Source organism: Methylobacterium sp. FF17, assembly GCF_025813715.1.
Taxonomy (GTDB): Bacteria; Pseudomonadota; Alphaproteobacteria; order Rhizobiales; family Beijerinckiaceae; genus Methylobacterium; species Methylobacterium flocculans.
Window position 1 is genome coordinate 4,870,001 of sequence record NZ_CP107532.1, and the last position, 108,914, is coordinate 4,978,914.

General features: G+C 71.4%; 113 protein-coding genes and 1 tRNA gene (1 of these 114 cut by a window edge). 61 read left to right on the plus strand and 53 right to left on the minus strand.

Annotated elements, in window-relative coordinates; translation table 11 throughout:
* Positions 1-572, minus strand: partial view of an SCO family protein gene (locus OF380_RS23305; RefSeq protein ID WP_264048021.1) — the 5' portion only. 253 nt of this gene lie to the left of the window's left edge; the window shows 572 of its 825 coding nt (coding positions 1-572); it begins with the start codon at positions 570-572; its stop codon lies off the left edge, out of view.
* 294 nt (positions 573-866) lie between these two features.
* On the opposite strand from OF380_RS23305, the gene OF380_RS23310 reads away from it, so the two are divergent.
* The 10 genes from OF380_RS23310 to OF380_RS23355 are packed head-to-tail and all read left to right on the plus strand — an operon-like array spanning position 867 to position 12,197.
* On the plus strand, positions 867-1,526 hold the full coding sequence (locus OF380_RS23310; protein WP_264048022.1) for a cytochrome c3 family protein: 660 nt from the start codon (positions 867-869) through the stop codon (positions 1,524-1,526).
* Complete coding sequence (locus OF380_RS23315; RefSeq protein ID WP_264048023.1) at positions 1,523-4,510, plus strand: TAT-variant-translocated molybdopterin oxidoreductase; 2,988 nt, start codon at positions 1,523-1,525, stop codon at positions 4,508-4,510. Before OF380_RS23310 ends, OF380_RS23315 begins: the two co-directional genes overlap by 4 nt.
* A 6-nt stretch (positions 4,511-4,516) precedes the next feature.
* Positions 4,517-6,511, plus strand: a complete 1,995-nt coding sequence (locus tag OF380_RS23320) for a quinol:electron acceptor oxidoreductase subunit ActD (protein WP_264048024.1) — start codon at positions 4,517-4,519, stop codon at positions 6,509-6,511.
* A complete protein-coding gene (locus tag OF380_RS23325) occupies positions 6,508-7,071 on the plus strand; it encodes a c-type cytochrome (protein WP_404810499.1) in 564 nt (187 codons plus the stop codon). Before OF380_RS23320 ends, OF380_RS23325 begins: the two co-directional genes overlap by 4 nt.
* The gene (locus OF380_RS23330) at positions 7,068-8,048 is read left to right on the plus strand and encodes a hypothetical protein (protein ID WP_264048026.1); all 981 of its coding nucleotides are present in this window, start codon (positions 7,068-7,070) and stop codon (positions 8,046-8,048) included. Before OF380_RS23325 ends, OF380_RS23330 begins: the two co-directional genes overlap by 4 nt.
* Entirely contained in the window at positions 8,045-8,566 is a 522-nt protein-coding gene (locus OF380_RS23335; RefSeq protein WP_264048028.1) for a hypothetical protein, read from the plus strand. Before OF380_RS23330 ends, OF380_RS23335 begins: the two co-directional genes overlap by 4 nt.
* Positions 8,563-9,537 carry a cytochrome c oxidase subunit II gene (gene coxB, locus OF380_RS23340; protein ID WP_264048029.1) on the plus strand — a complete coding sequence of 325 codons (975 nt, stop codon included), beginning with the start codon at positions 8,563-8,565 and terminating at the stop codon, positions 9,535-9,537. Before OF380_RS23335 ends, coxB begins: the two co-directional genes overlap by 4 nt.
* The gene (locus OF380_RS23345) at positions 9,534-11,213 is read left to right on the plus strand and encodes a cytochrome c oxidase subunit I (RefSeq protein WP_264048030.1); all 1,680 of its coding nucleotides are present in this window, start codon (positions 9,534-9,536) and stop codon (positions 11,211-11,213) included. Before coxB ends, OF380_RS23345 begins: the two co-directional genes overlap by 4 nt.
* Positions 11,210-11,875, plus strand: coding sequence for a cytochrome c oxidase subunit 3 (locus tag OF380_RS23350; protein ID WP_264048031.1), 666 nt, complete (start codon positions 11,210-11,212; stop codon positions 11,873-11,875). The genes OF380_RS23345 and OF380_RS23350 overlap by 4 nt, the downstream gene beginning before the upstream one ends.
* Positions 11,876-11,885: 10 nt before the next feature.
* Positions 11,886-12,197: a cytochrome C oxidase subunit IV family protein gene (locus tag OF380_RS23355; RefSeq protein ID WP_264048032.1), complete on the plus strand. Its 312-nt coding sequence runs from the start codon at positions 11,886-11,888 to the stop codon at positions 12,195-12,197.
* Positions 12,198-12,381: 184 nt separating this feature from the next.
* Here the strand turns inward: OF380_RS23355 and OF380_RS23360 are convergent, their stop codons facing one another.
* The 4 genes from OF380_RS23360 to madL all read right to left on the minus strand — a co-directional run bounded on the left by OF380_RS23360 (position 12,382) and on the right by madL (position 14,818).
* On the minus strand, positions 12,382-12,648 hold the full coding sequence (locus OF380_RS23360; protein WP_264048033.1) for a hypothetical protein: 267 nt from the start codon (positions 12,646-12,648) through the stop codon (positions 12,382-12,384).
* 197 nt (positions 12,649-12,845) lie between these two features.
* Entirely contained in the window at positions 12,846-13,532 is a 687-nt protein-coding gene (locus OF380_RS23365) for a GntR family transcriptional regulator (RefSeq protein ID WP_264048034.1), read from the minus strand.
* 55 nt (positions 13,533-13,587) lie between these two features.
* On the minus strand, positions 13,588-14,352 hold the full coding sequence (gene madM, locus OF380_RS23370; RefSeq protein ID WP_264048035.1) for a malonate transporter subunit MadM: 765 nt from the start codon (positions 14,350-14,352) through the stop codon (positions 13,588-13,590).
* A gap of 4 nt (positions 14,353-14,356) precedes the next feature.
* Positions 14,357-14,818 (minus strand): malonate transporter subunit MadL, encoded by a 462-nt coding sequence (gene madL, locus OF380_RS23375; protein WP_264048036.1) that lies wholly within the window; start codon positions 14,816-14,818, stop codon positions 14,357-14,359.
* Positions 14,819-15,041: 223 nt separating this feature from the next.
* On the opposite strand from madL, the gene mdcA reads away from it, so the two are divergent.
* Genes mdcA through OF380_RS23415 form a run of 8 tightly spaced genes read left to right on the plus strand, consistent with a single transcriptional unit; the run spans position 15,042 to position 22,184 of the window.
* Positions 15,042-16,688 (plus strand): malonate decarboxylase subunit alpha, encoded by a 1,647-nt coding sequence (mdcA, locus tag OF380_RS23380; RefSeq protein ID WP_264051460.1) that lies wholly within the window; start codon positions 15,042-15,044, stop codon positions 16,686-16,688.
* A 12-nt stretch (positions 16,689-16,700) separates the two neighbouring features.
* On the plus strand, positions 16,701-17,012 hold the full coding sequence (gene mdcC, locus OF380_RS23385; protein WP_264048037.1) for a malonate decarboxylase acyl carrier protein: 312 nt from the start codon (positions 16,701-16,703) through the stop codon (positions 17,010-17,012).
* Positions 17,012-17,944, plus strand: coding sequence for a biotin-independent malonate decarboxylase subunit beta (locus OF380_RS23390; protein ID WP_264048038.1), 933 nt, complete (start codon positions 17,012-17,014; stop codon positions 17,942-17,944). Before mdcC ends, OF380_RS23390 begins: the two co-directional genes overlap by 1 nt.
* Positions 17,931-18,665, plus strand: coding sequence for a biotin-independent malonate decarboxylase subunit gamma (gene mdcE / locus OF380_RS23395; RefSeq protein WP_264048039.1), 735 nt, complete (start codon positions 17,931-17,933; stop codon positions 18,663-18,665). Before OF380_RS23390 ends, mdcE begins: the two co-directional genes overlap by 14 nt.
* Positions 18,658-19,326, plus strand: coding sequence for a malonate decarboxylase holo-[acyl-carrier-protein] synthase (gene mdcG, locus OF380_RS23400; protein WP_264048040.1), 669 nt, complete (start codon positions 18,658-18,660; stop codon positions 19,324-19,326). The genes mdcE and mdcG overlap by 8 nt, the downstream gene beginning before the upstream one ends.
* 9 nt (positions 19,327-19,335) lie before the next feature.
* Positions 19,336-20,187: a triphosphoribosyl-dephospho-CoA synthase MdcB gene (mdcB, locus tag OF380_RS23405; protein ID WP_264048041.1), complete on the plus strand. Its 852-nt coding sequence runs from the start codon at positions 19,336-19,338 to the stop codon at positions 20,185-20,187.
* Between the two features lie 13 nt (positions 20,188-20,200).
* Positions 20,201-21,124, plus strand: a complete 924-nt coding sequence (locus OF380_RS23410) for an acyltransferase domain-containing protein (RefSeq protein ID WP_264048042.1) — start codon at positions 20,201-20,203, stop codon at positions 21,122-21,124.
* A gap of 55 nt (positions 21,125-21,179) precedes the next feature.
* Entirely contained in the window at positions 21,180-22,184 is a 1,005-nt protein-coding gene (locus OF380_RS23415) for an aldo/keto reductase (protein ID WP_264048043.1), read from the plus strand.
* Between the two features lie 27 nt (positions 22,185-22,211).
* On the opposite strand, the gene otnI is transcribed toward OF380_RS23415, so the two are convergent.
* Together otnI and OF380_RS23425 are read right to left on the minus strand one after the other, a co-directional pair.
* A complete protein-coding gene (gene otnI / locus OF380_RS23420; RefSeq protein ID WP_264048044.1) occupies positions 22,212-22,997 on the minus strand; it encodes a 2-oxo-tetronate isomerase in 786 nt (261 codons plus the stop codon).
* Positions 22,998-23,086: 89 nt separating this feature from the next.
* Entirely contained in the window at positions 23,087-24,166 is a 1,080-nt protein-coding gene (locus OF380_RS23425) for an apurinic/apyrimidinic endonuclease family protein (RefSeq protein WP_264048045.1), read from the minus strand.
* Positions 24,167-24,291: 125 nt separating this feature from the next.
* On the opposite strand from OF380_RS23425, the gene OF380_RS23430 reads away from it, so the two are divergent.
* The 3 genes from OF380_RS23430 to OF380_RS23440 all read left to right on the plus strand — a co-directional run bounded on the left by OF380_RS23430 (position 24,292) and on the right by OF380_RS23440 (position 25,114).
* The gene (locus OF380_RS23430; protein WP_264048046.1) at positions 24,292-24,672 is read left to right on the plus strand and encodes a hypothetical protein; all 381 of its coding nucleotides are present in this window, start codon (positions 24,292-24,294) and stop codon (positions 24,670-24,672) included.
* Positions 24,673-24,770: 98 nt separating this feature from the next.
* Entirely contained in the window at positions 24,771-24,902 is a 132-nt protein-coding gene (locus tag OF380_RS23435; RefSeq protein ID WP_264048047.1) for a hypothetical protein, read from the plus strand.
* Positions 24,902-25,114 (plus strand): hypothetical protein, encoded by a 213-nt coding sequence (locus tag OF380_RS23440; RefSeq protein WP_264048048.1) that lies wholly within the window; start codon positions 24,902-24,904, stop codon positions 25,112-25,114. The genes OF380_RS23435 and OF380_RS23440 overlap by 1 nt, the downstream gene beginning before the upstream one ends.
* 27 nt (positions 25,115-25,141) lie before the next feature.
* On the opposite strand, the gene OF380_RS23445 is transcribed toward OF380_RS23440, so the two are convergent.
* From OF380_RS23445 to OF380_RS23465, 5 genes are all read right to left on the minus strand, one after another.
* Positions 25,142-25,633, minus strand: coding sequence for a DUF2721 domain-containing protein (locus OF380_RS23445; RefSeq protein ID WP_264051461.1), 492 nt, complete (start codon positions 25,631-25,633; stop codon positions 25,142-25,144).
* A gap of 58 nt (positions 25,634-25,691) precedes the next feature.
* Entirely contained in the window at positions 25,692-25,985 is a 294-nt protein-coding gene (locus OF380_RS23450) for a hypothetical protein (RefSeq protein ID WP_264048049.1), read from the minus strand.
* A 42-nt stretch (positions 25,986-26,027) separates the two neighbouring features.
* Entirely contained in the window at positions 26,028-26,333 is a 306-nt protein-coding gene (locus OF380_RS23455; RefSeq protein ID WP_264048050.1) for a hypothetical protein, read from the minus strand.
* A gap of 79 nt (positions 26,334-26,412) precedes the next feature.
* Positions 26,413-28,731, minus strand: a complete 2,319-nt coding sequence (locus OF380_RS23460) for a TonB-dependent receptor family protein (protein WP_264048051.1) — start codon at positions 28,729-28,731, stop codon at positions 26,413-26,415.
* 42 nt (positions 28,732-28,773) lie between these two features.
* The gene (locus OF380_RS23465) at positions 28,774-29,145 is read right to left on the minus strand and encodes a hypothetical protein (RefSeq protein WP_264048052.1); all 372 of its coding nucleotides are present in this window, start codon (positions 29,143-29,145) and stop codon (positions 28,774-28,776) included.
* Positions 29,146-29,384: 239 nt separating this feature from the next.
* Here OF380_RS23465 and OF380_RS23470 point away from each other — a divergent pair, with 239 nt between their 5' ends.
* A complete protein-coding gene (locus OF380_RS23470) occupies positions 29,385-30,686 on the plus strand; it encodes an NAD(P)/FAD-dependent oxidoreductase (RefSeq protein ID WP_264048053.1) in 1,302 nt (433 codons plus the stop codon).
* Here the strand turns inward: OF380_RS23470 and OF380_RS23475 are convergent.
* Genes OF380_RS23475 through OF380_RS23495 form a run of 5 tightly spaced genes read right to left on the minus strand, consistent with a single transcriptional unit; the run spans position 30,658 to position 34,363 of the window.
* Complete coding sequence (locus tag OF380_RS23475) at positions 30,658-31,104, minus strand: YeeE/YedE family protein (protein ID WP_264048054.1); 447 nt, start codon at positions 31,102-31,104, stop codon at positions 30,658-30,660. The genes OF380_RS23470 and OF380_RS23475 overlap by 29 nt on opposite strands.
* Complete coding sequence (locus tag OF380_RS23480) at positions 31,101-31,514, minus strand: YeeE/YedE family protein (protein ID WP_264048055.1); 414 nt, start codon at positions 31,512-31,514, stop codon at positions 31,101-31,103. The genes OF380_RS23475 and OF380_RS23480 overlap by 4 nt, the downstream gene beginning before the upstream one ends.
* Before the next feature lie 27 nt (positions 31,515-31,541).
* The gene (locus tag OF380_RS23485; protein ID WP_264048056.1) at positions 31,542-32,414 is read right to left on the minus strand and encodes an ABC transporter permease; all 873 of its coding nucleotides are present in this window, start codon (positions 32,412-32,414) and stop codon (positions 31,542-31,544) included.
* The gene (locus OF380_RS23490; protein WP_264048057.1) at positions 32,411-33,322 is read right to left on the minus strand and encodes an ABC transporter ATP-binding protein; all 912 of its coding nucleotides are present in this window, start codon (positions 33,320-33,322) and stop codon (positions 32,411-32,413) included. The genes OF380_RS23485 and OF380_RS23490 overlap by 4 nt, the downstream gene beginning before the upstream one ends.
* A gap of 9 nt (positions 33,323-33,331) precedes the next feature.
* Positions 33,332-34,363, minus strand: coding sequence for an ABC transporter substrate-binding protein (locus tag OF380_RS23495; RefSeq protein WP_264048058.1), 1,032 nt, complete (start codon positions 34,361-34,363; stop codon positions 33,332-33,334).
* A 247-nt stretch (positions 34,364-34,610) separates the two neighbouring features.
* On the opposite strand from OF380_RS23495, the gene OF380_RS23500 reads away from it, so the two are divergent.
* On the plus strand, positions 34,611-34,763 hold the full coding sequence (locus OF380_RS23500) for a hypothetical protein (RefSeq protein ID WP_404810500.1): 153 nt from the start codon (positions 34,611-34,613) through the stop codon (positions 34,761-34,763).
* On the opposite strand, the gene chrA is transcribed toward OF380_RS23500, so the two are convergent.
* The 5 genes from chrA to OF380_RS23525 form a co-directional block, all read right to left on the minus strand.
* Positions 34,742-36,142: a chromate efflux transporter gene (gene chrA, locus OF380_RS23505; protein WP_264048059.1), complete on the minus strand. Its 1,401-nt coding sequence runs from the start codon at positions 36,140-36,142 to the stop codon at positions 34,742-34,744. The genes OF380_RS23500 and chrA overlap by 22 nt on opposite strands.
* Positions 36,143-36,180: 38 nt before the next feature.
* Positions 36,181-36,543 (minus strand): nitrile hydratase accessory protein, encoded by a 363-nt coding sequence (locus tag OF380_RS23510; RefSeq protein ID WP_264048060.1) that lies wholly within the window; start codon positions 36,541-36,543, stop codon positions 36,181-36,183.
* On the minus strand, positions 36,540-37,217 hold the full coding sequence (gene nthB / locus OF380_RS23515; protein WP_264048061.1) for a nitrile hydratase subunit beta: 678 nt from the start codon (positions 37,215-37,217) through the stop codon (positions 36,540-36,542). The genes OF380_RS23510 and nthB overlap by 4 nt, the downstream gene beginning before the upstream one ends.
* A complete protein-coding gene (gene nthA / locus OF380_RS23520; RefSeq protein WP_404810501.1) occupies positions 37,214-37,903 on the minus strand; it encodes a nitrile hydratase subunit alpha in 690 nt (229 codons plus the stop codon). The genes nthB and nthA overlap by 4 nt, the downstream gene beginning before the upstream one ends.
* A 62-nt stretch (positions 37,904-37,965) precedes the next feature.
* Positions 37,966-43,968 carry a DUF3320 domain-containing protein gene (locus OF380_RS23525; RefSeq protein WP_264048063.1) on the minus strand — a complete coding sequence of 2,001 codons (6,003 nt, stop codon included), beginning with the start codon at positions 43,966-43,968 and terminating at the stop codon, positions 37,966-37,968.
* Positions 43,969-44,255: 287 nt separating this feature from the next.
* Here OF380_RS23525 and OF380_RS23530 point away from each other — a divergent pair, with 287 nt between their 5' ends.
* Positions 44,256-44,573, plus strand: coding sequence for a hypothetical protein (locus OF380_RS23530; protein WP_264048064.1), 318 nt, complete (start codon positions 44,256-44,258; stop codon positions 44,571-44,573).
* Positions 44,574-44,778: 205 nt separating this feature from the next.
* Here the strand turns inward: OF380_RS23530 and OF380_RS23535 are convergent, their stop codons facing one another.
* A complete protein-coding gene (locus tag OF380_RS23535) occupies positions 44,779-45,048 on the minus strand; it encodes a hypothetical protein (RefSeq protein WP_404810502.1) in 270 nt (89 codons plus the stop codon).
* A gap of 270 nt (positions 45,049-45,318) precedes the next feature.
* Here OF380_RS23535 and OF380_RS23540 point away from each other — a divergent pair, with 270 nt between their 5' ends.
* From OF380_RS23540 to OF380_RS23555, 4 genes are read left to right on the plus strand one after another with little or no spacing between them, the layout of a single operon-like run.
* Positions 45,319-45,849: a sigma-70 family RNA polymerase sigma factor gene (locus OF380_RS23540; RefSeq protein ID WP_264048065.1), complete on the plus strand. Its 531-nt coding sequence runs from the start codon at positions 45,319-45,321 to the stop codon at positions 45,847-45,849.
* Positions 45,846-46,619, plus strand: coding sequence for an anti-sigma factor family protein (locus OF380_RS23545; protein WP_264048066.1), 774 nt, complete (start codon positions 45,846-45,848; stop codon positions 46,617-46,619). The genes OF380_RS23540 and OF380_RS23545 overlap by 4 nt, the downstream gene beginning before the upstream one ends.
* 9 nt (positions 46,620-46,628) lie before the next feature.
* Positions 46,629-47,741: a catalase family peroxidase gene (locus tag OF380_RS23550; protein WP_264048067.1), complete on the plus strand. Its 1,113-nt coding sequence runs from the start codon at positions 46,629-46,631 to the stop codon at positions 47,739-47,741.
* A 47-nt stretch (positions 47,742-47,788) separates the two neighbouring features.
* Positions 47,789-48,286, plus strand: coding sequence for a cytochrome b (locus tag OF380_RS23555; RefSeq protein WP_449818715.1), 498 nt, complete (start codon positions 47,789-47,791; stop codon positions 48,284-48,286).
* A gap of 3 nt (positions 48,287-48,289) precedes the next feature.
* Here OF380_RS23555 and OF380_RS23560 read toward each other — a convergent pair whose 3' ends face one another.
* A complete protein-coding gene (locus tag OF380_RS23560) occupies positions 48,290-48,943 on the minus strand; it encodes a glutathione S-transferase family protein (protein WP_264048069.1) in 654 nt (217 codons plus the stop codon).
* A 296-nt stretch (positions 48,944-49,239) separates the two neighbouring features.
* Positions 49,240-49,917 (minus strand): HD domain-containing protein, encoded by a 678-nt coding sequence (locus tag OF380_RS23565; RefSeq protein ID WP_264048070.1) that lies wholly within the window; start codon positions 49,915-49,917, stop codon positions 49,240-49,242.
* Positions 49,918-50,040: 123 nt separating this feature from the next.
* On the opposite strand from OF380_RS23565, the gene OF380_RS23570 reads away from it, so the two are divergent.
* On the plus strand, positions 50,041-51,018 hold the full coding sequence (locus OF380_RS23570; RefSeq protein ID WP_264048071.1) for a GlxA family transcriptional regulator: 978 nt from the start codon (positions 50,041-50,043) through the stop codon (positions 51,016-51,018).
* A gap of 265 nt (positions 51,019-51,283) precedes the next feature.
* Here the strand turns inward: OF380_RS23570 and OF380_RS23575 are convergent, their stop codons facing one another.
* Complete coding sequence (locus OF380_RS23575) at positions 51,284-53,134, minus strand: sigma 54-interacting transcriptional regulator (protein ID WP_264051464.1); 1,851 nt, start codon at positions 53,132-53,134, stop codon at positions 51,284-51,286.
* A 238-nt stretch (positions 53,135-53,372) separates the two neighbouring features.
* On the opposite strand from OF380_RS23575, the gene OF380_RS23580 reads away from it, so the two are divergent.
* The 4 genes from OF380_RS23580 to cynS all read left to right on the plus strand — a co-directional run bounded on the left by OF380_RS23580 (position 53,373) and on the right by cynS (position 57,085).
* Complete coding sequence (locus tag OF380_RS23580; protein WP_264048072.1) at positions 53,373-54,731, plus strand: CmpA/NrtA family ABC transporter substrate-binding protein; 1,359 nt, start codon at positions 53,373-53,375, stop codon at positions 54,729-54,731.
* A gap of 3 nt (positions 54,732-54,734) precedes the next feature.
* Complete coding sequence (gene ntrB / locus OF380_RS23585) at positions 54,735-55,574, plus strand: nitrate ABC transporter permease (protein ID WP_264048073.1); 840 nt, start codon at positions 54,735-54,737, stop codon at positions 55,572-55,574.
* An 88-nt stretch (positions 55,575-55,662) separates the two neighbouring features.
* Positions 55,663-56,568 carry an ABC transporter ATP-binding protein gene (locus OF380_RS23590; RefSeq protein WP_264048074.1) on the plus strand — a complete coding sequence of 302 codons (906 nt, stop codon included), beginning with the start codon at positions 55,663-55,665 and terminating at the stop codon, positions 56,566-56,568.
* Between the two features lie 28 nt (positions 56,569-56,596).
* Positions 56,597-57,085, plus strand: a complete 489-nt coding sequence (gene cynS / locus OF380_RS23595) for a cyanase (RefSeq protein ID WP_264048075.1) — start codon at positions 56,597-56,599, stop codon at positions 57,083-57,085.
* Between the two features lie 234 nt (positions 57,086-57,319).
* On the opposite strand, the gene OF380_RS23600 is transcribed toward cynS, so the two are convergent.
* The gene (locus tag OF380_RS23600; protein ID WP_264048076.1) at positions 57,320-57,691 is read right to left on the minus strand and encodes a transposase; all 372 of its coding nucleotides are present in this window, start codon (positions 57,689-57,691) and stop codon (positions 57,320-57,322) included.
* Positions 57,692-57,941: 250 nt separating this feature from the next.
* Here OF380_RS23600 and OF380_RS23605 point away from each other — a divergent pair, with 250 nt between their 5' ends.
* From OF380_RS23605 to OF380_RS23650, 10 genes are all read left to right on the plus strand, one after another.
* Positions 57,942-59,168, plus strand: coding sequence for a transporter substrate-binding protein (locus tag OF380_RS23605; protein WP_264048077.1), 1,227 nt, complete (start codon positions 57,942-57,944; stop codon positions 59,166-59,168).
* The gene (urtB, locus tag OF380_RS23610; protein WP_264048078.1) at positions 59,161-60,798 is read left to right on the plus strand and encodes an urea ABC transporter permease subunit UrtB; all 1,638 of its coding nucleotides are present in this window, start codon (positions 59,161-59,163) and stop codon (positions 60,796-60,798) included. Before OF380_RS23605 ends, urtB begins: the two co-directional genes overlap by 8 nt.
* The gene (urtC, locus tag OF380_RS23615; RefSeq protein WP_264048079.1) at positions 60,795-61,907 is read left to right on the plus strand and encodes an urea ABC transporter permease subunit UrtC; all 1,113 of its coding nucleotides are present in this window, start codon (positions 60,795-60,797) and stop codon (positions 61,905-61,907) included. The genes urtB and urtC overlap by 4 nt, the downstream gene beginning before the upstream one ends.
* Positions 61,904-62,614 carry an ABC transporter ATP-binding protein gene (locus tag OF380_RS23620; RefSeq protein ID WP_264048080.1) on the plus strand — a complete coding sequence of 237 codons (711 nt, stop codon included), beginning with the start codon at positions 61,904-61,906 and terminating at the stop codon, positions 62,612-62,614. The genes urtC and OF380_RS23620 overlap by 4 nt, the downstream gene beginning before the upstream one ends.
* Positions 62,611-63,339, plus strand: a complete 729-nt coding sequence (urtE, locus tag OF380_RS23625; RefSeq protein WP_264048081.1) for an urea ABC transporter ATP-binding subunit UrtE — start codon at positions 62,611-62,613, stop codon at positions 63,337-63,339. Before OF380_RS23620 ends, urtE begins: the two co-directional genes overlap by 4 nt.
* A 22-nt stretch (positions 63,340-63,361) precedes the next feature.
* Complete coding sequence (locus tag OF380_RS23630) at positions 63,362-64,333, plus strand: acetamidase/formamidase family protein (protein ID WP_264048082.1); 972 nt, start codon at positions 63,362-63,364, stop codon at positions 64,331-64,333.
* Positions 64,334-64,654: 321 nt separating this feature from the next.
* A complete protein-coding gene (locus OF380_RS23635; protein ID WP_264048083.1) occupies positions 64,655-65,710 on the plus strand; it encodes an ABC transporter substrate-binding protein in 1,056 nt (351 codons plus the stop codon).
* A 63-nt stretch (positions 65,711-65,773) separates the two neighbouring features.
* Positions 65,774-66,700 carry an ABC transporter permease gene (locus OF380_RS23640; RefSeq protein ID WP_404810503.1) on the plus strand — a complete coding sequence of 309 codons (927 nt, stop codon included), beginning with the start codon at positions 65,774-65,776 and terminating at the stop codon, positions 66,698-66,700.
* Between the two features lie 11 nt (positions 66,701-66,711).
* On the plus strand, positions 66,712-67,542 hold the full coding sequence (locus OF380_RS23645; RefSeq protein ID WP_264051466.1) for an ABC transporter ATP-binding protein: 831 nt from the start codon (positions 66,712-66,714) through the stop codon (positions 67,540-67,542).
* A 114-nt stretch (positions 67,543-67,656) separates the two neighbouring features.
* Positions 67,657-69,195 (plus strand): amidohydrolase family protein, encoded by a 1,539-nt coding sequence (locus OF380_RS23650; RefSeq protein WP_264048084.1) that lies wholly within the window; start codon positions 67,657-67,659, stop codon positions 69,193-69,195.
* Positions 69,196-69,483: 288 nt separating this feature from the next.
* Here the strand turns inward: OF380_RS23650 and OF380_RS23655 are convergent, their stop codons facing one another.
* The 3 genes from OF380_RS23655 to OF380_RS23665 form a co-directional block, all read right to left on the minus strand.
* On the minus strand, positions 69,484-69,684 hold the full coding sequence (locus OF380_RS23655; protein WP_264048085.1) for a hypothetical protein: 201 nt from the start codon (positions 69,682-69,684) through the stop codon (positions 69,484-69,486).
* A gap of 304 nt (positions 69,685-69,988) precedes the next feature.
* A complete protein-coding gene (locus OF380_RS23660) occupies positions 69,989-71,158 on the minus strand; it encodes an alpha/beta hydrolase (RefSeq protein WP_264048086.1) in 1,170 nt (389 codons plus the stop codon).
* A gap of 197 nt (positions 71,159-71,355) precedes the next feature.
* The gene (locus OF380_RS23665) at positions 71,356-71,823 is read right to left on the minus strand and encodes a DUF3597 domain-containing protein (protein WP_264048087.1); all 468 of its coding nucleotides are present in this window, start codon (positions 71,821-71,823) and stop codon (positions 71,356-71,358) included.
* Here OF380_RS23665 and OF380_RS23670 point away from each other — a divergent pair.
* Genes OF380_RS23670 through OF380_RS23680 form a run of 3 tightly spaced genes read left to right on the plus strand, consistent with a single transcriptional unit; the run spans position 71,801 to position 72,624 of the window.
* Positions 71,801-71,965 (plus strand): hypothetical protein, encoded by a 165-nt coding sequence (locus OF380_RS23670; protein ID WP_264048088.1) that lies wholly within the window; start codon positions 71,801-71,803, stop codon positions 71,963-71,965. The two genes, OF380_RS23665 and OF380_RS23670, sit on opposite strands and share 23 nt — an antisense overlap.
* A gap of 36 nt (positions 71,966-72,001) precedes the next feature.
* Positions 72,002-72,292 (plus strand): hypothetical protein, encoded by a 291-nt coding sequence (locus OF380_RS23675; RefSeq protein WP_264048089.1) that lies wholly within the window; start codon positions 72,002-72,004, stop codon positions 72,290-72,292.
* Complete coding sequence (locus OF380_RS23680; protein ID WP_264048090.1) at positions 72,289-72,624, plus strand: hypothetical protein; 336 nt, start codon at positions 72,289-72,291, stop codon at positions 72,622-72,624. The genes OF380_RS23675 and OF380_RS23680 overlap by 4 nt, the downstream gene beginning before the upstream one ends.
* A gap of 27 nt (positions 72,625-72,651) precedes the next feature.
* Here OF380_RS23680 and OF380_RS23685 read toward each other — a convergent pair whose 3' ends face one another.
* The 10 genes from OF380_RS23685 to rfbC all read right to left on the minus strand — a co-directional run bounded on the left by OF380_RS23685 (position 72,652) and on the right by rfbC (position 80,105).
* Positions 72,652-72,831 carry a hypothetical protein gene (locus OF380_RS23685; RefSeq protein WP_264048091.1) on the minus strand — a complete coding sequence of 60 codons (180 nt, stop codon included), beginning with the start codon at positions 72,829-72,831 and terminating at the stop codon, positions 72,652-72,654.
* Positions 72,832-72,933: 102 nt separating this feature from the next.
* Positions 72,934-73,977 (minus strand): zinc ribbon domain-containing protein, encoded by a 1,044-nt coding sequence (locus OF380_RS23690; protein WP_264048092.1) that lies wholly within the window; start codon positions 73,975-73,977, stop codon positions 72,934-72,936.
* Between the two features lie 328 nt (positions 73,978-74,305).
* Positions 74,306-74,965: a class I SAM-dependent methyltransferase gene (locus OF380_RS23695; protein ID WP_264048093.1), complete on the minus strand. Its 660-nt coding sequence runs from the start codon at positions 74,963-74,965 to the stop codon at positions 74,306-74,308.
* A gap of 167 nt (positions 74,966-75,132) precedes the next feature.
* On the minus strand, positions 75,133-75,525 hold the full coding sequence (locus tag OF380_RS23700) for a group III truncated hemoglobin (protein ID WP_264048095.1): 393 nt from the start codon (positions 75,523-75,525) through the stop codon (positions 75,133-75,135).
* Positions 75,526-75,930: 405 nt separating this feature from the next.
* Positions 75,931-76,004, minus strand: a tRNA-Gln gene (locus tag OF380_RS23705).
* 154 nt (positions 76,005-76,158) lie between these two features.
* Positions 76,159-76,476: a hypothetical protein gene (locus tag OF380_RS23710; RefSeq protein WP_264048096.1), complete on the minus strand. Its 318-nt coding sequence runs from the start codon at positions 76,474-76,476 to the stop codon at positions 76,159-76,161.
* A 62-nt stretch (positions 76,477-76,538) separates the two neighbouring features.
* Positions 76,539-77,429, minus strand: coding sequence for a glucose-1-phosphate thymidylyltransferase RfbA (rfbA, locus tag OF380_RS23715; RefSeq protein ID WP_264048098.1), 891 nt, complete (start codon positions 77,427-77,429; stop codon positions 76,539-76,541).
* Positions 77,426-78,367, minus strand: a complete 942-nt coding sequence (gene rfbD, locus OF380_RS23720) for a dTDP-4-dehydrorhamnose reductase (RefSeq protein ID WP_264048100.1) — start codon at positions 78,365-78,367, stop codon at positions 77,426-77,428. Before rfbD ends, rfbA begins: the two co-directional genes overlap by 4 nt.
* A 5-nt stretch (positions 78,368-78,372) precedes the next feature.
* Positions 78,373-79,437 carry a dTDP-glucose 4,6-dehydratase gene (rfbB, locus tag OF380_RS23725; protein WP_264048101.1) on the minus strand — a complete coding sequence of 355 codons (1,065 nt, stop codon included), beginning with the start codon at positions 79,435-79,437 and terminating at the stop codon, positions 78,373-78,375.
* A gap of 113 nt (positions 79,438-79,550) precedes the next feature.
* Positions 79,551-80,105: a dTDP-4-dehydrorhamnose 3,5-epimerase gene (rfbC, locus tag OF380_RS23730; protein ID WP_264048102.1), complete on the minus strand. Its 555-nt coding sequence runs from the start codon at positions 80,103-80,105 to the stop codon at positions 79,551-79,553.
* Positions 80,106-80,412: 307 nt separating this feature from the next.
* On the opposite strand from rfbC, the gene OF380_RS23735 reads away from it, so the two are divergent.
* On the plus strand, positions 80,413-81,000 hold the full coding sequence (locus OF380_RS23735) for a hypothetical protein (protein ID WP_264048103.1): 588 nt from the start codon (positions 80,413-80,415) through the stop codon (positions 80,998-81,000).
* Between the two features lie 40 nt (positions 81,001-81,040).
* Here the strand turns inward: OF380_RS23735 and hpxZ are convergent, their stop codons facing one another.
* The 5 genes from hpxZ to OF380_RS23760 form a co-directional block, all read right to left on the minus strand.
* Positions 81,041-81,439: an oxalurate catabolism protein HpxZ gene (gene hpxZ, locus OF380_RS23740; RefSeq protein WP_264048104.1), complete on the minus strand. Its 399-nt coding sequence runs from the start codon at positions 81,437-81,439 to the stop codon at positions 81,041-81,043.
* Between the two features lie 118 nt (positions 81,440-81,557).
* The gene (locus OF380_RS23745; RefSeq protein WP_404810504.1) at positions 81,558-82,970 is read right to left on the minus strand and encodes an AtzE family amidohydrolase; all 1,413 of its coding nucleotides are present in this window, start codon (positions 82,968-82,970) and stop codon (positions 81,558-81,560) included.
* Positions 82,967-83,170, minus strand: a complete 204-nt coding sequence (locus tag OF380_RS23750) for a DUF4089 domain-containing protein (protein WP_264048105.1) — start codon at positions 83,168-83,170, stop codon at positions 82,967-82,969. Before OF380_RS23750 ends, OF380_RS23745 begins: the two co-directional genes overlap by 4 nt.
* Before the next feature lie 58 nt (positions 83,171-83,228).
* Positions 83,229-84,842 carry a regulator gene (locus OF380_RS23755; protein ID WP_264048106.1) on the minus strand — a complete coding sequence of 538 codons (1,614 nt, stop codon included), beginning with the start codon at positions 84,840-84,842 and terminating at the stop codon, positions 83,229-83,231.
* 72 nt (positions 84,843-84,914) lie between these two features.
* Complete coding sequence (locus tag OF380_RS23760; RefSeq protein WP_264048107.1) at positions 84,915-85,586, minus strand: cysteine hydrolase family protein; 672 nt, start codon at positions 85,584-85,586, stop codon at positions 84,915-84,917.
* Between the two features lie 46 nt (positions 85,587-85,632).
* Between OF380_RS23760 and OF380_RS23765 the strand changes: the two genes are divergently transcribed.
* The 9 genes from OF380_RS23765 (at position 85,633) to xdhC (ending at position 97,471) form a co-directional block, all read left to right on the plus strand.
* A complete protein-coding gene (locus OF380_RS23765; protein ID WP_404810505.1) occupies positions 85,633-86,571 on the plus strand; it encodes a hypothetical protein in 939 nt (312 codons plus the stop codon).
* 159 nt (positions 86,572-86,730) lie between these two features.
* Positions 86,731-88,092, plus strand: coding sequence for an 8-oxoguanine deaminase (locus tag OF380_RS23770; RefSeq protein ID WP_264048108.1), 1,362 nt, complete (start codon positions 86,731-86,733; stop codon positions 88,090-88,092).
* Positions 88,092-89,693, plus strand: a complete 1,602-nt coding sequence (locus tag OF380_RS23775; RefSeq protein ID WP_264048109.1) for an ABC transporter ATP-binding protein — start codon at positions 88,092-88,094, stop codon at positions 89,691-89,693. The genes OF380_RS23770 and OF380_RS23775 overlap by 1 nt, the downstream gene beginning before the upstream one ends.
* Entirely contained in the window at positions 89,683-90,759 is a 1,077-nt protein-coding gene (locus tag OF380_RS23780; RefSeq protein WP_264048110.1) for an ABC transporter permease, read from the plus strand. Before OF380_RS23775 ends, OF380_RS23780 begins: the two co-directional genes overlap by 11 nt.
* Positions 90,756-91,682, plus strand: a complete 927-nt coding sequence (locus OF380_RS23785; RefSeq protein WP_264048112.1) for an ABC transporter permease — start codon at positions 90,756-90,758, stop codon at positions 91,680-91,682. Before OF380_RS23780 ends, OF380_RS23785 begins: the two co-directional genes overlap by 4 nt.
* A gap of 32 nt (positions 91,683-91,714) precedes the next feature.
* Complete coding sequence (locus tag OF380_RS23790) at positions 91,715-92,788, plus strand: BMP family ABC transporter substrate-binding protein (protein ID WP_264048113.1); 1,074 nt, start codon at positions 91,715-91,717, stop codon at positions 92,786-92,788.
* Between the two features lie 33 nt (positions 92,789-92,821).
* Complete coding sequence (xdhA, locus tag OF380_RS23795) at positions 92,822-94,318, plus strand: xanthine dehydrogenase small subunit (RefSeq protein WP_264048114.1); 1,497 nt, start codon at positions 92,822-92,824, stop codon at positions 94,316-94,318.
* The gene (gene xdhB, locus OF380_RS23800) at positions 94,311-96,656 is read left to right on the plus strand and encodes a xanthine dehydrogenase molybdopterin binding subunit (protein WP_264048115.1); all 2,346 of its coding nucleotides are present in this window, start codon (positions 94,311-94,313) and stop codon (positions 96,654-96,656) included. The genes xdhA and xdhB overlap by 8 nt, the downstream gene beginning before the upstream one ends.
* The gene (gene xdhC / locus OF380_RS23805) at positions 96,653-97,471 is read left to right on the plus strand and encodes a xanthine dehydrogenase accessory protein XdhC (RefSeq protein ID WP_264048116.1); all 819 of its coding nucleotides are present in this window, start codon (positions 96,653-96,655) and stop codon (positions 97,469-97,471) included. The genes xdhB and xdhC overlap by 4 nt, the downstream gene beginning before the upstream one ends.
* 3 nt (positions 97,472-97,474) lie before the next feature.
* On the opposite strand, the gene OF380_RS23810 is transcribed toward xdhC, so the two are convergent.
* The 3 genes from OF380_RS23810 to uraD all read right to left on the minus strand — a co-directional run bounded on the left by OF380_RS23810 (position 97,475) and on the right by uraD (position 99,238).
* Positions 97,475-97,744, minus strand: coding sequence for a hypothetical protein (locus OF380_RS23810; RefSeq protein ID WP_264048117.1), 270 nt, complete (start codon positions 97,742-97,744; stop codon positions 97,475-97,477).
* A gap of 28 nt (positions 97,745-97,772) precedes the next feature.
* Entirely contained in the window at positions 97,773-97,955 is a 183-nt protein-coding gene (locus OF380_RS23815; protein WP_264048118.1) for a hypothetical protein, read from the minus strand.
* Between the two features lie 401 nt (positions 97,956-98,356).
* A complete protein-coding gene (gene uraD, locus OF380_RS23820; protein ID WP_264048119.1) occupies positions 98,357-99,238 on the minus strand; it encodes a 2-oxo-4-hydroxy-4-carboxy-5-ureidoimidazoline decarboxylase in 882 nt (293 codons plus the stop codon).
* Between the two features lie 135 nt (positions 99,239-99,373).
* On the opposite strand from uraD, the gene OF380_RS23825 reads away from it, so the two are divergent.
* The 5 genes from OF380_RS23825 (at position 99,374) to OF380_RS23845 (ending at position 105,112) form a co-directional block, all read left to right on the plus strand.
* Positions 99,374-99,739: a hypothetical protein gene (locus tag OF380_RS23825; protein WP_264048120.1), complete on the plus strand. Its 366-nt coding sequence runs from the start codon at positions 99,374-99,376 to the stop codon at positions 99,737-99,739.
* A gap of 219 nt (positions 99,740-99,958) precedes the next feature.
* A complete protein-coding gene (locus OF380_RS23830; RefSeq protein WP_264048121.1) occupies positions 99,959-102,172 on the plus strand; it encodes a putative bifunctional diguanylate cyclase/phosphodiesterase in 2,214 nt (737 codons plus the stop codon).
* Between the two features lie 107 nt (positions 102,173-102,279).
* Positions 102,280-103,647: a nucleobase:cation symporter-2 family protein gene (locus tag OF380_RS23835; protein ID WP_264048122.1), complete on the plus strand. Its 1,368-nt coding sequence runs from the start codon at positions 102,280-102,282 to the stop codon at positions 103,645-103,647.
* A 34-nt stretch (positions 103,648-103,681) separates the two neighbouring features.
* Positions 103,682-104,524, plus strand: a complete 843-nt coding sequence (gene pucL / locus OF380_RS23840; RefSeq protein WP_264048123.1) for a factor-independent urate hydroxylase — start codon at positions 103,682-103,684, stop codon at positions 104,522-104,524.
* Positions 104,525-104,860: 336 nt separating this feature from the next.
* Positions 104,861-105,112, plus strand: a complete 252-nt coding sequence (locus OF380_RS23845) for a hypothetical protein (RefSeq protein ID WP_264048124.1) — start codon at positions 104,861-104,863, stop codon at positions 105,110-105,112.
* A 23-nt stretch (positions 105,113-105,135) separates the two neighbouring features.
* Here OF380_RS23845 and OF380_RS23850 read toward each other — a convergent pair whose 3' ends face one another.
* The 5 genes from OF380_RS23850 to rutA form a co-directional block, all read right to left on the minus strand.
* On the minus strand, positions 105,136-105,615 hold the full coding sequence (locus OF380_RS23850) for a flavin reductase (protein ID WP_264051469.1): 480 nt from the start codon (positions 105,613-105,615) through the stop codon (positions 105,136-105,138).
* Positions 105,616-105,686: 71 nt separating this feature from the next.
* Positions 105,687-106,466: a pyrimidine utilization protein D gene (gene rutD / locus OF380_RS23855; protein ID WP_264048125.1), complete on the minus strand. Its 780-nt coding sequence runs from the start codon at positions 106,464-106,466 to the stop codon at positions 105,687-105,689.
* Between the two features lie 7 nt (positions 106,467-106,473).
* Positions 106,474-106,863 carry a pyrimidine utilization protein C gene (gene rutC, locus OF380_RS23860; protein ID WP_264048126.1) on the minus strand — a complete coding sequence of 130 codons (390 nt, stop codon included), beginning with the start codon at positions 106,861-106,863 and terminating at the stop codon, positions 106,474-106,476.
* A gap of 140 nt (positions 106,864-107,003) precedes the next feature.
* Entirely contained in the window at positions 107,004-107,753 is a 750-nt protein-coding gene (gene rutB / locus OF380_RS23865; RefSeq protein WP_264051470.1) for a pyrimidine utilization protein B, read from the minus strand.
* The gene (gene rutA, locus OF380_RS23870; RefSeq protein WP_264048127.1) at positions 107,753-108,847 is read right to left on the minus strand and encodes a pyrimidine utilization protein A; all 1,095 of its coding nucleotides are present in this window, start codon (positions 108,845-108,847) and stop codon (positions 107,753-107,755) included. The genes rutB and rutA overlap by 1 nt, the downstream gene beginning before the upstream one ends.
* Positions 108,848-108,914 lie beyond the last annotated feature (67 nt).

A 108,914-nucleotide genomic window follows, 5' to 3' on the forward strand; every position in this document is an offset into this window, starting at 1 on the left:
ACGGACCCGTCGGGCGTCAGCAGGACCGCTGCCGCCGGATGCGCGATGCGGCCCGTCTCTCCATCGACGGCGTAGCGGTAGCCGAGGGCCTCGGTGAGCTGCGCGATCCCCTGCGCATCGCCGACCAGCGCGCGCGCGCTGTCCACGGATTGCGCCCGCAGCAGATGCCGGGCCGCCTCGACGCCGTCCCTCGGGTCGAGGCCGACGAGGACGAAGCCGACATCGCGTCCGGGGACGAGGCCGCTGGCCTGGAGCGCCGCCGCCGACATCGCGAGCATCGGATCGCAGACGTTCTCGCAGGTGTAGTCGAGGGGGAGGAGCAGGCTTGCCCGCCCGCCCAGCGCTGCCCCCAGGGTGGTCGGCCCCGCCGCCGCGTCCGTGAGGGCGAGCGCCATCGGGACGCGGGCCCCGGGCGCCGGCGCGAGGGCGACCCGTGCGAGGTCGCTCTCGGCAAGGCGCGCCGCGCCCGGGCCGGGAAGCAGGAACAGGCCCGCCAGACCGAGCAGGAGGGCCCCTGGCCGCCGTCCCCGGATCGCACGCATCGGACCGGCAGGCTCGTCTGGCGCCTTCATGGTGGTCCCATCCTGTTCGTGGCCCCGCGCGGCCGCTCGCGGAAACTTGGGTCGCACCGATGCGGGGCTTGCGACAAGGATCCCTCGCGAAGCAAGGCGTCGTCGGCCGAGGGTCGACGCGAAGTCCCGGGGCCAAGGGTCGGCGCGAAGTCTCGAAATGAACCTTGGCCGACGGCGTGCGGTTCTCCCGTCGGATCGTGAGGGTTGGGGCCGGATGAGACGCTGTCGTGACCGCCTGTCCCGGATCTGCCAACCCTGGACCTGCCAACCCTGGACCCTGCGGCCCCGCGCCTGATGGCCCAGCTCTTCGCGCCCGGCGCCGACGCGCTCCTGCGTCTGGCCTTCCTCTCCGGCGCGGCGCTCCTCGCCGGGGGAGCGGTGGTGGTCGCCGGGATCGTGCGCTCGGATTACGTCACCGGCGTCGGGATCGCCCCGGCCCAGCCCGTCCCCTTCAGCCACAAGCACCATTCGGGCGAACTCGGCATCGATTGCCGCTACTGCCACACCACGGTGGAGACCCAGGCCACCGCCGGGCTGCCCCCGACCCAGACCTGCATGACCTGCCACTCGCAGATCTGGACCGGCTCCGACATGCTCAAGCCCGTGCGCGACAGCTTCGCGAACAGCGAGCCCCTGCGCTGGACCCGCCTGAACAAGCTGCCGCAATACGTCTACTACAACCATTCCGTGCACGTGACGAAGGGGATCGGCTGCTCCACCTGCCACGGGGACGTCACCACCATGCAGATGACGTTCCGGGCCAACGCCTTCGAGATGCAGTTCTGCCTCGACTGCCACCGGGCGCCGGACCGCTACGTGCGCACGCCGGACCAGGTCTGGAACATGAACTGGAGCCCGCCCGCCGACCAGGCGACCCTCGGGCCGGAGCTCGTCGCGAAGAACCACATCCGGGGCGGCGACCGGCTCACCGAATGCGGGATCTGCCACCGATGACGGGATCCGGGCCCGACCTCGCGCAGCTGCGCCGCCACCTCGCCGCCGGGAGCGGGCCGGCCTTCTGGCGCAGCCTCGACGCGCTCGCCGAGACGCCCGCCTTCCGGGCCTACCTCGCCACCGCGTTCCCCGGGGCTCTATCCCTGGCGCGGGGCCCGGAGCGGCGCGGATTCCTCAAGCTCATGGCGGCCTCCTTCGCGATGGCCGGGCTCTCGGCCTGCGAACCCGTCGACGGGCGCGGCCGCGAGGTGCCCTACGTGGCGCAGCCGGAGCGGATCGTGGCGGGCGCCCCCCTCGCCTACGCGACCTGTGCGCTCTTCGACGGCTTCGCCAACGGCATCCTGGTCACCACCCGCGACGGGCGGCCCCTGAAGGTCGAGGGCAACCCCGAGCATCCCTGGAGCCGGGGCGGCACCGACGTGATGGCCCAGGCCTCGGTGCTCGGGCTCTACGACCCGTTCCGCAGCCAGGCGGTGCGCAACCTCGGGCGCCCGTCCGCCTGGGCCGCCTTCCGCGCCGCGCTGCTGCCGCGCCTGGCGGCCTTGCGCACGAGCGCGGGCGCCGGGTTTCACCTCCTGACGGGACCGGTGACCTCCCCGAGCCTCGCCGCCGAGATCGCGCGGCTGCGGGCGGCCTATCCGGGCCTGCGCTGGCACGTGCTGGAGACGGTGCCGCGCGACAACCTCTACGCCGGCGCGCGCCAGGCCTATGGCCGCCCCCTGGAGACGCAGGCGCGCTTCGCGGCGGCCCACGCCATCGTCGCCCTCGACGGGGATTTCCTCGATGCCGGGCCGGGGCAGGTCGGCCTGTCCCGCCGCTGGATCGAGGCGCGCCGCGCCGCCCTCGCGGAGGGGCGCCTCCTCACCCTGCACGCGGCGGCCCCGACGCCGGGGCTCACCAGCGTCAAGGCCGACCACACCCTGGCGGCCGGCTCCGACGCCATCGCGCGACTCGGGCAGGACCTGCTGCGCCTCGCCGAGGGCGGCCGGGCCGAGATCACGGACGGCCCGATGGCGGCGTGGCTGGCCCGTGCCGGCGCGGCGCTTGAGGCGAACCGGGGCCGGAGCCTCGTCACCGCCGGCCTCGCCCAGCCGGCGGCGGTCCACGCCCTCGTCCATCGCATCAACGGGGCGCTCGGCAACACCGGCGCCACGGTGCTGCACACCGCGCCGGTCCCGGTGCTCGGGGCCGAGACCCTGACCGACCTGAGGGACGCGATGGCGGCGGGCCGCGTGGGCACCCTGCTGATGCTCGGGGTCAACCCGGTCTACGCGGCCCCGGGCGACCTCGCCTTCGCCGAGCACCTCGCCCGGGTGCCGTTCAAGATCCACGCGGCCACCTATGCCGACGAGACCGCCGCCCATGCCGACTGGCACCTGCCCCTGGCCCATCCGCTAGAGAGCTGGGGCGATGCCCGTGCCCTCGACGGGACGGTGGGGCTGATCCAGCCGACGGTGGCGCCCCTCTATGGCGGACGCTCGGCCCACGAGATCCTGAGCCTGTTCGGGGCCGAGATCCCCGTCGCGGAGGGGCCCGAGCAGGGGCTCGCCCTCCTCAAGCGGCAGTGGCGCGGGCCGGGCGAGGACGAGGCCGCCTTCGAGGCCCGGTTCGGCGAGGCCCTGCGCCTCGGCTTCCTGCCCGACAGCGCATTGGAACCGGAGGCCGTGACGCCGACCGGCGGTGTGGCGGCGCCTCCCGAGGCGCGTCCGGATGCGCGCATCGAGGCGGTCTTCCGCCCCGATCCCTGCGTCTGGGACGGGGCCTCGGCCGATCTCGGCTGGCTGCAGGAACTGCCCAAACCCCTGACCAAGGTGGTCTGGGAGAACGTCGTCGCGGTGAGCCCCGCGCTCGCCGAGCGCCTGCACCTCGCCACCGGCGACATCGTCGCGGTGGAGGCGAACGGGCGCCGGATCGAGGGGGCCGCCTGGATCCTGCCGGGGCAGGCCGAGCGCACCGTCACCCTCACCCTCGGCTACGGCCGCCGGGTGCCGGACCACCTCGCCCACGGCCTCGGCTACGACGCCAACGCGCTGCGCCCCGGCGCCACCCCGGACCGCCTCCCCGACGTCACCGTGACGAAGACCGGCCGGACGGCCAAGCCCGTGACGACGCAGGATCTCGGCACCATGGCGGGGCACGATTTCGTGCGCGTCCAGCCGGTGGGGGCCCCGAGCGTCGGCGATGCGCCGGGGGTCGTGGTGCCGTCCTTCTACGCCGAGCCGCCTTCCGCCGGACGCGGCGAAGCCTCCGCCGGCGCCGGCAAGGCCCGGGCCTGGGGCATGGTGATCGACCTCGACGCCTGCATCGGCTGCAATGCCTGCCTCACCGCCTGCCAGTCCGAGAACAACATCCCGGTGGTGGGACGCGAGGAGGTGGCGCGCGGGCGCTGGATGAACTGGCTGCGGGTGGACCGCTACTACGCGGGCGGCCTCGACGCGCCGGAGACGCATTTCCAGCCCGTGCCCTGCATGCATTGCGAGAGCGCCCCCTGCGAGCTCGGCTGCCCGGTGGAGGCCACGGTGCATGACAGCGAGGGCCTGAACCTGCAGGTCTACAACCGCTGCATCGGCACCCGCACCTGCCAGAGCTACTGTCCCTACAAGGTCCGGCGCTTCAACTTCCTCGACTACACCGGCGAGATGGCGCCGGTGGAGCAGCAGCAGCGCAACCCCGAGGTCAGCGTGCGGGCGCGCGGCGTCATGGAGAAGTGCACCTACTGCCTCCAGCGCATCGCGAACGCGCGCATCGACTCGGCCAAGGCGGCCCACGCGCCCATCCCCGACGGCGCCGTGGAGACCGCCTGCCAGGGCGCGTGCCCGACCCGTGCCATCGTGTTCGGCGACCTCTCGGACGACGCGAGCCGGGTGGCGGCGGCGCGGCGCGACCCGCGCAACTACGCGCTGCTCGGCGAACTCAACACCCGGCCGCGCACCACCTACCTCGCGAGCCTGGCGCCCGGCGCCGAACCGGGCCGGGAGGGCTGACGCGCCGTGGCGCAGGCGATCCTCACCCCCGACGCCCCGGCCCGATCGGGCGACAGCCTCGCGGCGCGCGCCCTGCACGACCCCCTCGGGCGGCGCTGGTGGATCGCCTTCGCGGCGGCCTGCGGCCTGCTCGCCCTGTTCTTCGGGGTGATCCTGGCCCTGCTCTTCAGCGGGGTGGGCCTCTGGAACAACAACAACGCCGTCGTCTGGGCGCTCGACATCGCCTCCTACGACTGGTGGATCGGCCTCGCCTGCGGCAGCCTCGCGGTCGCCGGGATCCTGCGCCTCACCGGCGCCCCCTGGCGGGGGGCGATCACCCGCCTCGCCGAGGCCAACGCCCTCCTCTGCACCCTCGCGGCGGGGCTCTACCCGATCATCCACCTCGGGCGGCCGTGGTTCTTCTACTGGAACCTGCCCTACCCGAACACGCTGGGCCTGTGGCCGCAATTCCGCTCGCCCCTGGTCTGGGACGCCATCGATATCGTGAGCTTCCTCGTGGTGACGGTGAGCCTCTGGTATATCGGGCTCCTGCCCGACCTCGCGGCCCTGCGGGACCGCGCCTTCGCGGAGGCCCGCGCCAAGTCCGAGGCGGCCGGGCGGCCGCGCCGCTGGCCCCGGCTGAAGGCGCAGGCCTACGGCATCGCCGCCGCCGGCTGGCGCGGCTCCGCCTCGCACTGGCAGCTCTGGCGCCAGGCCTACCGCACCGTCGCCCTGCTCGGCCTCCTCCTCGTGGTCTCGCTCCAGACCGGGGCCTCGGTGATGCTGGCGGGCTCCGTGCTGCCGGGCTGGCACGACACGATCCTGCCCGTCGCCTACCTCATCAACGCGGTGTTCTCCGGGGTCGCCGTCACCGCCGCCCTGGCGATGCTGGTGCGCGCCGTCTACGGCCTCGAGGCTGAGATCACCGAGCGGCACGCGCAGATCCTGGCCCGGCTGCTCCTCGGGCTCGGGCTCGCCAGCCTGTACTGCTACGCGGCCGAGTTCTTCTCGGGGTTCCTGCACGGCGACGCCTTCGAGCGCGCCACCCTGGTGCGCCGCCTCACCGGATCCCAGGCCTGGGCGGCCTGGACCGTGCTGACCTGCGCACTGCTGCCCGTCCACCTGTTCTGGTGGGCGCGCTTCCGGCGCTCTCCCTTGACGCTGGCGCTGGTCGGCGCCCTCGTGGCGGTGGGGGCCTATGCCGACCACGTCATGGTGCTGGTGGTGACGCTCTCCCACGACTTCCTGCCGTCGTCGGCCCACGATTACCGGGTCGGGCTCTGGGGCGTCGCGACCTTCGCGGGCTCCGTCGGGATGTTCCTCGTCCTGCTGCTCCTGTTCCTGCGCGCCCTGCCGGTGGCCTCGATCACGGACCTGCGCGGTCTGTCCGAAACCCGGGCGGCCGAGAGCCCGGTCCGGGACGCGGCACAAGGGAGCATCCCGGAAGACGCGTTCCCGGCCGACACGCCGGTCTGGGGCGTCAGCGCGGAGTTCGACACCCAGGCGGACCTCGCCGCCGCCATGCGCGCGCTCGCGCGCCGGCGCCTCCACCACGGCGAGGCCGTGCGCCTCGATGCCTACGGCCCCCTGCCGATGCCCGATGCCCTGAAGGCCCTGGCCCGGCGGCACCGCTCGATCCGCCCCTACGCCCTCGGGGCGGCGCTCGCCGGGGGCGCGGCCTTCTACGGAATGTGCGTCTACGCCACGGCCTACGGCTACGTCCTCGATGTCGGCGGGCGCCCGCGCTTCTCCTGGCCCTCCTTCGTGGTGCCGAGCGTCTCCTTCGCCATGCTGAGCGGGACGCTCGCCGTGCACGCCGTGTTCCTGTTCGTGAACCGCCTGCCGCGCCTCAACCATCCGGCCTTCAACATCCCCGATTTCGGGCGCGCCACGCGGGACCGCTACTTCCTGGCGGCGGAAGCCCGCGGCCCCGGCTTCGATGCCGAGCGCATCGCGCGCCAGCTCGCTGCCCTGCCCGAGGGCGCCGGACGCCCGCTCGCCATCCGGCGGGTGCCGCGATGAGGCGCGTGGCCCCCCTCGCCCCGACCCTGGCCCCGACCCTGGCCCTGAGTCTCGCCCTGGGCCTGACCCTTGCCGGCTGCGGCGAGGCGAACATGCGCGACCAGCCCCGGGCCAAGACCTGGGACGCCAACCGCTTCTTCCCGCAGGGCATGACCATGCGCGCGCCCGTGCCCGGCACCGTGCCCCGCACCGATCCCGCCCGCTACGTCCCGCGCCCGGCGCTCATCGACGCCGCCCTGCTGGCGCGGGGCCGGGAGCGCTACGGCATCGCCTGCACGCCCTGTCACGGCCGCAGCGGCGACGGCAAGGGCATGATCGTGGCGCGCGGCTTTCCCGCCGCCCCCGCCTTCGCCGAAGAGCGACTGGCGGCGGCCTCCTCGGACCGGCTCTACGCCGCGATCACGCAGGGACACCGGGCGATGTTCGGCATGGGCGCGCAGGTGGCCCCGGCCGACCGCTGGGCCATCGTCGCCTATCTCCGCGCCCTGCAGCTGAGCCAGGGCGCGCGGGTGGCGAGCCTGCCCGGGGAAGACCGCGCGAAGCTGGAGGCGATCCGGTGAGCGCCCTCCCCCTCATCCTGGCCGGTCTCGCCGCCCTCGCCCTCGGCGTCCTCCTCGGGGAATGGCAGGCCGCCTACCTCGCCGCCTGGCTCTGCCTGCTGGCCCTGCCGCTCGGCGCGCTGCCCCTGGTCGTCGCCCTCGATGCCCTCGGGCCTGCGCGAGCCTCCTCGACGACCGTATCCCTGCGTCCCGCCCTCCTGCGCTGCCTGGGGCTGATGCCCGTGGCGGCTCTCCTGGGCCTGCCCCTGCTCGCGGTGGTGCCGGACCTCTATCCCTTTGCCCGGGGGGCGCCGGCCTCGACGCCGCTCGCGGCGTTCTGGCTGACGGTCCCGTTCGTCCTCGCGCGGCTCGCCGCCGCCCTCGCCCTCTGGGTCTGGCTCTGCCGCAGGGCGACGCGTCCGGGGTATCCGGCCGCCCTGGTTCTCGGCCTGCACGCGGTGCTGGCGACCCTGGTGAGCTTCGACCTCGTCACCGCCCTCGATCCGCGCCTCGGCTCCAGCCTGATCGGCCTCCTGATGATGGTGTCCTGGAGCGGGCTGGCGCTCGCCGCCGCGATCCTCCGGACGCCCGCCCGGCCGGAATCCGGGGCGGTGCCGCTCGCCCTCCTCATGGCGACCTGGGCCTTCCTGCACTTCGTGCAGTTCCTCGTGGTCTGGTCGGCCAACCTCCCCGCGGAGGTGTCGTGGTACCTCGCGCGCGGCGGGTTCCTCGGGCGGGCCTTGAGCCTCGCGGGCGGGGCCGCGGCCCTCCTCGCCGCCGCCCTCACCCTGCGGCCCGGCCCCTGGGCGACCCGCGCGGTGGCGGCCCTCGCCCTGGCGGTCCAGGCCGCCGGGCTCGCCTGGTTCGTGACGCCGGCCGCGCGCGGCGCCTTCGTCGTCACGCTCCCGGACGCCCTGGCCGGGCTCGGCCTCGCCTGCCTCGCCGCCGGTCTCGTGACGCTCCGGCCCGGCCGCTCGGCCGAGGGACACCCCGCATGAGCCCCCCGAACGTCCCCCGTTCCTCCGGCCTCCGGCTGGTCCCCGCGATCCTCGCCGGCCTGATCCTGCGCCGCACCGGCGTCGGATCGCGTCCGGCCGGGGCCTCGGAGGCGGCGCGGCCCGACGCGGAGTGGGACTACGAGCGCAGCGACGTCGCGGCGGGCCGGACCGCCTGGGTGATGCTGGGGCTCGCCGGAACGGTGCTCGTCACCATCGCGGCGGTGCTGGCCCTCGATCACCTCGTCCTCGGGCACCAGCGCGCCGCCCTGCCCCCCCTCACCGCCCAGCAGACGCGCGCGGTCCGGCCCCCGCCCCCGAACCTGCAGCCCGACCCCTACGTGGATATCGACGCGAAGGAAGCCGACGAGGCCGCCCGCCTCTCCGGCTACGCCTATCTCGACGCGGACCGCACCCGCGCGCGCATCCCGATCGACCGCGCCATGGCGCTCACCGCCGGCCAGCCCTTCGACCCGGAACCCGGGCCGGCCCCGGAGCCGAGACAGGCGCCGGCCCGATGACGGATCCCTCCGCCCTCGCCCTCTGGCCCCCGGCCGCCTCCGCCGCGGCGGTCGAGACCGACCACATCATCCTCGGCTTCACGGTCCTGACCCTGCTCCTCACGGTGCCGGTCTTCCTCGCCATCGCCTATTTCGCGATCCGCTACCGGGAGGGCGAGCGGGCCGACCGCAGCACCGACGAGCGCCGCAGCTTCCTCATCGAGATCAGCTGGATGCTGATCCCCTACCTGCTGACGCTGGCCTTCTTCGTCTGGGGGGCGAAGCTCTACATCCAGTCCCGCCACCCGCCGCCCGACGCCATGGTGGTGGAGGCGGTGGGCCGCCAGTGGATGTGGAAGTTCCAGCACCCCACCGGGCAGTCGGAGATCAACGACCTCCACCTGCCCGTCGACCAGCCGATCCGCATCCGCATCACCAGCCAGGATGTGATCCACGCCCTCTACCTGCCGGCCCTGCGCCTGCAGATGGCGGCCCTGCCCGACCGCACCACCGAGATCTGGTTCAAGGCCGACCGCACCGGCACCTACCGGCTCTACTGCTCGGAATATTGCGGCACCGACCACTCGGCCATGGACGGAAACCTCACGCTGATGACGCGGGCCGAGTACCAGCACTGGCTGACCCATGCCGGCGCGCAGCAATCGAACCTGGCGGCGGGCCGTGCCATCTACGAATCCTACGGCTGCGCCGGCTGCCACGATGGGGCCGTGGCGGGGGTGAACGCGCCCGCGCTCGCGGGCCTCGACGGGCGCCCGGTCCATCTCGCCGACGGCCGCACGATCACGGCCGACGCGGATTACATCCGCGCCAAGATCCTGAACCCCAACGCGAACCGGCTCGCCGGCAACCACAAGCAGGTGATGCCGAGCTTCCGCGGGGTGATCCCGGCGGACGACCTCGACCGCCTGGTGGCGTATCTCAGATCCGACGACCGCGTCGCCGGGCAAGCCCCCGAAGGAGCCACCCGATGAGCCGCGCCGGCACCCTGCACGGCGACGCCGCCGCGCGCGAACCCCACACCCCGCCACCGACCCTCGACCGGCCGGACGACTACCTCCACGCGCGCTCGACCCTGCGCTCGTGGTTCTTCAGCACCGACCACAAGCGCATCGCGCTGCTGTACCTGGCCAGCATCACCGCCTTCTTCGTCATCGGCGCGGTGGCCGCCGGCTTCGTGCGCCTCGCGCTGGTCGTGCCCAACGGCGCGATCATGACCAACGACACCTACAACAAGGCGTTCACCATCCACGGTGTGGTGATGGTGTGGTTCTTCCTCATCCCGTCGATCCCCAACACCTTCGGCAACTTCCTGATCCCGCTGATGATCGGCGCCAAGGACCTCGCCTTCCCGAGGCTCAACCTCGCGAGCTGGTACGTCTTCATGGCGGGTGCGCTGTTCACCCTGGTCTCGGTGGTGCTGGGCGGGGTCGATACCGGCTGGACCTTCTACGCGCCGCTCTCCACCGCCTTCTCGAACACCTGGGTGCTGCCCGCGCTCATCGGCGTCACCATCGTGGGCTTCTCCTCGATCCTCACGGGGCTCAACTTCGTCGTCACCATCCACACCATGCGCGCGCCGGGCATGACCTGGTTCCGCCTGCCGATCTTCGTCTGGACGCACTACGCCACCAGCCTGATCTTCCTGCTCGCCACCCCCGTCATCACCCTGGCGCTGATCCTGCTCATCGCCGAGCGCGCCTTCCATGTGGGCGTGTTCGACCCGGCCTATGGCGGTGACCCGGTGCTGTTCCAGCACCTGTTCTGGTTCTACTCGCACCCGGCCGTGTACATCATGGTGCTGCCCGGCATGGGGGTGATCTCCGAGATCGTGCCGGCCTTCGCCCAGAAGAAGCTCTTCGGCTACCGCTTCGTGGCCTACGCGGCGATCGGGCTCGCCTCGGTGACCTTCTTCGTCTGGGGCCACCACATGTTCGTCAACGGGCAGAGCGACCTCGCCTCGCTGGCGTTCTCGGCCCTCTCCTTCGCGGTGGCGGTGCCCTCGGCGGTGAAGGTCTACAACTGGACCGCCACGATCCATAAGGGACGCCTGCGCCTCGACACCCCGATGCTCTACGCCATGGGGTATATCGGGCTGTTCGTGCTCGGCGGCCTGACGGGGCTCTACCTCGCGACGCTGGCCATCAACCAGCACGTCCACGCCACCTACTTCGTGGTGGCGCATTTCCACTACATCATGGTCGGCGGCACGGTGCTGGCCTTCCTCGGCGGCCTGCACTTCTGGTGGCCGAAGATCACCGGGCGGATGTACAGCGAGCCCTGGGGGCGGATCTCGGCGCTGTTCATCTTCGTGGGCTTCAACGTCACCTTCTTCCCGCAATTCATCCTCGGCTACCTCGGCATGCCGCGGCGCTACGCGACCTACCCGCCGGAATTCCAGCTCCTCAACGTGCTCTCCTCGGCGGGCTCCACCATCCTGGCGGCGGGCTACCTCTTCCCGATGCTCTACCTGGTCTATTCCCTGTGGTTCGGGCGTCGCGCGCCCGCCAACCCCTGGGACGCCAAGGGCCTCGAATGGGAGACCACCTCCCCGCCCCCGCCGCACAACTTCTCGCAGCCGCCCCGGGTGCCGGAGGTGCCCTACGACTACCCGATCCAGGCCCCCGAGACGGGGAGGCACCACACGTGAGCGCGGAGGTCGCCGGTGCCGAACCCGTCGGCGTGGAGCGGGCCGAGCACTTCGCCACCGTCGCGCAGCAGCGCCACGCCGCGACGCTCGGCATCTGGGCCTGGCTGCTGACCGAGCTCCTGCTCTTCGCCGGGCTGTTCCTCGCCGCGCTGATCCTGCGCCTGCTGCACCCGGAGGCGGTTCAGGCGGCGGCCGGGCACCTCAAGTTCTGGATCGGGGCCGCCAACACCGTGGTGCTGCTCGTTTCCAGCCTCACCATGTCGGCGGCGATCGAACTCTCGCGGCTGGGCTGGCAGCGGATGATGGTCGGCTGCCTGCTCGCGACGGCGGGCCTCGGGACGCTGTTCCTGATGCTGAAGGGCTACGAGTACGTCGCCGATTACGAGGAGCACATGATGCCCTTCCTCGCCGGCCGGCCCTACGCGCTGGCCGAGCAGCCGGCCACGCGCCTCTTCGTCAATCTCTACTACGTGGCGACCGCGCTGCACGCGGTGCACCTCCTCACCGGCATCGCCATCCTGCTCGGGCTGACCTGGAAGGCGTCCCGCCCCGGCTTCCTTCAGCGGCACCAGAACTGGATCGAGGTCTACGGCCTGTACTGGCACTTCATCGACCTGATCTGGATCATCGCCTTCCCGGTCCTCTACGTGGTCAACCGGTAGGAGAGCCGCGATGCGCAACCCCCTGGCCTCCCTCAGCCCGCAGGACCGCGCCCTCCTCCGGAACCGCCTGCGCAGGCCGGTCCTCACCTTCCTGGCGCTGCTCGGCCTCCTCGCCGTGAACGTCGCGCTCGGGGCGACGCGGCCCTTCGAGCAGGTCTGGATCGTCGAGTTGCTGGTGGTCGCCGCCATGGTGGCGATCATCCTCCTGGTCTCGATGGAGGTCCGCCACGAACCGCCCCTGGTGCGGCTCTTCGCCGGGGCCGGCTTCTTCTGGGTCGCTATCCTGTTCGGGATGACGCTGACCGACTACCTCGCGCGCTGACGGCCTGCACACACGAAAACGGCGGGGCTCGCGCCCCGCCGTCGTCGACTCGAGTCGAGCCGGCCTTATACCAGATCTCGATGAGCTTGACTCATTGAGATCTGCCCGCGCGACGGCGCGGCGGCGGTCGTCCGCCGGACCTCAGCGAGACTGACCTATGGGTCAGGCTCACTGAGACTTGGTATTAGTAGGCCGGGCCGCCCGAGGTGGTGCCGTAATTCGCCGTCGGCTTGTTGTTCTGCTCGGCGTTGCCGGCCTTGGCCGAATCGTCCGGGCGGCGGCTGATCGAGCCGGTGGTCACGTCATCGAAGAATCCGACGACGCGGCTGCCGGGCGCGGCGGCGGCGGGGATGCCGGCCGGGGCGTTGTAGCTCTGCGCGAGGGCGGACGTGGCGGGGAGGCCGAAGGTCAGGACCAGGGCGGCGGCGGCGGAAGCAAGACGGGTGTTCATGGTCGTAGTATCCAGATGTCCAAGCCCGGTCTCCGTCAAACATTCGAGGAACACGTCCAGGATGTCCGGGGGCCGTTGCCTTGGTGTGATCTCGATATAGGACTGGGCCGGCGGGGCCGGTGTGCGCTGCAGCACGCGATGCATGTGCCCAGTGCATTTCTTGGGTCGATCAATTCTTTTCCCATGCGCGTGCTGCATCACAGGTTGGAATGGGCGTCGATGTAGTGCCGCAGGGCGCTCGCCGCGTTGAGCATGTGGGCGCGCATGCGCCGGGCCGCCGCCTCGCCGTCGCCCTCGGCGATGGCCGCCAGGATGGCCCCGTGCTCCGCGCGCGAGCCGTGGATGCGGTCGCCCTGGCGCAGCTGGGTGCGGCGGAAGCCCGAGAGGCGGGTGCGCAGCGCCAGCGCCTGCTCCTGCAGGAAGCCGTTATGGGTGGCGCCGTAGAGGGCCTCGTGGAAGCTGCGGTTCAGGGTGTCGTAGGCATCGACATCGCCGGCCTCGACCATGTCGCCCGAGCGCGCGTGCAGGTCCAGGAGGTGGCTGCGCTCCAGGGGCGTCATCCGGTAGGTGGCGAGCCGCACGCACATCGCCTCGAACTCGGCGGTGGTCTCGAACATGTCCATGATCCGCTCGGGCGTCAGGCGCGTGACCACGACCCCCCGGCGCGGGCGCAGCTCCACCAGCCCGTTGAAGGCGAGCTGGCGCAGGGCCTCCCGCACGGGGGTGCGCGAGGCGCCGAAGCGGTCGGCGAGATCCTGCTCGTCCAGGGCCGTGCCGGCGGCGAGCCGCCCGGCGGCGATCTCGTCGGTGAGCGCGTTGCGGATCTGGTCCGAGAGCAGCCCGCGCTCCGCCCCCTGCTCGTCCATCGGCCCCTCGTTCGTCATTTGATTCCTTCGCAGGAGGTGCGCTCCCTCCGCAGGACGTGCGAAACCCCGTCCGTCATCCCACGATGGCCCGAACCGTGAGGTAGAACAGCGACGGACCGACGAGGCAGCCGATTCCGGTGTGGAAGGTCGCCGTCAGCGCGCCGTAGGGCACCAGCTTCGGGTCCGTGGCGGCGAGGCCCCCGGCGACCCCGCTCACCGTTCCCATCAGGCCCCCGAAGGCCATGGCCGAGCGCGGGTTGTCCAGGCCGATGAGCTTGGCCACCAGCGGCGTCCCGACCATGACCATCACGGCCTTGGTGACGCCGGTGGCGATGGAGAGCGCCATCACGGCCGAGTCGGCGCCCAGCGCCGCCCCCGTCACCGGCCCGACGATGTAGGTGACGGCGCCCGCCCCGATCGTCGTGATGCTGACCGCGTCGGTGTAGCCGAAGGCCACCGCCGTGAGCGCCCCGACGACGAAGGGGATCACGGTGCCGAGCGCCAGGGCAAGAACCCCGAGGAGGCCGGCGCGGCGCGCCTCCACCACGTCGACCTCGAAGGCGGTGGCCACGATGGCGAAGTCGCGCAGCATCGCCCCGCCCATCAGGCCGATTCCGGCGAGGACCGGCAGGTCGGCGACCCCCCTCTGGCCGCCCGTATACAGGCCGGCCACGTAGGCGAGCACCAGTCCGAGCACGATGGCGATGGCCGAGCCGTGGACCCGGCCGGCGGTGAGCCGCTTTCCGAGAACGTTCGAGACCAGCATCAGCCCGCCGACCACCGCGAAGGCGGCCACCAGGCTCTGCTCGACGAAGACGTGTTCGATCATGTGCAGCATCGGATCACACCTTCTCGGCCGGGCGGGGTTGTACGGACGGGGGCGGCACGCGGTCGTCGGCACCGATCACGGCTCCGCCGTGGCGGACCTGTCCGCTCTCCAGGGGGTCGTCACGGCGCCCGAAGCGTCCGAGCAGGGCCACGCAGGCGAAGCACAGGAGGAGCGACACCGTGGCGGCGATGAGCACGACGGGGCCGCCGCGCACGGCCGCCACCACGTTCTGCTGCGCCGCCATGGCGACCACGATGGGGATGTACATGGTCGACCAGAACTCGACCCCGAGCTTGACCCCGCCGCCGAGCTTGCCCCGGGCGAGGAGCCAGGACCGGGCGGCGATGAGCAGGATCATGGCGAGGCCGACGCCGCCGACATTGGCCTTCACCCCGAGGGCGATGCCCAGCAGGTCGCCGAGGAACACGCCGATCAGCGTGCAGAGTGCGAGGAGCGCGACGCCGAAGATGGTCATCGGGCTCCCTCCGGCATCGTCGCGGGCGGCGTTTGGAATGCATGGGGCACGGGGCGTTCCTCCTGGGTATCCGGTGATTCGTTTTTGATTGCCGTCAGTATACCGAGTATTGACAAAGACGCAATTTGGAATACTGATTGGGCCTGAGGGCGGAGCCTCGCATGTCGGAAGGCGCGGATTGCGCCAGACCGTATACGCGGGGTGGAACGAGGGAGCGGACGGGATGATGGATTGGCGCCAGGAACGCACCGCCCGTGAGGCGCGCCTCGAACGGGCGCGGCCGCACGCGGACGGCAAGGTCGTGCCGGCGGCCCGGGTCGTCGACCTCCTCGAGGCGATCCTTCAGCCCGGCGACCGGGTCTGCCTCGAGGGCGACAACCAGAAGCAGGCCGATTGCCTCGCCCGGGGCCTCTCCGCCTGCGATCCGGCCCGGGTCCACGACCTGCACATGGTGCAGTCGGGCATCGTGCTGCCCGAGCACCTCGACATCTTCGAGCAGGGCATCGCGAAGCGGCTCGACTACTCGTATTCCGGCCCGCAGGGTGGGCGCATCGCGAAAATGCTGTATGGCGGCCAGATCGAGCTCGGGGCGGTGCACACCTACCTCGAGCTCTTCGCGCGCTACTTCATCGACCTGACGCCGAACGTGGCGCTGATCGCCGGGGTCTCGGCCGACCGGGACGGCAACCTCTATACGGGCCCCAACACCGAGGACACGCCGACCGTGGTGGAGGCGACCGCCTTCAAGAACGGCGTGGTGGTGGCGCAGGTCAACGCGATCGTCGACCGGGTGCCCCGCGTCGACATCCCCGGCGACCGGGTCGACTTCGTGGTCGAGGCCGACAAGCCCTTCTACGTCGAGCCGCTCTTCACCCGCGACCCGGCGGCGGTGACCGAGACCCAGATCCTGATGGCCATGATGGCGATCAAGGGCATCTACGCCGCGTACGGCATCCGCCGCCTCAACCACGGCATCGGCTTCGGCACGGCGGCCATCGAGCTGCTGCTGCCCACGTACGCCGAGCGCCTCGGCCTGAAGGGGCAGATCGCGACCCACTGGGCGCTGAACCCGCATCCGAGCCTGATCCCGGCCATCGAATCCGGCTGGGTCCACCAGATCCACTGCTTCGGTTCGGAAGTGGGCATGGACAACTACATCCGCGCCCGCCCGGACGTGTTCTTCACGGGCTCCGACGGCTCGCTCCGCTCCAACCGCGCCTTCTGCCAGACGGCGGGGCTCTATGCCTGCGACCTCTTCATCGGCTCCACCCTGCAGATCGATCTCCAGGGCCATTCCTCCACCGTGACCACGAACCGGGTCGCGGGCTTCGGCGGCGCGCCGAACATGGGCTCCGATCCGCACGGGCGGCGCCACCCCTCCGACACCTGGATGAAGGCGGGGCGCGAGGCCGGCGGCACCGGCGACCCGGCCCTGCGGCGCGGGCGCAAGCTCGTGGTGCAGCTCGTCGAGACCTTCGGCGACAAGCTCGTCCCGGCCTTCGTGGAAAAACTCGACGCCCTGGAGCTCGCGAAGAAACTCAACCTCGAGCTCGCCCCCGTGATGGTCTACGCCGACGACGTGACCCACATCGTCACCGAGGAGGGCATCGCCAACCTGCTCCTGTGCCGGACGCTCGACGAGCGGGAACAGGCGATCCGCGGGGTGGCCGGCTACACCGATGTCGGGCGGGGTCGCGACCACGCCGAAGTCGAGCGCCTGCGCGCCCGCGGGATCATTCGACGCCCCGAGGATCTCGGCATCGAGCCCCTCGACGCCGACCGCTCGCTGCTCGCGGCGCGCTCGATCAAGGACCTCGTGCACTGGTCGGGCGGGCTCTACGAGCCGCCGGCCAAGTTCCGGAACTGGTGAGGGAGTTTTGCCATGGAGACCCTGCACTTCCACCACGCCACGACCCGGCCGCTCTCCGGCAGCCGGAAAAGCGCGCTCACCGGGGTGGTGGCCTCCGGCAACCTCGAAGTGCTGCTGGAGCGCGACTGCCCGCCCGGCGAGTGCCGCTTCGCCATCGACACCGCGATCGCCGGTTACGGCGAGGTCTGGGCGGCGGTGGTGGCCGATTTCGTCGCCCGCCGGCAGCCGGGCGGGCTCACCATCACCATCAACGACGGGGGCGCCCGCCCCGACACCGTCTCCCTGCGCCTCGCCCAGGGCGCCCGCCTGATGGAGGCACCGTGATGGACTGGAAGCCGGTCGCCCTGACCACGTCGCCCCTCGACCAGAGCTGGTACGAGGCCAGCGCCCGCGCGCGCCTCGCCGGCCTCCTCGACGCGGAGACGTTCCACGAATTCATCGGCCCCGAGCAGCGGATGATGAGCCCGCACCTGCCGCTGTTCGACCTGCCGCGCGCCTTCGACGACGGCATGATCGTCGGGCGCGGCCGCCTCGACGGCCAGGACGTGCTCGTCGCCGCGCAGGAGGGCCGCTTCATGGGCGGCGCCTTCGGCGAGATCCACGGTGCCAAGCTCGTCGGCCTGCTGCGGGCGGCCCTCGTGGTGAAGCCGGCGGCCGTGCTGATCCTGTTCGACACCGGCGGCGTGCGCCTGCAGGAGGCCAATGCCGGCGAGACCGCCATCGCGGAGATCATGCGGGCGATCACGCACGTGCGCGCCGCCGGCATTCCGGTGATCGGGCTGATCGGGGGCCGGGCCGGCTGCTACGGCGGCGGCGGGCTCATCGCCGGCACCTGCGCGCGCCTCGTCATCTCCGAGGGCGGGCGCCTCAGCGTCTCCGGGCCCGAGGTGATCGAGACCAACCGGGGTGCCGAGGAGTTCGATTCCCGCGACCGGGCGCTGGTCTGGCGCACCATGGGCGGCAAGCACCGGCGCCTCCTCGGCGCGGCGGATGCCTTCGCGGACGACACGATCGGGGCCTTTCGCGCGGCCGCGTGTGCGGCGATCCCGGCGGCCCCGGCCTTCGACCTCGCCACCCTGGAGGCCGAGCAGGCGCGGCTCGAATCCCGCCTCGACCGCTTCGGCGACGCCCGGGACGCCACCGAGATCTGGGGCCGCCTCGGGATCAACGACCCCGCCGCGGTGCCGGGCCTGACCACGGGGGCCTTCGACGCCCTGCTCGCCGGCCTGCCGGAGGCTCCTCATGACGCTCGCTGAGATCCTCGATTCGCTGTTTCCCCAGGGCCACGCCGTCACGGTCACGGACGGGCTCATCGCTGGCGAAGGTCCTTTCGGTGGCGACGGTGCCTCCGGGGCGGGCCGCCTCGCCGTGATCGGTATCGACGGGGACATCCCCCTCGGGATCGAAGGGGCCTGCCACCTGGCCGGACGCGTCCTCGACGTGGTGCGGGCGGGCGGCGGCACCCCGATCCTGGTCCTCATCGATTCCGACAGCCAGCGCATGAGCCGGCGCGACGAGCTCCTCGGCCTCAACGAGTACCTCGCGCATCTCGCCAAGGGGCTGCTGCTGGCGGATGCCAAGGGCCATCCGACCCTCGGCCTCCTCTACGGCCACAGCGCGGCCGGCGCCTTCATCGCCACCGCCCTCGCCACCCGTGTGCTCGCGGCCCTGCCCGGCGCCCATCCGAGCGTGATGGACCTGCCCTCGGTGGCCCGCGTCACCAAGCTGCCCCTGGAGCGGCTGGAAGCGATGGCCCGCTCCACCTCCGTCTTCGCGCCCGGCCTCGACAACATGGTCCGGACCGGCGCCGTGCAGGCGGTGCTCGATCCCGACGAACCGCTCGGACCGCAGGTCGCGGCGCTGATCGCGGACGCCCCCGCCGCCGACACCCGCGACGCGCTCGGCCGCGACCGGGGCGGACGCCCGCTCGCCCACGACATCGCCGCTCGGGTGGTGCGCGAGGCAACCGGTGCGTGACTGGGTCCGCCACGATCTGCTCACCGTGGACCCGGAGGCCTGGGAGACGCTGCTCGCGGCGCGCCCCGACCTCGACGGGGTTTCGCTGCTCGCGGCCTGGGCCGAGCGGGGCTGGCCGGTGATCGTGCGCCGCCGGGTGCCCGGCGAGGACGCCGCCGGCGTTCCCGCCGGCCTGCCCCTGCCCCCCGGCGAGGGCAAGCGCCGCATCGGGCTCGCCCTCGATCCCGCCGCCGTCAGCCCCCGCCCCGGCCCGACCCTGGCGGAGGTCCGCCACGCGGCTCCCCCGTCCTGGCGCCCGACCCTCGACACGCTGGTGGCGCACGGGGCCGCCCACGGCTGCGTGCCGCGCGTCTTCGGCGGGCTGCTCTGGCAGGCGCTCACCGGCTTGCCCTATCTCTCCGCGACCTCCGACCTCGACCTCCTCTGGCCCGGCCCCGTGACCCGGACCTGTCTCGACGGGCTGGCGCGGATCGAACGCGCCGCCCCCATGCGCCTCGACGGCGAGATCGTGCTCCCCGACGGCTTCGGCCTGAACTGGCGCGAGGTGCGGGCGGCCGGGCCGGGCGACACGGTCCTCGCCAAGGGCCTGGAGCGCCTGGAACTCCGGCCCGTTCCCATGGCGACGGAGGCGGCCCCCGCCCCGCCGCCCGCCGCTTCGTAGGACGCCCCCATGCTGGCCTTCCGCACGCGCACGGCGCCGACGACCGAGCGGCCGCACCCGGACGGGATCGCGCGCCTCGCGGTCACCTGCCTGCACAACGAACTCGAAACCTACCCCAAGCCCGGCCTCGTCAGCCACGTGGACAGCGGCAGCCATGCGGACATGGATGCGGGCAGCTTCCGGGCGAGCGCCGCCGCCCTGGAGCCCTCCTTCGCCGAACTCGCCGAGGCCGGCGCGGGCGGCGCCGGGATGGCGCGCCTGCGCCGGATCGGCCTTGCGGCGGAGGCGGCGATGCGGATTGCCACGGGGGGCGTGAACACCCATCGGGGCGCGATCTTCGGCCTCGGCCTCCTCTGCGCGGCGGCCGGCGCGCTGGGACCCCGCCCGGCGGCCGGGAGCCTCGGCGCCCACATCCGTGCGCGATACGCGGACGCCATCCTCGACGGGCCCGAACTGCTGCACGCGCCCGGCGCGCGGGCGCGTCGGCGGCATCGCGTCGGCGGTGCGCCCGCCGAGGCGGCGGCCGGCTTCCCGACCCTCTACGGCACCGGCCTGCCCGCCCTGCGCCGGGCCCGGGCCCTGCGCCCCGACGCGCCCGAGGCGGCGCGGGTGGAAGCCTGCCTCGCCCTCATCGCCGCCCTCGAGGACACCAACCTCCTGCATCGCGGCGGCCCGGAGGGGTACGCCTTTGCGCGGGCGGAGGCCGCCCGCTTCCTGAGCCGGGGCGGCATCGCGCGGGACGATTGGTTCACGCAGGCGGAGCACCTGCACCGGGCCTTCGTCGCCCGGCGCCTCAGCCCCGGCGGCGCGGCCGACCTCCTCGCCATGACCCTGTTCGTCGATGCCTGGGAGCAAGCATGATCGTCGCGCGCCGATGACCCTCGCGATCCTGCTCTCCGGCCAGGGCGGCCAGCACCCGGAGATGTTCGCGCTCACCGCCGACCTGCCGGAGGCGCAGGCCGTGTTCGCGGCCGCGACCCCGCTCCTCGGGCGCGACCCGCGCGACCTCGTGCGTTCAGGGGAGGATCTCCACGCCAACCGCACCGGGCAGATCCTGTGCTGCGTCGCCGGTCTCGCCGCCTGGACCCTGGTGCGGGCGGCGGCCCCGGGCCGCTCCGTCGTGGTCGGCTACAGCATCGGCGATCTCGCGGCCTACGGCTGCGCCGGCCTGTTCGCGCCGCAGACCGTGCTGCAACTCGCCGCCGCCCGCGCCGAGGCGATGGATGCGGCGGCCGGCCCCGGCTACGGCCTCGCCGGCCTGCGCGGCCTGCCCGCCGCGCGGTTCTTCGCCCTGGCGGCGACCCATGCCTGCCACCCGGCGATCCGCAACGCCGCCGACAGCGTGGTGGTGGGCGGGCGGGTCGAGGCCCTCGACGCCCTCTGCGCCGAGGCGCTGGCGGCGGGCGCGGCGCGGGCGGTGCGCCTGCCGGTCCACATCCCCTCGCACACGCCGCTCCTGGCCGAAGCCTCGGCCCGGTTCGCCGAGCGGCTGGCGCAGGCGCCCCTGGCGACGCCGCCGCGTCCGGGGCCGCGCCTGCTCAGCGGCCTCGACGGGGCGGCGGTGTTCCGTCCGGAGGCCGGCCTGCCCAAGCTCGCCGCCCAGATCTCGCAGGCTCTCGACTGGGCGGCCTGCCTGGAGGGGATCGCCGAGTTCGGCGCGACCCGGGTGCTCGAACTCGGCCCCGGCCATGCCCTCGCGACGATGGCCCGTGCGGCCCTGCCGGACGCCCGGATTCATGCGTTGGAAGACTTTCGGACCGCCGCCGGTCTGGTGCAATGGATACGAGACGGGGCTTAGTTCCCGAGGGGATACCGAACGGGGTCTGAGCACCCTCCTGGAGAGAAACGCCACGATGCAGTACCGCAATCTCGGCCGCTCGGGCCTCAAGGTCTCGCCGCTCTGCCTCGGCACCATGATGTTCGGCGGCCAGACCGACGAGGCCACGGCGACGCGCATCATCGACAGCGCCCGGGACGCCGGCATCAACTTCCTCGACACCGCCAACGCCTACAACGAAGGCCGTTCCGAGGAGGTGGTGGGCCGGGCGATCCGCGGCGACCGCGAGGCCTGGGTGCTCGCCACCAAGCTCGCCAACCCGATGGGGCCGGGCCCCAACGACCGGGGCCTGTCGCGCGCCCACGTGCTGCGCGCCACCGAAGCCAGCCTGGCGCGCCTCGGCACCGAAATCATCGACATCACCTACCTGCACAAGGAGGACCACGACACGCCGCTGGCCGAGACCGTAGGCGCGATCGCCCAGCTCGTGCGCCAGGGCAAGATCCGCTACTTCGGCGTCTCGAACTACCGCGCCTGGCGGGTCGCCGAGATCTGCCGCCTCTGCGACGACCTCGGGATCGACCGCCCGGTGGTGAGCCAGCCCTACTACAACGCCCTGAACCGGATGCCCGAGACCGAGCACCTGCCGGCCTGCGCCCATTACGGCCTCGGCGTGGTGCCCTACTCGCCCCTCGCTCGGGGCGTGCTCACCGCCAAGTACGATCCGGACGCGCCGGCTCCCGAAGGGACGCGGGCCGGGCGCCAGGACACCCGCATGATGCAGACGGAGTGGCGCCCGGAATCTCTGCGCATCGCCCGGACCTTCCAGGCCCATGCCGCCGCGCGCGGGCTGACGGCGGGGCAGTTCGCGGTGAACTGGGTGCTGGCGAACCGCCTCGTCACCTCTGTGATCGCCGGGCCGCGCACGGAGGCGCAGTGGGACGAGTATCTCGGCGCCCTCGGCTACACCTTCACGGCCGAGGACGAGGCCCTGGTCGACGCCCACGTGGTCAGCGGCCATCCCTCGACGCCGGGCTACAACGACCCGGCCTACCCGATCGAGGGCCGGGTGCGGGGCTGACGACCCGCTCCCGGACCTGGCGACCCGCTACCGAACCTGGGACGCGCGGTAGGGCGCGAACCAGCCCAGGCCCTCGGCGGTGCCCCTGGCTGGGTTGTACTCGCAGCCGACGAAGCCCGCATAGCCGAGCCGGTCGAGGGTGGCGAAGAGGTAGGCGTCGTTCATCTCGCCGGTGCCGGGCTCGTGCCGGGCCGGCACGCTCGCGGTCTGCACGTGGCCGATCAGCGGCATCAGGGCGGCGAGGCGCGTGGTCACGTCTCCGTGCAGGATCTGGGCGTGGTAGAGGTCGAACTGTAGCTTGAGGTTCGGCAGGGCGAGATCGCGGATCAGGCTCGCCGCGGCCTCGACGTCGCCGAGGAAGTAGCCCGGCATGTTGCGGGGGTTGATCGGCTCCAGCAGGAGGTCGAGGCCCTCGCGCCCCACCCGCTCGGCCGCCCAGGCGACGGCGCGGCGATAGGCGGCCTGCGCCCCGGGATCGCGCGCATCCGCGAGCCCCGCCATGAGGTGCATCCGGCCCGCGCCGGTGACGCGGGCGTAACGCAGGCCCGTCTCCACGCCCGCCTGCAGCTCCGCGAAGCGGTCGGGCAGCGCGGCGAGGCCCCGCTCGCCGGCCTGCCAGTCGCCCGGCGGCAGGTTGAACAGGGCCAGCGTCAGGCCGTGCCGGGCGAGGCACCCGGCGATGGCCTCCGGCTCATGCGCATAGGGAAACAGGCACTCCACCGCCGTGAAGCCCGCCTGCGCCGCCGCTGCGAAGCGGTCGAGGAAGGGCATCTCGGTGAACAGCAGGGAGAGATTGGCGGCAAAGCGCGGCATGGCGTCGTCCTTGCCCAAGGCGAGGCCGAAGGCAAGGCTGCGCGGGTGGCAAGGCTGCGCGGGTCGCAGGGCCGCCCGGATGGCGAAGGTCAGGCCGCCGCCTCGATCTGGGCGGCGGGCAGGATCGCCGCGATCTCGGCGGCGATGCCGACCGAGGCGATGTTCTTGGATTTCGCCTCGATCTCGAAATCCGCCCAGGCCATGTGGCGCGCCACCAGGGCGTTCACGGCCCGGTTCCACATCAGGTCGGAATGGGCGGCCAGATCCCGCCAGTTGTGTCCGGCCTCGGTGAGGGCCGCGAAATCCGGCAGGGCGTCGGGGGCGTGCCCGTCGAGCAGGCCCTCGCGCGAGACGCTGATATGGGCCACGGGCCGCACCCCGCGCCAGGATTCGCGCACCCGCGCCACGCGGGGGTCGTCGGGCTCGATGTATTCGCCCCGGCTCTCGACCCAGTGATGGTGCAGGTCGAGCACCACGGGCACGACGTCGGCGAGGCCGAGCACCGTGTCGAGCCCGAAGAAGTTCTCGTCGTTCTCCACCGTGAGGAGGTCGCGGGCGGTCTGCGAGAGCCGGGGCAGGCTGGCGCGGAAGCCCGCGATGCCGGGGTCGCGGGCGCCGACATGGATGTTGATGTGGGCGCCGTGCGGGTGCCAGCCGCTGCCGTAGCCGAGCATCGCCATGAGTTCGGCGTGGTGCTCCAGCTCCTCGATGCCGTTGCGCTCCGCGTTCGGGTTCTGCGAGGCGATGACGCAGAACGGGCCCGGATGGAAGCTGAGGCGCACCGCCCCGGCCCGCGCGATGTCGCCGATGCGTGCCAGCCCCGTCTCCACGAGGCGCCGCATCTCGGGCTCGGCGTAGATGTCGGCCGCCACCGCATGGGTGTAGCCGGGCAGCACGTTGCTGGCGATGCGCAGCAGGCGCTCGATGGGCGGTCGGGCGGCCACCCAGGCCACCTGCCGCTCCAGGGCGCCGAGGTTGTGGCGCACCAGCCCCTCGAGCTTGGCCCGGCGCGCGGCCGGCGCCAGGGTCTTCAGGTGGGCCATGGTGGCGTGGGTGAGATTCATCTGGAGGGTCGCCTCGCGGGCGGCCTTCAGGGTCTTGAAGCTCTCGGGCGGCGCCTCAAGGATGAACTTGCAGCAGAAGCCGAGGCGGGGTGTTGAATCGGTCATGGGGCGATAACGCGGCGAAGCGCCATTGGTGCACGGTCGGAACCGGTGGCCGGATGCGGTGCGTTGCCCCCGCGCCGGTGCCCCCCTCCTTTGCCAGCACCCCCTTGCCGGCACCGGAGCCCCCGATGGAGTCCAAGCTCGCCGACCAGGTCCGTCACGCGGCCGAGCGCGCCCGCCGCCTGACCCAAGCCTACCCGAAGGGCACGCGCCGCGACGACTTCCCGTTCGCGGTCGTGGCGGCGTTCGACGCCGACATCCGGGGCTGCGTGGAGCGCGACCGCCGGATCGAGGACGAGCGCGACCGGGTGCTCATCGCCGCCGTCAACTTCGCCGAGACGCCGCCCGAGGACGAGCCCGAGGCCGTGGAGCCGGCACGGCGCGCCCTGATCGCGGCGATCGACTACCTCGAACAGGCGGTCCTGCGCTTCGGAATCGTCAACCGCGCGGGCGCACGCCTCGGGCACGGCGAGGCCGGGCAGCGGGTCGCGGCGCGACCGGATTCGTGATGGCGGCCCCTGCGACCCGAGGGCGGGTCCGCGCGTTGTCATGGGTCGCCGGCACAGGGCCGGCCCTCCGATCTCCCGTCAGCGTGGTCCCGTCTCCGATGCGTCGCCTGTTTCCCGTCTTCGTCGCCGCCGCCGCCCTCATGGCGGGGCTGATCCTCTTCGCCTTCGTCCAGCATGGCGACACCGCCCACACCCGGCCGGTGCCGGAAGCCGGTGCGGGCGCCCGCTGATGCCGCGCTGGCTGCCGCTGGCGGGAGCCGCACTCCTCGCCATCCTGGTCGTGGTCGGCCTCGGCCTGTGGAAGTTCGAGCGGCTGGAGGAGGCCCGCATCGAGAATGGCGGCCGCCCGGCGATCCCCGCCTGCGCGCCCGACCGGGTCGGCGACACGGGCCTGGCGGCCAATTGCCCGGGTACGGCCTTCCCGCCCGCCAAAGCGCCCTGACGCCATGCCGCCTCGGGGCGCGGCCGGTCAGTCGGTGCCCGCCTCCCCGGCCTGGGCCTGCTGCCGGTCGACCTCGTCGCGGATGCCGCGGCCGGCCATCAGGATCTCACCGAGAAAGGCGCCGATCGCCGCCACCGTGCAGATCAGGGCGATGCCGAAGCAGGCGAACAGGATCGAGGCCGTGGCGGCGTCGCGCAGGGCGCCGACGAACAGGGTCAGCACCGCGACGCCGGTCAGGACGGCACCGGTGGAGGCGAGCACCACCGCCGCATCCAGCATGAACGAGCGGCGGCGCAGGAAGGTGAGCTGCCGCGACAGGCGCCCGGCCTCGCGCGGGTCGGCACCGCGCAGGCCGGCGGCCGCCGCATCCACCTTGTCGGCGACCCGTCCGAGGCGGGTCGAGAAGACGTTGAGCAGGGTCGCGAGCGCGGTCAGCAGGAAGGCCGGCGCCAGCGAGACCTGGATGACGTGGGCGATGTCGTCGGGCGCGACGACCGAGGCGGAGAGGGGAAGCGGCATCGCGGCCTGATAGACCACGGCGGCGTCCGCCGGAACCGGCGACGCGGTACCGCCCGGCCTACAGGTAGTGGCGGAACACCACGTGGGCGTCGGCGGAACGCTGCATCGTGGATCGCTCGGGCGCCTCGCCGGCCGGGCAGGTCGTTCCGGCGACGGGGGTGAACAGCGCCAGGAGGCTCAGCAACCCGCGGAAGGGATTCTTGAGCCAGCCGGTGGAATTCGGGAACCGGCGGGAAGAACTTGCTCGGGAAGAACTTGCTGCCGTCATCGGAACCACCTCGTCCGGGGCGTGCGCGGGTCTGCCGTACACGTCATCGGAGGTCCGCCCCGGCTTGGCTGTGCTCGGACGCACGCGGCCCGTCCGGGAGCGCCCCGGACGGGCCCGGCGGCCGGGCTACTGGTTCCCGATGGAGGGGCCGCCGGCGGCGCCCCCGGTTCCGGGCGGTCCGCTGGTCGGGGTGCCGCCGATGTTCACGCCGGGCGTGGTGCCGGGCACGGAGGCCGGGCTCGGGTTGCCTGGAACGTTCGGGGCGGGGCGGAGACCCGCATCCGGGGTGCGGGGCGAACCGCCGGGGGCCGAGGCCGGGGGCGTCACGCCGGTGTTGCCGGCGCCCCCCGTCGGCGCCAGGGTCTGGGCCTGCGCGGGCGCCGCCGAGACCAGGCTGAGGGCTGCGGCGAGGGCGAGGAGGTGACGCGTCATCGATCCGTCCGTTGCGGTGAGGGGTGCTCACGCAACGGCCGGGGGCCGGCGAAGTTCGCCGCCGCCGCTCCGGTGCCCTTCAGAAGGCGAGCTTCATCCCGCCGACGACATTGCGCGGGGCGCCGGCGAAGATCGATCCGGTGGTCGCGGCGAGCACCCCGGCCCCGTTCTGGAGCCCCGTGGCGGCGTTGAGCCCGTTGGCGAGGTTCTGGGCCGAACTGACATAGGTGGTGTCGAGGAGGTTGCGCACCTCCGCGTAGAGGGTGAGGCGCCGGGCGTAGCCGCCGGTCAGTTCGGTGGCGTAGTGCAGGTTGGCGTTGAGGATCGCGTAGCCCGGCGCTCGCAGCTGGTTGGCGTTGTCGAGGAAGAAGCCGTCCTGCACGACCGCCTCGAGGTAGCCGCCGAGGCCGGCGAGCGGCCCGGTCGCCTGGTCGTAGCCGATCCGGGCCAGGAGTTCGTGGGCCGGCACGCCGGGGATCGCCCGGCCCGCGCGGTCGAAGCGCTGCGAGAACCGCCCGGCACTGAGTTGCTCGACGTAGCGGGTGTAGGTCTGGTCGTCGAAGGTGTAGGCGAGCACCCCGCGCCAGCCCGGCGCGAAGGCCCAGTCCGCCCCGACCTCGATGCCGCGATGCTGGGAAGCCGGCGCGTTGAAGGTGTAGCTCTGCAGGCCGGCCCCCGGCGATTGCGAGACGAGCTCGTTGCGGAAGAACTCCTGGAAGCCGGTGACGCTGAGGCGCAAGGTCTCGGTCGGCGTCCAGTCGAAGCCAAGGTCGAAACCGAGGTTCTCCTGGGTCTGGAGCCCGGTGTTGTTGCCCGGCAGGCCGGCGGAGGTCACGAACAGGTTGCTCGCCGCCGGCGTCGTGTAGCCCGTCGCCACCCGCCCCCGGAACGCCCATGCGTCGCTCGGCCGGTAGACCAGGGCGGCCTCCGGCGCGACGTTGCGGAAGCTGCGGTCGGCATCCGCCACCGTGGTCGTGCGCCCGGTCGCCGCGTCGCTGTAGGCGCGGTTGCGGCCCGTGATCGCGGTGGTCTCGGCGCTGATCCCGAGCACCCCCGTCCACCTGTCCGAGAGCGCGACCTCCTCGCGGGCCCGGCCGCCGAGGTTGGACTGCACGGCCGTCTGCTCGCCGATCAGGGCGCCGAGCGCCGGCCCGTCCCCCAGCACCCGGTTGAAGGTGGTGATGTGGTTGTCGATGGTGTTGTAGGCGAGCGCCACGTAGCCGGTGGCGGGAAGTCCGAACAGCGCGTGGCGCCGGGTGAGGTCGGTGATGAGGTTCCAGGACGGGTACGAGCCGCGAAAGGCCGACGTGTAGAAGGGCTGGTCGAAGTTGCGCTCGTCGAAGCCGAGCTGCACGCGCCAGGTGGTCTGCGCGTCGATGTCGTGCTCGAGCCGCGCCGCCACGATGGTGCGGCGGTCGTCGCGCCCGAAGGCGCCCTGCGCGGCGGTGACCGGCACGGTGGCCCCGAAGGCGCCGTTGACGAGCAGGTTCGTCAGGGTGCAGCCGGACGCGGCCGTCGCCGCCAGGGCGCAACCGCGCTGGTAGGGGTTGATCCGGTACTGGTTCAGCGAGGCGCGGGCGGGCAGGTCCGCATGCACCACGTTGTTGATGACCTTCAGGGTCAGGCGGGTGTCCGGGCTCGGGGTGTAGCTCGCCAGCAGGTTCACCGTCTGCGTGTCGTAGGCGGCATGGTCCTGGTAGCCGCGCGCACGGGCGTCGCTGGCGAACAGGCTGATCTCGAACGGGCCGCTGGCGCCGCCGACCGTGAAAGAGTTGCTGAGATACCCGAAGCTGCCCGCGTCGGTGCCGACCTCGACGCCGTCGATCTCGCGGCCGGTGCGGGTGCGGAAGGCGAGCGCGCCGCCGGTGGCGTAGTTGCCGAACAGGGCCGATTGCGGCCCCCGGAACACGTCGATGCGGCCGTAGGCGCGGGGATCCACGAGGTCGAAGCGCGAGGCGCCGTCGGGCTGGGTCAGGATGAAGCCGTCCTCCAGCACTACGGTGTTCTTGGTCACGCCGGTGGAGCGGGCGTTGTTGCCCCGGATCGAGATGACCACGTCGCGGGCGCCGTTGCCCTGGCGCACGGTGACGCCGGGACTGTCGAGGAGGACCGCGCCGATGTTCGTGGCCGGGCGGTCGGTGATGGTGCCGGCGCGTCCGACCGTGCCGACCACCTGGCCCACCGGGTTCTCGATGACGCTCGGCGCCGAGCCGGGCGGCGCGGCGGCCCCGAACGGCACCCCTCCGCCGGTGCGGGCGGGCGTTCCGCCGCCCTCCCCGGTCACGGAGAGTTCCGCGAGGGTCACCCCCTCCGTGGGACCTTGCGCGGCGGCGGGCGAGACGGCGAGCAGCAGCAGGAGCGGGGCGAGGCGCGGCTCGACCCGGAGGACGGGAGACATGATCGGAATCCGTGGTCTGAGGGATCGGGGACGGGCGATCGATCAGACGACGGGAGGGGCGCGCGCGGCGGGGCTGATCCCCGGGGGCGCGCGGGGCGTGGCGACGATCTCGGGGCGCCAGGAGACCGTGACGGCGCGGGGCACGGGCCAGACGATGGCGGCGGCGTCGAGGGCGGGCGCGTCGAGGGGCGCGACGACCTGTGCGGCCGTGCAGCAGGCGCGGTGGACATGGACCGGCGCCGAATCCGGGCGGCTTCCGGAGGCCTCCGCATCCTGCAGGCAGAGGATGTGGGCCGGGCCCATCGCCCGGACCCCGACCATGCCGCCGAGCACGCTCTGCAGGGCGAGCGCATAGAGCGCGGCCACGGCGATGACCGCGCGGCAGGCCGCCAGATCGGACCGCGTGATGCGCATGACCCCAGGCGCTAGGGCGATCCGCCGGCCCCCGTCAAGGCATGGCTTCGGCGCGGGATGGATTCCCCGCGCCCGTATCCCAAACGACGCGGGCCAAGCCGGTTCGAACAGGGCGCGTTCGAACGGGGGCGCCGTGATCGATCCATCGGGACGGGAGCGCACGTGACCTCAGCGGGGCCTGATCCTCGGGTGTCCTCCCGGGCGGGATACATCCGGCTTCGCGCGGGGTTCTGGCTTCCATGACAGATCCTCTCTCGCCGAACGGGGCGCCCCGCCCCCGCATCGTCATCGTGGGCGCCGGCTTCGGCGGGCTCGCGGTCGCCAAGGCTCTCGCCGGCGCGGACCTGCCCGTCACGCTGATCGACCAGAACAACTACCACCTGTTCGTGCCCCTGCTCTATCAGGTGGCCACGGCGGCGCTGTCGCCCGCCGACATCGCCGAGCCGATCCGCCACATCCTGTCCGAGGCGCCCAATGTGGGCGTGGTCATGGGTCAGGTCGCGGGGGTCGATACGGATGCCCGCGCGGTGCGCCTGGCGGACGGAAGCACGATCCCCTACGAGCGGCTCGTCATCGCCACGGGCTCGACCAGCACCTATTTCGGCCACGACGACTGGGCCCCGCACGCCCCCTCCCTGAAGAGCATCGAGGAGGCGCGCGCCATCCGCACCCGGGTGCTCCAGGCCTTCGAGCGGGCGGAGCGGGCCACCGACCCGGCCGAGCGGGCGCGGCTGATGACGATCGTGGTGGTGGGCGGCGGGCCCACCGGCGTCGAGATGGCGGGCTCGATCGCCGAACTCGCCCACCACGCCCTCGCCCGCGATTTCCGCCACATCGACCCGACCACGGCGCAGGTCGTCCTGGTGGAGGCGGGGCCGCGCCTGCTGACGGCCTTCCCCGAAGCGCTGGCCGCCTATGCGCGCGGCTCCCTGGAGCGCCTCGGCGTCCGCGTGCGGACGGGTGAGGCGGTCGAGGCCATCGACGCGACGGGCGTGACCCTCGGCGGCGCCGTCCTGCCCGCCGCCACGGTGATCTGGGGGGCGGGCGTGCGCGCCTCCCCCGCCGCCGAATGGCTCGGTCTGGCGCCCGACCGCAGCGGGCGCATCCCGGTGGCGCCGGACCTCTCAGTGATCGGCCGGCCCGGAATCTACGCGCTCGGCGACACCGCCCTCTGCCGCGACGCGGCCGGCGAGCCCCTGCCGGGCCTGGCCCAGGTGGCCCAGCAGCAGGGCACGCATCTCGGCCGGGCCCTGCGGGTGGCCCTGACCGGGCCGGCGGCCGGGACGAGCCCCTTGCCCCCGTTCGTCTTCCGCAACCGGGGCAACGCCGCCATCGTGGGGCGCCACGCGGCGATCTTCGATTTCGGGCGCGGGCGCCGGCTGAGGGGCTTTCCGGCCTGGCTGCTCTGGGCGGCCGTGCACGTGGTGCTGCTCGTCGATTTCGCCCAGCGGGCCCGCGTCTGCCTGCAATGGCTCTGGCGCTACCTGACCTACCGAAGGGGCGCGCGCCTGATCACGGCGCCGCCCGCCCCACGGGCCTGACACCCGCGAGCCTGTGATGGGCCGCCATGCCGAGGAGCATGGAAGCGACGAAGACCGCCACCGGCGCCGCCCCGGTGGAGAGGGCCGCGACCGCCGGGCCGGGGCAGAAGCCGGAGAGCCCCCAGCCGATGCCGAACAGGGCGGCGCCCGCCACCAGGGGCCGGTCGATCCGCCGGTTCGCCGGAGCCTCGAAGGCGTCTTCGAAGGCCGGGCGCGGCAGGCGCCGGGCCAGGGCGTAGCCCGCCGCCGCCACGCTCACGGCGCCCCCGAGCACGAAGGCGAGGGTCGGGTCCCAGTCGCCCGTCACGTCGAGGAAGCCCCGCACCCGGGCCGGGTCGAGCATGCCCGACAGGGACAGGCCGAGGCCGAAGATCAGGCCCGCCGCGAGCGCGGCGAGAAGGCGGAGGGCGGCGCTCATGCGAGCCCCCGCAGGGCGGCGACGGTGAGCATGCCGGTGCCGAGGAACACCAGCACCGCCGCGAGCGAGCGCGGCGACAGCCTTGCGAGGCCCGCCACCCCGTGGCCGCTGGTGCAGCCCGAGCCGAGACGCGTGCCGAACCCCACGAGGAGGCCGGCGAGCGCCAGGACCGGCAGCGAGGCCACGATCCGCATCGCGGGCCAGGCGCCCGTGGCCCAGGCGTAGAGCGGCGGCCCGGCGACCAGCCCCGCCACGAAGGCGAGGTCGGCCCACCAGCGCGCGCCGCGATCCCGGCCCAACCCCGCCACGAGGCCGCTGATCCCGGCGATCCGCCCGTTGAGGAGCATCAGGAGCGCGACGGACAGGCCGATCAGCGCGCCGCCGGCAAACCCGGAGACGAAGGTGTTCATGGGCGTCCGGTGTCCGGGAGGGACGGCTTACCGCGCCATGCCCCAGCGCCGCACGGTGAGCCGCTCGAAGGCGGAAAAGACCACGTTCTCGATCACCAGTCCGATCAGGATGACGAGGACGAGGCCGGCGAAGACGCGATCGGTATAGAGTTCGTTGCGGTTCTGGAAGATGTACCAGCCGAGCCCTCCGCGTCCGGAGGCGGCGCCGAAGACCAGCTCCGCCGCGATCAGGGTGCGCCAGGCGAAGGCCCAGCCGATCTTGAGGCCCGACAGGATGGCCGGCAGGGCCGCCGGGATCAGGATCTGCAGCACGTAGGCCGGCCCGCGCAGGCCGTAATTGCGCCCCGCCATGCGCAGGGTCTCGGGCACGCCCTGGAAGCCCGAATAGGTGTTGAGCGCCATCGGCCACAGCACCGAGTGGATCAGCACGAAGATCAGGCTGCCGGAGCCGAGGCCGAACCAGAGCAGGGCCAGCGGCAGCAGCGCGATGGCGGGCAGCGGGTTGAACATCGCCGTCAGGGTCGAGAGCAGGTCGCGGCCGAACTGCGTCGAGACCGCGAGCGTCGTCAGCCCGAAGGCCAGCACGATGCCGACGAGGTAGCCCTGGATCAGCACGGCGAGCGAGATCCGCACCCGCTCCAGCAACTCGCCGTTGGCGAGCCCGTCGACGAGGGCCGACATCGTGGCGAGGAAGCCGGGCAGGAGCAGGTCGTTGTCCTGCCAGCGGGCCAGACCCTCCCAGACCAGGGCCAGGGCGGCGATGATGAGGCCCTTGCGCAGCCCGTCCTGCTGCCAGAGCCGTGCGGAGAGCGGCAGCGCCCGCTCCACCGGCGCCTCCACGAAGGGGGCGAGCGCCCGGTCGTATTCCGGGCGGATCGGAGGTACGAGGCTCGCTGTCATCGGATGGGGGCCACGCGGGTCTTGGAGGCGATTTCGGGGTCGGTCTCGAACAGGCGCGTGTGCAGGCGCTGCACCGCCGCCTGGAAGGCGTCGCCGCCGATGCTGGAGAGGTCGAAGTCGTGGCTGTTGAACTCCGCCCGCACGCGGCCCGGATGGGGGGAGAGCAGCGCCACCCGGTTGCCGACGACGAGGGCCTCCTCGATGGAATGGGTGACGAAGAGCAGGGTGAAGCGGGCCTCGTCCCAGAGGGCGAGCAGCTCCTCCTGCATGCGGCGGCGCGTCAGGGCGTCGAGGGCCGCGAAGGGCTCGTCCATCATCAGCACCCGGGGCTGCATGGCGAGCGCCCGCGCGATGGCGACGCGCTGCTTCATGCCCCCCGAGAGCTGGTGCGGGTAGCTGTCGGCGAAGGGGGTGAGGCCGACCTTGTCGATGTAGTGCCGCGCCCGCTCCGCGGCCTCGCGCCGGCCGAGCGCCCGGGCCGCGCGCAACGGGAATGCGACGTTCTGCGCCACCGTCTTCCAGGGCGGCAACTGGTCGAATTCCTGGAACACCACGATGCGGTCGGGGCCCGGCTCGCGCACCGGCACGCCCGCCAGGGTGATCGTGCCCTCCACCGGGGCGATGAAGCCGGCGGCCGCCTTGAGCAGGGTGGACTTTCCGCAACCGGACGGGCCGAGCAGCACGAAGCGGTCCGCCTCGTGGATGTCGAGGTCGACGCGGTGCGTGGCGCGCACCACGCGCTCCGGCGTGCGGTACTCGAGCGTCACGCCCTGGATGCGCAGCAGGGGCGCCCCCGCCGTCGCGACGGCGGGCCGGGCCGGAACCGCCTCACGCCGCGCCGCGCCCCGCGCGGGCGGGGGCGTCAATTCGAGGATGGACAGGTCGGACAGGGTCGCGGCGGAGATCATGGGCGCCGCTCAGCTGCCGGTGGAGATGCGCGGATCGGCGAAGAAGTAGTCGCCGATGGCCCGGGGCTCGGCCTTGATGGCGCCGACCCGGTGCATGAACTGGCCGAGCCCGAGGGTGTTCTCGGGCGTGACCTTGAAGGTCACGGCGGGGTCGGTGATGATCTTCGTCAGCAGGGCGGGGTCGAGCTTGCTGTTGTTGGTCCGGAGGTAGATCTCGGCCGCCTTCTGCGGGTTCTCGGTGATGAACTTCGCCGCGTCGTCGAGCGCGTTCAGGAAGGCGTGATAGGTCTTCGGGCTGGCCTTGTAGAAGGCTTCCGTTGCGTAGAGCACCGTCGAGGAGGCCGGGCCGCCCTGCACGTCGTAGGAGTTCAGGACGATCCGGGCCTTGGGGTTCTCGGCCAGTTCCTGGTTCTGGAACGGCGGGTTGCCGAAGTGGCCGGAGATCTCGGTGCCGCCCTTGATGATCGCGGCCGCCGCCTCCGGATGGGGCACGGCGACGCTGATCCGGTCGAGCTTGGCGAAGTCCTTGTCGCCCCAGAGCTTGGCCGAGGCCAGTTGCAGGATGCGCGACTGCACGGAGACGCCGACGGCGGGCACCGCGATGCGGTCCTTGTCGCTGAAATCCGCGATCGTCTTCACGTCCGGATTGTTGGTGACGAGGTAGTAGGGAAAGTTGCCGAGCGAGGCCACGCCCTTGACGTTCTGGCGCCCCCGCGTGCGGTCCCAGAGCGTGAAGAGCGGCCCGACGCCAGCGCCCGCGATCTCGATGTTGCCCGAGAGGAGCGCGTCGTTGACCGCCGAGCCACCGGAAAGCTGGACGTACTCGACATTGATGTCGAGGCCGGCGGCCTTGCCGTGCTTCTCGATCAGCTTCTGGTCCTCGACCACGTTGAGGAGCAGGTAGACGACGCCGAACTGCTTGGCGATCCGCAGCTGTCCCTCGGCCGCCCGGGCGGCGCCCCCGAAGGATGCGGAGAGCGCGAGCCCACCGAGCAGGGCGCCCATCCACCGCCGCGAAACTCCGGTGCGTTGCTTCGTCATGACCCTGCCTGCGGTGGTATTGATGCTTCGAGACACGCAATCGCGTTCTTCGGACGTGGTGCAAATTTGATCTTCAGGGCTGTGGGCGTCAATAAGACGGTAATCTCGATTTGGAAGGTCTTGGAGGACGTTCCTGTCATCCACGCGCGTTCCGACGCGGATTCCTTCGCTTTCCCGGCGGGGCCGCGCACCGACGCGACTTCCTGCGCCTCGCCGGCGGGGCCACCGGCGGGATCGCGCGCCACCGATGCGGCCGAGGGGCTTGGCGGTGGGCTCCGAGGAGGCCGTCCTCGACGCGAGCTCCCTGGCGGAGGTCCGGATGCCGAACCGCGACGGCTTCACGGCCGATGCGCGGCCGGACGTACCGGCCAAGGGGCGTCAGGCGAGGCCCGATCCCTGAAGCGCCATGCCGACTGCCGCGCAGGCCGCCAGCGTCGGCAGCACGCCGAGGCGGAAGCGGAACACGGCCACCAGCGCGGCGAGTGCGAGCGCCAGGGCGGCGGGATCGAGGCTCGCGGGGACCGGCCATTCGAACCGGAGCGGTCCGGCCGAGACGGTGCGCGTCTCGGTGAACACCGTGTGGAGGGTGAACCAGACCGCGAGGTTGAGGATCACCCCGACCACCGCCGCCGTGATGGCCGCGAGCGCCCCCGCGAGCGCCCGGTTGCCGCGCAGGCGCTCCACGTAGGGTGCGCCGAGGAAGATCCAGAGGAAGCAGGGGGTGAAGGTCACCCAGGTGGTCAGCAATCCGCCGAGGGTTCCGGCGAGCAGCGGGGCCAGCGTGCCGGGGTTGCGGAACGCCGCCATGAAGCCCACGAACTGCGTGACCATGATGAGCGGGCCGGGCGTCGTCTCGGCCATGCCGAGCCCGTCCAGCATCTCGCCGGGTCGGAGCCAGCCGAAGCGCTCCACCGCCGCCTGCGCCACGTAGGCCAGGACCGCGTAGGCGCCGCCGAAGGTCACCATCGCCATCTTCGAGAAGAACAGGGCGACCTGCGCGTAGACAGCCTCGGGCCCGAGCAGGGCGACGAGGAGGAGCACCGGCCCCAGCCAGAGGCCGCCCCACAGCGCGAGCACCCGGGGGACGTGCCCGTGCCCGGCCCGCTCCCGCGGGACCGCGTCGTCGCCGAGGAGATAGGGGCCACCCGCCTCGACCGTGGCCGCGCCGTGCCCGCCGTGGGCGAAGGCGGACAGACCCGCCCGACCGCCGAGATAACCGATCAGGCCGGCGCCCACGACGATGAGGGGGAACGGTACGTCGAGGAAGAAGATGGCCACGAACGAGGCCGCGGCCAGCGCCCGCATCGCGTTGCTCCCCAGGGCCTTGCGGCCGATCCGCAGGACCGCCTGGGCGACGATCGCCAGCACCGCCGCCTTCAGCCCGAAGAACAGGCCGGCGACGAGCCCGACCTGCCCGTAGAGCGCGTAGACCCAGCTCAGGGCCATGATGGCCACGAGCCCCGGCAGCACGAACAGCCCCCCCGCCAGCAGGCCGCCCCGGGTGCCGTGCAGGAGCCAGCCCACATAGGTGGCGAGCTGCTGCGCCTCCGGCCCGGGCAGCAGGGTGCAGAAGTTGAGGGCGTGCAGGAAGCGCCGCTCGGAGATCCAGCGCCGCTCCTCCACGAGGATGCGGTGCATCACGGCGATCTGCCCGGCCGGGCCGCCGAAGGAGAGGGCGGCGATGCGGGCCCAGACCGGCAGGGCCCCGGCCAGCGAGACGGGCTGCGGGACCGCGCGTCCCTGATCGGGCGCGGAGGGACGGATCGCGGTTTCCACCATGTCGGGGTCTCGTCTCGGGCCTGAAGGCCGGGGCCCTGTTACGTCGTCCCGGCATCCCCGGCCAGGGGATCGTTCGCGAGGTGGATCGGTTCGCCGTGCGGGGTTGCGGCGGCGGCCCGCGCAAAGGCGGCGCGGCGCTCGGCGAGGCGTTCGGGCGCTGCGATCCCGCGCGTCGCAAGCAGGCCTTCGAGGGTCGCGATCCAGGCGGCGTAATCCGCCGCCCGCCCGGTCGCCCGCGTGTGGGCCCCGAGCGCCTCGGCCCACTCGCTCCACCCGAACAGGCCTCGATCGTGGAGCGCCACCACGAGGGCGAAGGCCTGGGCCTCCCAAGGTTCGGCGAAGACAGGCTCGGCGAAGGCCGGAGCGGCCGGTCCGCCCAGGGGGGTCGGATCGGCGCTCATGCCATGGGCTCCGGATCCGCCGGTTCCAGGTAGCTCTCGAAGGCGTTCACCGAGACGGCGTGGTCCGCCTCCGCCGCCTCGCCCCAGAGGTCGCGGCCGCGGAACCGCACGGTGTAGAGCCATTGCGGCGCCTCGCCGGCCAGACGCGCATTCGTGTCCGGGAAGACGAAGCCGCCATGCACCGCCTCCACCGTGCCGACATGCCCGCGCACGTAGCGCGGCAGGCGGGTGTGGCCGGCGGGATTGAGCATCCGGGCCCGGACGCGCGCGCCCGCCGCGAAGCGGGCCGGGCCCGGAACCGGCCGGTCGCTCGGAAAGCCGCGCGCGAAGAGGGGGGCCACCTCCTCGGCCTGGAGCACGCGTTTCACCGGGACGGCCGGGACCGAGACCGTGCCGGTGGACAGCTCCTCCGCCGTGGCGAGGCCGTGGGCCCGGAGCTGGCTTTCCAGGGCCTTCAGCCAGATCGCATAGTAGCTGGAGGTGAGATACTCGCCCGGCGGCAGCGCTTCGCGGGCGGACCGGCTCGCATCGAGGTTCCAGGTGCCGGTGAGGCCCATCGCCATCGCGAGGCCGAAGACGCGTCTCTCCCAGGGGGCGTGGAAGCGCGGCTCGTCCGCCTCCGGGGCGACGGGACCGAAGCCGTGCATGCCGCCGAGATCCTGGCCGCCGTTCATGCGTCCGATCCCGGCGCGCGCGGCAGGCCGGTGCCGATCATCGCGTCGCGTGTGACGAGGGCGGCGAGGCCCGCTTCGTCGAGGTCGTCCGTCCCGGCGGGGCGCATCGGCAGCACCATGTAGCGAAGCTCGGCGGTGGAATCCCAGACCCGGATGCGCTGGTCGGGCGCCAGCGTCACGCCGAACTCGGCCAGCACCGCGCGCGGCTCGATCACGGCGCGCGCGCGGTAGGGCGGCGACTTGTACCAGACCGGTGGCAGGCCGAGCACCGGCCAGGGATAGCAGGAGCACAGGGTGCAGACGACGAGGTTGTGCTCCTCGGGCGTGTTGGCCACCACGACCATGTGCTCGCCGCCGCGCCCGCCGATCCCGAGTTCGCGGATCGCCGGGGTGGCGTCGGCGAGGAGCCGCGCCCGGAAGGCGGGATCGACCCAGGCCCGCGCCACGACGCGGGCGCCGTTATGCGGGCCGACCTTGGTCTCGTAGGTCTCGATCAGCGCATCGAGGGCGGCCGGGTCGACGTAGCCCTTCTCCACCAGGAGGGATTCGAGGGCGCGCACGCGCAGCTCCATCGGCGCGAGCGCGCTCGCGTGGTGCGGGTGGTCATGGTCGTGATCTTCATGACCATGATTCTCTTGGCCAGGATTCGCGTGATCGTGGTCTTCGTGATCGTGGGTGTGTGCCATGCAAGCTCTCCGGGCCCCGAGTGTCGGCCATCGCCGGGCCCGGGACAACCGCCCGGATCCGGTCAGGCGACCGGCGCCTCGTCGGCGCGGCGCGCCTCCGCGCTCGCCCGCGCGAAGCGGGCGCGGGCCGAGGCCTCGACCCGCGACAGCCCGATGGCCTGCGCCATGAGCCGCACGCGCTCGGCCTCGGATGCGTCGGGACGCAGGGTTTCGGCCAGCCCGACGAGTTCGGGCATCGGCGTGTCGGCGTGGCTGCGCAGGCCGGCCGGGGCCGCCCGGTAGGGACGGCTCGCGCGGGGCGCCTCGCCGGGGGGCCACAGGACGCAGCGGCCTTCGTCGTCGCTGCGTGCCAGCGCGGCGGGAACCTGATCCAGGACGGCCTCGCGCACGAGGTGGCCCACGCGCTGCAGGCCGTGGACGCGGGCGACGCGCCGCAGGAGCACGTCCTCGTAGATCGGCCCCTCCACCGTCAGCACGTGCCGCACCAGGGCCGCGAGCACGGGTCGGTAGGCGGCGTCGTAGAACCGCTCCGGCGCGATCGCGAGGTTCAGGTCGGCCGGGTCGGCGAGGCGGTAGGACGTGTCCGCCGGCGTCGGGGCGGCGGGGGGATGCGGGTCGGCGTAGAGCCGCCGGGCCTCGGGCTCCGCGACGGGTCCAGGCTCGGCGACGGGCTCCGGCCCGGGCATGAGTGCGGCGATGACCGGCTCCGCGATGGCCGGCTCTGCCGGTGCAGGCTCCGCCGGTGCGGGCTCCACCGCCTCGGCCGCCCGGGCGCGGTCCGCCTCCAGGTCGTCCCGCAGGCGCCGGTCGAGCTTCGCCAGGGCGCCCGCCGCATCCATCCACCAGTCCGTGCTCCAGACCCGCCGGATGCGCCAGCCGAGGTCGGTCAGCACGTGCTCGCGCAGGCGGTCGCGGTCGCGGGCCGTGGCCGCGCTGTGATAGGTCGCGCCGTCGCACTCGACGCCCGCGAGGTAGCGGCCCGGCGCGTCGGGATGGACGATGCCGAGGTCGATCCGGAAGCCCGACACGCCGATCTGCGTGTGCACGTTCCAGCCCCGGGCCTGGAGGGCGGCCATCACGGCGGCCTCGAAGGGCGATTCCACGCCGCCGCCGGTGGGCGCGAAGGCCTCGGCCAGGGCCCGCGCGCCGCGCTCGGCGAATTCGAGGAAGTGCTTGAAGTCGCGTACGCCCCGCGCCCGGGTGCGGCCGAGGTCGATCTGCTCGGGCCGCAGCGAGGCGTACACCACGAGTTCGCGCCGCGCGCGGGTGATGGCGACGTTGAGGCGGCGGTGGCCGCCGTCCTTGTTGAGGGAGGAGACGGTGCTCACCGGACGCCCGGTCTGGTCCGGCCCCACCGCCACCGAGAACAGGATGGCGTCCCGCTCGTCGCCCTGCACGTTCTCGAGATTCTTCACGAAGACCGGCTCGTGCCAGCGGTCCCGGTCGAAGTACGGCTCCAGCTCCGGATCGGCGCGCCGCTGCTCGTCAAGCAGGTTCTCGATGAGCCGCTGCTGCTCGCCGTTGAAGGTGACGATGCCGAGCGAGCGGCGCTCGCGGGCGAAGTCCGGGTCGCGCAGGCGGCGCACGATCTCGGCGACCACGGCGCGGGCTTCGGGCCGGTTCACGCGGGCCGCCCCCCGTTCGTAGAGCCCGTCCGGCACATGGGTCAGGCGCACCGCCCGGTCCTCCGTCACCGGCGACGGGAAGGTGACGAGGCGGCCGCCGTAATAGTGCGCGTTCGAGAAGGCGATCAGGCTCTCGTGGCGGCTGCGGTAGTGCCAGGCGAGGTGGCGCCGGGGGAGGTTGGCCGCGAGGCACGCGTCGAGGATCGATTCCTGGTCGGTGACGTCGCTGCCGTCCTCGATCTCGTCGACGCCCCGGTCCCCGACATTGGTCGGCGGAAGCTGCTCGGGATCGCCGACGATGACGACCTGCTTGGCGCGCGCGATCGCGCCGACGGCGTCCCAGGGTGCGATCTGGGACGCCTCGTCGAAGATGACGATGTCGAACGGGGCCTTGTCGGGGGGCAGGTACTGCGCGATCGAGAGCGGGCTCATCATCACGCAGGGCGTGAGCCGGGTGAGCGCATGCGGCATCCGCCCGAAGAGCTTGCGCAGCGGCATGTGCTGCGTCTTCTTCGTCAGTTCGTGCGAGAGCGTGCCCCATTCCGGGTCGGCCCCGAAGGCGGTGGGGCCCGGGATGCCGCCCCCGAGGCGCGCGCGCACGGCCTGCCTCGCGAGTTCGGTGACCCGCGCGTCGGCGGCGCGGAAGCGCGCGATCGCGTCCTCGTGGCGCTCGGGCAGGAAGCGGCTCAGGGTCGGGTCGTCGCTGACCACCCGGTCGATCCACCAGCGGGCGTAAGCCGCCTCGAACGCCGCCTCGACCCGGTCGGGCACGAGGCGGCCCGCCTCCAGGGCCTCGACCAGCGGGTCGAGGCCGGCCCCGCGCGCGTTGGCCGCCGCGGCCTGCCAGGCGCACCAGCCCTGCGCGCGTCCCAGCCCGGAGGCCCAGCGGCGCGCCACCGCGAGGCTGCCCTCGATCCAGTCCGCCTCCGCCGCCAGGGGCGCCTCCGCATCGGTGCATCCGGCCAGCCGCGACAGGGCCCGGGTCGCCTCGATCGCCGAAGCGCGATCCTGCGCGAAGGCCGCATAGGCCTGCGCGATAGGCCCGCCTTCGGCCAGGGCCCGGCCCTGGCGCGCCACGAGCTCCACGATCCGGTCGCGCAGGGGCTCGCGGCCGAGCGACAGGGGGCCGAGGATGTCCAGGAGCTGCTCGACCGTCCCGGCCCAGGCGATCGCGGCCTCGAACGCGTCGGCCGGCAGCGCCGGGTCGTTCCACGGCGCCCCGAGCCGGGCCAGCGACGGTGCCTCAGGGTAACCGGCCCGCACGTGCCGGGCGGCCTCGATCAGCCCGGTCAGGTCCGGGCCGAGATCGGCCGGCACCGGGCCCTCGGCATAGGGCTGGACCTTCAGCGCCACCCGCTTCAGCTTGCCGCCACGGACCAGGAAGTTCGCCCCTTGGGCCGCGACCCACTCGGCCAGGAGCCCGGTCAGGTCCTCGTCGAGGATGCCGGGGCGATAGCGGCCGGAGAGGCGTCCGAACAGCGCGTCCCGCCGGGCCTGGAAGCGCGCGCGGGCCTCGACCGCCCGGCGCAGGTCGCCGGACCCGTCGGCGAGGAAGGCCGCCCCGTAGCGCGCGTCGGGCCGGATGAGGTAGGCCCCCAGCACCGTGAGGCCCCGCGTGCCCGCATAGGTCGACAGGAGGGTCGGCAGGCCGATGGCCTCGGCGAAGGCCCCTCCGCTCGCGCGCAGGGTCGCCAGCGCCGCCGCCACGGCCCGGATCGCCGCGGCCATGCCGTCGCGCCAGACCGGCGACCACTGCGTGGCCCCGATCCCCTGCAGGGGGTGGTCGGCCAGTGCGCCCACGGCGGCCAGGACCGGGCGCAGGTCCCGGCACCCCGCCCGCAGGGTCGCCAGCCGCGCCGCGTCGTGCGCGCGGTGGTCGTCCCAGGCGAGGACGAGGCCCGCATCGTCGCCCTCCGCCGCAATCACCCGACCGAAGGCCTCGTAGGCCGAGAGCCCGCTCTCCCGCCGGCGGTGCAGCGCGGTCACGAGGCCGTTCAGTTCGCCGCGCAGGTCCGCGAGTTCGCCGGTGGCCGCGTCCCAGGCGCCCTGCTCGGGGGCGGCGCGCTCGTGCCAGGCCCGGCGCAGCTGGCCGAGCACGGCCGATTTCTGGGCCTTGGTCGAATGCACCTCGAGGCAGTAATCGCCGAGCCCGATCTCCTGCAGGCGGCGCTGCACCACCTCGAGGGCGGCGGTCTTCTGGGACACGAACAGCACCGTTCGCCCCTGCGCGAGGCACTGGGCGATCATGTTGCCGATGGTCTGGCTCTTGCCGGTGCCGGGCGGCCCGAACAGCACGAAATCCTTGCCGCCGGCGGCCGCCAGCACGGCGGAGAGCTGGGAGGAATCCGCCGAGAGCGGCGTGAAGACGGTTCCGGGCGGGTGCTCCCGGTCGAGACGCGCCGGTTCCGGGAAGGGCGTGCCGTCGCCGTAGGAATGCTTCGGCGTCTCGATGAGATGATGCACCACCGGGTTGCGCTTCAGGAGGTCGGCCCGGTCGACGAGATCCTTCCACATCAGGTACTTGGTGAAGGAGAAGGCCGAGAGCACCACCTCCGGCACCACCTCCCAGCCGCGCAGCTCCAGGATGTGCCCGCGCACGATCCGGAAGATGGCGTCGACGTCGATGCCGGAGGCGTCCCGCGGCAGCTCGCCTTCGAGCTCCGGCATCCGCAGCCGGAAATCCTCGCGCAGCATCTCCATGAGGGTCGGATTGATCCGCACCTCGTCGTCGTGCGCCGCCAGCCGGAAGCCGGCCCGCACGCTGGAGCGCTTGAGCGAGACCGGGACCAGCAGCAGCGGCGCGCGGTAGGCGCCCTCCCCCTCCTTGCGGGTCCAGGCCAGGAAGCCGATGGCGAGGTAGAGGATGTTGGCCCCGCCCTCCTCGAAGCCGTTGCGGGCGAGGCGGTAGAGGTCGAGGAGGCGGCGCTCGAGTTCCGCCTCGGTGGAGGTCGTGTGGATCTCCTTGCGGACGAGGGCGGCCGCGAGGTCGCTGCGCCGGCCATCCTCCTGGTGGCGGCGCGCGTGGAGGCCGGGCTCGCGCCCGTCCGATCCGTCGAGCACGTCGGAGACGGGCCTGAGCCGGTACGCGTGCCCGGCGGCCAGGCCGTCCTCCAGGCCCCCCGGCGTCGGGCATTCGAGGACGACCGAGCTCTTGCCGGGCTTGAAGTTCAGGAGCTTGTTGCGCAGCGTCAGGTCGAGAAGCTTGCGCTTCCAGCGCTCCAGGCGCCCGACCGGGGTTTCCGGGGCCTCCTCGGCCGGCGCACGCACCTCCTCGTCGAAGGGCGGCGGCGCGGACAGGGCCTGGTTCAGGGGCGCGGGCGGCGCGGGGGCGACGGCCGGGGGCCTGCCGTCGCCGAGGTCCATCGGGCGGATGCCGCGCGCCCGGCAGCGCCGGATGTCGAGGGCGACCTCGAGGGGGGCCGGGGCCGCCTCCTCCACCTGTGCGCCGCCCTGCTCGACCGCCGCCCGGAAGGCCGCCGGCGGGTTGTGGGTCAGCAGCGTCGTCTCGACGAGGATCAAGTCCTGCAGGTCACGGCGCTTGCGCAGGCGCTGCATGTCGTCGAGGGCGGCGCTCGCGAAATCCTCGTCCCGCAGCCAGACTCCGACGAAGGCGTGGCCGGCGGTGAGCACGAGCACTGGGTTGAGGCCGGCCTGTTCCAGGCAAGCGGCGTAGAGCAGCGACAGGTCCAGGCAGGTGCCGACCCGGCGCTCCAGTACGTCGCCCGGACCCCGCACCTTCTGCCCGGCCTGCTCGAAACTCGCGGGGGGCAGCACGTAGGCGATGCGCCGGTCGGCCAGGGCGGCCCAGATCGCCTCGGCGAGTTCCCAGGTCCGGGCTTTGCGGCCCGTGCGGTAGCCATTCAGGGCCGTCTCGCGGCCGGCTTCGGCGAGCTTGCCCGCCGCGTCGCGCAGGACGATGTCCACGGCCGGGTCGTTCGGCCGGACGAAGGCGGCGAGGAGTTCGGGCACGCTCCGGCCGCCGCCCCAATGCGCCGGCGGCAGCAGGCGCATCGCCGCCATGGTCCGGGCCCGCACCCCGTCCGCATCCGCCAGGGTCAGCGTCAGGTCGAGGCGGCTCGCCTCCGTGAAGCCCGCGAGCGCGCCCGCGTCGAGGCGCACGTCCGGCGTCGCGATGTGGTGGTCGGAGCCGGCCGGCACCCGGTCGATGCGCAGGGTCAGCGGCTGCAGGACCGCCGGCTGTGCCTCGATCCGCACGCTGAGGTCGCACAGGTCGTGCGCCGAGGCGTTGGCGATCACGATCTCCCGGATCAGGGGAATCGCGTTCTCGTGATAGGCGAGGCTGACATGGTCCGTGGTCGTGCAGGCGAGCCGGATGGCCTGCGCCGTCTCAGGCAGCGCAGCGGGGTCGATCGCCTCGCCGGGCTCACCGGCGCTGTCCCGCGGGACGCCGGGTTCGGCATCGTCGACGAGGCCGGTCATGAAGCACCGGTCATGCAGCACCGGTCATGGAGCAGACGTCCTGATACGCGCGTTCCACGCTGTCTTGCCTGTTCGACGGGGGGCTTCAAGGTTGCGAAGGGGGCAACCGTGAAATTCCCGCGCCGCGTTGCCGGCCGACAACGCCGTCGGGGGCTGGCGACGTGAGCGACCGGAGCTCAGCGACCGAAGTTAGCTCCGAAGAGGTACGCTCCGCACCGAATGACCCGGCCTCGGGCACGCCGGGCGCGGCTAAGGTCTGGCGGCGGACGATCCAGCCGAGGCAAGCCATGCGCCCCGAACTCATGCGCCCCAACCCCCTCTCCCCCGAATCCCCGCGCCCCGAGCTTCTGGGCCCCGAACTCTTCGACGCCCTGCTCGCCGAGCAGGCGGCGCAGCGTCAGGTGCTGCTCATGGCGCTCCGGTGGATGGCCGAAGTCACGCGATCCGCCGGACAGGATCCGGAGGACCTGCGCGACTGGTGGACGGAGGACGGTCACGCGGCGCTGGATCGGGCTTCGCTCCGGGCCGCACCGGGGCACGAAGCCTCCTGGCGTCTGAGAGCCAAGGCGCAGCTCGACGAGATTCTCGCGGAAGGCCTCCGCTAGGGTCCTGATCTCCCGGGGAGCGGGCGCTCCTCCCGGCCGCAGCGGGCGATCGGCGCCGACGCCGTATCGAAGACGTCGGGCAGGCGGGCTTTGCGCGAAGCGGGCATGCCGCCTCGCATGGAGGCCCGCCCTCGCGGGTCCCGAACAGCCTCAGGGCCGAGGACACCCGACCCGGAAGGAAGGGGTGTCCTCGCGCGGCGACGGCTCAGTTCGGGATCAGCTCACGGGCCGGACCGCCGGTCTCCTGGCCGCGGGCCTGGGCATAGCCCGGCAGGGCGGGGTTGCGGGCATTGCCGCTGTCGGTGTCCGGGCCGCCGAGCCAGTCCGCGGACCGCGTCTGCGGCAGGATCGAGCCGGTGATCGCCGGGCTTTCCGTCGGATGCGGGACGGTCCGGGCCTGGGAGGCACCGGTCAGGGCGGCCAGGGTGCAGGCGGACGCGAAAGCGACGGCCGAAACGGTCTTGATCAGTGTCATGTCAGATCTCCGGTGTTCCCTGCCTGATCCAACAGCGTCAAGCAGTGATGCCGGACAGACGACGTCTTCGGCTGATTATTCCAAGCACTGTCGGAAAGTTCGCTTCTCCTGATCGTGGACCTGTCGCCGAGAGTAAGGACGTACGTTGGCCACGAAAAATTTCGAGGCGCGCCTGGAATAATCCGGAATCGGTGGCGTCCATGCCCCGGAGCCCGTCCAATGCGGCCGGCGCGCCTGCAGAGGAGTCCCGCCCATGCCAGGAGACCGGACATGACGGACATGATGCGCCTCATCGAGCCGCTGATCCCGGCCCTGCGCCGCTACGCACGCGCCCTCCTGCGCAATCCCACCGATGCCGACGATCTCGTGCAGGACTGCCTGGAGCGCGCCGTCGGCCGCTGGCACCAGCGCCAGGCCGACGGGGACGCGCGGACCTGGCTCTTCGCCATCCTCCACAACCTCGCGGTGACGCAGATGCGCCAGCGCGCCCGCCGCGGCGCCCACATGCCGATCGAGGACACGGCGGAAGCCAACCTCGCGGTGGCGCCGACGCAGGAGAGCGGCCTGCGCCACCGGGACCTGATGACGGCTCTGGAGGCCCTGCCGGAGGAGCAGCGCAGCGTCCTCCTGCTGGTGACGGTGGAGGGCCTGTCCTACGCCGAGACCGCCGAAATCCTCGCCATTCCGACCGGGACCGTGATGTCCCGCCTGTCCCGGGCCCGGGACCGGATGATCCAGCTGATGGACGGCGCCGAGGCGGCCGCCCCGGCCAAGCGCCCGCTCCTGCGGAGGGTGAAATGAGCATGCGTCCGATCGGCGAAGACGATCTCCAGGGGCTCGTGGACGAGCGGCTCGATGCCGCCCGGCGGCGCGAGGTCGAGGCCTATCTCGGCGAGCATCCCGAGGCGGGGGCGCGGGTCGCGCGCATGCTCGCGCTGCGTGAGGAGATGCGGGACGCCTTCGCCCCCATCGCCGCCGAGCCGGTGCCGGCCCGGTTGAACCTGTCCCGGATCGTCGAGGCCCGCCGGCGTCCGCAACGTCCGGCCTGGCAGGCCATGGCGGCCGGATTGCTGCTCCTGATCGGAGGTGCGGGGGGCTGGAGCCTGCGCGAGGCGGTCTCGCCCGTGCCGACCGGCATCGATGCGCTGGCCCAGGCGGCGAGCATGAACTACGCGGTCTATGCCCCCGACCATACCCGGCCGGTCGAGCTCGCCGCCGCCGACCGGGACGAGCTCGCCGGCTGGTTCTCGGCCCGGCTCAAGCGGCCGGTGGGCGTGCCGGACCTCAGCGGGTCCGGCTACCGCCTGATGGGCGGCCGCCTCGTCGCGACGCAGCAGGGCCCCGCCGGACTGCTGATGTACGACGACGGCCACGGCGCGCGCTTCGTGATGCTGATGCGGCCCATGTCCGTCCCCGGCGACGCGCCGATGCGGCCGCACGCGACCGATACGTCGAACGGCTACGCCTGGGCCCAGGACGGCCTCGGCTACAGCCTCGTGGGTGCGGCCGATCCGGCTGTCCTGCACCCGCTCGCCAACGAGATCCGCCGCACCACCGCGAAAGCCATCTGAAGGCCCGCCATGTCCCTCCTGAACGATCTCACCGGGGCCGGTCCGGGCCTGAGCCCGCGCGCCGTCGTCCTCCGGCTCGGCGCCATCGGGGCCCTCGTGGCCGGCAGCGCGGGCGCCTTCGCCTATGCCGGCGGCTGGCTCTCGCCGGGGACCCTCACCCAGGCACGGATCGTCGACCGCTTCGAGGCGGTGAACGGCCCGCATCCGGGGTTCCGGCGCAACCACGCCAAGGGGCTCTGCCTCGCCGGCCGCTTCGAGGGCAATGGCCGGGGGGAACGCCTGTCGAAGGCCTCGCTGTTCGGCCCGGGCGCGGTCACGCCGGTCACCGGGCGCATCGCGCTGGCGGGCGGGCAGCCCTACGCGGCGGATGCGGCCACGACGGTGCGCAGCCTCGCGCTGCGGTTCCGTCTTCCCGACGGCGAAGAATGGCGCACCGGCAACAACGACATCCCGGTCTTCCCCGTCCGCAGCCCGGAGGCGTTCTACGCGCAGCTCCTCGCCGCCAAGCCCGACCCGGCGACGGGCAAGCCCGATCCCGAGGCGCTGAAGGCCTTCTTCGCCGCGAACCCCGAGAGCGCGCGGGCGGCGGCTCTCATCAAGGCGCGGACGATCACCTCCGGCTTCGCCGACGACACCTTCCGGAGCCTCAACGCCTTCCGGTTCGTCGCGGCGGACGGCACGCGAACGCCCGTGCGCTGGGCCCTCGTGCCGGAGCAGGCCGCCACGCCGGAGAGCCCGGCGCAGGCCGCCCGCCCGGACAAGAACGGTCTGTTCGAGGATTTCGAGGCTGCGCTCCGCCGGGCGCCCGTGCGCTGGCGCCTCGTCGTCACCCTCGGCGAAGCGGGCGATCCCACGGCGGACGCGACGCGTCCCTGGCCGGCCGAGCGGCCGAGCCTCGACGTCGGCAGCGTGATCGTCACCGCAACCGAAGCGGAGGCCGATGGCAATTGCCGCGACGTCAACTTCGACCCCCTCGTCCTCCCCTCCGGCATCGAGGGATCCGACGATCCGCTGCTCAGCGCCCGCTCGGCGGCCTATGCGCAGTCCTTCACGCGGCGCGCCGGCGAGCCGAAGGCGCCGAGCGCCGTCCACGACACCCCCACCCGAGGAGCCGGATTGTGAGCCAGACCGCACGCTTCAACCGACCGGCCCGGCTGCTGCACTGGACCATGGCGGGCCTGATCCTCGCCATGCTGTTCATCGGTGTCGCGATGGTGACCTCGGTGGCGCACTATCACACCCTGGTCGCGCTGCACCGGCCCCTCGGCATCGGAATCCTGGTTCTCGCGGTGCTGCGCCTCGTCAACCGCTGGCGCCATCCGCCGCCGGACCTGCCGTCGGACCTTCCGGCCTGGCAGCGGCAGGCGGCCCACGCCTCGCACATCCTGCTCTACGGTCTGATGCTCGCGCTGCCGCTGGTCGGATGGGCGATGCTCTCGGCGGCCGGCTATCCGATCGGGCTCGCCGGCGCCCTGGTGCTGCCGCCGATCCTGCCACGCGATCCCGCCCTCTACGCGTGGCTGCGTCCGCTCCACACGGTCCTGGCCTATGCCCTGTTCGGCCTCATCCTCGCCCATCTCGGCGCCGCCCTGATGCACGGGCTGATCCGCCGGGACGGGGTGTTCTCCAGCATGGCCTTGCGCGCGACGGCGTCTCGGCTCCGCTGACCCCTAACCCGTGCGGGTCTCGATCTCGCCGTCCAGCTGTCTGTTGAGCCGCTCGTCGATCGCCTCCGCACGGGCGACGGCGGAGCGGGTCCGGAAGCGCTCGACATATCGCAGCAATTCGAGGTTCGGCGGCACGAGCTTGAAGCCCGTGGTCCAGCCGAGCGCCGTCGCCCAGAGGATATCGGCCGCCGTGAACCGCTTGCCGAACAGGTAGGGCCCCTTGCGAAGCTGCGCCGTCAGCATCTCCATCACGGCGTCGTAGCTGCCGTAAGGCGACATCGCCGGAGGCCCCGGATCGCGCTTCATGGCGTGATCGACGATCGCGGGTTCGAAGGCGGAGCCGTAGAGGACGAGCCAGCGCAGGTAAGGTCCGCGCAGAGGGTCGTCGAGCGCGGGGGCGAGCTTCGCCTCGGGATAGAGGTCGGCGAGATAGATGACGATCGCCGCCTGCTCGGTCACGACCACGTCGCCATGGACGATGGCCGGCACCTTGCCGAGCGGATTGACGGACAGGAAGGCGGGCGCGCGCTGCTCCCCGGCCTTCGTGTCGAGCGTGCGCAGCTCGTAATCCGCCCCGAGTTCTTCCAGGAGGGTGAGAATGCCCGACGAGCGCGTGCGCGGCGCGTGGTAGAGGGTGATGCGGCGGGGATTGGTCACGGACAACTCCGTCGTGGGAGAATGCTTGCGTCGTCGATCAGGGACGTCCCGGCGGATGGCCGGCCGACTCGCGGACGGTCGGCCCCACCTGCCGGGCCGGCACGCCCCGGGCCGACGAGGGTCTCGGACGGCGCGCAACGGACGCGGCGGCGCGCGCACGGCTCGGCGTTCCCTGGGGCATCATCACGGGCCTCTTCGTTCGGGACGCTGCGTGCCGGGCGTGGCGACCGTCCCTGTTCGTCGTCGTCGCGGACATGAATACATGCGGCGCCCGTTCCTGCACAGGACGGGCGGTGCTAAGCGTGCCCGCCACATCCGCATCCCGGCGCATGCGTGCCGCCCGGCCAGCGCGAGGCCCGGATCACGCTGCAGAAGTTGCCGCGGCGGACGCTCGGGTCCTTGTCGGCGATGACGTCGGCCTTGACGTTGCCGAAGGTGGTGTCCGGCTTGTGCCGGATGCCGTCGTAGAAGGCCTGGATGATGTCTTCCTTGAAGTCCGGGGTGCGCGGGAAGGCGGAGACCACAGCCTCGCGCTCGACATCGGAATACGCGCCGTAGGTCAGGCCCAGCACGTCCATCTCGACGCCCGCGGTGACGAGGGCGACCACCGGATGCATGTGGGCCGGGATGCCGGGGGTCGTGTGCAGGGCGATGGCGGTCCAGACCGTGTAGACGTCCGCCTCCGGCACCCCGTGCGCCGTCAGGAAGTCCCGGGCCGCATTGGCGCCGTCGACCTCGAAGCGCTCGTCCGGGCTGCTGTGATCCGGCATCAGCCCGACGTCATGGAACATGGCGCCGGCATAGAGAAGCTCACGGTCGAAGCTGAGGCCGCGCTGAACGCCGGCCAGGGCCCCGAACTGGTAGACCCGGCTCGAGTGATTGAAGAGCAGTTCGGTCTCGGTGTCCCGGACGAACTCCGTGACGGCTCGCGCCAGCCTGCTGTCGGGGATGGCGGCGTCGGAACTGATGGTCATGGCGGGAAGTCCTTTGCGTCGTCTGCCCCGATGGGGTACGAACCCTGCGCCTTGGCATCAATCGTCGTCGTCGGGCGTTTTCTGCCATCGACCGGGCGCGAACGGACAGACGGGAGTGTGGCGATGGCGCGCAGCGTTGCGGTGCTCGCAATGCCGGGAGTGCAACTCCTCGACGTCGCCGGCCCACTCGATGTCTTCGCGGAGGCGAACGTGCAGGCGGGCGCGACGGTCTACGCGCTGTCCATCGTGGGGCTCGGTCCGGGGCCGATCGAGACGTCGTCCGGTCGCCGCCTGCTCGCCGACTGCATCGTGGAGGCGGATGGTCCGGCCGCCTTCGACACCCTTCTGGTCGCGGGCGCGCCTCACCTGCACGGACTGGAGCCGGACGAGGCCCTGTGCCGCTGGCTCGCCTCGGCCGCGACCGGCTGCCGGCGCTACGGCTCGGTCTGCAGCGGAGCGTTCCTGCTCGGGCAGGCGGGCCTCCTGAGGGGTCGACGGGTCACGACCCATTGGGCCGTGGCGGACGCGCTCGCCGAACGCTATCCCGAGGCCTCGGTCGATGCCGATGCGATCTGCATCTTCGACGGTCCCCTCCGGACCGCAGCCGGGGTCACCGCGGGGCTCGACCTGGCCCTCGCGCTGGTCGAGGAGGACCTCGGCTCGGAGATCGCCCGCAAGGTCGCCGCGCAACTCGTGATGTTCTTCAAGCGCGGGGGCGGGCAACTTCAGTTCGGCCGGCGCGGCGTCGGGGCGCTGGCCAGCCGATCGGCCCTCCAGGAAGCCCAGCGCTGGGTGGCGGCGCATCCGGCGGAGGACCACGGCGTCGCGAAGCTGGCCGCGCGCACCGGCATGAGCCCGCGCAACTTCGCGCGCCTCTTTCGGGCCGAGACCGGGCTGACGCCGGCCGCCTATGTGGAGAACGTCCGGATCGAGGCGGCCCGTCGCCTTCTCGAGGATGGTCGGGCTGCCCCCAAGCAGGTGGCGGGCGCCTGCGGATTCAAGGACAGCGACACCCTCCGGCGGGCCTTCCAGCGCCGCATGGGCCTGACCCCGGCCGAGTATCAACGCCGCCACGCCTCGCCGTATCGATCGGAGGACTGACCACGCGGACCGGGTCTCGCTGACCCCGACCGATGGTCCGGGCCGGTGAGGGGATGGCCGCCGCGCCGGCAGACCCGGAATCCGTCCGGCTCGTCGAGCTCCGGTGTCACCGCCACCGGGGCCGAACCGACACGTCTCGCCTCGTGCCGAGTACCGGTGGGTCGAGGACGGTCGCGCCGCTGACGAGGGGTTTCCGTTCGCCCGGCTCCAGTCTCCGAGGGGGCGACGTCGAAGGACGCACGATGACCGGAAACGTCTCCGATCCTCATCGTCTGTCGAACCCGTGCGCCTTCATGCGCGAGGCCAGGGTCGTGGGGCGCAGCCCCAGCAGGGCGGCGGCACCGTTCGGCCCGAACACCCGGCCGCCGGTGATCGCGAGCGCCGCTGCGATCTCGGCGCGGTCGCGCGCGCGGCGGTCGGTCTCGGTCGGGGGGCGGTCTGTCGGAAGCGTGGCCAGGGGCCCGGCAAGGGGCACGGCAAGGGGTGCGGCAAGGGGTGACGCAGGACGGCGGGACGGCTCGGTCTCCGGCAGGTCGAAGCGGAGCCGCCCGCCGACCGCCAGGATCGCCGCTCGTTCGATGACGTTCTCCAGCTCGCGGACGTTCCCGGGCCACGTGTAGCGCGCCAGTCGGCGTGCATCGCCCTCCGTGAGCCGCGGCTCGGGGATGTTCAGGCGACGCGCGGCCCCTTTCAGGAAATGCTGCGCGATCAGCGCGATGTCCTCGGGCCGCTCGCGCAGGGGGCTCGCCGCGAGTGGGAACACGTTGAGGCGAAAATACAGGTCCTCCCGGAAGCGTCCCCGGCGGACCTCCTCCTTGAGGTCCCGGTTCGTCGCGGCGACGAGCCGGATGTCGACGGCGCGCGTGCGCTCCTCGCCGACGCGCTCGAAGGAGCGCTCCTGCAGCACCCGCAGCAGCTTGCCCTGCAGGTCGAGGGGGATCTCGCCGACCTCGTCGAGGAACAGCGTCCCGCCCTCGGCGAGTTCGAAGCGGCCGACACGGTCGCGCAGGGCGCCGGTGAAGGCGCCCTTGGCGTGGCCGAAGAACTCGCTCTCGAACAGGTCGCGGGGCACGGCGGCGCAGTTCACGCGGATCAGCGGGCGGTCGCGCCGGCGGCTCGCTTCGTGGATCGCGCGGGCGATCAGCTCCTTGCCGGTGCCGGATTCGCCGGTGACGAGGACCGTCGCGTCGGTCCCGGCGACGAGATCGATCTGCCGGAGCGTCGCCTCGATCGCGGGCGAGCGCCCGATGATGCCCTGGTGGTGGCTCTCGAGCCGAATCTCCTCCTTGAGGTAGGCGTTCTCCAGCTCCAGCCGCTCGCGCAGCGAGTCCACCTCCGCCAGCGCGCTGCGCAACTGCTCCTCGGCCTCGCGGCGCTGGCTGATGTCGCGGAACACGATGACGGCGCCGAGCAACTGCCCGTGGTCGCGGATCGGCGTCGAGGTGTATTCGACGGGGAACGCGGTGCCGTCCTTGCGCCAGAATACCTCGCTGTCGACCTGATGCACCGCGCCGTCGCGGAAGGCCGCGTAGATCGGGCAATCGTGGTGGTGGTAGTGTGTCCCGTCCGGGTGGGCGTGGTGCACCGTCGCGTGCATGTCCTTGCCGACGAGGTCGGTGGCGAGCCAGCCGAGCATCCGTTCGGCGGCCGGGTTGATGAACGTCGTCACCCCGTCGGCGTTGACGCCGTAGATGCCCTCCCCGGCCGCGCGCAGGATCAGCTGGTTCTCCCGCTCGATATCGCGAAAGATCCGCTCCATGCGCTGCCACTCGGTGATGCCGGCGCGCATGTGCTGGTCCGCCTGCCCGTCGATCACCCGGCGACGGCGCGCGTCGAGGTCGGACAGCGTCACGAGGAGCCGGTCGTCCCCGATCGGGCTCGCGGCGTATTCGAGGCGCAGGCTCCGGCCGTCCGCGTGCCGGGGAATGAGCGCCTGGGACCACCAGTGTCCCTTGGCCATGGCCCCTTGGGTGAACACGATCAGTGCCGGGCGCTGGCCGGGATGCAGCGCGCTCGCCGCCATGGCGCGCAGCACCGCACGGTCGTAGCCGAGCAGTCGCGCGGCGGCCGGATTGGCGTCGACGATCCGATCGGCCAACGGATCGAGCACGAGCATCGGCTCGCGATGCTGCTCGAACACGCTGCCGAACTCGTCCTCAGACATCTCGCTGGCCAAGCCGACCCCCAACGCCACGAAATTTCGTGATCCTGCTACGAGTTGTCGTATTACACGAGATCTCATGGTTTCGTCGTTGCGGCATAAGAGCCTGACAGTAAAAGTCTTTCGTCGGTATCGAGAATTGGCAGGGCGCTTGCAGAGGTCGGTGCAGATATCGCCGCGACGCGAGGACCCCATGGCCCTGTTCGACAATCCCTTCGACGCCAAGCGACGCCTGTTGCGCGGCGGCTGCACCTGCGGCGCCCATGGGAGCCAGGCCGAGCACGAGGCGGCGCTTTCCGGCGATGCCGAGATCCAGCGGGTGGTGGACGGCGCCGTGATGCGTGCGCTGTTCCCGCATGACGCGCAGCGTCGGGCCTTCCTGCGCAGCGTCGGCGCGGCCACCGCGATGGCGGCCGTCAGCCAGTTCTTCCCGACGAAGTTCGCGGCCGAGGCCTTCGCGGCGGCGGGCGCGCCGGAGAAGAAGGACCTCAAGGTCGGCTTCATCCCGATCACCTGTGCCACGCCGATCATCATGGCCAAACCCATGGGCTTCTACGAGAAGCAGGGCCTGAACGTCGACGTGGTCAAGACCGCCGGCTGGGCGGTGATTCGCGACAAGACCCTGAACAAGGAATACGACGCCGCGCACATGCTGGCGCCGATGCCGATCGCCATCTCGCTCGGCGTCGGCTCGAACCCGACGCCTTACACGGCGGCCGCGATCGAGAACGTCAACGGCCAGGCGATCACGCTCGCCATGAAGCACAAGGACCGGCGCGACCCGAAGGATTGGAAGGGCTTCAAGCTCGCGGTGCCGTTCGATTACTCGATGCACAATTACCTGTTGCGCTACTACCTGGCCGAGGCCGGCATCGACCCCGACACCGACGTGCAGATCCGCGCCGTGCCGCCGCCGGACATGGTCGCCAACCTCCGGGCCGACAACATCGACGGCTTCCTGGCGCCGGACCCGGTCAACCAGCGCGCGGTCTACGACGGGGTCGGCTTCATCCACATCCTGTCGAAGGACATCTGGGACCGGCACCCGTGCTGCGCCTTCGCCGCGTCGAACGACTTCATCACGCAGACGCCGAACACCTACGCCGCGCTCCTGCGCGCGATCATCGAAGCGACCGCCTATGCCTCCAAGGCCGAGAACCGCAAGGAGATCGCCGCCCAGATCGCGCCGGCGAACTACCTCAACCAGCCGGTGACGGTGGTGGAGCAGGTGCTCACCGGGACCTTCGCGGACGGACTGGGCAACGTGAAGAAGGTGCCCGACCGCGTCGATTTCGACCCGTTCCCGTGGTCCTCTTTCGCGGTCTGGATCATGACGCAGATGCAGCGCTGGGGGCAGGTGAAAGGCGAGGTCGACTACAAGGCCGTGGCCGAGAAGGTCTTCCTGGCGACCGATGCGGCCAAGCTCATGCGCCAGGAGGGCCAGACCCCGCCGACGACCACGAGCAAGACCTTCTCGGTCATGGGCAAGATCTTCGATCCGGATAAGCCGAAGGAATACCTCGACTCGTTCAAGATCCGGAAGGCCGGCTGAACCATGGCCCGCAGCCTCGGCCTACGGGCAGCCCTGCTGTCGCTCGCGCTGCTGGTCGGCTTCCTGCTCATCTGGCAGGTCGCGGTCAGCGGCACGGCCAAAACGCAGGTCATGGACCCCGAATACGCCGCCCTGATGGGGCAGGCCGCCACCACCGGCAAATCGGCGATGCCGGGGCCGCTCGATGTCGGCGCCACGATCTGGAAGCACCTCAAGGACCCGTTCTACGATCGCGGGCCCAACGACAAGGGGCTCGGCATCCAGCTCGCCTACTCGATCGGCCGCGTGGCGCTCGGCTACCTGCTGGCGGTGATCGTCGCGATTCCGGTGGGCTTCCTCATCGGCATGTCGCCACTGATGGGGCGCGCCCTCGATCCGTTCATCCAGCTCCTCAAGCCGGTCTCGCCTTTGGCGTGGATGCCGCTCGCGCTCTACACGATCAAGGATTCCGGGCTGTCGGCGATCTTCGTGATCTTCATCTGCTCGCTCTGGCCGATGCTGATCAACACCGCCTTCGGTGTTTCGGGCACGCGCAAGGAATGGCTGAACGTCGCCCGCACCCTGGAGGTCGGGCCGCTCCGCCGCGCCCTCACGGTGATCCTTCCGGCCGCCGCGCCGACGATCCTGACGGGCATGCGGATCTCGATCGGAATCGCTTGGCTGGTCATCGTCGCCGCCGAGATGCTCGTGGGCGGAACCGGCATCGGATACTTCGTCTGGAACGAGTGGAACAACCTCTCGATCAACAACGTGATCGTCTCGATCCTCGTCATCGGCCTCGTCGGCATGATCCTCGACCAGGTTCTGGCCCGCGCCCAGCGCCTCGTGACCTTCCCGGATTGAGGCGATGAGCATCGTTCCTGTCCGCGGGCGCGAGCCGGCCGTCAGCGTTTCAGCCCAGATCTCCGCAAAGAACGCCGGGACCCGCCCCATGTCGGACGACAAATTCATCTCGATCGAGGGGATCGCCCGGCGCTATCCGGCTCCTGGCGGCACCACCAGCACCGTGTTCGAGGACATGTGGCTGCCGATGCGCCGCGGTGAGTTCGTGTGCATGATCGGGCATTCGGGCTGCGGCAAGACCACGGTGTTGAACATCCTGGCCGGTCTCGAAGCCCCCACCGAGGGCGTGGTCATCGCCGCGGGCGAGGCGATCGAGGGCACCAGCCTCGACCGCGCGGTCATCTTCCAGGGGCACGCCCTGCTGCCCTGGCGCACGGTGCTCGGCAACGTCGCCTACGCGGTGTCGTCGCGCTGGCGGAACGCCTCAAAGGCCGATGTCGAGGCGCGGGCGCGCAAGGCGATCCGGACGGTGGGCCTGGCCGGCTCCGAGCACAAGCGCCCCTCCGAACTGTCCGGCGGCATGAAGCAGCGCGTCGGTATCGCCCGCGCCCTGTCGATCGAGCCGAAGATCCTGCTGATGGACGAGCCGTTCTCGGCCCTCGACGCCCTCACGCGCGGCACCCTGCAGGACGAGGTCCGGCGCATCTGCATCGAGACCGGGCAGACCGTGTTCATGATCACCCACGACGTCGACGAGTCGATCTATCTCGCCGATCGCATCGTGCTGATGACCAACGGGCCGATGGCGAAGGTCGCGGAGATCGTCGAGAACCCGCTGCCCAAGCACCGCGACCGGACGCAGCTTCACCACGCGCCCGGGTACTACGCCCTGCGCAACCACCTGATGGACTTCCTCGTCACGCGCTCGAAGACGCTGCGGGATGCGATGCCGGCCGGCTACGACCAGCGCAATCCGCCTGTGGTGCGCCCGAGCTTGAGCGACGCGGATGCCGCGGCGATCACGTCGCCCGAGCCGGTCGGGAAGCGCGCCTGATTCCTTTCAACACCAAGGATGCAACACCATGAAGCGTGAAGACCTCACCGAGAAGCTCCTCGACATCAAGCGGGAGAAGGGCTGGACCTGGAAGTATATCCAGGAGGAGATCGGCGGCCTCTCGCCGATCCTCATCACCGCCGCCTGCATGGGCCAGATGAAGCTGCCGAAGGCCCAGGCCGCGAAGGCCGCCGCGCTGTTCGGCCTCTCGCAATCCGAGGAGCGGATGCTCAACGAGGCGCCCTATCGCGGCTCCATCCCGCAGATGCCGCCGACCGATCCGCTGATCTACCGCTTCTACGAGCTCGTCATGGTCTACGGCACCACCTGGAAGGAACTGATCCAGGAGGATTTCGGCGACGGCATCATGTCGGCGATCGACTTCAACATGACCATGGAGCGCGAGCCCAACAACAAGGGCGACCGCGTCAAGATGAGCATGTCGGGCAAGTTCCTGCCGTACAAGTACTACGACGCCGAGGACGGGGTGCCGGAGTATGGTTTCAAGGAAAGCTAGCCGCTGCGTGTCGTGATCCCGGCATGATGTGAGATCCGTCGAGACGCGCGTCTCAAGGTCATGCGCTCGACCCGGTTCTCTGCGGAGGCATCGCCCGAAGCCGATGCTTTCGGAGAGAACGCGGAACTGCGCCCGCGTCCCTGTCCCGTCCGCATCGCGGGCCGCGAATTCGAAAGTCAGAGGGGTCGATGCCGCGAGCGCCGGCCTGTTGCCCTCACGCGCATCGTCCTTCGATCATCGGTTCGCCGTCCTGAGAAAGGCGTAGCGACCGACCGAGGCATGGCTGCCCCTGAAGGGGATCGGCGTCATGGCCGAAGCAGGCATCAGGCTCGGCGTCTGGCGTGCCGGGACGCTCTCGGGCGGAGCCGATGCCAGCAGCGCTTGCCGGAGGGCCGTGACCTCGGTGCGCAGCCGCGCGTTCTCGCGCTCGATCTCACCGAGGCGCGCGACACCGGCCGGCGGCAGTCCGCCGAAGCGTCGGCGCCAGCGGTAGAATGTGCCGACGGAGACGTGGGCGGCCGCGCAGATGGCCGCGATCGCGGTTCCGCTCTCGGCCTCCCGCAGGAGGAAGGCGATCTCTTGGTCGGTATGTCGGGATCGACGCATGCACAGCAGCCAATCGGGTTGGTATCCGGGGAAAGGCTCCAGCAAGAAACGAACCGTCGCGCGCGTGACGCGCCAAGACGTGCCATCCGGCGGATGATGAAAATTTTGACGTTCGACCCGCAGGAGCGCACGCGCGGTGGGCGGAACGCCGTGGTTTTACGCAAGGCGCGGCCGCGCTGCAGCCTATTTGGCCTTCCTCTTCATGCCCTCAACTCGGACAATCCGCCGGTCACGGGACGAGGCAACAGCGATGGTCGAATTCACGAGACGCAGCTTCCTGGGAACGGCGGCAACCCTGTCGGCCCCGGCCATCATTCGGCCGGCCTGGGCCGCCGACACGATCAAACTCGGTTGCCTGTTCTCTTCCTCGGGGACGATGGCCAATCTCGAGGGCCGCCTGAACCACGTGGTGCGCATGGCCGCGGACGGGATCAACACGAAGGGCGGCGTCAACGGCCGGCGCATCGAGGTCGTGACCTCGGACCCGGCCTCGGACTGGCCGCTCTACGCGCAGATCGGCCGGCAGATGCTGCAGCAGGAGAAGGTCGCGGCCCTGTTCGGCTGCTGGACCTCCGTCTCGCGAAAATCCGTGCTGCCGGTGGTCGAACAGAATGACGGGCTGCTGTTCTATCCGCTGCACTTCGAGGGCGACGAGAACTCAAAGAACATCGTCTACGTGAACTCGCCCCCGGCGAGCTCGGTGCTGCCGGCGGTCGATTACCTGATGGGTGCCGAAGGCGTCGGCGCAAAGCGCTTCTTCATGATCGGCTCGGACTACGTCTGGCCGCGGACCATCAACAAGCAGCTCAAGGCCTATTGGGCATCCAAGGGCATCGCCGAGACGGCCTGGCGCGAGGAATACGTGCCCCTCGGCTTCTCCAACTTCCAGACCCTGGTGAACCAGATCCGCAGCTTCGCCGCGCAGCCCGGCGGGCAGCCCATCGTGGTGCTCACCGTGGTCGGATCCTCGATTCCGGATTTCCTGCGTGAGTTCGCGAACCAGGGCATCCGCGCCACCGACGTGCCGATCCTCGGCCTCGACATGGTGGAGGCCGATCTCGAAGGCCTCGACACCGCGCCGCTGGTCGGCCACCTGAACTGCTGGGCCTATCTCCAGGCCGCCAAGGCCGAGGCCAACACCCGGTTCCTGTCGGAGTGGGCGGCCTACGTGAAGGCCAAGGGCGTGCCCTTCAGCGCCGACACGGTCATCGACCCGATGGTCTCGGCCTACGACAGCGTCCAGCTCTGGGCGCTGGCCGCCGCCAAGGCCGGCAGCTTCGACGTGCCGGAGGTGCGCAAGGCGTTCGCCGGCCTCAGCTTCGCCGATCCGTCCGGCTACACCCTGACGATGACGGGCGAGAACAACTACGTCGCCCGCGGCGTGTTCATCGGCTCCGTCAACGAGAAGCAGGGCTTCGACATCCTCTGGCAATCGCCCGATGCCCCCAAGCCCGTGCCGTTCAGCCCGTATGGTTGAGGGCGTGGGACGGGTCTGGCTCGCCGGCCTTCTGGTCTGGGCCGCGAGCCTGATGGTACCGCCGGCCCTCGCGGCCGGTCTGGGCCTTGATCGGGCCGCTTTCGCCGCCGCCCTGTGCGGGGACGGCGCGGCGCAGACGAGCGCCGTCGAGACGTTCCTGCGCCGCTCCGCGGAGGCGGAGGCGGGCGACGTCGCCTGGGCCGGCACCACCCTGCGTGCGCTCCTAGACCGGCGCCTCGCCTGTCTCGGCGAGACGGTCGTGATCCTCGACCGCGCGGGCGCCGCCGACGGCCTCGATGCGGCCACCGGGACGGCGCGTCCGGCCACGGGCGGGCGCTCGCCCGTGCTCGGCCTGCGCCAGCGCGCCCTCATCGAGACGGCGTCGGGCGTCGCAACGCTGCTGACCGGGTCGAGCGCAGATGCGCGCAAGGGCGCCCTCGCCACCGTGGAGCGCCGCATCGCCTCGGTGCCGGAGCCCGTCCTCCGGCGCGCGGCCGCCGCCGAGGCCGATGCCGGCCTGAAGGCGAGCCTCGCGGCCGTCGTCGAATCCGCCGCGCTGTCCTCGCCCGATCCGGCGCGCCGTCTCGCGGCGATCCGGGCGGTCGCCGAGGCCCCCTCGGGCGCGGCGTTCTCGCGCCTCTCGGCGCTCAAGGCCGATCCGGCCTACGGCGCCGATCCGGCCTTCCGCACGGTCCTCGATGCGGCGCTCGCCAGAGTCGAGCGCTCGGTTTCCCTCGGGAACGCCCTCGCGGTGCTCTACAACGGCCTGAGCTTCGCCAGCATCCTGTTCATGGCGGCGGCCGGTCTGGCGATCATCTTCGGGCTGATGGGCGTCATCAACCTCGCCCAGGGCGAGTTCATCATGATCGGCGCCTACGCCACCTATGGGGTGCAGGAGGCCATCCGACGCATCGCACCGGCCTGGCTCGACGCCTACCTCCTCGTCGCCATCCCCGTCGCGTTCCTGGCCTCGGCGCTCGTCGGCATCGCCATCGAGGCTCTGATCCTGCGCCATCTCTACCGGCGCCCGCTGATGAGCCTGCTGGCGACCTGGGCGGTGAGCCTGTTCCTCATCAACGGGGTCCGCGTCGCGATCGGGTCGCAGAACCTGCAATTCGCGATGCCGTCCTACGTCAGTGGCGGCGTGCCGCTCTATGCGGATTTCGTGGTCACCTGGAACCGCCTCTTCGCCATCGCCTTCGCGGCCGTCACCCTCGTGCTGACGCTCGTGATCCTGAAGCGCACCCCGCTGGGCCTCGATATCCGCGCGGTCACGCAGAACCGCGACATGGCCGCCTGCCTCGGCATCCGCACCCGGCGGGTCGACCGCCTCGCCTTCGGCTTCGGCTCGGGGCTCGCCGGCCTCGCGGGCGTCGCCCTCTGTCCGATCTACAGCGTGAACCCCGGCATGGGCGCCAACTTCATCGTCGACAGCTTCATGGTGGTGGTGCTTGGCGGCGTCGGCACCGTGGTCGGAACCCTGGTGGCGGCGCTCGGCATCGGCGGGGCCAACGTGCTGATCGAACCGCTCTACGGCGCCGTCGCCGCCAAGGTGATCGTGCTCGTGGGGATCATCCTGTTCCTGCAGCGCCGGCCCGAAGGCTTGTTCGCCGTGAGGCGTCGGCGATGAGCGGCGCCGTGGACGCGCTTCCGCGGAAGACGGCCCGGCGGGCCGGCCCGAGCCTCGGGAGCGACCCGCTGCTGGCGGGCCTCGTCGCCACGATCGTGGCGGCTGCCGTCATCCTCCTGGTACTCCAGCCCGCCCCCTACCTCGTCAACATGGTCGGGCAGCTCGCCGCCTTCGCGATCCTGGCCGTCTCCCTCGACCTCGTCTGGGGCTATCTCGGCATCCTCAGCCTCGGGCACGGGCTGTTCTTCGCCATCGGCGGCTACGTCTGCGCCATGCACCTGCTCGCCCACGCCTACGCGGTCACCGGTGTGGCCCCGGACCTGATGCAGTTCATGGGCTGGAAGAGCCTGCCCGCCTATTGGACCGGGCTGACCAGCGCGCCCTACGCGCTGGGCCTCGCCCTGGTGCTCGCGGCGGGCGTCGCCTTCGTGTTCGGCTTCGCCTCGTTCCGCTCGCGGGTGAACGGCGTCTACTTCTCGATCATCAGCCAGGCGCTGGTCTACGTCGCCATGCTGCTGATGTTTCGCAACGACACCGGGCTCGGCGGCAACAACGGCATGACGGGGTTCTCCGTGCTGTTCGGCTGGCCGATGGGGACGCCCGGCGTGGTGACCGGGCTCGCGGTCGCGACCCTCCTGACCCTGGCCGGCGTGCTCGCCGGCGCGCGGGCCCTGGTGGCGAGCCCGATCGGACGCCGGATGCTCGCCTGCCGGGACGACGAAGCGCGCCTGCGCACGCTCGGCTACGGCACCACGCGCCTGAAGCTCGGGATCTGGTGCCTCTCGGCCGTCATCGCGGCGCTCGCCGGCATCCTGTATGTGCCGCAGGTCGGGATCATCAACCCGCGCGTGCTCAGCCCCGATCTCTCCATCGAGATCGCGGTCTGGGTCGCCATCGGCGGCATGGGCCGGCTCGGGGGCGCGGTGATCGGCGCCGTGGCGGTGAACGCCCTCAAGTTCTGGTTGAGCGCCGCGATGCCGGAGGCCTGGCCGTTCATCCTCTCGGGCCTCGTTCTCGCGGTGGTGCTGGGCCTGCCCAACGGCTTCCTCGACCTCGCCGCCCTTCGGCTCAGGCCCACATGGCTCCGGCGCGGAGGAGCGCAGCCGTGAGCGCCCTCGTCATCGACAGCCTCAGCGTGGTTTTCGGCGCCTTCCGGGCTCTCGACGCCCTCTCGCTCGCGGTCGACGCGGGCGAGGTCCGCGCGGTGATCGGTCCGAACGGCGCCGGCAAGACGACCCTCCTCGACGCCATCACGGGGATCAGCCGGCCGAAATCCGGGCGCATCCTGCTCGGCGACAGCCTCGACCTGACGAAACGATCCGAGGCCGAGATCGCGCGGGCCGGGGTTCGCCGCAAGTTCCAGAAGCCGAGCGTCTTCCCGGCCCTGACGGTGCGCGAGAATCTGAGCCTCGGCTGCGGCCCCGACTGTCCCACGCGGGACCGGGCGGGCCGCCTCGCTTCCGCCCTGTCCGAGACCGGCCTGGAGGCGCGGGCCGACACCCTCGCCGGGGCGCTGGCGCATGGCGAGAAGCAGTGGCTCGAGATCGGGATGGTGCTGGCCTCCGCGCCCCGCGTCCTCCTCCTCGACGAGCCGGTGGCGGGCCTGTCCGATGCCGAGACCGCCCGCACCGCCGAACTGATCGGCGCGCTGCGTCGGCCCGACCGGGCGATCCTGGTGATCGAGCACGACATGGCCTTCGTCGAGGCGGTGGCCGACCGGGTCACCGTGCTGCACGAAGGCCGGACCCTGTTCGAGGGCGGCATGGCCGCCGCCCGGGCCGATGCCCGCGTGATCGAGGTGTTTCTCGGACGATGAGCCACGCCCCGGACCCGACGCTCCATCCGCCGGTCGGCCTCGCGGTCACCGGCCTCGACCAGCATTACGGCAGTGCCCAGGTGCTGCGGAACGTCGGCGTCTCCGTCGCGCCGGGGACCTGCCTCGCGGTGCTCGGACGGAACGGCGCCGGTAAGACCACCCTGCTGCGCTGCCTGACCGGGCTGATTCCGGTGAGCCGGGGCACCATCCGGCTCGACGGCGGCGATATCACCCGTTTGCCCCCGGACCGACGCGCGCGGGCGGGGCTCGCGATCGTGCCTCAGGGACGGGAGATCTTCGCCGATCTCAGCGTCGCCGAGAACCTGCGCGTCGCCGCCCGTGCCCACGGGCTGGAGCGCGGCAGCGCCGTCGAAGAGGCTGCAGCGCTCTTTCCGGCCTTGCGCGACCTCTGGCACCGGCCGGGCGGAAACCTCTCGGGCGGCCAGCAGCAGCAGCTCGCCATCGCGCGGGCTCTCGCCACCCGGCCGCGCATCCTGCTTCTCGACGAGCCGACGGAGGGCATCCAGCCGTCCATCGTCTCGGCGATCGAGGGGGTGATCGAAGGGCTCAAGGGCCGGATCACCGTGGTCCTCGTGGAGCAATATCTCGACTTCGCGATCCGTCTCGCCGACGCCTTCGTGGTGCTCTCGCGCGGCAGCGTGGTCGAGCAGGGCTCCCGCGAAGACCTGAGCCACGACGCCGTTTCGCGTCACATCACCGTCTGACACGCCGGACCCAGGAGCCCGCATGGCCCAGCATCACGAGATCCCCGCGACCCCCGACACCATGGTGCTGGGCTACTTCGACGCCGCCCTGCCGCCCGTGCTGGAGGTGGCCTCCGGTGATACCGTCACGCTGCACTCGTTCCCGGCGGGGGGACGGGAATCGCTCCACCCCGATCCCGCGCGGGTGCCGGAGGATTATCGCCTCGCGCTCGATACGCTGGCGCAGGGGGCCGGCCCGCACTTCGTCACCGGGCCGGTGCACGTGCGCGGCGCCGAACCCGGCGACGTGCTCCAGGTCGACATCCTCGACCTGAAGTTCCGCATGGACTGGGGCTTCGTGGCGATTCTGCCGCTCCTCGGCACCCTGCCGGACGAGTTCACCGACTACGAGACCGTCCACCCGGACATCGACGTGGCCCGCGGCGTCGCCGTACTGCCCTGGGGCACGGAACTGCCCCTCGATCCGTTCTTCGGGATCATGGGCACGGCCCCGCCCGCCGCCTGGGGCCGGGTCGGAACGCCGGTCCCGCGCGGCTTCGGCGGCAACATGGACAACAAGGAACTCAAGGTCGGAACCACCCTCTACCTGCCGGTCTACAATCCGGGGGCGGGCTTCTACGCGGGCGACGGGCACGGGGTGCAGGGCGACGGCGAGGTCTGCATCACCGCCCTGGAGACCGGGCTGACCGGCACGTTCCGGCTCACCGTGCGCAAGGATCTCGGCTATGCCTGGCCCTTCGCCGAGACGCCCACCGACCTGATGTCGATCGGCCTGCACGAAAGCCTCGACGAGGCCATGCGGCAGGCCGTGCGCGAGATGGTGCGCCACGTCTGCGCACGCACGAACCTCACGCGCAACCAGGCCTACATGCTGTGCTCGCTGGCCGGGAACCTGCGCATCACGCAGACGGTGGACGGCAACAAGGGCGTGCACATGCTGATGCCGAAGAGCGCCCTGCTCGCGCGCGATGCGAAGGCCCCGGGAGCGCTCTGAGCCGAAACGGTTGCTGGCCTATGCAGCGAGTACGCCGGATGTATTCGCCAACGGTCATCCCCTCGAATCGTCGGACTGCCGCGATGAAGGGACCGTGGAGCGTTTCCTTCCGTACGTAAAACCTCGCTTGGCGCACGCTTTGCTTGGAGATGGGAGCAGCGCAGAGCCATCGGCTCTCATGGGTTGGCGTGCCCATCCGACGAGGCCCGTCCCGGACGGTGCTGCCGGCTCCGACTGCATCATACCCTCCCCGATGCAGTCCTGCGCCCGGCAGTCCCGAGGGGTACGGCGCCTTCGTCTTCTGCGGAACCGGAGAGCATCATGTGCGAACGTGACGGCCTGTTCTTCCAACGCTTCTCGCGTCGCGGCCTGCTCCGCACCATGGGATCGGCGGGCGCGGCCATCGCGCTGCCGGGCCATCTGGCGGCCCTGATGGCGCCAGCCGCCGCGGCCGGCGCCATGACCACCGTCAAGGCGACCCACGGCTCCGGCTTCTGCAACCTCGGCATGTTCCTCGCCCATGAGCGCAAGCTGACCGAGGCGGACGGGGTCACCCTGGATTTCGTGGTGACGCCCTCGAACGCCGAGATCACCACGATGTTCGGGGCCGGCCTCGTCGACATGTCGATGATCCCGTACTCGAACTTCATGACCCTCTACGATGCCGGCGCCCCGGTGAAGATCGTCGCGGGCGGCGGCGTCCAGGGCTGCATGATCGTGGCGCGCGAGGGCATCCGGTCCGCCGCCGACCTGAAGGGCAAGACCCTCGGGACCTTCCAGGCCGACACCCTCGAGGTGCTGCCGTTCGATTACCTGAAGAAGGCCGGCCTGACCTTCCGGGACCTCGATGTCCGCTATCTCGACACGTCCCCGGAACTGGCACAGGCCTTCATCGCCGGGGCCGTCGATGCGATCTGCCATATCGAGCCCTACGCGACGCAGTGCCTGCAATCGCGAAAAGGGGCCACGCTCCTGTCGGATGGGACCGACGTCTACGGTGCCGGCTATTCCGACTGCGTCCTGGCGGCCCGGACGCCGTTCATCGAGAAGAACCCCGCCGCCGTGCGCGCGGTGATCAAGGCCCTGTTCACCGCGCAGGCGCAGATCGAATCCGACCGGGATGCGGCCCTGAAGGACACCGTCGGCAGCTACTACAAGACCACGATGGCGGCGGCGGTCGATGCCTCGGCCAAGCAGCCGGTCTGCACCGACCAGCGCAACCAGACCGACTTCATCATCGCCCGCGGCCAGTCGATGAAGGAGATGGGCTACGTCAAGACCGCCCCGGGCCGGGATGCCTTCGACTGGAGCCTGCTGGAGCAGGTGATCGCCGCGAATCGGCCGCTCTACGACGGACTCAAGCTGAAATCGGCCTGATCGCCGCCTCGGTTCCTCGACCGGATGCCGGATTCACCCCCCGATCTCCCGAAAGGCAGCCTCATGGCAGCAACGGACGTTTCCATCGACGCGCTGGCGTCGGTTCCCGCGCGCGCGGCCCCGGTCGTTATGCCGGCCCCCGCCCCCGCGCCGCCCCGGTACCCGCGCCTGCGCGCCGCGCTCGCGACGCTCGGCTGGAGCGTCGCTTCGCTCGGCCTGTTCGCCGGCCTGTGGGAGGCCCTCTGGGCCCTCGGGTTCCTCAACCCCCTGCTCCTGCCGCCCCCACACCTGTTCCTGGCGGACCTGCCCGGGACCCTGATGTATTTCGACCGGGCCAACCGGGTCGGCAGCCGGGATAGCGGCGGGGGCGTGATGCCGCTCCTGGCCACCATCGGGTGGACCACGATGCGGGTCGCGGTCGGGCTCGTGCTCGGCTTCGTCGGCGGCGTTCTGGTGGGGGCGCTCCTCCACTACGTCCGGCTGTTCCGCAACCTCGTCCTGCCCACCGTGCTCCTGCTGGCGCCGATCTCTCCCGTGGCGTGGCTGCCGGTGGCGATCTTCGTGTTCGGCATCGGCGACGTGCCGGCGATCTTCCTCGTGTTCATCACGCTGTTCTTCGCCATCGCGCTGACCACGAGCGCGCAGATCGCGGCGGTGCCGGTCACCTACCTCAACGTCGCGCGCATCATGGGAGCGGATGCGCGCCAGTCCTTCTTCCGCGTGGTGCTGCCCGCGATCCTGCCGGGACTGTTCATGACCCTGCGGCTCAACCTGTTCGCCGCCTGGATGGTGGTGCTGATCGCCGAGGCGGTGGGCGTCGGCAGCGGCCTCGGGCAGATCGTCTCGCTCGCCCGCTCGACCTTCAACGCCCGCCTCAGCTTCTTCACCATGGCGATCATCGGCCTGCTCGGATTCAGCTTCGACTGGGCCCTGCGCCAGGTCCAGGCCCGCATGCTGTGGTGGATCGCGCCCCAGGGAGGCGGCCGATGACGACGCCCGCGATGAACGCCCCGGCTCCCCACCCCTCGCCTCCCCGCCCCTCGCCCGGCCGCCCGGCCGTGTGCCTGTCCGGTGTCGGGAAGACCTGGACGCCCGCCGGCCGGGCCCCGGTCCAGGCCCTACGCGACATCGACCTCGACATCGCGCCCGGCGAGTTCGTGGTCTTCCTCGGGCCCTCCGGCTGCGGGAAGTCGACGCTGCTCTACATGATCGCCGGGCTGGAGCCGGCGAGCGCCGGCAGCATGGAGGCCGATGGCCGACCGATCACGGGCCCGTCGGCCGAGCGCGGCCTGATCTTCCAGGACGCCTCGCTGTTCCCGTGGCTGACGATCCTCGACAACGTCGCCTTCGGCCTCTCCATCGGCGCCGTGCAGAAGCTCAAGCGCCGGGAGATCGCCGCCGAGATGCTGCGGCGGGTCGGGCTCGGGGACATGATGGACAAGAAGCCGGACGAGCTCTCCGGCGGCATGCGCCAGCGCGCCGCCTGCGCCCGGGCGCTCGCCATGCGGCCGAAGGTGCTGATGATGGACGAGCCCTTCGCCGCCCTCGACGTTCAGACCCGGGCGAAGATGCAGGATTTCCTGCTTCAGATCTGGCGCGACAGCGGCGCGTCCATCGTCCTCGTCACGCATTCCATCGACGAGGCGATCGCCCTGGCCGACCGCGTGGTGGTGTTCACCGCCCGGCCCGGGCGGGTGAAGACCGTCGTGCCGGTGGACCTGCCCCGTCCGCGCAACCCCCGCGACCCCCGCTTCCACGACCTGCGCGACCGCTTCGGCGAACTCCTCGCCGACGAGGTCGACCGCGCCTTCGCGGAGCAGGAGGCGCGCTGAGCGCCGTCTCCGCCTCGTTGAGCTTCGGCGCGCTGAGCGCCGTCTCCGCCTCGTTGAGCTTCGGCGCGCCGAGCGCCGTCTCGCGATACACCATCCCCCAATCGAAGGTTCAGCATGACCGAGATCATCGTCGAGGCCCGCACCGTCATCACGGGCGTCCAGGACCGGCAGACTCCGATCGTCCACGACAACGCCGCCGTGCTGGTGCGGGACGGCGTCATCGTCGAGGTCGGCGACCCGGCCGCCTTGCGCGCCAAGGCACCGGACGCGGCCGTGCATCGCTACCCGCGCCACGTGATGCTGCCGGGCTTCGTCAACAGCCACCACCATGTCGGGCTGACCCCCCTGCAACTCGGTTCGCCCGACCACGCCCTGGAGCTCTGGTTCGCCACCCGGATCGCCGCCAAGCGCGTCGACCACGAGCTCGACACCCTCTACTCGGCCTTCGAGATGCTCGCCTCCGGCGTCACCACCGTGCAGCACATCCACGGCTGGATGGCGGGTGGCTACGAGCAGGTCCACGGCGCGGCCTCGCAGGTGCTCGGCGCCTATCGCAAGATCGGGATGCGCGCCTCCTACTGCTACGCCGTGCGCGAGCAGAACCGCCTCGTCTACGAGGCGGACGAGGCCTTTTGCGAGCGCCTGCCCCAGCCCGTGGCCGGGCAACTGATGGCGCATCTCAAGGCGCAGTCGATGCCGTTCGCCGATTTCATGACCCTGTTCGAGACGCTGAAAGCGGAGAACGAGGGCGAGCGCCTGACGCGGATCCAGCTGGCCCCGGCCAACCTGCACTGGTGCAGCGACGAGGCCCTGCAAACTCTTGATGCGGCCGCGCGCAAGCACGGCGTGCCCATGCACATGCACCTCCTTGAGACCGCTTACCAGAAGGAATACGCCCGGCGCCGGACCGGCAAGACGGCGGTGCGGCACCTGCACGACCTCGGCGTGCTCGGGCCGCACCTGACCCTCGGCCATGGCGTCTGGCTGACGGCGGAGGATGCCGACATTGCCGCCGACACCGGCACCTGCATCTGCCACAACTGCTCGTCGAACTTCCGCCTGCGCTCCGGCATGGCGCCCCTCAACCTCTACGAGGCGAAGGGCATGACCGTCGGGATGGGCCTCGACGAGGCTGGCCTCAACGAGGACCGGGACATGCTCCAGGAACTGCGCCTCGTCCTGCGGGCCCACCGCACCCCCGGCATGGACGACGCCGTGCCCACCTGCCCGCAGGTGCTGCGGATGGCGACCGAGCACGGCGCCAAGACCACGGCCTTCGGCCAGAGCATCGGCCGGCTCGATCCGGGCTGCTTCTTCGACGCCGTGCTGATCGACTACGACCGGGCGACCTATCCCTACCAGGACACCGACATCCCGATCCTCGACGCGCTGATGCAGCGCGCCAAGACCGGAGCCGTCGATGCGGTGTTCGTCGATGGGCAGATCGTCTACGCGGATGGGCGCTTCACCCAGGTCGATCGCGATGCCGTGCTGGCGGAGATCGCCGAAACCCTCGGCAAGCCGCGCACGCCCGAGGAGGTCGCCCGGCGCGAACTCGGGCTCGCCGTCACGCCCTACGTCAAGGCCTTCTACGACGGCTACCTGCCCGAGACCCCGCGCCAGCCCTTCTACGCCCCGTCCTCGCGCACATGACGATCCGCCGCGCGGACCTGGCCTTCGGGGTCCGTCGCTGCCGTCCGCCCTGTCCTCCGGAAGTTCCCGGTCGATCACGGGATGCGCCCGCGCCGCGCCAGACGACAAAGCCCCGGCGTTCAGGCCGGGGCTTTGTCGTCCAGGCACTGGATTCGTGGTGGCGCGCGGGAGCCGCGAAGTCCCGACACGAGGATGATGAGCGGGGCGGGAGCCGGTCTCCGGGCTCGATGCCCGGAGCACCCTTGCGGGTCGTGCGCCCCAGGTCTCAGGCGGCCGGCAAGGTTCTCGTCAAACGAGAGACAGGATCGCACCCAGGACGACGACGAGCGCCAAACACGCTGCAATCTGTGCTCCGGGCCGTGCTCCCGACAGATTGCTACGGTTGTCGTTGGCCGCTCGCGGCCGCAGGCGAAGCAGGTAGCGGTTCAGCGCAGACTCAGGCGGCTTGATCCACTGTTCGACGCCTCCGAGCGACTTGGCAGCATACATGCGGGATACTCTCGATGCCTCGATCATCGAACCCGATGTGCGGTCGGGATCTTGTCTGGGGGTTGTCTGGCCCGGCGAAGGGCTTTCGAGGCGAGCTAACAGGTCTCAGGGCCCGAGTCCATGCAGAATAGCGCCGGGCGCGGCGCCAGACGGCAGCATACTGCGAAAAGCGCCGCCTGGAACGAGCTTCGGCTCAAGCGGTCCCGCCCGCGTGGCGGGCGATCGATCCACCCGGGCGGCGGCCTCGGATCGGGATTCCGTCACGTATCAGCCGACGAACGCTCACCGGATCGGCCGAGGCATCTCACTGAGTCCGGCCCTCGACCCAGCCGATGATCGCGTCCGCCACGTCCCGGTTGTTGGCCTCGAGCATCATCATGTGGCCATTCCCCCTGATCCCGTGCTCGGCAAGCGCGAGCCGGTCCGGCTTGGCGAGGGCCTGCGTGAGGAAGGCGGCCGTGCAGTCGTCCATCGTTGCGCGAAACGAGGCTTCGCCCGTCACGATCACTGCCGGGACCTTCGCGAGGTTCGGAAGCTGCCGCGCCGGTTCGGCTTGCAGCCAGCACCTGATCTGATCGGCCTTGAGCGGTTTGTCGGCCTGCACCACCGTCAGATCCTCCGGCGCGGTGACGGGCGGTTCGAAGCGGAGCGGCACGCGGGTGATGCCATAGGGGCGGGCCCGGGCCTCCCCGACCCGCTCGTACCATGCGTCCCCGCCCTTGAAGCGGATGTCGAAGAAGGTCGGGCCATTCGGTTCGACCGCCACATGCGCTTTCACCAACTCGGGTCGTTGGTCGGACACGGCCCAGCCGAACACGCCGGCCTGCGAGTGGGTCAGCAGGACCGCGGGCCCGATCTTCTCGAGGAGCGTGATCAGCGCCGTATCGACCAGCTCCTCGCTCTTCAGCGCGTTGGCGATGTAGGGCACCTGCGAGAGGTAGAACTGATCGAACGCCTGGTTGCCCTTCAGCCCCGGACCGCCCGGCCATTGGGTGTGCAGCTTGGCCTGCGGGAACAGGTTGAACATCTCCTGCCCCGTGAAGATGCTTTCCAGATCGCCCGTCGTCAGGCGCGAATAGGGACCGTAGGCGTCCGGATTGTCGCCCGAGCGGCCGCGCCCGACCTGGTCGACGACGTAGACGGCAAAGCCGCGTTCGATGAAGCGGTCCACCCAGCCCGGCCGGCCGTCGGGCGTACCGAGGAAGTTGACCCCGGTCTGTGCGGTGCCGTGGACCATCACGATGGGCCAGGGCTGGGTCACCTTGGGCGGGGCGTGGTACTGAACGAACATCTGCCCGACGGCGATGTCCTTGCCGGCGATCGTCGCGTAACGCCCGCCGACGAAGAAGTAGCCCTCCCGCTGCTCCGGTTTGAACGTGGCGGGAACGTCGGGGGTCACGGGGTCGGGAGCGGCCTCGGCCGCCATGGTCGATCCCAAGAGGGCACACGCCAGGGTCAGTACCGCCTTGAGCATTCGATCGCCTCCGTGAGGGTCTTGGAGCCCCCGCCCGAGTATCGACACTCTTCGGCCCGAAGGTCCAGGTGTCGAAGACCCGGACCGGTGGCCCTCGTCACGAGCTTTGCAGGCCGATATCTCGCGGCAACCATCGCGCAAGCAGCACCGTGCGAATGCGTTTCATGCACCCGTCGAGGCATGATCCGGGTGCGTGCTCATGCGTGGTGGAAATCCGCCGGGATCCGGCCGCCGTTCTCCGCGAGCTTCTGCACCACCTGCTTGTGCAGCCAGACATTCATCGTCGCCGAGTCTTCCTTGTCGCCCGTGTACTGCAACTCGTCGGCCAGTTGCTTACGGGCGCTCAGGCTGCTGTCGAGGTCCAGCACCTTGAGGAGATCGACGATGGACTGCTTGTAATTCGAGGTCTCTCCCTTCCGCTCGGCCATGTCCCTGAGAACCTGTCCCACGTCGACGGTCTGCGACCCCAGGGAGGGGCTGTCGGCGACCGGGGAGGCTGCTCCGGCCATGGAGGGAGCGGCCGCGCTGCTGGATGACGAGCCGGCAACGCTCGAGCCCAGGGTGGCGGCGGACACGTTCGGGGTTTCGGAGGCATCAGGGGCTGCAGCCTGCGCGCTCGCGCTCCCGCCGAAGATCTTCGTCATGATCGATCCGAAGAGGCTCATCGTGTTCTCCTTCGCTGCGGCGGCGGGCTGGGTGTTGCTGCTCGACAACCGGAACCGCGCTCCGGCGTTCCAGGAACGCGACGGACGATCCCCCGCGGGACGGCGAGACGAGGGCTTTCGGATGGATGCCCATGCGTTGTGATTAAGGTGTACGAAGGTCGGGTGCTGGTATCAGGCCGTGGAACAACGTCACGCTTCGCCCGTCAGTGCAGGAAACACCGGGATCATCATGGCCGAAAACCCATCGAACTTCGTGCGAGACTGGATCAGCGAGAACGTTCGTCCTGATCCGGCGTTTCAGGGGGACGCCGAAGGGCACGTCGCAGCCATCGCGCGTCGTCTGGTGGCCGCGTCCCGAGAGGCAGAGATCCCGCAGGATGACCCGGAGTTGGCACCGGACCTCCTGCATGATCTTATCCAGGCTGCCATCGAGGCCGACGAGAAGCCGGAGGCAGGAGGACGCCGATGATGACCACAAATATTCCGGATGACGCCAAGCCGGGCGATATCCTCACGCCTGAGGGGCATATTCTCTGCCGGGACCGCGAACTCCACGCGTTCGGTTACTTCTCCGTCAGCTACGAGCAGGCGCAGGTCGCACGGGCCCATGGCTGGGGCTGTCGATCGGGCCTGTTCCTCGAAGCGGAACACTCGGACGCGGCAAGCTGGGCCCACGCCGAGGAAGAGCGTCTCGACGCGATCGAGAATGGCGAAGATCCGCCGCTGGTGCGGATCTACCGTGAGGCACCGCCGTCCTGTGCCATCGACACACCGGCGTCCTGCCGGATACCCCCGCGATAGGGTGAGCGGAGCCGTCGCTTCGCGCGTCTACCGCGCACGTCCCGGCTTGATCGAGCCGGTGACGGCGGGCTCGGCGAGGGCGGCGGAGAACGGGTTCAGGCCGTTGCGGTCCACCACATTGGCCGAATAGAGCGATCCGGTCGCGAGAAGGCCCACCGCGAGTATCGCCTTCGCGGTGATCCAGAGCCGGCGGAGTGCTGCGTGCATGGTCCCTATCCGAGGTTGCGTTCAGGGTGATCCCATGCGGTTAGGATTCGCTTAACGGCGAACCGCTTTCAGGCGGGTCGCTTTGTCAGGCGGGTCGCTTTGTCAGGCGGGTCGTGCGGCGGGCGTTCCGCAGGCGTAGCAGAAGCGCTCGAAGGTGCTCTTGCGGTGGGTGCAGGCCGGGCAGCGCTCGAACATACCGATCCCGCAATGCGGGCAGAAGTTCGCCTCCGGGTTGGCGAGATCCACGGGCCGCTCGCAGCCGGGGCAGACCTTCTTGGCGAGGCGGAGCAGGGCCTGGTCGGTGGCGATCTCCGTCCGGCGCTCCTCGTTCGGCCGCGCCTCGGCCGCCTTCTGGCGCTCATTGTAGGCATGCAGCGCGTTGATCGCCGCGCGCCCGGCCACGAGGGTCACGATGACCCCGACGCCGTACTGAACGTAGCCGCCGTAGCTCGGGAGGTAGGGCACGAGCTCGACGAAGAAGGCGAAAACCGCCGCGAAGGCGAAGCCCCACACGAAGGGCCAGTTCCGCGTGCGCTGCCGCTTCAGCAGCAGCCACCCGGCCAGGGCCAGCAGCGGCAGCGTGAGAGCGAGGCGATAGCCGAAGACGCGCAGCTCCTGCTCCCGCTCGGCCGCGTCGAGTTTCGCCTGGGCGGAGGCACGCAGGTCGCCGTCGACCCGCTCCTGCGCCGCCTCGCGCTCGGAGAGGCCGAGCTGCCGGCTCGCCCGCTCCTCCAGGCGCTCCTCGATGGCGCGTTCCGCAGCCTTGAGGGCATCGAGCTGCTGGGTGCGGGCGATCAGGCCGGGATCCTGGTCGACCCGCCGGGTGGCATCGCGGGTCTTCAGCCAGTTGGCGAAGGTTTCCTGCGCGGCCTCCGAGGCGGAGCGTGCGGCCGCAAGGGCAAGCTGGTCCTGCTCCGTCCGGCGCTGGCTGTCGGCCTGCTCGCGCCGGGTCTCCCGCAGGGCATCGGCAGCCGGGCGCGCCTGGTCCGCGTCGAGGAACTGCTCGAGGGTGTAGCGGTGCTCGACCTGGGGCAGGTCGCCGACCACGAGGGAGCCGAGCCCGATCAGGAACCAGGCGAAGAGAAAGGCCACCAGCCAGAGCAGGAGCGTGAACCAGCGTTCCGAGAGGCGACGACCGGATGCCATTTCGGGGACCTCGTGCGGCAATGACGGGCGCGCATCCGTCGATGCGCGACGCCTGCCTAGCAGAGACCATCGCCTTCGGCTGCCCGAGAAGCGCGCAGCGAAGCGTTCGCTTTCGCGCACAGGCTGTCGAAGGTCGTGCCGGCAAGACGATTGGCGTTCGATGCGTCGCCGGGCGCTGCCGGGAAGGGGGCGAGATCCGCCCTGGACCCCAGGGCCTCGAACCGGCGGACCCGCGCGGCGCGGGGTGAGGCTGGTCGAGAGCAGCCGGGGCATCGACCCTCGGGCACGGCGGCCGGCAAGCTGCGTGCCCGACCGCGACGTGCGGGGGTCAGGCCGCCGCGGTCCAGCCGATCACGGCCGTCAGCGGATCGCCGGATCCCTGCTCCGGGATCAGCGGACGGATGTCGGTCCGCACGAAGCCAGCGTCCTGAAGGTAGCGTTCGACCAGCCGCGCGCGTCCGGCCCCATCCAAGGCGCCCCAGATCGCCACAGCCTTGGTGGGATAGCAGCGGTTCGAGAAGCTGATCGCCACCGGCGCCTCCGGGCGCAGCACGCGCGCGACCTCGGACAGGACCTCGACGGGCCGCTGCAGGTACTGGATCGAGACGCACATCACTGCCGCGTCGGCGCTGGCCGTGTCCAGGGGCAGGTGTGGCATGGCGTTCAGGTCCTGAACGAAATGCCGGGTCAGGCGCGGGTTGGCCGTGAGTTCCGCGGCGTTCAAGCCATGGCCGATGACCTGCGCGTAGGTCGCGTCGTTCGGGAGGTGGCTGACCCAACTGGACATCAGATCGAGGACGACGCCTCTGGCCGGAACCACGTCCCGGTAGAGGTTCGTGACCGCCGCGATGGCCGCATCGTCGATATGCGTGACGAAGCGCGGCTGGCGGTAGAACAGCGGGTCCGGCCCCGGATCGCGTTTGGCGAACGCTTCCGGCGGGAAACCTGGAGGCCGTGTCAGGGGGCTCTCGCGATGGCTGCCGCTCATACGACGGTCGAAGGAAGAGTCATCGGAAGCCATCCAGCCGGCGCGGGTCATCCCCGGGTCCAACGGCTCCGCCGAGGGATCGATCCCCCCAGTCCGGCAATGCGGCCATGGCGAAACAGCGCGGCTGCCGTGGGACGGAGCGCCTCGGGCGCGCGACTTGCCCGAACTCAACGGTCGTGAAGCCGGGTTTCCGGTCGGAAGAACAGGCCCGCTTTCAAACTGTCGCCGATCCGGTTGGCACGCTCGGTAAGAAGCATCGCCACGTCGGCGGTAAACATTTCCCCGGCCGTTTGCTCGAACAGGCTCAGCCAACGGGCGAAATGGGAGGGGGTCAGCTCAGCGAGCCCCCGATGCTTGCCGAACGGATTGCCCTTGTAGCGCCCGGATTTCAGCAGCACCGAGGACCAGAAATCCTGAATGACCGCGAGGTGGCGCGGCCAATCTCCCTCGGGAATGACCCGGGCGAAGACCGGCCCGATCAGGGGATCACGCTGCACCTTCGCGTAGAAGGCCGGCAGGAACGTGTGAAGGCTCGCTTCCGTGAGTGTGTGCTCGGGCATCGGGGCCTGATCAGAGTTCCAAGCCGGACATGGCGGCTCGGCATGGGGCGCTGAGGCGGATATGCGGCGACGCGCTGTCTCCAGCAAGGAACGCGCGACCACGGAGGTGTCGCCGCTCGCCGCGCCGGCAAGCGTATTGATTGGGATCTCGCTGGTGGCGATGTCGAAGTGGTGATGCCGGAGCCGGCATCGCAGTCTCGATCCCGACCCGGCGTTCCTCGGTACCCTGATCGACGGAAAGGCAGAACCGAATGATTGCGCAGCCACTTCAATCCGCTCGAAGTGGCGTTCTCCAAACTCAGTCCAGGATTGCACAAGGCGGCCGAGCGCACCCCGGTGCGTCGTCTGCCTCGACACGGGGCATGAAAAAACCCGCTAAGTCAGTGACCTAACGGGCTGAAACGATGGCTGGGGGACCAGGATTCGAACCTGGACTAGAGGAGTCAGAGTCCACTGTTCTACCGTTAAACTATCCCCCAAAATCCTCGCGTGGCTCGAGGATGGATCCGGTTGTTGCCGATATCTCGGTGGGCTGTGCTCACCGCCTCGGGCCCGGTCCGTTCCGGTGGAGGGGCGATAGCATGGCTTTCCGGGCTGAGGCAAGTGCGGGCGGCCATGTATTCCGCGACGGGTTCAGGCGCTGTCGAGGGGCTCGCCGCGGGCCTCGATCATGCCGAGGGTGCGCAGGATCGCGAGGGCCACGATCTCGGAATCCGTGTCGCCCTCCGGCGTTGCCGGGAGGATCGCCACGGTGCTGACCTCGTCGTCGCTGAGGAAGCCCACAACCACCTTGTAGACGTCGCCCTCGGGGGCGTCCGCGTCGTGCACGAGGCAGACGCGGCAGCCGTTCGCCTCCCCGTAGACACGCTGGGTCAGGACCTGGACGCGTTGGTCATCGGTCTGGGCCGTGCGGCGCGGGGCGCCGAAGGTCGGGCGGATGATGTTGTCCATGGGCGTCTTTATAACCGAACGGCCGCGCGTCGGGGAGACCCCGCGGCCGCTCGGGCCGACCCTTACCGATTGAGGAAGCTGTCCGGGTCTTCCTGGGCGAGTTTGAGCAGGTTCTGTCCGTAGGCGGTCTTGGCGAACAGCTTGCCGCGGGCGACGAGCTGATCCTTTCCGATGAAGCCCTGCAGGTAGGCGATCTCCTCCAGGCAGGCCACCTGCAGCCCCTGTCGGTGCTGCAGCGTACGCACGAACTCGGAAGCCTCCAGCAGGCTGTCATGGGTGCCCGTGTCGAGCCAGGCATAGCCCCGCGACATCCGCTCCACGTGGAGTTCGCCCCGCTCCAGGTAGGCTTCGTTGATGCTCGTGATCTCGAGCTCCCCCCGCGCCGAGGGCTTCACGGCGGCGGCGATGTCGATCACCTGGTTGTCGTAGAAGTACAGGCCGGTGACCGCCCAGGGGCTCTCGGGCTCGGGCGGCTTCTCCACGAGGCGCAAGGGGCGGCCGTCCTTGTCGAGGGTGACGACGCCGTAGGCCGCCGGGTTGTCGACGTGGTAGGCGAACACCGTGGCGCCGGTCTTGCGCTCGCGGGCACGGCCGAGCAGCTCGCTCATGCCGTTGCCGAAGAACAGGTTGTCGCCGAGCACCAGGGCGACGTCGTCCGTCCCGATGAAGTCGCGCCCGATGATGAAGGCCTGCGCCAGTCCCTCCGGCCGGGGCTGGATCGCGTAGGTGAAGTGCAGCCCGAACTGCTCGCCGGTGCCGAACAGGCGCTTGTAGTTGTCGAGGTGCTCGGGGCTCGAGATGATCAGGATCTCGCGGATGCCGGCCAGCATCAGCACCGAGACCGGGTAGTAGATCATCGGCTTGTCGTAGACCGGCAGCAGCTGCTTGTTGATCGACAGGGTCGCCGGGTGCAGGCGCGTGCCCGTGCCCCCCGCCAGGACGATGCCCTTCATGCCCGTGTCTCCTTGCTGTCTTGCGCCCGAACCGGCCCCACCAGCCGGTCGAGGATGTCTTCCAGCGCCTCCGCCCAGGGGCGGGGCGTCAGGCCGTAGGCGTCCGTCAGGCTCTGGGTCGAGAGCCTGGAGTTGGCCGGGCGCCGGGCCGGGGTCGGGAAGGCGGAGGTCGGGATCGCGTCCACCGGTACCGCGCGAGCGCCCCGCCGAGCGGAGGCCGCGAGGATGCCGCGGGCGAACCCGCACCAGGTCGTGGGACCGTCATTGACGAAGTGGTGCGTACCCGTGGGCGCGGCGGCGTCGCGGGCCAGTCTCTGCGCGATCACCGCCAAGCCGGCGGCCAGGTCCCCCGCGCTGGTGGGGTTGCCGTGCTGGTCATCGACCACGCTCAGGCGTTCGCGCTCCCCGGCGAGCCGCAGCATCGTCTTCACGAAGTTGCCCCGGTGGGGGCTCACCACCCAGGCCGTGCGGATGATGGCATGGCGCGGGTTGGCCGCCCGCACCGCCATCTCGCCGGCCGCCTTGCTCGCCCCGTAGACGCTCTGGGGGTTCACCGGCGTGTCGGGGGTGCAGGCGCCCTGCCCTTGGCCGTCGAAGACGTAATCGGTGGAGACGTGGACGAGGGGGATGCCGACCCGCGCCGTCGCGGCGGCGAGCAGCGCCGGCGCCACCGCGTTCAGGGCCCAGGCGGCGGCGATGTCCGCTTCCGCCTTGTCGACGGCCGTATAGGCCGCCGCATTGACCACGGCCGCGTAGGGGCGCGCGGCGAGCGCCGCATCGATCGCGGCCCCGTCGGTGATGTCGAGCGCCTCCCGGCCCGGGGCGGACAGGCGCGTGCCCGCCGCCCAGAGGTCCGGGTTCCGCAGCTCGGTGCCGACTTGGCCGGCGCCACCGAGGATGAGGATGTCGAGCGGCTCGGGATTCCTGAGTTCCGGCATCGGGCTCAACCCGCCTTCGGGGCGAGCCCCAGGCCGAGGCGCTCGCCGGTGTAGCGGCCTTCGCGGATGGGGCGCCACCAGCCCTCGTTGGCGAGGTACCAGCGCACGGTCTCCTCCAGCGCCTGCTCGAAGTCCTTGGTCGGATGCCAGCCGAGCTCGGCTTCCGCCTTCGATGGGTCGATGGCGTAGCGCCGATCGTGGCCGGGTCGGTCGGTGACGTAGGTGATCAGGCGGTCATGCGAGGCCTGCTCCGGGCGCAGGCGGTCGAAGGCGGCGCAGAGCGCCTTGACCACGGCGAGGTTGTTGCGCACCGAGCGTCCGCCGAGGAGGTAGGTCTCGCCGAGCCGTCCCCGCTCCAGCACCGCCACGAGGCCGCGGGCATGGTCCTCCACGTGGATCCAGTCGCGCTCGTTCAGGCCGTCGCCGTAGACCGGCAGGTTCCGGCCCTCCAGCGCGTTGAGGATCATCAGCGGGATCAGCTTCTCGGGGAAGTGGCGCGGGCCGTAATTGTTCGAGCAGTTCGTCACCAGGACCGGCAGGCCGTAGGTCTCGTGCCAGGCGCGGGCCAGGTGGTCGGAGGCGGCCTTGGAGGCCGAGTAGGGCGAGCGCGGATCGTAGCGGCTCTCCTCGGTGAAGAACGCATCCGGCGGCAGCGAGCCGTAGACCTCGTCGGTGGAGACGTGGAGGAAGCGGAAGGCCGCCTTGGCCTCCCCCGTCAGCCCGTCCCAATGGGTGCGGGCGCCGTCGAGCATGACCTGGGTGCCCACCACGTTCGTGCGGATGAAGGCACCCGGATCGGTGATCGAGCGGTCGACGTGGCTCTCGGCGGCGAGATGCATCACGGCCTCGGGCCGGAAGTCGGCGTAGAGAGCGTGCACGGCCGCCGGATCGCAGATGTCGGCCTCGACCAGCCGGTGGCGGGGATCCTCCGCCAGCGGCTGAAGCGAGATGGGGTTGGCCGCGTAGGTCAGCGCGTCGAGCGTCGCGACCTCGTGTCCGAGGTCCTGCACGAGGTGCAGGACGAGGGCTGATCCGATGAAGCCGCAGCCGCCGGTAACCAAGATGCGCATGGGAGGATCGGGATCTCTGGAGGGAACGGGGCCGGGGCCCGCGACGGGGGCTGGCCCGGATGGACCTTGCCCGGATGGAGTGTGCCCAGGGGCCGCGTGCCGGGCAGGAGGCGTCAGAAAAGCGGCGGAAGATCGGCCAGACGCGGAGCGACCCGGTCCTTGGCGGAAAGCTGCGCCTCCGCGTCCGTGACGGGCCAGTCGATGCCGAGATCCGGATCGTTCCAGAGCACGGCACCGTCGTGCTCGGGGCTGTAGACGCCGCCCGCCACTTTGTAGGCCACCATGGTATCGGGCACGAGGGTGCAGAAGCCGTGCCCGAAGCCGACGGGCACGTAGAGTTGCTCGCCGTTCTCGGCATCGAGGCGGACCGCCACGTGCCGGCCGTAGGTGGGCGAGTCACGCCTGAGGTCCACCGCGACATCCAGGATGGCGCCGGCGAGCACCCGGATCAGCTTGGCCTGGGCCATGGGATGGCGCTGGAAGTGCAGGCCGCGCACGGTGCCCTGGGGGGCGGAGAAAGACTGGTTGTCCTGGATGAAGACGTCCGCGATCCCGCCACGGGCCAAGACATCCGCCCGGTACGTCTCCGAGAACCAGCCCCGCGCATCGCCGAACCGCTGGGGCACCACGCGCTTGACCGCCGGAAGGGTCGTCTCGATCACCTGCATTGTGCAAGCCTCTCACATCCGTGAACTTGCCCGTTCTAGGCAGTTCTCAACACCGCCCTGTCAAGGGGTGGGCCGGTTTACCGCGACGTGCGCAACCTGGGATCGTTCGCCCACGTGCTTCCCCCCGGAGGGGCAGCCGTGTTTTCGACACATGTCCCTGAGACGACAGACAGCAGCCTCAAATACTGAAGATCGCGCTCGTCGCCCGTCGAGGATTTTGCGGCTCGTTGAGGATCTTGGCGCCATCGAAGATCTTGCGGCCCTTGGAAGATCTTCGCATCCGAAATCGTGCGAGCGGAACAAGCCCATGATCGAGATCGTGATCCTTGCAGGAACCTGCGGCGCAGGGTCGGGGACCTATGAACTCGGCCTCTTTCACCTGCCGGACGGAAGCGCGCGGGGCGTCGAGGATCTGACGGACCTGATCGTGCCGCCTGATCCGGTCGTGAGCATGGCCACGTGCCGGGTCGGCATCGCGCGCGGTCTGCGCGAGGCCCTGGCGGCGACCGGTCCCCTGCCCCGGCCCCTCGGTCTGGCGGCCTCCGTCCTGGGAGCCGGCCTCGACGTGCTCGGGGGCGACGGGCGATCCGGCCTGTCCGTCGAACTCCGCTTCGCGGACGGCGCCACGGCGACGATCCGCACGGATGCCGAAGGGGTCGCCCGGATCGGCCGGGATCGCGACGTGGTTCGGCGGGCCGCCCTGCGGTTCGCGGCCCGCTCGGCCGAGGACACCCCGGCGGAATCGTTGGCCGAGCCGCCGGGCGGCGAGCCCGCGACGCTGGGACCGGACGCGCGCGCGCTTGCCTCGATCTTCGCCTACGAGAAGCGTGGGGGTCGCCTGCGCCGGCTTTCGGCCAAGACCTCGATGATGCGCGCGACTTCGGATGATACTTGAGACTTCACTCCTGCGTGAGATCCCGGGCGACGCCTGACGCTCACGCACCGTGATCGGGGCTGGCCTCGATGACGCTGACATGGGCGGCGACGACCTTCCAGCCGTCGGGGAAGCGGATCCAGGTCTGGCTCTGGCGCCCGATCCGGCCCGGGGCGCTCGTGCGCGTGAACAGCGTCATCGCGATCCCCGTATCCGCTCCGTAGGTGGTGATGACGGTCTCCTGCAGGTCGCGGGCCAGCCCCTCGGGCGAGCGCCCCCGGCGGAAGGCGCGGATCGCCGCCATGCCGTAGAGGTTTTCGCCGCCGCCGTAGCGGATGGTGCGCGGATCGTCGTGGAACAGGGCCTCCAGGGTCGGCACGTCGTTGCCGACCAGGGCGGCCTCGTAGGCCCTGAAGGCGGCCTCCACCTCGGCCTTCACCGCCGGATCGTCGATCGTCATCGCTGTCTCACTGATTGGATATCCGTTTGACCGCTTCGCGGCGGCAGGCAGCGGCTTCGCTCGCGTGCCTGGCGCGCTCGTCGGGACGGTTGCCGCCCCGATCGAGCGGCGGCCGTTCTCACAGGTCCGCGACGGGAGCCCGCACGATGCCGTCCCGTTCGAGGCGGCGGGCGACGCGCAGGGCGAGATCCTCGCGCCAGGGCGCGGCGATGACCTGGACGCCGAGCGGCAGGCCGTCGTCGAGGCGGACCGGCACCGCCACCACCGGCAGGCCGATGAAGGAGATCGGCTGCGTGAACACGCCGATATTGGCCCGCACCGGCAGGGTCACGCCGTCGAGGACGAAGGTGGTCTGCCCGGAGCGCGGCGCCCGGCACGGGGTGGCGGGTGCCAGGATCACGTCGACCTCGCGGAACAGGTCGAGCACCGCCGCCCGATACCAGCGGCGGAAGCGTTGCGCGCGCTCGACGAGGGGGGCCGGCATCATCGCCCCGGCGATCAGGCGGTCGCGGACGGCGGGGTCGAAATCGTGGCCCTGGCTGCGCAGACGTTCGAGATGCAGGGCCGCCCCCTCGGCGGCGGTGATGAGGTAGGCCGCCGCCCGGGCGCGCGCCGCCTCCGGAATCGTGACGCGGCGCGTGCCGTCGAGGGCCCGGGCGACATGGGCCACGGCCTCGAACGCCTCCGCATCGCCGCCGCGCGCGAAGTAGCCGTCCGCCACGGCGACGCGCAGGCCGCCGAGGCCCTCGTCGAGGATCGGCCCCACCGGTTCGGCGGACCGGGTGGTCGCGACCGGGTCGTCCGGGTCCGGCCCCTGCATGGCGTCGTAGGCCAGCGCGAGGTCCGCGACGCTGCGCGCCATGGGACCGAGATGGTCGAGGCTGCCCACGAAGGGGAAGCTGCCCGCCCGCGTCAGCCGGCCATAGGTGGGCTTGAGCCCGAAGCAGCCGCAGAAGGCCGAGGGCACCCGGATCGAACCGTTGGTGTCGGAGCCGAGCGCGATGGGCACCAGACCCGCGCCGACTGCGCCGCCGGAGCCCCCCGACGAGCCGCCGGACATGTGCCCGAGGTCGTGCGGGTTGCGGGTCGACCCGTCATGGACGTTCTCGCCGGTGAAGTCGTAGGCGTACTCGCCCATGTTGAGGCCGCCGACGAGGATCGCGCCCGCCGCTTCCATCCGGCGTACCAGGGCGCCGTCGCGGGAGGCCGGGGGCCGCACGCGGTTGATCTTCGAACCTGCCCGCGTCGGCAGGCCGGCGATGTCGAACAGGTTCTTGACCGCGAAGGGCACGCCGGCGAGGGGCCCCATGGGCTCGCCCCGCGCGCGGGCCGCATCCAACGTCGCGGCGCGCGCGGTCGCGCGCTTGGACAGGACGTCCGTGAAGGCGTTCACCGCGGGATCGACCCGTTCGATCCGCGCCAGCACCGCCGCGACGGTGGCGCTGGCGCTGACGGTTCCGTCCCGGAACGCCCCCGCCAGCGCCTCGGCCGTCATCGTGCTCGGGTCCGTCATCGTGTCCGGGCCGCTCATGCCGTGTAGACCGGGGCGGCTTCCGCCTCGTCGGGCAGGGCGAAATCGCCGACCTGCGTCGCGGCGGCGTGCAGGACCGTGAGGTTGCTGCCGATGGCCCCGATCCAGGCCGGATCGAGGGGGATCGCGAGCAGGCGGGCCGCAGCGGCGATGTAGGCGTCGAGGCCGCCGTCCGGCGGTGTGTCGTTGGACTCTGACACGGAAGCTTCCTGGCATTTCGACCCGGGGACCGGGTCCTGGTTGGATGGTGTCGGGACCCTACTCCGCCGGAAGGGCGGCGTGGGCCGGGACCGGCGCCGGCGGCGCGACGGCCGTGGTCCGCGCGGCGGCATAGAGAAGCCCCGCCACCAGGGCGTAGGCAAGAGCCAGGCCGGGCGTCACCGCGATGCCGACGGCGGGCCCGTGCATGAAGCCGAAGAAGGTGAGCACCGCCCCGGCGAGCGCGAAGGCGGCGGCCTTGGCGAAGTCGCGCTCGATGATGAAGACCGCGATGGCCCCGAGGATCAGGCCGCCGAGGATCGCGCCCTCGCCGAGGATCCCGAGGCCCGCGTAGAGCACGCCCGCCTGGCCGAGCTTGTCGAGGCCCACCGCCGCCGCGCTGGTGCCGGCCGCTCCCAGCGCCCCGTCGATCAGGGTCTTGGCCCAGGCGGCCAGATGTGGCGCGAAGGCGAGCACGATGGCCGGCGCATGCGCATGCGGCGTCTCCTGGAAGGCCTGCGCGCCGATCAGCATGCCGATGTAGAGCAGGATCGGGGCGATCGCGACCACGGGCACGACGCTGGAGAGCAGCGAGACCAGGTTGAGCCAGGTCAGCAGCAGGATCACCGCGCCGGTGGCGAAGGAATAGCCGATGCGTCCGCCCATCGCCTTCCAGCCGGGATGGCCGATATAGACCGCGTTGATGAACGGGTTGCCCATGAGGCATCCGATCAGGCTCACCACCCCGTCCGCCGTGAGCACCCGCGTGGTGGGATAGGGGTCGCCCGCCACCTCGGCGCTCTCGACGTTGTCCATGGCCTCCACGAGGTCGTAGATGCCGAACGGGATCGCGGTGACGAGGATGATCCCGATGAAGTCGAAGCCCGAGAAGACGTGGCCGACGGCCGGCAGCGGCACCGAGAAGCCGATGCCCTGGAGGGCCGCCGCGAGGCCCGGCCCGCTCACCCCGCCCATCTCAAGGCCGAAGAGCTTGGCGCCCCAGGCCACCACCATCCCGAACAGGATCGCGACGAGCCCCGCCGGCAGGCGGCCGGGATAGCGCAGGCCCCCGAACCAGGCGAGCAGGATGATCGCGAAGGCGACCACCCCGATCACCGGCGTGGTGATGAGTTCGAGCGCGGGGCGCATGGCGATGAAGGTGACGGAGACGCCGGCCAGCGTCCCCAGCAGCGCCGCGCGCGGGGTGATCCGCCGGATCACCGGGGCGGCGAACCCGCCGATCATCAGGATGAAGCTCTGGATGAAGACCCAGGCCAGCCCCGCCTCCCAGGCTTTGACCGGGTCGCCGGTGGCGAGCTTGATCGGCAGCATGATCACGAACACCACGATGAACATGTGCGGCACGCTGATGCCGGAGGGCAGCGCGCAGACGTCGTCGCGCCCGGTCTCGCGCGCCAGACGATAGGCGAGCCAGCCGTAATAGGCGGTGGAGAGGCAGAGCATCAGCCCGACCGCCGGCAGGATGCGCCCGAAGGTGACGGCGTCCGGCATGCCGAGCACGAAGCGCAGGAGGCCGGTGAGCACCAGCAGGTTGACGAGGATGTTGGTGCCGAACCCGAAGAAGGCATTCCAGTCGCCCGGCACCCAGAGGGCGGGCCGGAAGGCTGTCGTGATCCCGGCTCCGGCCGGTCCCGTCCCGTGTACGCCCGTCATGGCCGTGATCCTCCGGTTGCTGTTCTGCCGCTCCCGCGTGCTTCTGGAGACCCGTCGTGAAGGGGGGCGCCCTCAGGGGGCGCTGAGGGCTTCGACAACGGCGCCCGAGTCGGAGACCCAGCCGAAGATGCCGCCCTGGGCCGCGATCATCGCGAGGCCGACCCGGTGGAACTCGGGGAAGTAGGACGCGCAGCCGTCCCCGATCGCGACGCAGCGATAGCCGCGGTCGTTGCCCTCGCGGATCGTGGTGTGCACGCAGACCTCGGTGGTGACGCCGCAGACCAGCAGCGTGGCGATGCGGCGGGCGGACAGGATGGCGCCGAGGTCGGTGGCGTAGAAGGCGCCCTTGCCCGGCTTGTCGATCACCACCTCCCCCCGGACGGGCGCCAGGTCGGGCACGATGCCGTGGCCGGGTTCGCCCCGGATCAGGATGCGGCCCATCGGGCCGGCCGCGCCGATGCGCGCGGTGGGCGCACCCCGCTCGAGCTTGGCCGGCGGCGCGTCGGACAGGTCGGGCTTGTGGCCCTCGCGCGTATGCACGACGAGGAGGCCGGCGGCCCGCGCCGCCCGCAGCACGGCCTGGATCGGCGCCACGGCGGCCTGCAGCAGCGACACGTCGTTGCCCAGGCTCTCGCCGAAGCCGCCCGGCTCCAGGAAGTCGCGCTGCATGTCGATGATCACCAGTGCGGTGGTCGCCGGGTCGAAGGAGAGCGCGGCGGGCTCGGCCGTGAGGGTCAGGGGCATGCCGGGGCACCGGGCCGGAGAGATCGTCCCCGCGACGGTCCGGAGCGTGTCTGTCCTGGGCCTGTCCGCCATGACCCCGGCCCTGTCCGCCGACCTCGGCCTGGAGAAGGCGCCGGTGGCCCCCAAGGAGATCCCCTCCTCCTTCTTCCTCTTCTCCGATACGCAGGTCAGCTATCGCTACGTGATGGATTCCCGCGAGCCCGGCGTCCCGGCCACGAAGGGCGATCCGCTGGCGGGACGCAGCATCCCGAAGAACGTCATCAACATCTCGCACGCCGACGCCTGGGCCTACGGCACCAACTTCTTCTCCCTCGACATCCTGAAATCGGGCAACCAGGATCCGAGCGGCTTCGCCTTCCCGCGTCTGAGCGAGCAGACGGGCGTCGGTGCCACCGAGGCCTACGGCCTCTATCGCGGCACCCTGAGCGGCAACGCCCTGACCGGCAGCAAGGCCTTCGCCGTTCCGGGCTTCGTGAAGGACATCTCCCTGTCCTACGGCACGGACCTGAACTCCAAGAACACCAGCTTCGGCTCCGAGAAACGCCTCGTCGTCGCGGGCCTGAACTTCGCCCTCGACGTGCCCGCCGGCTTCCTCAACGTGTCGGTCCATGCCTCGAAGGAGTTCAACCGCAACGGCATCGTGCCGCTGCCCGCCCGGGCGGTCGAGTTCGATTTCACGCCCGAGATCGAGATCGTCTACAACATCCCGCTCGCCTTCACGGGGCTTCCCTTGAGCCTCGCCGGCTTCAACAACGTCGTCATGCCCAAGGGCCGCGACGGGTTCGGCGCCCAGACCGTGACGGAGTTCCTGTCCCGCACCAACCTCGTGCTCGACATCGGCAAGCTCGTCTACGACCAGCCCAACAAGGTCGATGCCTTCGTGGGCTTCCAGTACTGGCGCAACAAGTTCGGCAACGACATGCGCCGCGTCGCCGGCTCCGAGGAGAAGACCTTCCTCGCGGGCTTCGCTTTCCATATCCTGTGATACGGCCGCCGCTCGATCGAAGCCGGGACCGTATCGCCAGGCCCGCGCGGCGCTCGAGCGAGGCCCGGTTCCGCCATCCCGAAGGGGATCGACCGGGTCCGGCATGAGGCCTCGGGCGCGCCACGCGGGCCGAGGCGGTTCCTGCGATCGAGGATGGGAATGACGCAACCCACGAAGACCAAGCGCCTCTGGATCAAGGCGCCGCTGGCGATCCTCGCGCCGGATGCCGCCGGCGGCCTCGTGGTCGAGGGCACCCGGATCGTCGAGTGCCTGGCCGCGGGGGCGTCCCCCGCCGGCCCGGTGGACGAGACCTTCGACGCGAGCCGCCACGTGGTCATCCCGGGCCTCGTCAACACCCATCACCACTTCTTCCAGACGCTCACTCGCGCCCATCCGGTGGCGATCAACAAGCCGCTCTTCCCGTGGCTGCAGGCGCTCTACACGGTCTGGGACAAGATCACCCCGGAGGCGTTCCGGTTGGCGACGCGGCTCGCCTATACCGAACTCCTGCTCTCCGGCTGCACCACGGCCGGCGACCACCATTACCTCTTCCCCAAGGGCCTGGAATCCTCCGTGGACATCCAGGTCGAGGAGGCCCGGGCGCTCGGCATCCGCGCCGTCGTCACCCGGGGCTCGATGAGCCTGTCCGTGCGCGACGGCGGCCTGCCCCCCGAGTGCCTGACCCAGGACGACGACACGATCCTCGCCGACAGCGAGCGGGTGCTGCGCCTGTTCCACGACCCCGAGCCCGGCGCGATGGTGCAGATCGGGCTCGCTCCCTGCTCGCCCTTCAACGTGACGAAGCGGCTGATGCGCGAGAGCGCGGCGCTGGCCGAAGCCCACGATTGCCGCCTGCACACCCATCTCGGCGAGACCCTGGACGAGGATCGCTACTGCCTCGAGATGTTCGGCCAGCGCCCCGTCGATTACCTCGAGGAGGTGGGCTGGCTCGGCCCGCGCACCTGGCTCGCCCACGGCATCCACTTCGACGACGCGGAGGTGAAGCGGCTCGGCGCCGCCGGGGTGGGCGTCTGCCACTGCCCGACCTCGAACATGACGCTGGCCTCCGGCTCCTGCCGGACCTGCGAGCTGGAGGCCGCCGGGTCTCCCGTCGGCCTCGGCGTCGACGGCTCGGCCTCGAACGACAGCTCGAACCTGATGGAGGGCGTGCGCCACGCCCTGATGCTCAACCGCCTGACCTACGGGGCGGAGGCCGTCACCCATCTCGACGCCCTGCGCTGGGGGACGGAAGGCTCGGCCGCCTGCCTCGGACGCAGCGATATCGGCCGGCTCGCGGTAGGCCGCGAGGCGGATCTCGCCCTGTTCACCCTCGACGAACTGCGCTTCTCCGGCGCGCACGATCCCCTCGCCGCCCTGGTGCTCTGCGGGGCGCACCGGGCCGACCGGGTGATGGTGGCCGGGACTTGGCGGGTCATCGACGGTCAGCCCCTCGGGATCGAGACGGGGCAGCTGCGCGAGGCCCATACCCGCCTCGCCCACGCGCTGTTCGGGACGACCTGATGGTGGCCGCCCCCCCGATCCGCACGGAGGGGCCGACGCCTCTGTTCGGCGCCTACGGCATCGTCAAGCGCTTCGGCGCGTTCACGGCCAATGACGGGATCGACCTGGAGATCCGGGCCGGCGAGATCCATGCGCTGCTCGGCGAGAACGGGGCCGGCAAGTCGACCCTGATGAAGATCCTCTACGGGCTCCTGGAGCCGACCGAGGGCGTCGTCACCCACCGGGGCGACCGCGTGCGGCTCGCCAACCCGGAGGCCGCCCGGGCGCTCGGCATCGGCATGGTGTTCCAGCACTTCTCCCTGTGCGAGAACCTGAGCGTGGCCGAGAACATCGCCCTCGTGATGCCCGGGGGCCTGAACGGCCGGGCCCTGAGCGCCCGCATCGCGGAGGTCGGTGCGGCCTACGGCCTCCACCTCGACCCCGGCCGGCCGGTCTGGTCCCTCTCGGCCGGCGAGCGCCAGCGCATCGAGATCATCCGCTGCCTCCTGCAGGACCCCAGGCTCCTCATCCTCGACGAGCCGACCTCGGTGCTGACGCCCGGCGAGGCGGAGGCCCTGTTCGTGGTGCTGGAGCGCCTGCGCGACGAGGGGCGGGCGCTGCTCTACATCTCGCACCGCCTCGACGAGGTGCGCCGCCTCTGCACCCGCGCCACCATCCTGCGCGGCGGCCGGGTGGTGGGGGCCTGCGACCCGCGCGCCGAGACCGCCCGCTCCCTCGCCGCCATGATGGTGGGCGTGCAGGTCGGCGAGGTCCGGCCGTCCTCGGGCGCACCGACGGGCCCGGAACGCCTCGTCCTGACGTCGCTCTCCCGCCCCGCCCCCGGACTGCACGGTACGGCCCTGAAGGACGTGTCGCTGAGCGTCCGGGGCGGCGAGATCGTGGGCATCGCCGGGATCGCCGGCAACGGTCAGGCGGAGCTCTTCGACGCCCTGTCCGGCGAGGCGTTGGCGCCGGAGCCCGGCATGCTGCGCCTCGACGGCGAGGAATCCGGCCGCCTCGGCATCACCGCCCGGCGGCGCAAGGGCGGCGGCTTCGTGCCGGAGGAGCGCAACGGGCACGGCGCGGCGCCCGCCCTGAGCCTGTCGGACAACGCGATCCTCTCGCGCCACGCCACCGCCGGCCTGACCCGGTTCGGCTTCCTGCGCCGTGGAGCCGCCCGAACCCTCGCCCAGGCGGTGATCCGCGCCTTCGACGTGCGCAAGGCCGGTCCCGACCCCGCCGCGGGCACCCTCTCGGGCGGCAACCTGCAGAAATACCTGATGGGACGCGAGATCCTGGCCGAGCCCGGCATCCTCGTGGTCAACCAGCCCACCTGGGGCGTCGATGCCCTGGCCGCCGCGCAGATCCGGCTGGCGCTGATCGACCTCGCGGCCCGGGGCGCCGCGATCCTGGTGATCAGCCAGGACCTCGACGAGGTGTTCGAGATCGCCGGACGCATCGCCGTGCTCCATGACGGCACCCTGTCGCCGGCCGTACCGGCCGCCGAGACCACCCGCGAGACCCTGGGCCTGCTCATGGGCGGAGCGCTGCCGGCATCCGTCGCCCCGCCGCCGGCGACGATCACACCGGATCTCGCCCGGGAGCCGATCCATGCGCATTGACCTGACGCCGCGCGCGAACCGTTCGGCCCTGGCGGACGCGCTCGCGCCCTTCCTCGCTTTCCTGGCCGCCCTCCTCGTCGGCGGGATCGTGGTGGCCGCCATGGGCCGCTCGCCGGCGGCCGCCTTCGCCACCTACTTCGTGGCCCCCTTGAGCGAGGTCTGGTCCCTGCAGGAGGTGGCCCTGAAGGCCGCGCCGCTCGCCCTCATCGCCACCGGCCTCGCCTTCTGCTTTCGGGCTAACATCTGGAATATCGGCGCGGAGGGACAGTTCGTGGTCGGCGGCCTGTGCGGCGGCTGGATCGGCGTCGCCAGCCACGGCGCCGGGGGCAACACCCTCTGGGTGCTGCCCCTGATGCTCGCCGTCGGCACGCTGGCCGGCATGCTCTACGGACTGATCCCGGGGCTGCTGAAGGTCCGCCCCGGGGTCTCGGAAATCCTCACCAGCCTGATGCTGGTCTATGTGGCCGAACTCCTGCTCGACTACATGGCCCGCGGTCCCTTGCGCGACCCGGCCGGCTTCAACTTCCCCCAGAGCGTCACCTTCGATGACGCCGCCCGCCTGCCCTACCTGATGGAGGGCGACAGCCTGCACGCGGGCGTCGCCGTCGCGCTGGCGGCGATCGTCGTCGCCACCCTGGTGCTCGGGCGCACCCTGTTCGGGTTCACCGTGCGGGTGGTGGGGGCGAGCCCGCGCGCGGCCCGGTTCGCCGGCTTCAGCGACGCGCGCCTGACGCTCGCGGTCTTCGCCGTCTCCGGCGGCGCGGCGGGTCTGGCCGGGATCTGCGAGGTGGCGGGCAAGATCGGTCAGCTCCAGCCCTCGATCTCGCCGGGCTACGGCTTCACCGCCATCATCGTGGCCTTCCTCGGGCGCCTCTCCCCGGCGGGGATCCTGGTCGCGGCCCTCGTCATCGCCCTCACCACCATCGGCGGCGAGGGCGCGCAGATCGACCTCAAGCTGCCCCTCGACCTCACTCGTGCCTTCCAGGGCCTGCTCCTCGCCCTGGTGCTGGGGGCCGACGCCCTCTCGCGCTACCGGGTCCGCCTCGTGCCGGGAGCGACGGCATGACCCCCGATATCGTCCAGATGGTCCTCGTCACCATCGTGGCCGCCGCGACCCCGCTGATGATCGCGGCGATCGGCGAACTCGTGGCGGAGCGGGCCGGCGTCCTCAACCTCGGGGTCGAGGGCATGATGGTGCTGGGGGCGGCCGCCGGATTCGCGGTGGCGGTGGAGACCGGCTCGACGCTTCTCGGCGCGCTGGCTGGCGCCGGTGCCGGGCTCGCCCTCTCGGCCCTGTTCGGCATCCTCACCGTGGTGCTCAGCGCCAACCAGGTCGCCTCGGGTCTCGCCATGACCATCCTCGGCCTCGGGCTCTCGGGCCTCGTCGGCGGGTCCTATGTGGGCCTCAAGCGCGAGGCGGCGCCGCACCTGGACTGGCCCGGGCTGACCGACCTGCCCGGCATCGGTCGCCTCCTCTTCGGGCAGGACGCCTTCGTCTACCTCGCCTTCGCGCTGGTGGCGGGCGTGTGGTGGTTCCTGTGGCGCACCCGCGCCGGCCTGACCCTGCGCGCCATCGGCGACGACCACACCGCCACCCATGCGCTCGGGCTCAAGGTCCGAAAGGTGCGCTTCCTCGCCGTCCTGTTCGGCGGCGCCTGCGCGGGGCTCGCCGGGGCCTACCTGTCGCTCGCCTACACGCCGTTCTGGGCGCCGGCGATGACGGCCGGGCGCGGCTGGATCGCCCTCGCCCTCGTGGTCTTCGCCTCCTGGCGCCCGCTGCGGGTGCTCGCCGGCGCGATGCTGTTCGGGGGCGCCACCGTGCTCCAGCTGCACGCCCAGGCCGCCGGCCTCGGCCTGCCCGGCCAGGCGCTCTCCGCCCTGCCCTACCTCGCCACCATCCTGGCCCTGGTCTTGCTCTCCCTCGGGCGACGCCACGGCGGTTCCCTCGCCCCGGCCGCGCTGGGCCGGGTCTTCACGCCGCACCGTTGAGGCGCGCTCCTCCATCCAAGGACATCGGAACGATGCGGATTCTTCAGGGGGCCGTGCTGGCCATCCTCGCCCTCGGAATCGGCGGGGCGCAGGCACAGGAGAAGCCGGGCGCGAAGCTGAAGGTCGGCTTCGTCTACGTGGGTCCGGTCGCCGATTACGGCTACTCGTTCCAGCACGATCAGAGCCGAAAGGCGCTCGCCGCGGCGCTGGGCGACCGGGTCGAGACCAGCTTCCTCGAGAACGTGCCGGAGGCCGACAGCGAGCGCTCCATCGAAAGCCTGGCCCGCTCCGGCCACGGCCTGATCTTCACCACCTCGTTCGGCTTCATGGAGCCGACCCTGAAGGTTGCCAGGAAATTCCCCAAGCTGAAGTTCGAGCACGCCACGGGCTACAAGCGCTCGGCCAACGTCGCCACCTACTCGGCCCGGTTCTACGAGGGGCGCTACATCTGCGGCGAGATCGCGGGCCGCCTTTCGAAGACCGGCACGCTCGGCTACATCGCCTCCTTCCCGATCCCCGAGGTGGTGAGCGGCATCAACGCCTTCATGCTCGGCGCGCAGAGCGTGAACCCCAACATCAAGCTCAAGATCGTCTGGGTGAACACCTGGTTCGACCCGGGCAAGGAGGCCGAGGCCGCGAAAGCCCTGCTGGCGCAGGGCGCCGACATCCTGTCCCAGCATACGGATTCGGCGGCCCCCCTCCAGGAGGCCGAGAAGCAGGGGAAACGCGCCTTCGGCCAGTCCTCCGACCAGATGCGCTTCGCCCCCAAGGCCCAGCTCACCTCCATCGTGGACGACTGGGACGGCTACGTCGTCGGGCGCGCCAAGGCCGTCCTCGACGGCACCTGGGCAAGCCAGGACACCTGGGGCGGCATCAAGGACGGCATGGTCGTGCTGGCGCCCTTCGCCAACATGCCCGATGATGTGAAGGCCAAGGCCGAGGCCAGCAAGAAGGCGATCGCGGACGGCACGCTCCACCCGTTCCGCGGCCCGGTGATCAAGCAGGACGGCACCGAGGCGGTGAAGGGGGGCGAGACCGCTCCCGACCCGATGATCCTGGGCATGAACTGGTACGTGAAGGGCATCGACGACAAGCTGCCGCAATAGGCGCGACGGGATGCGCAGGACACCGGGGCACGCATGAGACACGCCATCCGCTTCCTCCTCGGCCACGAGGAGCGCACGATCGAGGCCTGCGACCCGACGCTGACGGTGCTCGACTGGCTGCGCGGCCCTGAGCGGCTGACCGGCACCAAGGAGGGCTGCAACGAGGGCGATTGCGGCGCCTGTACCGTCGTCGTCGTCCGCCCCGAGGGGCCGCCCGGCACCGAGCGCCTGCGCTACCGGACCGTGGATGCCTGCATCACGTTCCTCGGCATGCTCGACGGTTGTCAGCTTCTCACCGTCGAGCACCTGCGCGGGACCGACGGCAGTCTGCACCCGGTTCAGCGCCTGATGGTGGAGGAGCACGGCTCGCAATGCGGCTTCTGCACGCCGGGCTTCGTGATGTCCCTGTTCGCGATGACCAAGGACCTGCCGGCCGCGCGCGGCGAGGTCTGGCAATCGGCAAGCCCCATCGACGACGCGCTCGCGGGCAACCTCTGCCGCTGCACCGGCTACGCGCCCATCGTGCGTGCCGCCGAGCGGGCGCTGGCAGCCCCCGAGGTGGATGCCTTCGATGTCGCCCGCGACGCCACCCTCGCCCGGCTGCTGGCCCTGCGGGACGACGAGACCGTGGCGGTCTCCGGCCCCAGGGGCCGCTTCTTCGCCCCCGCCACCGTCCCGGCCCTGACCGACCTCGTCGCCGAATACCCGCACGCCACGATCGTGGCCGGCGCCACCGACGTCGCCCTCTGGGTCACCAAGGGCCTGCGCGTGCTCGATCCGGTGATCTGGCTGGGGCGGGTCCGCGACCTCGCCACCGTCGCGGACACGCCGCAGGGCCTGCAGATCGGGGCCGGCGTGACCCTGGCGGCGGCCGGCGCGGCCCTGGCCGAACTCCATCCCGACCTCGGCGAACTCTTCCGGCGCCACGGCGCGGCCCAGACCCGCAATGCCGGCACGCTGGGCGGCAACATCGCCAACGGCTCGCCCATCGGCGACGCGGCGCCCGCCCTCATCGCGCTCGGCGCCACGCTCCATCTCGCGAGCCGGCGTGGCACCCGCACCCTGCCCCTGGAGGACTTCTTCGTCGCCTATGGCCGCCAGGACCGGGCCGCCGACGAGATCGTCACGGGTGTCACGATCCCGCGGCTGCCGGATGGCGCGCGGCTGGCCGTCCATAAGATCTCGAAGCGCTTCGACGAGGACATCTCCGCCGTCCTCGGGGCCTTCCGGCTGACCCTGGAAAACGGCACGATCCGGCAGGCGCGCATCGCCTACGGGGGCATGGCCGGGACCCCGAAGCGGGCAGTGCAGGCCGAGGCCGCGCTGGTGGGCCAAGCCCTCGACGCCGCCGTGGTGCCCGCCTTCAAGGCGGCGCTCGCGCAGGATTTCACGCCGCTCTCGGACATGCGCGCCTCGGCCGGCTACCGTCTCAAGGTCGCCGGAAACCTGATCGAGCGCCTGATCTACGAGAGCGCCCCGGAGGCGCCGGAAACCCGCCTCGCGGCGATCGGGAGCCCGGCCCATGCTTGACCACACGCCCCCGCCCCCGAAGGCGGACGACCGGATCGCCGGTGGCGCCCACGCGCCGCGCATCCACGACAGCGCGGTCCGCCATGTCAGCGGTGGGGCCACCTACATCGACGACATGCCCGAGCCGGCCGGGCTGCTGCATGTCTGCCTGGGCCTCAGCGAGCGGGCCCATGCCCGCCTCGTCTCGGTGGACCTCGACCCCGTGCGCGCGGCGCATGGCGTGGTGGCGGTGTTCACGGCCGCCGACGTGCCGGGCGTCAACGAGATCTCGTCCTCGCACCGCAATGACGAGCCGATGCTGGCCGAGGACACCGTCTCTTATCGCGGCCAGCCGATCTTCGCGGTGGCGGCCCTGACCCGCGACGCGGCGCGCCGGGCCGCGCGTCTCGCGCAGATCGCCTACGAGGATCTCGCGCCCGTCCTGACCTATCGCGAGGCCCGCGCGGACGGCACCTTGGTCTGGCCGCCCATGACCCTGAAGCGCGGCGATGCGGACGCGGTGCTGGCGGAAAGCCCCGGCATCGTTCGGGGCCGCATGGGCATCGGCGGCCAGGAGCACTTCTACCTCGAGGGACAGATCGCCCTGGCGATGCCGGGCGAGGACGACGAGGTCACGGTCCATACCTCGACGCAGCACCCCTCCGAGGCCCAGGCCCTGGTGGCCAAGGTGCTGGGTACCGTGAATTCCGCCGTGACGGCCGAGGTGCGCCGCATGGGCGGCGGCTTCGGCGGCAAGGAGAGCCAGTCGAACCTGTTCGCCTGCGTGGCGGCCCTGGTGGCGAAGAAGACCGGCCGCGCCGCCAAGATCCGGCCCGACCGCGACGACGACATGGTCATCACCGGCAAGCGCCACGATTTCGAGGTGGACTACCTCGTGGGCCACGATGCCGAGGGGAAGATTCTCGCGGTGGACATGCAGCTCGCCGCGCGCTGCGGCTGGGCCGCCGACCTGTCGGGCCCGGTCACCGACCGTGCCCTGTTCCACGCCGACAATTGCTACCACTACCCGGCGGTGCACCTGACCTCGCGGCCCTACCGCACGAACACTCAGTCGAACACCGCCTTCCGGGGCTTCGGCGGGCCGCAGGGCATGGTGGCGGCCGAGCGGGTGATCGAGGAGGTGGCCTATGCCTGCGGCCTCGACCCGCTGGAGGTGCGCAAGCGCAACTTCTACGGGACCGGGAGCGACAACGTCACGCCCTACCACCAGACGATTTCCGACAACTGCATCCGGGACTTGGTGGCACAGCTGGAAGCCGATTGTGATTATGCCGGTCGTCGCGCGGCCCTGCATGCAGCCAATGCATCGAGCCCGGTGATCAAGCGGGGCATCGCGCTGACGCCGGTGAAATTCGGCATCTCCTTCACCTCCACCGCCTACAACCAGGCCGGCGCCCTGGTGCACATCTACAACGACGGCTCGGTGGGGCTGAATCACGGCGGCACCGAGATGGGCCAGGGCCTCTACGTCAAGGTGGCGCAGGTGGTGGCGGAGGAGTTCCAGATCGACGCCGACCGGGTCCGCATCACCGCGACAACCACGGGCAAGGTGCCCAACACCTCGGCCACCGCCGCGTCCTCCGGGGCCGACCTCAACGGCATGGCCGCGCAGGCCGCTGCCCGGACGCTGAAGGAGCGTCTCGTCTCCTTCGCGGCCGAAGCCTGGAGCGTCGCTCCGGAAACGGTGCTGTTCCTGCCCAACCGGGTCCGGGTGGGGAACCAGGAGATCGCCTGGGGCGAGCTGATCCACAAGGCGTATCTCGCCCGCGTGCAGCTCTCGGCCACGGGCTTCTACAAGACGCCGACCATCCACTGGGACCGGGACGCGGGCCGGGGCCACCCGTTCTACTACTTCGCCTACGGTGCGGCCTGCGTGCAGGCGGCGGTCGACACGCTGACCGGCGAGTACCGGATCGAGCGGGCCGACATCCTGCACGATTGCGGCCGTTCCCTGAACCCGGCGGTGGACAAGGGCCAGATCGAGGGCGGCTTCATCCAGGGCCTCGGCTGGCTCACCACGGAGGAATTGTGGTGGGACGACCGGGGCTCGCTACGCACTCACGCCCCCTCCACCTACAAGATCCCCGCCTGTGGCGACCGCCCGCGCATCTTCAACGTGGCCCTCTACGCGAACGAGAACCGCGAGGCGACGATCTACCGCTCCAAGGCGGTGGGCGAGCCGCCCCTGATGCTCGGCATCGCCGGCCTGCACGCGCTCTCGGACGCGGTGGCGAGCGTCGCCGGTCACCGGTACTGCCCCCGCCTCGACGCGCCGGCGACCCCGGAGCGCGTACTGGATGCCGTCGAGCGGATGCGGGCGCTGGCCGGGTTGCCGTGAGCGCCGGCTCATCCGAGTCGCTGTCCGAGGCCCTGGCGGCCGCCCTCGTGGCGGGCGAGCCGGCGGCCCTGGTTACCCTGTCGGAAGCGCGGGGATCGACACCCCGCGAGGCCGGCACCGCCATGCTGGTGATGCCGGATCTGGTCGTCGGCACCATCGGCGGCGGCACCTGCGAGTGGGCGGGCGTTGCCCGTGCCCGGCAACTCCTGGCCGAGGGAGAGGCCGAGGCCGGGCTGCGCATGCCGCTCGGGCCCGAGACCGGCCAGTGCTGCGGCGGGCACGTCACCCTGGCGATCCGCCGGGCCGATGCCGGCACCCTCGCGGCCCTGCGCGACCGGGAGGCGCAGGGCGCGGCGCGCGAGCCTGCCGTGGTGATCTACGGGGCCGGCCATGTCGGACGGGCCCTGGCGCTGGCCCTCGACCCGCTGCCCTTCCGCACCCGGATCGTCGATGCCCGGGCGGAAGAGGTCGCGCGCGTCTCGGGGGCTCGCATCGCGCGCACGGTCGGCGCGCCGGACGCCGTGGCCGAGGCCGCGCCACCGGGCGCGGCCCACGTGGTGGTCACGCACAGCCACGCCCTCGACAGCCTGATCTGCGCCAGCCTGCTGGAAGCGAACACCTTCGCCTATCTCGGCCTGATCGGGTCCGCCACGAAGCGGGCCACCTTCCTCTCCGCCTTCCGGGCGATGGGGCTCGACGCGGCCGCGCTCGACCGCCTCGTCTGCCCGATCGGCGGCACGGCGGTGCGCGACAAGCGCCCGGCCGTGATCGCCGCCCTGGTGGCGGCCGAACTGATCGCGACCTTCGCGACCTGAGGGTCAGGGACGCGATGGCGCTGTCGGGGCTGCCCCCGGTGACGGCACGCTTTCGACGGGCCGTCCTTCGACCGGAAGCCCCCCGGCCCGTGGCGGCACCGGGATCGCGTCGCCGCTGCGGATCGCCTCCGCCTCGTTGCGGGCCCCTGCCCGGCCCTCCGTGCCGCCCGGGGCGGTGGCACCCTCCATTCCGGCGGGGGCGCCGACGCTCTGAGCCAGGGCCGGCCCCGCGAGGCCCAGCGACAGGGCGAGGAAAGTCATCTGACGGATCATGCGCGCGACTCCTGGACGGGATGAGGGATCAGCGGTGCCGGTGGGGGCGGGTCGCCCGGTGCCGGGCCGCATGTCGGTGCTTCAGGGCCGTGCGTCCGCGCAGGCCGCCGGGCGCGGTGACGCGGGACTGGCCAGCGGGGGCGATCAGGCTGCCCTGGGCGCGCGGCGCCGGCGTCAGGACGGACAGGCCGGCGGTCACGAGGGCGGCCATCAGGGTCCTGGCTATCAGGCCCCTCACCGAAAACCGATGCGTCACCGCCTGTCCTCCCCGGGCCCGCCGCCCGCTCGGGACGGCAGCAAGGAACGTGCCGGATTCGCTCAAAATCTCAGGGGCTTGCGAGGCCGGCGGCCTCCGCTACCGAGTCACACGGCCGTGAACCATGGTCGGCCTCCGCGAGCCCCTCCAGGGTCGCGAAAGGCGGCCCGTTCCGGAAGGCCGTTTCCCGCGCCGGGCCCCGCCGCGAGGGTGCCACCGCGCCGACGAAGTTGGGCTCGGCCGCGCCGCGCGACGACGGCGAGAGCTATCGGCGGGCGGGAAGGTGGGCCAGGGAAAGCAGGTCAGGGAAAGCGGGACCAGCGGAACCGGAGCAAGGGGCTCGGGGCTCGTCTCGGTCAGCTCCCGCGATAGGTCTGGTAGCTCCACGGACTCGCCACCAGCGGCACGTGGTAGTGCCCCTCCGGGTCGGCGGCGCCGAAGCGCAGCGCGACGATGTCCAGGAAGGGCGGCTCGGGCAGACCCGGCTGGGTCGCCCGGAAATGGTCGCCGATCCGGAAGCGCAGTTCGTAGGCAGCGATCGGCACCGGGCGTCCGTGGATCAGGGGCGCGTCCGTGCGTCCGTCCGCGTTGGTCACGGCCCGGGCGACCAGCGCCGTCTCGGTGTCCGATACCCATTCGTGGAGCTCCACCGCCACCCCCGGCGCCGGTCGACCCGCCGCCGTGTCGAGGACATGGGTGGAGACCCGCCCCGTGGTGCGCGGTGTTCCGGGCCCGTCGACCAGGGTGGCGAGGCGGATTGCGGCGATGCGGAAGACTTCCGCGAGGGCGGTGGCGCGCTCCGTCTCCGGGTCACTGGCGAGGCGGGTCGCGAAGGCCCCCAGCAGCGAGGCGCGGCCATGGCGCTTGACGCAGAGGATGAAGGGGAACCCGAAGCGGGCGCGGTAATCCGCATTGAGCGCCGCGAAGCGCGCGTATTCCGCCTCCGAGAGCCGGTCGAGCCCGGCCGAGGCCTGCTCGGCGATGGAATCGGGCGCGATCGCGCCGTCGCGGGCCGCGCGTCCGGCAAGCTCGGGGTGGTTGGTCAGAAGTTCGAGCCGGGCCGCCTCGGGGGCAGCCTCCACCGCCTCCCGCATGGCGCCGAGCAGGGCCTCCACGGTGGCGAAGGGCCGTCGCCCGGCGGCCGCCTCGGCGACCCAGGGCGCGTGCTCGAACACCGCCCCGAGGGTGGCGACGACATCGCCGGGGGCGGCGTGGTTCAGGTCGTCGAGGGTCGGCATCGCGTTCCTTCCTGCGCGCTGGCGGGCGCCGCCGCTCTAGCAGGCAACGGGCCAGCCGGCACCGGCTCGCCAGGGCCCCCGAAATGTGATCTTGCGCGGGCCCGGCCGCAGAGCCGGACAACGAGGCAAGGCGCCATGACCCCCAGGACGCATCTCCCGCCCGACGCGACGCTGATCGAGGTCGCGGGCGACCTCACCGAACCCGAGGAATACCTGCGCCGGCTCCTCGGCAACATGCGCTTCTGCCAGAAGCGGCACGGCGACGCCCTGGTGCGCATCGGCGTGACCGGGAAGGGCCGGAAGGGGTTCAGTCCCTCATACCGCATCGATTATCATGCGGACGGGGTCGAGACCGTCTTCAACGGCTTCGGCGGCACCTCGCACAGCGCCTTCACCGAGACCAACGTCCGCGAGACGAACTGGAGCCGCGGCCACGCGACGATCCAGGAGGTGCAGCGCCTCTACGACGCGTTGCGCAAGGGGCCGGCGCGCGCACCGTGAGCCCGTCCTCGGCGTATCCCCGCAGGCGGGGTGGGGCCACCCGCACCGGTCCCGGCGGGTGCGGGATCGCCGTGGGCGAACGCGTATCGGGCGAGTGAGTATAATGTGCTCGGGATGTTTCGGAAACGAGGATTGACATAAGTTAGAGCGACAATCGATCCTGTATTTTCCTTCGTTCGAAGGTCGTAGGAGAGTTCTCGCGTCGCGTGAGCCCGTAGAATGGCGGAAATGGTCGGAGCCTCCCTATCCGGAATCGGGTGCGATGACGCCACGGAGCCGGGTGAGCCTGCCGCGGATCTTCAGCTCGACGCTGTCTGCCGGACGGCGGCCGCGCTCTTCGGCGTTCGTTACGCCTTCGTCTCGCGGGTGGGCGAGGCCCGGCAATGGTTCCTTGGCCGGGAGGGGCTGAGTCTGTCCGGCACGCCGAAGTCCGTGGCGTTCTGCGCCCACACCGTCCTGGGCGAAGCTCATGTGCCCTTCGTGGTGCTCGACACCCATCGCGACCCACGCTTCTCCAACCATCCCCTCGTCCTCGGCGCGCCCTTCCTGCGCTTCTACGCGGGCGTGCCGATCGCCCTGTCCGAGGGGGTCGATGCCGCCACCGTCTGCATCGCCGACCCGGAGCCGCGCGCCCGGTTCGGCGCGGCGGAGCGCCAGCGCCTCGTGGACCTGGCCCTGTTCGTTGAGGCGACGCTGCGGGGCCGGGTCGCCGAGGCCGAGGCGGATCGCGCGCATCGCCGGCTCGAGACCTCGGACTCCCTCCTGCGCGTCACCCTGGAGAGCATGGATCAGGGCCTGCTCATGACGGACGGCGAGGATCGCGTGCGGGTCTATAACCGGCGCGTCGCCGGCATGATGGGGGTGCCGCAGGACCTGCTCTACGACGGCGCGCCCTTCGAGGCCGTGCGGTCCTACCAGAGGGCACAGGGCGAGTTCGCCCACCTGCCCGATGGTCTCCGGGCCTGGCTGGAGCGCGGCGAGCCGGCGGCGCGGATCTACGATTACGAGCGCGCCCGCCCGGACGGAACCGTGCTCCAGGTCCGCACCCTGCCCCTGCCCCAGGGCGGCCTCGTGCGCACCTTCACGGACGTGACGGGACGCCGCGCGGCCGAGGAGCGGGTCCGGCACATGGCCCTGCACGATGCGCTGACGGGACTGCCCAACCGCACGCTGTTCCGCGACCGCCTGGAGCAGGCCATCACCCATGCGGGCCGGGCCCGCACCGCCTTCGCGGTGCTGGCCTGCGACCTCGACCGCTTCAAGGCCGTCAACGACAGCCTCGGCCATCCGGCCGGCGACGCGCTGCTGCGCGTCGTGGCCGAGCGGATGCAGGCGGTGCTTCGCCCCACCGATACGATCGCGCGCCTCGGCGGCGACGAGTTCGCCGTCGTGCTCACCTATCTCGACGCGCCCGACGAGGCGGCGGAGCTGGCGGAGCGGCTGATCGCGGCAGTGAGCAAGCCCCACGACCTCGACGGGCAGAGCGTCGAGGTCGGCGTCAGCATCGGCGTTGCTATCGCGACGCAGGCGGACCGGGACCCCGACGAAGTGTTCAAGCGCGCCGATATCGCCCTGTACGAGGCCAAGGCGGCGGGGCGCAACACCCACCGGGCGTTCGAGCCGGCTGCGGGCGCGCGCATCGCCACGCGCGGCCGCCTCGCCCTCGACATGAAGGAGGCGATCCGGCGGCGGGAGTTCCACCTCGCCTACCAGCCCGTGATCGACGCCGACACGGGGGCCATCGTCAGCTTCGAGGCGCTAATGCGCTGGCGCCATCCGGTCCGGGGCGAGATCGCGCCGGGCGCCTTCATCGCGCTCGCCGAGGAGACGGGGCTGATCGTGCCGCTCGGCGCCTGGGCCCTGCAGGAGGCCTGCCGCGAGGCGACCGCCTGGCCCCTGCCCCTGCGCGTGGCGGTGAACGTCTCGCCGGTGCAGCTGCGGCGCCCGGGCCTCGAGGCAACGGTGCTGGCGGCCCTCGCGGCGAGCGGCCTGCCGGCGGAACGCCTCAAGCTCGAGGTGACCGAGAGCGTGCTGATGCAGGATGCCGACGAGGTGCTCGGCCGCCTGCATCGCCTGCGCGCCCTCGGCGTGCTCATCGCGCTCGACGATTTCGGCACCGGCTACTCGTCCCTGAGCTACCTGCGCCGCTTTCCCTTCGACCGGATCAAGATCGACCGCGCCTTCATCCGTGACATCGCCGATCCGGACGCGGCGGCGATCGTGCGCGCGGTGGTCGGCATCGGCGAGCGCCTGGGCATGGGCATCGTGGCCGAGGGCGTGGAGACTGCCGAGCAACTCGCCCTCGTGCGCCGGGAAGGCTGCGCGCAGGTGCAGGGATTCCTGTTCAGCCCGCCGCTGCCGCCCCACGCGGTGCGGCTCTTCATGCGGGACTGGGAGGGCGGGTGCGCTCGGGCGCTGCTCGCGCGGGGCTGATCCGCAGGCCCGGTGCGGTCCGCCGGAGCCTGCGCCCAGGGGTGGCACGTGGTTTGCGGACCCTGCTCCGGAGAGCCGGTCCGGCTCGCCAGACGAGGGACCATCGCGTGGAACACGGCCCTTCCCCCTCCGTTCCGGCGGCGCCGGCCCGCACGGTTCCGCCCGCGGCCCTCGGCCTCCTTGGCCTCCAGCACGTGCTGGTGATGTATGCCGGGGCCGTGGCGGTGCCGCTGATCGTCGGGCGCGCCCTCAAGCTGCCCCCCGAGCAGGTGGCGATGCTGGTCAGCGCCGACCTGTTCGCCTGCGGCCTCGCCACCCTGATCCAGAGCTGGGGCCTGCCCGGCATCGGCATCCGCATGCCGGTGATGATGGGCGTGACCTTCGCGGCGGTGACGCCGATGATCGCCATGGGCACCAGCCCGGATCTCGGGCTCACCGGCATCTACGGCGCCGTCATCGTCGCCGGCCTGTTCGCCCTCTTCGCCGCCCCCCTGGTCGGGCGCCTGCTGCCGCTGTTCCCGCCGGTGGTGACCGGGACGGTCATCCTCGTCATCGGCATCTCACTGATGCGGGTGGGAGTGAACTGGGCGGCGGGCGGGGTCGGTAACCCGCAATACGGGGCGCCGCTCTACCTCGGCATCGCCCTGTTCGTCCTCCTCGTCATCCTCGCCCTGACCCGCTACACGCGGGGCTTCGTGGCCTCGGCCTCCGTGCTCATCGGGATCGTCGCCGGCATGGCGGCGGCAGGCGCCTTCGGCCTCGTGGACCTGTCGCGGGTGGCCGCGGCGCCGTGGTTCGACGTGGTGCGCCCCTTCGCCTTCGGCATGCCGACCTTCGACCTCGTGGCCAGCCTCACCCTCTGCCTGGTCATGGTGGTGGTGATGATCGAATCCACCGGCATGTTCCTGGCGCTCGCCGAGATCACCGGCGAGACCGTGGACGAGCCCCGCCTCGTCAGGGGCCTGCGCGCCGACGGGCTCGGCACCGCGCTCGGCGGCATCTTCAACACCTTTCCCTACACCTCCTTCTCGCAGAACATCGGCCTCGTCGGCGTCACCGGCGTGCGCTCCCGCTGGGTCACGGTCATCGGCGGCTTCATCATGCTCGGCCTCGGGCTCATCCCCAAGCTCGCGGCCCTGGTGGAAGCGGTGCCGCCCTGCGTCCTGGGCGGCGCCGGGCTCGTGATGTTCGGCATGGTGGCGGCCACGGGCGCACGCATCCTCGGGGCCGTGGATTTCGCCGGCAACCGCAACAACCTGTTCATCGTCGCCGTCTCGGTGGGCTTCGGGCTGATTCCCCTGGTGGCGCCGAACTTCTTCCGGCAGATGCCCGACGCCCTGCATCCGCTGCTCGAATCCGGCATCCTGCTCGCGGCCCTGTCGGCGCTCGCCCTGAACCTGTTCTTCAACGGGCTCGGCAGCCAGGCCGGGGCCCGCGCCGAGGCGACCCGCCTCGCCCACGCCGCCGAGGCGTGAGCCTCGTTTTCCCGACGACGAAAGGACCGGCATCATGGCGCTGACGAAGGCACGCTACGGCAAGGGCCGCGTGCGGGTGCTCCGGCTCGCCCGCGGAGCCGAGCGCCACGACGTGCGCGAACTCTCCCTGACGGTGCTGCTGGAGGGCGATTTCGGAGCCTCCTGGACGGCGGGGGACAACCGGCAGGTCATCGCCACCGACAGCATCAAGAACATCGTCAACATCACCGCCGCCCGGCACGTGGAGGCCGAGACCGAAGCCTTCGTCGGACACGTCGCGGCCCTGTTCCTGGAGCGCTACGCGCAGGTCGCCTCCGTCAGCATCGAGTCCCTGGAAACCCGCTGGCTGCGCCGGGACGTGCAGGGGGCGCCCCACGCCCACACCTTCACCCTCGACGGCAACGGCCAGCCCTTCGTGCGGCTGGTGGCCGACCGGGGCGGCTCGGTGCTGGAATCGGGCCTGCGCGGCTACACCCTGATGAAGACGACGCAATCCGGCTGGGAGGACTTCGTCGACGACGCGTACCGCACCCTGCCCGATACCGGCGACCGCATCTGCGCCACCAGCATGGACGCGACCTGGACCTGGGCCGCGCCGCCCGCCGACCCGGTGGCGACCAACGCGGCGGTGCTCGACACGATGATCACGGTCTTCGCCACCACCTACAGCGCGGGGGTGCAGGACAGCATGTATCGCATGGGCGAAGCGGTGCTCGCCGCCCGGCCCGACATCGCCGAGATCCACTTCGCGATGCCCAACAAGCACTACATCCCGATGAATCTCGGGGCGTTCGGCATCGATCACGGGGGGCAGGTCTTCCTGCCGACCGACGAGCCGCACGGCCAGATCGAGGCCACCATCGGCCGGGCCGACTGATTTCATTCGACCTGCGGCCGAATCGGGTCGACGTGGGCGCTGACGCGACGCGGTAGAGCATGGCGCGCCCCAGCCCGGTCGCGGATCATGCCAGGCCGCGCGTTCGCGTGCGAAAATCGTAGGCGGACGAATAAGGGTTTGATCGGGTTGATGTTTTTAGCGCAGGCATCCCAACCGGAGCCAAGCGAGCAGCGATAATCTGAAAACTGCTCATCTTCGTTGCATAGTCTGCAAGCAAGTCTTGTTGTTTTCTGAAGCAGGTGTGCTCAATTTCTGGGAACTTGGATGCCGCGTCGCGCGTCGTGGCGGCAACCGTTCAGACCCAGGACTTGCGCCATGATCCGTCACAGCCTCACCGCTGCCCTCGCCGTCGCCCTCGGCCTGTCCGCCTCGGGCGCTCTGGCCCAGAGCTACACTGCACCGGCGGGGATACCAGCCGCGTTGGCGCCCGGCGGGCTCGAAGGCCGGGCCGCCGAACGCAATGTCCATCAGCTGCACGGCGGACGCGTGCACGCCGTCACGCCGCTGAGGCACCAGGACGAGATCGCCACCGGCTCGGTCCGCCCCCGCCGCGACGACCGGCGATAGGGCCTGCCGCCATCGGCCTGTCCTCAGGCGGCGGCCTCCTGCGGGGACGCCGCGCCGAGGGGCAGGCTGTGGTAGGCGCGGTCCGCGTAGACGAGGGCCGGTCCGTCACCGGGCTCGGCGAGGCCGATGACCTCGCAATAGAGTACGTCGTGTGTGCCCACCGGGTGGCGGGCGACGATCCGGCAATCGAAGGCGGTACGTGCGCCCTGGAGCGCCGGCGCGCCCGTCGCGAGGGTCGTCCAGGTTCCGGCGGCGAAGCGGGTCTCCATGGGCGTGCGGCCGCCGAAGGCCGCTGCAATCCCGGATTGGTCGGCCGCCAGGGTGTTGACGCAGAGCGCGGTGTTGGCGCTCAGCGCCGCATGGGCCGAGGATGCCCGGTTGACACAGACGAGGAGAGTCGGCGGCGCGTCGCTGACGCTGCACACGGCGGAGGCGGTGAAGCCTGCCCGCCCTCCCGGCCCGTCGGTGGTGACGAGATGGACCGCGCTGGCGACCCGGGCCATCGCGCCGCGAAAGGCGCCGCCCTCGACGCACGGGGGGGCCGTTCCGGTCGGCCTCGTCTGGGTCACGGCGGTTACTCCTGTCGGTCGAGGAACGCCACGAGCGTCCGGTTGAAGCTGTCGGCGCGGGTCACGCTGTGGGCGTGGCCGCCGCTCAAGACCCGGTCGAGGCGGGCATTGGGCAGGCCCTGCGCGAGCGCCTCCGAACACAGATAGGGCACGAGGACGTCGTCGTCCGCCGCCATCACCAGGGTCTCGTGCGGAATCTGGTGCAGATCCGCCGTCAGGTCGAAGGCCTCCAGCGCCGCGATCCGCGCCAGCACCGTCTCGCGACCGGGGAATTGCGCCAGCGCGTGCGCCTCGTCCTCGGCGATGCGGGCCGCGTTCTGCGACAGCCACGGGGCCGGGTAGAGGAAGATGGCTTGCGCCCGCACATACGCCTCGGGGCTCGCCTCCAGCAGCCGCTTGCGGGCGGCAAAGCAGCGCTTCGTCGCGGAATCCGCCCGCGCCCAGGCGTTGATCGCGACGAGGCGGCCGACGCGCTCCGGATGCGAGCGGGCGAGTTCGAGGCCGATGAGACCGCCGAGCGCGTGCCCGACGATATCGCAGCGCGCGACCCCGCAGGCATCCATCACCGCCAGGGCATCGCGGGCCATGGCGGCGATGTCGTGGCCCGGTTCCAGGCGCCCGGGGGAGCGTCCGGTGCCGCGATGATCGTAGGTGATGACCCGGAACCGCGCGGTGAGCGCCGCCATCTGCGGTGCGAAATAGGCGGCCGAGCCGCCAAGGCCCGGCGAGAGCAGCACCGTCCGGGTGCCCTCCCCCTCGACGGCGTGGTGGATCGCGGTCGTCATGCGCGCGTCAGGGCCGGCCGACATGCGCCACCGTCGCGATCTCTACCAGCGCGTCGGGCTTCACGAGACCGCACTGGATGCAGTAGCGGGCCGGCTTCTCGCCGGGGAAGTACGCCGCATAGACCGCGTTGATCGCGGCATAGTCGGCCCAGTCCTTCAGGAAGACGTGGTTGAAGGTGACGTCGTCCATGGTGCCGCCGGCGGCGGTGACGACGCCCTTGATGGTTTCCAGCACATGCCGGGTCTGGGCGGCGGCATCGCCGACGTGGACGACGTTCGCCTCCGCATCGAGGGGCAGCGTGCCCGAGACGTAGAGCACGCCGTCGGCGAGCGTGCCGGGGACGTAGGGCGCCAGCGGCTTGCCGGTGCCGGGCGGGATGATCGCGGTCTTGGGCATGTCTGTTACGATGCTCCTGGGGGAGTCTCGATGGTGCCGGGTGGCTGAACTGCTCTCGCTGGGTTGGCTCGGTGTCGGGCGGTTTCCGACCTGTGCGGGTCCGACATCCGGGGTCGTCAGACCGGTCCCCTGTGGCCGCCCTATTCCGCCGCCGTGCGGGCGAGATCCGGCGAGAGGGCCGCCTCGAAGGCGGCGACATCCGAGACCCAGCCGAAGAAGGTCTCGATGTTGGACAGCGCCCCGGCCTGCAGGGCCGGCGGCCCGGCCTGGTGGGTGGCGTCGGCCAGCACGATGCCGAAATATTCGAGGAAGAAGCCGTCGCGCAGGGTCGATTCCACGCAGACGTTGGTGGCGATGCCGGTGAACACCAGGGTGCGGATGCCGGCCGCGCGCAGCAGGCTGTCGAGCTGCGTGTTGTAGAAGCCGCTGTAGCGGGGTTTGCCGAGCACGATGTCGCCGGGCTCCGGCCTGAGAGCCTCCACCAGGGCATAGTCCCAGGTTCCCTTGGCGAGCAGGCGCTCGTTCATCCCGGGCTTCGCGCGCATGGTCTTGAGGGCGTTGGACTTGTGCCAGTTCGGCGAGCCCGGTCCCCCCGCTTCCACGTAGTCGGGATCCCAGCCGTTCTGAAACCAGACGATCCGGATGCCGGCCGCCCGCGCCGCCGCCACCGCGCGGGCGATCGCCTCCACCACCGGCCCGGTGCCCGAGACGTCGAAGCCGGCGAGATCGAGGTAGCCGCCCTTCGTCGTGTAGGCGTTCTGCATGTCGACCACGATGAGCGCGGTGGCCGCCGCGTCGAAGGCGATGGATTCCGGGCGTGCGGCCAGGGTGAGGTCGCCCTGGCGCCCCGCCGCGTCGGTGTAGCCCGCCGGCCTGTCGATCCCGCCCATCATGCCACCTGTGCCATCGATTGGGCCGCCACATGCGCCCGGCTCGTCATCAGGGGCTGGATCCGGGTGCCGAAGGCGTCGAGGCCTTTGAGGAAATCATCGAACACGAGGAGCACGCCCTCGGTGCCCGGCACCGTGGCGACCGCGTCGAGCATGCGCGCCACCTCCGCGTAGGATCCGACGAGCGTCCCCATGTTGATGTTCACGGCGGAGGTCGGGTCGGCCATCTGACGCACGTTGGTGTCGGCCCCCGACTTGGTGTCGGCGGCGCCCTGGACGCCGAGCCAGGCGATGGCCTCGGCATCCGCCCCGGCCTTGTAGTGCTCCCAGGTGGCGCGGGCGGCCTCGTCGGTCTCGTCCGCGATGATCATGAACAGCACGTAGGAGGAGACATCGCGCCCCGTCGCGGCCTTGGCGGCCTCCAGCCGCTCCACGGTTGGGGCGAAGGCGGTCGGGGTGTTGACCCCCTTGCCGAAGCAGAAATTGTAGTCGGCGTATCGCGCGGTGAACTCCATGCCCGCCGTGGACTGGCCGGCGCAGATGATCTTCATGTCGGCCTGCGGGCGCGGGCTCAGGCGGCAATCCTCCATCTGGAAGAATTCGCCCTTGCGGTCGCAGACGCCGGTGTCCCAGAGGTCGCGCAGGACCTGGGCGTATTCACCAAGATACTCATAGCGGCGGGAGAAGTAGTCGTCGCCCGGCCAGAGGCCCATCTGCGAATATTCCGGCCGCTGCCAGCCGGTGACGAGGTTGAGGCCGAAGCGCCCGTTCGAGATCGAGTCGATGGTCGAGGCCATGCGCGCGGTGATGGCCGGGGGCATGCACAGGGTGGCGGCGGTGGCGAACAGCTTGATCCGGCTGGTCACGGCGGCGAGGCCCGCCATCAGGGTAAAGGATTCGAGGTTGTGGTCCCAGAACTCCGTCTTGCCGCCGAAGCCCCGCAGCTTGATCATCGAGAGGGCGAAGTCGAGGCCGTAGCCCTCCGCTTTCAGCACCACCTGCTTGTTCAGCTCGAAGCTCGGTTTGTATTGCGGCGCATTCTCCGAAAGGAGCCAGCCGTTGTTTCCGATCGGAATGAAGACGCCGACATTCATGGGAGCCTCGCGCGGGAACGAACCCAGGACACACGAACCTTGATAGATGAACCTTCGATAGACCAGG

Bases quoted from the DNA above. Each gene is read 5' to 3' on its own strand.
- mdcB (WP_264048041.1), top strand. From the start codon at position 19,336: ATGCTGGCCTTCCGCACGCGCACGGCGCCGACGACCGAGCGGCCGCAC.
- xdhA (WP_264048114.1), top strand. From the start codon at position 92,822: ATGAGACACGCCATCCGCTTCCTCCTCGGCCACGAGGAGCGCACGATC.
- OF380_RS23470 (WP_264048053.1), top strand. From the start codon at position 29,385: ATGACAGATCCTCTCTCGCCGAACGGGGCGCCCCGCCCCCGCATCGTC.
- OF380_RS23360 (WP_264048033.1), bottom strand. From the start codon at position 12,648: ATGAACACCCGTCTTGCTTCCGCCGCCGCCGCCCTGGTCCTGACCTTC.
- OF380_RS23550 (WP_264048067.1), top strand. From the start codon at position 46,629: ATGTCCCTCCTGAACGATCTCACCGGGGCCGGTCCGGGCCTGAGCCCG.
- mdcC (WP_264048037.1), top strand. From the start codon at position 16,701: ATGGAGACCCTGCACTTCCACCACGCCACGACCCGGCCGCTCTCCGGC.
- hpxZ (WP_264048104.1), bottom strand. From the start codon at position 81,439: ATGACGATCGACGATCCGGCGGTGAAGGCCGAGGTGGAGGCCGCCTTC.
- OF380_RS23655 (WP_264048085.1), bottom strand. From the start codon at position 69,684: ATGTATGCTGCCAAGTCGCTCGGAGGCGTCGAACAGTGGATCAAGCCG.
- OF380_RS23790 (WP_264048113.1), top strand. From the start codon at position 91,715: ATGCGGATTCTTCAGGGGGCCGTGCTGGCCATCCTCGCCCTCGGAATC.
- madL (WP_264048036.1), bottom strand. From the start codon at position 14,818: ATGACCATCTTCGGCGTCGCGCTCCTCGCACTCTGCACGCTGATCGGC.
- OF380_RS23310 (WP_264048022.1), top strand. From the start codon at position 867: ATGGCCCAGCTCTTCGCGCCCGGCGCCGACGCGCTCCTGCGTCTGGCC.
- rutA (WP_264048127.1), bottom strand. From the start codon at position 108,847: ATGAATGTCGGCGTCTTCATTCCGATCGGAAACAACGGCTGGCTCCTT.
- chrA (WP_264048059.1), bottom strand. From the start codon at position 36,142: ATGGTGGAAACCGCGATCCGTCCCTCCGCGCCCGATCAGGGACGCGCG.
- urtE (WP_264048081.1), top strand. From the start codon at position 62,611: ATGAGCCACGCCCCGGACCCGACGCTCCATCCGCCGGTCGGCCTCGCG.
- OF380_RS23500 (WP_404810500.1), top strand. From the start codon at position 34,611: ATGCGGCCGAGGGGCTTGGCGGTGGGCTCCGAGGAGGCCGTCCTCGAC.
- OF380_RS23540 (WP_264048065.1), top strand. From the start codon at position 45,319: ATGACGGACATGATGCGCCTCATCGAGCCGCTGATCCCGGCCCTGCGC.
- OF380_RS23545 (WP_264048066.1), top strand. From the start codon at position 45,846: ATGAGCATGCGTCCGATCGGCGAAGACGATCTCCAGGGGCTCGTGGAC.
- OF380_RS23775 (WP_264048109.1), top strand. From the start codon at position 88,092: ATGGTGGCCGCCCCCCCGATCCGCACGGAGGGGCCGACGCCTCTGTTC.
- OF380_RS23605 (WP_264048077.1), top strand. From the start codon at position 57,942: ATGGTCGAATTCACGAGACGCAGCTTCCTGGGAACGGCGGCAACCCTG.
- nthA (WP_404810501.1), bottom strand. From the start codon at position 37,903: ATGGCACACACCCACGATCACGAAGACCACGATCACGCGAATCCTGGC.
- OF380_RS23850 (WP_264051469.1), bottom strand. From the start codon at position 105,615: ATGGCCCGGGTCGCCAGCGCGGTCCATCTCGTCACCACCGACGGGCCG.
- OF380_RS23315 (WP_264048023.1), top strand. From the start codon at position 1,523: ATGACGGGATCCGGGCCCGACCTCGCGCAGCTGCGCCGCCACCTCGCC.
- OF380_RS23530 (WP_264048064.1), top strand. From the start codon at position 44,256: ATGCGCCCCGAACTCATGCGCCCCAACCCCCTCTCCCCCGAATCCCCG.
- OF380_RS23390 (WP_264048038.1), top strand. From the start codon at position 17,012: ATGGACTGGAAGCCGGTCGCCCTGACCACGTCGCCCCTCGACCAGAGC.
- rfbD (WP_264048100.1), bottom strand. From the start codon at position 78,367: ATGCCGGAACTCAGGAATCCCGAGCCGCTCGACATCCTCATCCTCGGT.
- xdhB (WP_264048115.1), top strand. From the start codon at position 94,311: ATGCTTGACCACACGCCCCCGCCCCCGAAGGCGGACGACCGGATCGCC.
- OF380_RS23580 (WP_264048072.1), top strand. From the start codon at position 53,373: ATGGCCCTGTTCGACAATCCCTTCGACGCCAAGCGACGCCTGTTGCGC.
- otnI (WP_264048044.1), bottom strand. From the start codon at position 22,997: ATGCCGCGCTTTGCCGCCAATCTCTCCCTGCTGTTCACCGAGATGCCC.
- OF380_RS23465 (WP_264048052.1), bottom strand. From the start codon at position 29,145: ATGCGCATCACGCGGTCCGATCTGGCGGCCTGCCGCGCGGTCATCGCC.
- OF380_RS23455 (WP_264048050.1), bottom strand. From the start codon at position 26,333: ATGACGCGTCACCTCCTCGCCCTCGCCGCAGCCCTCAGCCTGGTCTCG.
- OF380_RS23440 (WP_264048048.1), top strand. From the start codon at position 24,902: ATGCCGCGCTGGCTGCCGCTGGCGGGAGCCGCACTCCTCGCCATCCTG.
- OF380_RS23770 (WP_264048108.1), top strand. From the start codon at position 86,731: ATGACGCAACCCACGAAGACCAAGCGCCTCTGGATCAAGGCGCCGCTG.
- OF380_RS23425 (WP_264048045.1), bottom strand. From the start codon at position 24,166: ATGACCGATTCAACACCCCGCCTCGGCTTCTGCTGCAAGTTCATCCTT.
- mdcE (WP_264048039.1), top strand. From the start codon at position 17,931: ATGACGCTCGCTGAGATCCTCGATTCGCTGTTTCCCCAGGGCCACGCC.
- OF380_RS23785 (WP_264048112.1), top strand. From the start codon at position 90,756: ATGACCCCCGATATCGTCCAGATGGTCCTCGTCACCATCGTGGCCGCC.
- ntrB (WP_264048073.1), top strand. From the start codon at position 54,735: ATGGCCCGCAGCCTCGGCCTACGGGCAGCCCTGCTGTCGCTCGCGCTG.
- OF380_RS23645 (WP_264051466.1), top strand. From the start codon at position 66,712: ATGAACGCCCCGGCTCCCCACCCCTCGCCTCCCCGCCCCTCGCCCGGC.
- OF380_RS23495 (WP_264048058.1), bottom strand. From the start codon at position 34,363: ATGACGAAGCAACGCACCGGAGTTTCGCGGCGGTGGATGGGCGCCCTG.
- OF380_RS23745 (WP_404810504.1), bottom strand. From the start codon at position 82,970: ATGAGCGGCCCGGACACGATGACGGACCCGAGCACGATGACGGCCGAG.
- coxB (WP_264048029.1), top strand. From the start codon at position 8,563: ATGACGGATCCCTCCGCCCTCGCCCTCTGGCCCCCGGCCGCCTCCGCC.
- OF380_RS23630 (WP_264048082.1), top strand. From the start codon at position 63,362: ATGGCCCAGCATCACGAGATCCCCGCGACCCCCGACACCATGGTGCTG.
- cynS (WP_264048075.1), top strand. From the start codon at position 56,597: ATGAAGCGTGAAGACCTCACCGAGAAGCTCCTCGACATCAAGCGGGAG.
- OF380_RS23575 (WP_264051464.1), bottom strand. From the start codon at position 53,134: ATGCTCGTGCTCGATCCGTTGGCCGATCGGATCGTCGACGCCAATCCG.
- urtB (WP_264048078.1), top strand. From the start codon at position 59,161: ATGGTTGAGGGCGTGGGACGGGTCTGGCTCGCCGGCCTTCTGGTCTGG.
- OF380_RS23600 (WP_264048076.1), bottom strand. From the start codon at position 57,691: ATGCGTCGATCCCGACATACCGACCAAGAGATCGCCTTCCTCCTGCGG.
- mdcA (WP_264051460.1), top strand. From the start codon at position 15,042: ATGATGGATTGGCGCCAGGAACGCACCGCCCGTGAGGCGCGCCTCGAA.
- OF380_RS23525 (WP_264048063.1), bottom strand. From the start codon at position 43,968: ATGACCGGCCTCGTCGACGATGCCGAACCCGGCGTCCCGCGGGACAGC.
- OF380_RS23830 (WP_264048121.1), top strand. From the start codon at position 99,959: ATGGCGGAAATGGTCGGAGCCTCCCTATCCGGAATCGGGTGCGATGAC.
- rutC (WP_264048126.1), bottom strand. From the start codon at position 106,863: ATGCCCAAGACCGCGATCATCCCGCCCGGCACCGGCAAGCCGCTGGCG.
- pucL (WP_264048123.1), top strand. From the start codon at position 103,682: ATGGCGCTGACGAAGGCACGCTACGGCAAGGGCCGCGTGCGGGTGCTC.
- OF380_RS23510 (WP_264048060.1), bottom strand. From the start codon at position 36,543: ATGAGCGCCGATCCGACCCCCCTGGGCGGACCGGCCGCTCCGGCCTTC.
- OF380_RS23640 (WP_404810503.1), top strand. From the start codon at position 65,774: ATGGCAGCAACGGACGTTTCCATCGACGCGCTGGCGTCGGTTCCCGCG.
- rutD (WP_264048125.1), bottom strand. From the start codon at position 106,466: ATGACGACCGCGATCCACCACGCCGTCGAGGGGGAGGGCACCCGGACG.
- OF380_RS23485 (WP_264048056.1), bottom strand. From the start codon at position 32,414: ATGACAGCGAGCCTCGTACCTCCGATCCGCCCGGAATACGACCGGGCG.
- OF380_RS23570 (WP_264048071.1), top strand. From the start codon at position 50,041: ATGGCGCGCAGCGTTGCGGTGCTCGCAATGCCGGGAGTGCAACTCCTC.
- OF380_RS23365 (WP_264048034.1), bottom strand. From the start codon at position 13,532: ATGACGAACGAGGGGCCGATGGACGAGCAGGGGGCGGAGCGCGGGCTG.
- OF380_RS23410 (WP_264048042.1), top strand. From the start codon at position 20,201: ATGACCCTCGCGATCCTGCTCTCCGGCCAGGGCGGCCAGCACCCGGAG.
- OF380_RS23565 (WP_264048070.1), bottom strand. From the start codon at position 49,917: ATGACCATCAGTTCCGACGCCGCCATCCCCGACAGCAGGCTGGCGCGA.
- OF380_RS23690 (WP_264048092.1), bottom strand. From the start codon at position 73,977: ATGGCATCCGGTCGTCGCCTCTCGGAACGCTGGTTCACGCTCCTGCTC.
- OF380_RS23660 (WP_264048086.1), bottom strand. From the start codon at position 71,158: ATGCTCAAGGCGGTACTGACCCTGGCGTGTGCCCTCTTGGGATCGACC.
- OF380_RS23325 (WP_404810499.1), top strand. From the start codon at position 6,508: ATGAGGCGCGTGGCCCCCCTCGCCCCGACCCTGGCCCCGACCCTGGCC.
- uraD (WP_264048119.1), bottom strand. From the start codon at position 99,238: ATGCCGACCCTCGACGACCTGAACCACGCCGCCCCCGGCGATGTCGTC.
- urtC (WP_264048079.1), top strand. From the start codon at position 60,795: ATGAGCGGCGCCGTGGACGCGCTTCCGCGGAAGACGGCCCGGCGGGCC.
- OF380_RS23490 (WP_264048057.1), bottom strand. From the start codon at position 33,322: ATGATCTCCGCCGCGACCCTGTCCGACCTGTCCATCCTCGAATTGACG.
- OF380_RS23415 (WP_264048043.1), top strand. From the start codon at position 21,180: ATGCAGTACCGCAATCTCGGCCGCTCGGGCCTCAAGGTCTCGCCGCTC.
- OF380_RS23335 (WP_264048028.1), top strand. From the start codon at position 8,045: ATGAGCCCCCCGAACGTCCCCCGTTCCTCCGGCCTCCGGCTGGTCCCC.
- rutB (WP_264051470.1), bottom strand. From the start codon at position 107,753: ATGGGCGGGATCGACAGGCCGGCGGGCTACACCGACGCGGCGGGGCGC.
- madM (WP_264048035.1), bottom strand. From the start codon at position 14,352: ATGCTGCACATGATCGAACACGTCTTCGTCGAGCAGAGCCTGGTGGCC.
- OF380_RS23670 (WP_264048088.1), top strand. From the start codon at position 71,801: ATGATCGATCCGAAGAGGCTCATCGTGTTCTCCTTCGCTGCGGCGGCG.
- OF380_RS23700 (WP_264048095.1), bottom strand. From the start codon at position 75,525: ATGCCCGAGCACACACTCACGGAAGCGAGCCTTCACACGTTCCTGCCG.
- OF380_RS23755 (WP_264048106.1), bottom strand. From the start codon at position 84,842: ATGACGGGCGTACACGGGACGGGACCGGCCGGAGCCGGGATCACGACA.
- OF380_RS23825 (WP_264048120.1), top strand. From the start codon at position 99,374: ATGACCCCCAGGACGCATCTCCCGCCCGACGCGACGCTGATCGAGGTC.
- OF380_RS23665 (WP_264048087.1), bottom strand. From the start codon at position 71,823: ATGAGCCTCTTCGGATCGATCATGACGAAGATCTTCGGCGGGAGCGCG.
- OF380_RS23710 (WP_264048096.1), bottom strand. From the start codon at position 76,476: ATGGACAACATCATCCGCCCGACCTTCGGCGCCCCGCGCCGCACGGCC.
- OF380_RS23435 (WP_264048047.1), top strand. From the start codon at position 24,771: ATGCGTCGCCTGTTTCCCGTCTTCGTCGCCGCCGCCGCCCTCATGGCG.
- OF380_RS23685 (WP_264048091.1), bottom strand. From the start codon at position 72,831: ATGCACGCAGCACTCCGCCGGCTCTGGATCACCGCGAAGGCGATACTC.
- OF380_RS23480 (WP_264048055.1), bottom strand. From the start codon at position 31,514: ATGAACACCTTCGTCTCCGGGTTTGCCGGCGGCGCGCTGATCGGCCTG.
- OF380_RS23535 (WP_404810502.1), bottom strand. From the start codon at position 45,048: ATGACACTGATCAAGACCGTTTCGGCCGTCGCTTTCGCGTCCGCCTGC.
- rfbC (WP_264048102.1), bottom strand. From the start codon at position 80,105: ATGCAGGTGATCGAGACGACCCTTCCGGCGGTCAAGCGCGTGGTGCCC.
- rfbA (WP_264048098.1), bottom strand. From the start codon at position 77,429: ATGAAGGGCATCGTCCTGGCGGGGGGCACGGGCACGCGCCTGCACCCG.
- OF380_RS23355 (WP_264048032.1), top strand. From the start codon at position 11,886: ATGCGCAACCCCCTGGCCTCCCTCAGCCCGCAGGACCGCGCCCTCCTC.
- nthB (WP_264048061.1), bottom strand. From the start codon at position 37,217: ATGAACGGCGGCCAGGATCTCGGCGGCATGCACGGCTTCGGTCCCGTC.
- rfbB (WP_264048101.1), bottom strand. From the start codon at position 79,437: ATGCGCATCTTGGTTACCGGCGGCTGCGGCTTCATCGGATCAGCCCTC.
- OF380_RS23555 (WP_449818715.1), top strand. From the start codon at position 47,789: ATGGCGGGCCTGATCCTCGCCATGCTGTTCATCGGTGTCGCGATGGTG.
- OF380_RS23680 (WP_264048090.1), top strand. From the start codon at position 72,289: ATGATGACCACAAATATTCCGGATGACGCCAAGCCGGGCGATATCCTC.
- OF380_RS23735 (WP_264048103.1), top strand. From the start codon at position 80,413: ATGATCGAGATCGTGATCCTTGCAGGAACCTGCGGCGCAGGGTCGGGG.
- OF380_RS23650 (WP_264048084.1), top strand. From the start codon at position 67,657: ATGACCGAGATCATCGTCGAGGCCCGCACCGTCATCACGGGCGTCCAG.
- OF380_RS23460 (WP_264048051.1), bottom strand. From the start codon at position 28,731: ATGTCTCCCGTCCTCCGGGTCGAGCCGCGCCTCGCCCCGCTCCTGCTG.
- OF380_RS23760 (WP_264048107.1), bottom strand. From the start codon at position 85,586: ATGCCCCTGACCCTCACGGCCGAGCCCGCCGCGCTCTCCTTCGACCCG.
- OF380_RS23695 (WP_264048093.1), bottom strand. From the start codon at position 74,965: ATGAGCGGCAGCCATCGCGAGAGCCCCCTGACACGGCCTCCAGGTTTC.
- OF380_RS23635 (WP_264048083.1), top strand. From the start codon at position 64,655: ATGTGCGAACGTGACGGCCTGTTCTTCCAACGCTTCTCGCGTCGCGGC.
- OF380_RS23815 (WP_264048118.1), bottom strand. From the start codon at position 97,955: ATGGCCGCCCTCGTGACCGCCGGCCTGTCCGTCCTGACGCCGGCGCCG.
- OF380_RS23475 (WP_264048054.1), bottom strand. From the start codon at position 31,104: ATGAGCGCCGCCCTCCGCCTTCTCGCCGCGCTCGCGGCGGGCCTGATC.
- OF380_RS23445 (WP_264051461.1), bottom strand. From the start codon at position 25,633: ATGCCGCTTCCCCTCTCCGCCTCGGTCGTCGCGCCCGACGACATCGCC.
- OF380_RS23810 (WP_264048117.1), bottom strand. From the start codon at position 97,744: ATGATCCGTCAGATGACTTTCCTCGCCCTGTCGCTGGGCCTCGCGGGG.
- OF380_RS23845 (WP_264048124.1), top strand. From the start codon at position 104,861: ATGATCCGTCACAGCCTCACCGCTGCCCTCGCCGTCGCCCTCGGCCTG.
- OF380_RS23345 (WP_264048030.1), top strand. From the start codon at position 9,534: ATGAGCCGCGCCGGCACCCTGCACGGCGACGCCGCCGCGCGCGAACCC.
- OF380_RS23430 (WP_264048046.1), top strand. From the start codon at position 24,292: ATGGAGTCCAAGCTCGCCGACCAGGTCCGTCACGCGGCCGAGCGCGCC.
- OF380_RS23590 (WP_264048074.1), top strand. From the start codon at position 55,663: ATGTCGGACGACAAATTCATCTCGATCGAGGGGATCGCCCGGCGCTAT.
- OF380_RS23780 (WP_264048110.1), top strand. From the start codon at position 89,683: ATGCGCATTGACCTGACGCCGCGCGCGAACCGTTCGGCCCTGGCGGAC.